This is a genomic window from Roseateles asaccharophilus (genome assembly GCF_004362405.1).
Taxonomy (GTDB): Bacteria; Pseudomonadota; Gammaproteobacteria; order Burkholderiales; family Burkholderiaceae_C; genus Kinneretia; species Kinneretia asaccharophila.
In genome coordinates this window covers 1-115,343 of record NZ_SNXE01000010.1, presented here as the reverse complement: position 1 = coordinate 115,343, position 115,343 = coordinate 1, and the positions used below count along the sequence as shown (strand labels likewise).

Annotated in this window: 91 protein-coding genes, 3 tRNA genes and 1 pseudogene (1 of these 95 running past the window's edge); 40 read left to right on the top strand and 55 right to left on the bottom strand. The window is 68.0% G+C overall.

Features of this window, described 5'->3' with window-relative positions:
• Both DFR39_RS17885 and DFR39_RS17880 read left to right on the top strand, forming a co-directional pair.
• On the top strand, positions 1–136 hold the final stretch of the coding sequence (locus tag DFR39_RS17885; protein ID WP_133605200.1) for a sodium-translocating pyrophosphatase. Its footprint begins 2,018 nt before the window's first position; 136 of the gene's 2,154 nt are visible here — the last part of the coding sequence; the start codon falls outside the window, past its left edge; the stop codon is at positions 134–136.
• Positions 137–255: 119 nt separating this feature from the next.
• A complete protein-coding gene (locus DFR39_RS17880; RefSeq protein ID WP_133605199.1) occupies positions 256–1,107 on the top strand; it encodes a J domain-containing protein in 852 nt (283 codons plus the stop codon).
• 212 nt (positions 1,108–1,319) lie between these two features.
• Here the strand turns inward: DFR39_RS17880 and DFR39_RS17875 are convergent.
• The 14 genes from DFR39_RS17875 to DFR39_RS17810 form a co-directional block, all read right to left on the bottom strand.
• Positions 1,320–1,396 (bottom strand) — tRNA-Pro (locus tag DFR39_RS17875).
• 31 nt (positions 1,397–1,427) lie between these two features.
• A complete protein-coding gene (locus DFR39_RS17870; RefSeq protein WP_133605198.1) occupies positions 1,428–1,871 on the bottom strand; it encodes a MerR family transcriptional regulator in 444 nt (147 codons plus the stop codon).
• Positions 1,872–1,905: 34 nt separating this feature from the next.
• The gene (locus DFR39_RS17865; protein ID WP_133605197.1) at positions 1,906–2,268 is read right to left on the bottom strand and encodes an integration host factor subunit alpha; all 363 of its coding nucleotides are present in this window, start codon (positions 2,266–2,268) and stop codon (positions 1,906–1,908) included.
• Between the two features lie 62 nt (positions 2,269–2,330).
• The gene (pheT, locus tag DFR39_RS17860; RefSeq protein WP_133605196.1) at positions 2,331–4,745 is read right to left on the bottom strand and encodes a phenylalanine--tRNA ligase subunit beta; all 2,415 of its coding nucleotides are present in this window, start codon (positions 4,743–4,745) and stop codon (positions 2,331–2,333) included.
• 50 nt (positions 4,746–4,795) lie between these two features.
• Positions 4,796–5,833: a phenylalanine--tRNA ligase subunit alpha gene (locus DFR39_RS17855; protein ID WP_133605195.1), complete on the bottom strand. Its 1,038-nt coding sequence runs from the start codon at positions 5,831–5,833 to the stop codon at positions 4,796–4,798.
• 124 nt (positions 5,834–5,957) lie between these two features.
• A complete protein-coding gene (gene rplT / locus DFR39_RS17850) occupies positions 5,958–6,314 on the bottom strand; it encodes a 50S ribosomal protein L20 (protein WP_058934277.1) in 357 nt (118 codons plus the stop codon).
• Between the two features lie 25 nt (positions 6,315–6,339).
• Positions 6,340–6,543: a 50S ribosomal protein L35 gene (gene rpmI, locus DFR39_RS17845; protein ID WP_029001830.1), complete on the bottom strand. Its 204-nt coding sequence runs from the start codon at positions 6,541–6,543 to the stop codon at positions 6,340–6,342.
• Positions 6,544–6,670: 127 nt separating this feature from the next.
• Positions 6,671–7,216 (bottom strand): translation initiation factor IF-3, encoded by a 546-nt coding sequence (gene infC, locus DFR39_RS17840; RefSeq protein ID WP_211343905.1) that lies wholly within the window; start codon positions 7,214–7,216, stop codon positions 6,671–6,673.
• Positions 7,217–7,278: 62 nt separating this feature from the next.
• The gene (gene thrS, locus DFR39_RS17835; protein ID WP_133605193.1) at positions 7,279–9,186 is read right to left on the bottom strand and encodes a threonine--tRNA ligase; all 1,908 of its coding nucleotides are present in this window, start codon (positions 9,184–9,186) and stop codon (positions 7,279–7,281) included.
• Between the two features lie 188 nt (positions 9,187–9,374).
• The gene (locus DFR39_RS17830; RefSeq protein ID WP_133605192.1) at positions 9,375–10,481 is read right to left on the bottom strand and encodes a patatin-like phospholipase family protein; all 1,107 of its coding nucleotides are present in this window, start codon (positions 10,479–10,481) and stop codon (positions 9,375–9,377) included.
• Positions 10,481–12,700 (bottom strand): TonB-dependent receptor plug domain-containing protein, encoded by a 2,220-nt coding sequence (locus DFR39_RS17825; RefSeq protein WP_162849576.1) that lies wholly within the window; start codon positions 12,698–12,700, stop codon positions 10,481–10,483. The genes DFR39_RS17830 and DFR39_RS17825 overlap by 1 nt, the downstream gene beginning before the upstream one ends.
• A 129-nt stretch (positions 12,701–12,829) precedes the next feature.
• A complete protein-coding gene (locus tag DFR39_RS17820) occupies positions 12,830–15,178 on the bottom strand; it encodes a Tex family protein (RefSeq protein ID WP_133605190.1) in 2,349 nt (782 codons plus the stop codon).
• Between the two features lie 83 nt (positions 15,179–15,261).
• Positions 15,262–16,551, bottom strand: a complete 1,290-nt coding sequence (locus tag DFR39_RS17815; RefSeq protein ID WP_133605189.1) for a TIGR03862 family flavoprotein — start codon at positions 16,549–16,551, stop codon at positions 15,262–15,264.
• 58 nt (positions 16,552–16,609) lie between these two features.
• A complete protein-coding gene (locus tag DFR39_RS17810) occupies positions 16,610–17,530 on the bottom strand; it encodes a LysR family transcriptional regulator (RefSeq protein WP_133605188.1) in 921 nt (306 codons plus the stop codon).
• 105 nt (positions 17,531–17,635) lie between these two features.
• Here DFR39_RS17810 and DFR39_RS17805 point away from each other — a divergent pair, with 105 nt between their 5' ends.
• Both DFR39_RS17805 and DFR39_RS17800 read left to right on the top strand, forming a co-directional pair.
• Positions 17,636–19,072 (top strand): NADP-dependent isocitrate dehydrogenase, encoded by a 1,437-nt coding sequence (locus DFR39_RS17805; protein ID WP_133605187.1) that lies wholly within the window; start codon positions 17,636–17,638, stop codon positions 19,070–19,072.
• Complete coding sequence (locus tag DFR39_RS17800) at positions 19,069–19,887, top strand: DUF6671 family protein (RefSeq protein ID WP_133605186.1); 819 nt, start codon at positions 19,069–19,071, stop codon at positions 19,885–19,887. Before DFR39_RS17805 ends, DFR39_RS17800 begins: the two co-directional genes overlap by 4 nt.
• Before the next feature lie 15 nt (positions 19,888–19,902).
• Here DFR39_RS17800 and DFR39_RS17795 read toward each other — a convergent pair whose 3' ends face one another.
• From DFR39_RS17795 to DFR39_RS17785, 3 genes are read right to left on the bottom strand one after another with little or no spacing between them, the layout of a single operon-like run.
• On the bottom strand, positions 19,903–20,802 hold the full coding sequence (locus DFR39_RS17795; protein WP_133605185.1) for an SDR family oxidoreductase: 900 nt from the start codon (positions 20,800–20,802) through the stop codon (positions 19,903–19,905).
• Entirely contained in the window at positions 20,799–21,284 is a 486-nt protein-coding gene (locus DFR39_RS17790; protein WP_133605184.1) for a GNAT family N-acetyltransferase, read from the bottom strand. The genes DFR39_RS17795 and DFR39_RS17790 overlap by 4 nt, the downstream gene beginning before the upstream one ends.
• Positions 21,284–22,303 carry an NADP-dependent oxidoreductase gene (locus tag DFR39_RS17785; RefSeq protein ID WP_133605183.1) on the bottom strand — a complete coding sequence of 340 codons (1,020 nt, stop codon included), beginning with the start codon at positions 22,301–22,303 and terminating at the stop codon, positions 21,284–21,286. Before DFR39_RS17785 ends, DFR39_RS17790 begins: the two co-directional genes overlap by 1 nt.
• Positions 22,304–22,554: 251 nt before the next feature.
• On the opposite strand from DFR39_RS17785, the gene DFR39_RS20430 reads away from it, so the two are divergent.
• Positions 22,555–24,102, top strand: coding sequence for a methyl-accepting chemotaxis protein (locus tag DFR39_RS20430; protein WP_133605182.1), 1,548 nt, complete (start codon positions 22,555–22,557; stop codon positions 24,100–24,102).
• Positions 24,103–24,117: 15 nt separating this feature from the next.
• On the opposite strand, the gene DFR39_RS17775 is transcribed toward DFR39_RS20430, so the two are convergent.
• The 9 genes from DFR39_RS17775 to DFR39_RS17735 all read right to left on the bottom strand — a co-directional run bounded on the left by DFR39_RS17775 (position 24,118) and on the right by DFR39_RS17735 (position 34,774).
• Positions 24,118–24,576 (bottom strand): PaaI family thioesterase, encoded by a 459-nt coding sequence (locus tag DFR39_RS17775; RefSeq protein ID WP_133605181.1) that lies wholly within the window; start codon positions 24,574–24,576, stop codon positions 24,118–24,120.
• 12 nt (positions 24,577–24,588) lie between these two features.
• Complete coding sequence (locus tag DFR39_RS17770) at positions 24,589–25,386, bottom strand: SDR family oxidoreductase (protein WP_133605180.1); 798 nt, start codon at positions 25,384–25,386, stop codon at positions 24,589–24,591.
• 57 nt (positions 25,387–25,443) lie between these two features.
• On the bottom strand, positions 25,444–27,261 hold the full coding sequence (locus tag DFR39_RS17765; protein WP_133605179.1) for an acyl-CoA dehydrogenase: 1,818 nt from the start codon (positions 27,259–27,261) through the stop codon (positions 25,444–25,446).
• A gap of 28 nt (positions 27,262–27,289) precedes the next feature.
• Positions 27,290–28,465 (bottom strand): acetyl-CoA C-acyltransferase, encoded by a 1,176-nt coding sequence (locus DFR39_RS17760; RefSeq protein WP_133605178.1) that lies wholly within the window; start codon positions 28,463–28,465, stop codon positions 27,290–27,292.
• Between the two features lie 25 nt (positions 28,466–28,490).
• Positions 28,491–30,587 (bottom strand): 3-hydroxyacyl-CoA dehydrogenase NAD-binding domain-containing protein, encoded by a 2,097-nt coding sequence (locus DFR39_RS17755; RefSeq protein WP_133605177.1) that lies wholly within the window; start codon positions 30,585–30,587, stop codon positions 28,491–28,493.
• A 192-nt stretch (positions 30,588–30,779) separates the two neighbouring features.
• Positions 30,780–31,157 carry a hypothetical protein gene (locus DFR39_RS17750; RefSeq protein ID WP_133605176.1) on the bottom strand — a complete coding sequence of 126 codons (378 nt, stop codon included), beginning with the start codon at positions 31,155–31,157 and terminating at the stop codon, positions 30,780–30,782.
• 85 nt (positions 31,158–31,242) lie between these two features.
• Positions 31,243–32,526 (bottom strand): lyase family protein, encoded by a 1,284-nt coding sequence (locus DFR39_RS17745; protein ID WP_162849575.1) that lies wholly within the window; start codon positions 32,524–32,526, stop codon positions 31,243–31,245.
• Positions 32,527–32,711: 185 nt separating this feature from the next.
• Positions 32,712–33,470: a SapC family protein gene (locus DFR39_RS17740; RefSeq protein ID WP_133605174.1), complete on the bottom strand. Its 759-nt coding sequence runs from the start codon at positions 33,468–33,470 to the stop codon at positions 32,712–32,714.
• A complete protein-coding gene (locus DFR39_RS17735; RefSeq protein ID WP_133605173.1) occupies positions 33,467–34,774 on the bottom strand; it encodes a hemolysin family protein in 1,308 nt (435 codons plus the stop codon). The genes DFR39_RS17740 and DFR39_RS17735 overlap by 4 nt, the downstream gene beginning before the upstream one ends.
• Positions 34,775–34,875: 101 nt before the next feature.
• On the opposite strand from DFR39_RS17735, the gene DFR39_RS17730 reads away from it, so the two are divergent.
• Together DFR39_RS17730 and DFR39_RS17725 are read left to right on the top strand one after the other, a co-directional pair.
• Entirely contained in the window at positions 34,876–35,700 is an 825-nt protein-coding gene (locus DFR39_RS17730) for a symmetrical bis(5'-nucleosyl)-tetraphosphatase (protein ID WP_133605172.1), read from the top strand.
• Between the two features lie 193 nt (positions 35,701–35,893).
• Positions 35,894–35,984: transfer RNA gene (locus DFR39_RS17725), tRNA-Ser, on the top strand.
• A 97-nt stretch (positions 35,985–36,081) separates the two neighbouring features.
• Here the strand turns inward: DFR39_RS17725 and DFR39_RS17720 are convergent.
• On the bottom strand, positions 36,082–36,762 hold the full coding sequence (locus DFR39_RS17720; protein WP_133605171.1) for a Rossmann-fold NAD(P)-binding domain-containing protein: 681 nt from the start codon (positions 36,760–36,762) through the stop codon (positions 36,082–36,084).
• Positions 36,763–37,015: 253 nt separating this feature from the next.
• On the opposite strand from DFR39_RS17720, the gene hchA reads away from it, so the two are divergent.
• The 4 genes from hchA (at position 37,016) to DFR39_RS17700 (ending at position 44,300) form a co-directional block, all read left to right on the top strand.
• Complete coding sequence (gene hchA / locus DFR39_RS17715) at positions 37,016–37,903, top strand: glyoxalase III HchA (protein WP_133605170.1); 888 nt, start codon at positions 37,016–37,018, stop codon at positions 37,901–37,903.
• Positions 37,904–37,908: 5 nt separating this feature from the next.
• Entirely contained in the window at positions 37,909–38,637 is a 729-nt protein-coding gene (locus tag DFR39_RS17710; RefSeq protein WP_246030883.1) for a PA1136 family autoinducer-binding transcriptional regulator, read from the top strand.
• A 158-nt stretch (positions 38,638–38,795) separates the two neighbouring features.
• Complete coding sequence (locus DFR39_RS17705; RefSeq protein ID WP_133605169.1) at positions 38,796–42,548, top strand: MBG domain-containing protein; 3,753 nt, start codon at positions 38,796–38,798, stop codon at positions 42,546–42,548.
• Positions 42,549–42,674: 126 nt separating this feature from the next.
• A complete protein-coding gene (locus DFR39_RS17700; protein ID WP_162849574.1) occupies positions 42,675–44,300 on the top strand; it encodes a ShlB/FhaC/HecB family hemolysin secretion/activation protein in 1,626 nt (541 codons plus the stop codon).
• Here DFR39_RS17700 and DFR39_RS17695 read toward each other — a convergent pair.
• The 5 genes from DFR39_RS17695 to DFR39_RS17675 all read right to left on the bottom strand — a co-directional run bounded on the left by DFR39_RS17695 (position 44,259) and on the right by DFR39_RS17675 (position 50,719).
• The gene (locus tag DFR39_RS17695; RefSeq protein WP_133605167.1) at positions 44,259–44,819 is read right to left on the bottom strand and encodes a hypothetical protein; all 561 of its coding nucleotides are present in this window, start codon (positions 44,817–44,819) and stop codon (positions 44,259–44,261) included. The genes DFR39_RS17700 and DFR39_RS17695 overlap by 42 nt on opposite strands.
• 96 nt (positions 44,820–44,915) lie before the next feature.
• On the bottom strand, positions 44,916–46,823 hold the full coding sequence (locus DFR39_RS17690; protein ID WP_211343902.1) for a hypothetical protein: 1,908 nt from the start codon (positions 46,821–46,823) through the stop codon (positions 44,916–44,918).
• A 194-nt stretch (positions 46,824–47,017) separates the two neighbouring features.
• Complete coding sequence (locus DFR39_RS17685; protein ID WP_133605165.1) at positions 47,018–48,613, bottom strand: ABC transporter substrate-binding protein; 1,596 nt, start codon at positions 48,611–48,613, stop codon at positions 47,018–47,020.
• A gap of 109 nt (positions 48,614–48,722) precedes the next feature.
• A complete protein-coding gene (locus DFR39_RS17680) occupies positions 48,723–49,946 on the bottom strand; it encodes a cyclic di-GMP phosphodiesterase (protein ID WP_133605164.1) in 1,224 nt (407 codons plus the stop codon).
• A gap of 125 nt (positions 49,947–50,071) precedes the next feature.
• Entirely contained in the window at positions 50,072–50,719 is a 648-nt protein-coding gene (locus DFR39_RS17675) for a c-type cytochrome (RefSeq protein ID WP_133605163.1), read from the bottom strand.
• A gap of 116 nt (positions 50,720–50,835) precedes the next feature.
• Between DFR39_RS17675 and DFR39_RS17670 the strand changes: the two genes are divergently transcribed.
• The 8 genes from DFR39_RS17670 (at position 50,836) to DFR39_RS17635 (ending at position 62,457) form a co-directional block, all read left to right on the top strand.
• Positions 50,836–51,678, top strand: coding sequence for an AAA family ATPase (locus DFR39_RS17670; RefSeq protein ID WP_133605162.1), 843 nt, complete (start codon positions 50,836–50,838; stop codon positions 51,676–51,678).
• A complete protein-coding gene (locus DFR39_RS17665; protein ID WP_133605161.1) occupies positions 51,675–51,884 on the top strand; it encodes a hypothetical protein in 210 nt (69 codons plus the stop codon). Before DFR39_RS17670 ends, DFR39_RS17665 begins: the two co-directional genes overlap by 4 nt.
• Positions 51,881–52,489 carry a GNAT family N-acetyltransferase gene (locus DFR39_RS17660; RefSeq protein WP_133605160.1) on the top strand — a complete coding sequence of 203 codons (609 nt, stop codon included), beginning with the start codon at positions 51,881–51,883 and terminating at the stop codon, positions 52,487–52,489. The genes DFR39_RS17665 and DFR39_RS17660 overlap by 4 nt, the downstream gene beginning before the upstream one ends.
• Positions 52,465–54,543: a S9 family peptidase gene (locus tag DFR39_RS17655; protein ID WP_133605159.1), complete on the top strand. Its 2,079-nt coding sequence runs from the start codon at positions 52,465–52,467 to the stop codon at positions 54,541–54,543. Before DFR39_RS17660 ends, DFR39_RS17655 begins: the two co-directional genes overlap by 25 nt.
• A gap of 88 nt (positions 54,544–54,631) precedes the next feature.
• Positions 54,632–55,816 carry a vWA domain-containing protein gene (locus tag DFR39_RS17650; protein WP_133605158.1) on the top strand — a complete coding sequence of 395 codons (1,185 nt, stop codon included), beginning with the start codon at positions 54,632–54,634 and terminating at the stop codon, positions 55,814–55,816.
• Between the two features lie 86 nt (positions 55,817–55,902).
• Positions 55,903–57,807, top strand: a complete 1,905-nt coding sequence (locus DFR39_RS17645; protein ID WP_162849573.1) for an autotransporter assembly complex protein TamA — start codon at positions 55,903–55,905, stop codon at positions 57,805–57,807.
• A 14-nt stretch (positions 57,808–57,821) separates the two neighbouring features.
• Positions 57,822–62,309 carry a translocation/assembly module TamB domain-containing protein gene (locus DFR39_RS17640; protein WP_133605156.1) on the top strand — a complete coding sequence of 1,496 codons (4,488 nt, stop codon included), beginning with the start codon at positions 57,822–57,824 and terminating at the stop codon, positions 62,307–62,309.
• Positions 62,310–62,382: 73 nt separating this feature from the next.
• Positions 62,383–62,457 (top strand) — tRNA-Arg (locus DFR39_RS17635).
• A 3-nt stretch (positions 62,458–62,460) separates the two neighbouring features.
• Here the strand turns inward: DFR39_RS17635 and DFR39_RS17630 are convergent.
• Entirely contained in the window at positions 62,461–63,681 is a 1,221-nt protein-coding gene (locus DFR39_RS17630) for a PEP-CTERM sorting domain-containing protein (protein WP_133605155.1), read from the bottom strand.
• A gap of 124 nt (positions 63,682–63,805) precedes the next feature.
• Positions 63,806–65,419, bottom strand: a complete 1,614-nt coding sequence (locus tag DFR39_RS17625; protein ID WP_133605154.1) for an ABC transporter permease — start codon at positions 65,417–65,419, stop codon at positions 63,806–63,808.
• A gap of 97 nt (positions 65,420–65,516) precedes the next feature.
• Here DFR39_RS17625 and DFR39_RS17620 point away from each other — a divergent pair, with 97 nt between their 5' ends.
• The 5 genes from DFR39_RS17620 (at position 65,517) to rocF (ending at position 71,079) form a co-directional block, all read left to right on the top strand.
• Positions 65,517–66,614, top strand: a complete 1,098-nt coding sequence (locus DFR39_RS17620; RefSeq protein WP_133605153.1) for an ABC transporter ATP-binding protein — start codon at positions 65,517–65,519, stop codon at positions 66,612–66,614.
• Positions 66,615–66,811: 197 nt separating this feature from the next.
• Entirely contained in the window at positions 66,812–68,245 is a 1,434-nt protein-coding gene (locus DFR39_RS17615; RefSeq protein WP_133605152.1) for a S41 family peptidase, read from the top strand.
• Between the two features lie 114 nt (positions 68,246–68,359).
• Positions 68,360–69,133 carry a HesA/MoeB/ThiF family protein gene (locus DFR39_RS17610; protein ID WP_133605151.1) on the top strand — a complete coding sequence of 258 codons (774 nt, stop codon included), beginning with the start codon at positions 68,360–68,362 and terminating at the stop codon, positions 69,131–69,133.
• Between the two features lie 102 nt (positions 69,134–69,235).
• A complete protein-coding gene (locus tag DFR39_RS17605; protein WP_133605150.1) occupies positions 69,236–70,153 on the top strand; it encodes an LOG family protein in 918 nt (305 codons plus the stop codon).
• Entirely contained in the window at positions 70,150–71,079 is a 930-nt protein-coding gene (rocF, locus tag DFR39_RS17600; RefSeq protein ID WP_133605149.1) for an arginase, read from the top strand. The genes DFR39_RS17605 and rocF overlap by 4 nt, the downstream gene beginning before the upstream one ends.
• A gap of 7 nt (positions 71,080–71,086) precedes the next feature.
• Here the strand turns inward: rocF and DFR39_RS17595 are convergent, their stop codons facing one another.
• The 3 genes from DFR39_RS17595 to DFR39_RS17585 all read right to left on the bottom strand — a co-directional run bounded on the left by DFR39_RS17595 (position 71,087) and on the right by DFR39_RS17585 (position 73,984).
• Positions 71,087–71,977 (bottom strand): ketopantoate reductase family protein, encoded by an 891-nt coding sequence (locus tag DFR39_RS17595; RefSeq protein ID WP_133605148.1) that lies wholly within the window; start codon positions 71,975–71,977, stop codon positions 71,087–71,089.
• Between the two features lie 36 nt (positions 71,978–72,013).
• Positions 72,014–73,024, bottom strand: a complete 1,011-nt coding sequence (locus DFR39_RS17590) for a DnaJ-like protein C-terminal domain-containing protein (RefSeq protein ID WP_133605147.1) — start codon at positions 73,022–73,024, stop codon at positions 72,014–72,016.
• A gap of 96 nt (positions 73,025–73,120) precedes the next feature.
• The gene (locus DFR39_RS17585; RefSeq protein WP_133605146.1) at positions 73,121–73,984 is read right to left on the bottom strand and encodes a DUF429 domain-containing protein; all 864 of its coding nucleotides are present in this window, start codon (positions 73,982–73,984) and stop codon (positions 73,121–73,123) included.
• Positions 73,985–74,010: 26 nt separating this feature from the next.
• On the opposite strand from DFR39_RS17585, the gene DFR39_RS17580 reads away from it, so the two are divergent.
• Positions 74,011–75,513, top strand: coding sequence for a S10 family peptidase (locus DFR39_RS17580; protein WP_133605145.1), 1,503 nt, complete (start codon positions 74,011–74,013; stop codon positions 75,511–75,513).
• A gap of 30 nt (positions 75,514–75,543) precedes the next feature.
• On the opposite strand, the gene DFR39_RS20425 is transcribed toward DFR39_RS17580, so the two are convergent.
• The 6 genes from DFR39_RS20425 to hutC form a co-directional block, all read right to left on the bottom strand.
• A complete protein-coding gene (locus DFR39_RS20425) occupies positions 75,544–77,100 on the bottom strand; it encodes a methyl-accepting chemotaxis protein (protein ID WP_133605144.1) in 1,557 nt (518 codons plus the stop codon).
• 83 nt (positions 77,101–77,183) lie between these two features.
• A complete protein-coding gene (hutF, locus tag DFR39_RS17570; RefSeq protein ID WP_133605143.1) occupies positions 77,184–78,584 on the bottom strand; it encodes a formimidoylglutamate deiminase in 1,401 nt (466 codons plus the stop codon).
• A complete protein-coding gene (hutG, locus tag DFR39_RS17565; RefSeq protein WP_133605142.1) occupies positions 78,581–79,387 on the bottom strand; it encodes an N-formylglutamate deformylase in 807 nt (268 codons plus the stop codon). The genes hutF and hutG overlap by 4 nt, the downstream gene beginning before the upstream one ends.
• 2 nt (positions 79,388–79,389) lie before the next feature.
• Entirely contained in the window at positions 79,390–80,595 is a 1,206-nt protein-coding gene (gene hutI, locus DFR39_RS17560) for an imidazolonepropionase (RefSeq protein ID WP_133605141.1), read from the bottom strand.
• Positions 80,596–80,602: 7 nt separating this feature from the next.
• Positions 80,603–81,145 (bottom strand): HutD/Ves family protein, encoded by a 543-nt coding sequence (locus DFR39_RS17555; protein ID WP_133605140.1) that lies wholly within the window; start codon positions 81,143–81,145, stop codon positions 80,603–80,605.
• The gene (gene hutC, locus DFR39_RS17550) at positions 81,142–81,873 is read right to left on the bottom strand and encodes a histidine utilization transcriptional repressor HutC (RefSeq protein ID WP_425466545.1); all 732 of its coding nucleotides are present in this window, start codon (positions 81,871–81,873) and stop codon (positions 81,142–81,144) included. The genes DFR39_RS17555 and hutC overlap by 4 nt, the downstream gene beginning before the upstream one ends.
• Positions 81,874–81,947: 74 nt before the next feature.
• On the opposite strand from hutC, the gene hutU reads away from it, so the two are divergent.
• The 9 genes from hutU (at position 81,948) to DFR39_RS17505 (ending at position 93,163) form a co-directional block, all read left to right on the top strand.
• Positions 81,948–83,630: a urocanate hydratase gene (gene hutU, locus DFR39_RS17545; RefSeq protein WP_133605139.1), complete on the top strand. Its 1,683-nt coding sequence runs from the start codon at positions 81,948–81,950 to the stop codon at positions 83,628–83,630.
• Between the two features lie 4 nt (positions 83,631–83,634).
• On the top strand, positions 83,635–85,182 hold the full coding sequence (gene hutH, locus DFR39_RS17540; protein WP_133605138.1) for a histidine ammonia-lyase: 1,548 nt from the start codon (positions 83,635–83,637) through the stop codon (positions 85,180–85,182).
• A 92-nt stretch (positions 85,183–85,274) separates the two neighbouring features.
• Positions 85,275–86,072 carry a substrate-binding periplasmic protein gene (locus DFR39_RS17535; protein WP_133605137.1) on the top strand — a complete coding sequence of 266 codons (798 nt, stop codon included), beginning with the start codon at positions 85,275–85,277 and terminating at the stop codon, positions 86,070–86,072.
• A gap of 165 nt (positions 86,073–86,237) precedes the next feature.
• Complete coding sequence (locus tag DFR39_RS17530; RefSeq protein ID WP_133605136.1) at positions 86,238–87,182, top strand: ABC transporter substrate-binding protein; 945 nt, start codon at positions 86,238–86,240, stop codon at positions 87,180–87,182.
• Between the two features lie 6 nt (positions 87,183–87,188).
• Positions 87,189–87,962, top strand: coding sequence for an ABC transporter permease (locus tag DFR39_RS17525; protein ID WP_133605135.1), 774 nt, complete (start codon positions 87,189–87,191; stop codon positions 87,960–87,962).
• A gap of 141 nt (positions 87,963–88,103) precedes the next feature.
• The gene (locus tag DFR39_RS17520; RefSeq protein ID WP_133605134.1) at positions 88,104–88,880 is read left to right on the top strand and encodes an ABC transporter ATP-binding protein; all 777 of its coding nucleotides are present in this window, start codon (positions 88,104–88,106) and stop codon (positions 88,878–88,880) included.
• A 128-nt stretch (positions 88,881–89,008) separates the two neighbouring features.
• Positions 89,009–90,220, top strand: coding sequence for a serine hydrolase domain-containing protein (locus tag DFR39_RS17515; RefSeq protein WP_211343901.1), 1,212 nt, complete (start codon positions 89,009–89,011; stop codon positions 90,218–90,220).
• Positions 90,221–90,351: 131 nt separating this feature from the next.
• Entirely contained in the window at positions 90,352–92,019 is a 1,668-nt protein-coding gene (locus DFR39_RS17510; protein WP_133605133.1) for a sulfurtransferase, read from the top strand.
• Positions 92,020–92,110: 91 nt separating this feature from the next.
• Positions 92,111–93,163 carry an ABC transporter substrate-binding protein gene (locus tag DFR39_RS17505; protein WP_133605240.1) on the top strand — a complete coding sequence of 351 codons (1,053 nt, stop codon included), beginning with the start codon at positions 92,111–92,113 and terminating at the stop codon, positions 93,161–93,163.
• 28 nt (positions 93,164–93,191) lie between these two features.
• On the opposite strand, the gene clsB is transcribed toward DFR39_RS17505, so the two are convergent.
• The 4 genes from clsB to DFR39_RS17485 are packed head-to-tail and all read right to left on the bottom strand — an operon-like array spanning position 93,192 to position 96,709.
• Complete coding sequence (gene clsB, locus DFR39_RS17500; RefSeq protein WP_133605132.1) at positions 93,192–94,478, bottom strand: cardiolipin synthase ClsB; 1,287 nt, start codon at positions 94,476–94,478, stop codon at positions 93,192–93,194.
• An 8-nt stretch (positions 94,479–94,486) separates the two neighbouring features.
• Entirely contained in the window at positions 94,487–95,284 is a 798-nt protein-coding gene (locus tag DFR39_RS17495) for an endonuclease/exonuclease/phosphatase family protein (protein WP_419789850.1), read from the bottom strand.
• Entirely contained in the window at positions 95,281–95,754 is a 474-nt protein-coding gene (nudB, locus tag DFR39_RS17490) for a dihydroneopterin triphosphate diphosphatase (protein WP_133605131.1), read from the bottom strand. The genes DFR39_RS17495 and nudB overlap by 4 nt, the downstream gene beginning before the upstream one ends.
• Before the next feature lie 31 nt (positions 95,755–95,785).
• Positions 95,786–96,709 carry a DMT family transporter gene (locus DFR39_RS17485; protein ID WP_133605130.1) on the bottom strand — a complete coding sequence of 308 codons (924 nt, stop codon included), beginning with the start codon at positions 96,707–96,709 and terminating at the stop codon, positions 95,786–95,788.
• Between the two features lie 142 nt (positions 96,710–96,851).
• On the opposite strand from DFR39_RS17485, the gene DFR39_RS17480 reads away from it, so the two are divergent.
• The gene (locus DFR39_RS17480) at positions 96,852–97,313 is read left to right on the top strand and encodes an Lrp/AsnC family transcriptional regulator (protein WP_133605129.1); all 462 of its coding nucleotides are present in this window, start codon (positions 96,852–96,854) and stop codon (positions 97,311–97,313) included.
• A gap of 16 nt (positions 97,314–97,329) precedes the next feature.
• Here DFR39_RS17480 and DFR39_RS20420 read toward each other — a convergent pair whose 3' ends face one another.
• The 8 genes from DFR39_RS20420 to DFR39_RS17440 form a co-directional block, all read right to left on the bottom strand.
• Positions 97,330–98,931 carry an ATP-binding protein gene (locus DFR39_RS20420; protein WP_133605128.1) on the bottom strand — a complete coding sequence of 534 codons (1,602 nt, stop codon included), beginning with the start codon at positions 98,929–98,931 and terminating at the stop codon, positions 97,330–97,332.
• A gap of 109 nt (positions 98,932–99,040) precedes the next feature.
• A complete protein-coding gene (gene aspS / locus DFR39_RS17470) occupies positions 99,041–100,837 on the bottom strand; it encodes an aspartate--tRNA ligase (protein ID WP_133605127.1) in 1,797 nt (598 codons plus the stop codon).
• Positions 100,838–100,953: 116 nt separating this feature from the next.
• The gene (locus DFR39_RS17465) at positions 100,954–101,607 is read right to left on the bottom strand and encodes a DUF502 domain-containing protein (protein ID WP_133605126.1); all 654 of its coding nucleotides are present in this window, start codon (positions 101,605–101,607) and stop codon (positions 100,954–100,956) included.
• A gap of 6 nt (positions 101,608–101,613) precedes the next feature.
• Positions 101,614–101,958 (bottom strand): FmdB family zinc ribbon protein, encoded by a 345-nt coding sequence (locus tag DFR39_RS17460; protein WP_133605125.1) that lies wholly within the window; start codon positions 101,956–101,958, stop codon positions 101,614–101,616.
• A gap of 84 nt (positions 101,959–102,042) precedes the next feature.
• Positions 102,043–103,521 carry a high affinity choline transporter 1 gene (locus DFR39_RS17455; RefSeq protein ID WP_211343900.1) on the bottom strand — a complete coding sequence of 493 codons (1,479 nt, stop codon included), beginning with the start codon at positions 103,519–103,521 and terminating at the stop codon, positions 102,043–102,045.
• Between the two features lie 136 nt (positions 103,522–103,657).
• A complete protein-coding gene (locus DFR39_RS17450; protein ID WP_133605124.1) occupies positions 103,658–107,614 on the bottom strand; it encodes a two-component regulator propeller domain-containing protein in 3,957 nt (1,318 codons plus the stop codon).
• Positions 107,615–107,687: 73 nt separating this feature from the next.
• The gene (ubiB, locus tag DFR39_RS17445) at positions 107,688–109,247 is read right to left on the bottom strand and encodes a ubiquinone biosynthesis regulatory protein kinase UbiB (protein WP_133605123.1); all 1,560 of its coding nucleotides are present in this window, start codon (positions 109,245–109,247) and stop codon (positions 107,688–107,690) included.
• Positions 109,244–109,771, bottom strand: a complete 528-nt coding sequence (locus DFR39_RS17440) for a hypothetical protein (protein ID WP_211343899.1) — start codon at positions 109,769–109,771, stop codon at positions 109,244–109,246. The genes ubiB and DFR39_RS17440 overlap by 4 nt, the downstream gene beginning before the upstream one ends.
• A 184-nt stretch (positions 109,772–109,955) precedes the next feature.
• On the opposite strand from DFR39_RS17440, the gene DFR39_RS17435 reads away from it, so the two are divergent.
• The 5 genes and pseudogenes from DFR39_RS17435 to DFR39_RS17415 all read left to right on the top strand — a co-directional run.
• A complete protein-coding gene (locus DFR39_RS17435) occupies positions 109,956–111,350 on the top strand; it encodes an undecaprenyl-phosphate glucose phosphotransferase (protein WP_211343898.1) in 1,395 nt (464 codons plus the stop codon).
• A gap of 34 nt (positions 111,351–111,384) precedes the next feature.
• The gene (locus tag DFR39_RS17430; protein ID WP_133605122.1) at positions 111,385–112,611 is read left to right on the top strand and encodes a porin family protein; all 1,227 of its coding nucleotides are present in this window, start codon (positions 111,385–111,387) and stop codon (positions 112,609–112,611) included.
• 27 nt (positions 112,612–112,638) lie between these two features.
• Positions 112,639–113,667 carry a UDP-glucose 4-epimerase GalE gene (galE, locus tag DFR39_RS17425; protein ID WP_133605121.1) on the top strand — a complete coding sequence of 343 codons (1,029 nt, stop codon included), beginning with the start codon at positions 112,639–112,641 and terminating at the stop codon, positions 113,665–113,667.
• A 2-nt stretch (positions 113,668–113,669) separates the two neighbouring features.
• Positions 113,670–115,106, top strand: a complete 1,437-nt coding sequence (locus tag DFR39_RS17420; RefSeq protein WP_419789851.1) for a mannose-1-phosphate guanylyltransferase/mannose-6-phosphate isomerase — start codon at positions 113,670–113,672, stop codon at positions 115,104–115,106.
• A 33-nt stretch (positions 115,107–115,139) separates the two neighbouring features.
• Positions 115,140–115,343: pseudogene (locus DFR39_RS17415) on the top strand (nucleotide sugar dehydrogenase); the annotation flags it as partial.

Genomic DNA, 115,343 nt, shown 5'->3' with positions numbered 1-115,343 from the left:
CGTGGCCCTGCTGATCGTGCCCCTGCTGCCCATGGCCGCCAGCAGTCACAAGGCGCCGGAAGCCCCCGCCGCGCAAACGGCACCTGCCCCGGCGGCTACAGCACAGGTGGCCAGCAGCGCAGCCTCACAGCCATGAGTTCTGCTGGTTTTCCCGCATAAGCCCGTATGAGCCCGCATTTGCGGGCTCATCCTCTTTTGCAGAAGCCGAGGGAGGCCACACAATGTGCGAAACATCACAAGCGAGGATTTGAGGGCATGAGGAACCTGGCCATTGATCGACAGGAATTGGCGCGCAGGCAGGCACGCTTGTCCGATCTGCAGGCGACTCTGAGCGAACAGGAACAGGCTCATCGCAAGCTGCATGAGCAGGTCCAGGCCTTCGTCGATCGCTACAGCGATCTGCTGGGCCCGCTCTACATGGAGCTGGATGCGCTCGAGTCCCAGTTGCATACGGCCATGGTCTATCTCCATGAGGCACTGCAACGCAATGGCGTCAGCGCCCACGAGCCCATCCCGCCCAAAGCCAGCGCTCTGCCCCCCATGCTCGCCCGGCTGCCCGCCGGTGCGCCGCTGCCCGCACAGCCTGCGGGTGGCTTGCAAGACCTGGCCCCGCCGAGCCTCAAGCAGCTTTATCGCCGCGCCGCAATGCGTTTTCACCCCGATCTGGCGGGCAGCACCGTCGAGCGGCAGCGCCGCGAGTCGCAGATGATGACGGTCAACAAGGCCTATGAGCAGCAGGACCGCGCCCAGCTGGAACAGTTGCTGATCGCTGCAGGCGAGGCGCCAGAGCGTGTCACGGGCAACAACAGCCTGGCCATGCTGGAGTGGCTGCAGCGCTGCGAGCAGGCCGTGCAGGGACGGCTGCGCGTGGTGCAGGCTCATCAGGCCGCCCTGCTGGCCCATCCCATGCACCGGCTCTGGGCCGCCATCGTGCAGGCCGAGGCCAAGGGCCTGGATCCCATGGGCGTGATGGCCAGCCGCCTGCGCAGCCAGATCGTGGAGCGCCGCCGCGAGCTCTATATCGGCCAGCGCCTGCAGCCCGACTCGGGCCTGGCCCAGAACTTCCTGCATCAGCGCCGCCTGCGTGTGATGGGCACGGCGGCCTGAAGCCACGAAAGCAATTGCGCACACCGCGCAAACGACAACGGGCCCTCACAGGGCCCGTTTGCTTTTGTGGGGAATCGGGTGCGCCGGCAATGCGACCTCCCGCACCTGCCAGGGTACTCAGTCTCTCGACCATGGCCATGAAGCTCGTGGTGCTCAACAAGGCCCAGAAACGATAAAGCCCAGCATCTTTCGATGCTGGGCTTTTCGTTCAATGGTCGGGGCGGCGGGATTCGAACTCGCGACCCCTTGCACCCCATGCAAGTGCGCTACCAGGCTGCGCTACGCCCCGACTGAGCCTCAAATTATAAGACAGTTTTTTCCTAGATTGCAAGCAGTGTTTCGCGAATCGCAATTAATTCTTTTCGAACCTGCTCCAGGGACAGCTCGCCGCCCGCGGTGATGGGGCCGTCCACGGTATTGGCGGCGGACTGCTGTGCCTCATCGTCCATGGGCAGGCCTGCTTCCAGAGCCTCTTCACGGAAGGCCTGCGCCGCGTCGACGCGCCCAGCGCCAACTTCGGCCAACTGATTGCGCGCGCCCGAAATGGTGAAGCCCTGGTCATACAACAGATCCCGGATGCGACGGATCAGCAGCACCTCGTGATGCTGGTAGTAGCGCCGGTTGCCGCGCCGCTTCATGGGCTTGAGCTGGGTGAACTCCTGCTCCCAATAGCGCAGCACATAGGGCTTCACGCCACACAGCTCACTCACCTCACCGATAGTGAAGTAGCGTTTGGCGGGAATGGCGGGGAGCGCTCTATCCATTGAAATCAAGGGCTTCGGAGGCGGAGGTCAGACTCTACTCGAAGTCTTCCGCGCTGGATGTATCGCCTTGCACCTGCTCTTTCAGCTTGTGACTGGCGTGGAAGGTGACCACATTGCGAGCCTTGATCGGGATCGCTTCGCCGGTGCGCGGATTGCGGCCCGGGCGAGGCGCCTTGCGCCGGATATTGAAGTTGCCGAAGCCCGAGAGCTTCACATCGCGACCCTGCACCAGCTGGCCGTGGATGATGTCGAAGAAGGCCTCGACCATATCCTTGGACTCGCGCTTGTTCAGGCCCAGCTTGTCGAACAGCAGCTCGGCAAGCTCAGCCTTGGTGAGCGTGGGCGTCTCCAGACTGCCCAGCAGCACGCGCGCGGCTTGTTGTTGCTCCTCGCTCATGGTCCTCGCTTCCTCCTAGCCTACGGCTCTGTCTTTTATCGTGCGGACGCTGTCGTGGCGGCTCAGCCGCGCAGACGGGCGCCCAGCTTCTCGCCGAGTGCCGCCAGCACCTTGGAGACGGCCTGCTCGATGCGCTCATCGGTCAGGGTGCTCTCCTCGTCCAGCAGCTCCAGGCGCACGGCCAGGCTGCGCTCGCCAGCCTTGAGCTCGGCCGTGGGCTGGGCGGGCTTGAACACGTCGAAGAGCTTGGCCGAGCGGATCAGACCCTCATGGGCGCCAGCGATGGCGGCCATCAGCGCATCGTGTGTCACGCCCTCGCCCACGATCACCGCGATATCGCGCTGCACCGACTGCTGGCGCGGCACGCCAGCACTCTTGGGCAGGCTGCGTGCCAGCACGGCGTCAAGCGTCAGTTCAAACAGCACCGGAGCCTGGGGCAGCTCATAGCCCTGGCGCCACTTGGGGTGCAGCTCGCCGATCACGCCGATCTCGGCGCCCTCCAGCAGCACCTTGGCCGAACGGCCAGGATGCAGAGCCGGATGCTCGGCGGCCACAAAGCTCAGCTGGCGCGGCGCGAACAGGGCTTCCAGATCGCCCTTCACATCGAAGAAGTCCACCTGACGGTCGCGCTGGCTCCACTGCTGCTGCTCGGCCGGGCCATAGGCCAGGCCGGCCAGGCGCATGGGTTGGGCCACGCCGGCAATGCTGCTGTCGCTCTCCACCACCGAGGCGTCGCGCAGGAAGACGCGGCCGATCTCGAACACGCGCACGCGCGGCGCCTTGCGCGCCAGGTTGTGGCGCAACACCTGCACCAGGCTGCCGATCAGGCTGGAGCGCATCACGGCCAGGGGGGCGGCGATGGGGTTGAGCAGCTGGATGGGGTTGGCGTTGCCGGCCAGCTCCTGCTCCCAGCGCGCTTCCACAAAGCTGAAGTTGATGGTCTCGTAATAGTCGCGCCCGGCCATGGCGTGGCGCAGCGCATGCACCGCGCGACGCGACTCGCTGAGCGTCTTGCCCACCACCGGCGCCAGGGGCGGCGTGGCCGGCAGCTTGGGATAGCCCAGAACGCGGATGACTTCCTCGATCAGGTCTTCCTCGATCTGGATGTCGAAGCGGTAGCTGGGCGGGGTCACGGTCAGCGTGCCCTCGCCTTCCACAAAGTCCAGGCCCAGACGCTTGAAGACCTCGGCGCATTGCGCCTGGCTCAGCTCCATGCCGATCACCTTGGCGGCACGGGCCACACGCAGGGTCACGGGCTTGCGCTCGGGCATGGCGGCCACCTGGTCGTCCATGGGACCGGCTTCGCCGCCGCAAATCTCCAGGATCAGCTGGGTGATGCGCTCGATGTGCTCGACCGTGCCCACCGGGTCCACACCGCGCTCGAAGCGGTGACCGGCGTCGGTGGAGAAGTTGTAGCGGCGCGAACGGCCGGCCACGGCCTTGGGCCACCAGAAGGCGGCTTCCACATAGACGTTCTTCGTGTCATCGGACACGGCGGTGGCGTCGCCGCCCATGATGCCGGCCAGGGACTCGACCTGCTCGCGGTCGGCGATCACGCCCACCTGCTCGTCCACCGTGATGGTGTTGCCGTTCAGCAGCTTGAGCTGCTCGCCAGCCTTGCCCCAGCGCACGATCAGCTCGCCGTGGATCTTGTCCAGATCGAAGATGTGGCTGGGACGGCCCAGCTCGAACATCACGTAGTTGGAGATGTCCACCAGGGGCGAGACCGAGCGCTGGCCGCAGCGCGCCAGGCGCTCCACCATCCACGCCGGGGTCTGGGCCCGGGTGTTGATGCCGCGCACCACGCGGCCCGAGAAGCGGCCGCACAGATCGGGCGCCTCGATGCGCACCGGCAGCTTGGCCTCATGCTTTACGGCCACGGGCGGGAAGCTGGGCGCCTGGAGCGGCGCACCGGTCAGGGCCGAGACCTCGCGGGCGATGCCATAGACGCTCAGGCAATGCGCCAGATTGGGCGTGAGCTTGAGCGTGAACAGCATATCGTCCAGGTTCAGATGCTCACGGATGCTCTGGCCCACCGGCGCGTCGGCCGCCAGCTCCAGCAGGCCGCCATGGTCCTCGCTGAGCTTGAGCTCGCGGGCCGAGCACAGCATGCCGAAGCTCTCCACGCCGCGCAGCTTGCCCTTGCCTATCTTGAAGGGCTGGCCATCCTCGCCCGGGGGCAGTTCGGCGCCGATGGTAGCGAGGGGCACCTTGATGCCGGCGCGGGCGTTGGGGGCGCCGCAGACGATCTGCAGGGGCTCCGGGCCACCCGCGTTGACCGTGCAGACGCGCAGCTTGTCGGCATTAGGATGTTGCTCGGCCGTCAGGATCTCGGCCACGACGATGCCATGGAAGGGCGGCGCCGCGGGACGCAGCTCTTCGACCTCCAGGCCGGACATGGTCAGCAGCTCGGCCAGCTCTTGGGTGTTCAGCGCGGGGTTGCAGAAGCTCCGCAGCCAGGACTCGGGGAATTGCATGGTGTTCTGTTCTCTTCAGGCGTTCGTTTGACGGGCAGGTTCTCGAGCGATTACTTGAACTGCGACAGGAAGCGCAGATCGCCGTCAAAGAACAGGCGCAGGTCGCCCACGCCGTAACGCAGCATGGCCAGGCGGTCGATGCCCGAGCCGAACGCGAAGCCGATGTACTTCTCGGGGTCCAGGCCCATATTGCGGATCACCTGGGGGTGGACCTGGCCCGAGCCCGAGACCTCCAGCCAGCGGCCCTTGAGCGGGCCGGAGCCGAACATCATGTCGATCTCGGCGCTGGGCTCGGTGAAGGGGAAGTAGCTGGGACGGAAGCGGATCTCCATGTCCGTCGTCTCGAAGAACTGCTGCATGAAGTTCACGTAGACGGACTTGAGGTCCTTGAAGGAGATGTTCTCACCCACCCACAGGCCTTCGACCTGGTGGAACATGGGCGAGTGGGTGGCATCGCTGTCCACCCGGTAGGTGCGGCCCGGCGCGATCACGCGGATCTCGGGCATGGGCAGGCCGGCGTCGATGGCTGCCTTGTGCTTCTTCACATGCTGGACCGCGTAGCGGATCTGCATGGGGCTGGTGTGGGTGCGCAGCACATGACCGCCTTCGATGTAGAAGGTGTCGTGCATGGAGCGGGCCGGATGGTCTTCGGGCGTATTCAGCGCCGTGAAGTTGAACCAGTCGTTCTCGATCTCGGGGCCGTCGGCCACATCGAAACCCATGGAGCCGAAGATGGCCTCGATGCGCTCCATGGCGCGGGTGATGGGGTGCAGGCCGCCGGTGCCGCGAGCGCGCCCGGGCAGACTCACATCCAAGGCCTCGGCCTTGAGCTGGACGGCCAGCTCGGCATCGGCCAGGGCCTGGCGGCGGGCGTTCAGCGCGGCCTCAATGCCCTGTTTCAGTTGGTTGATCTGGGCGCCGCGGGTCTTCTTTTCCTCGACCGACAGCGCGGCCAGGCCCTTCATCAGCTCGGTCACCTGGCCGCTCTTGCCAATAAATCGGGCCTTGGCGTTCTCCAGGTCGGCGGGCGTGGCGGCGGCGGCAAACTCTAGGGTTGCCGTCTGTAGCAGTTGGTCGAGGTCGTTCATCGCGGGGCGATCGGATTCGGAGCAAACAAAATGAAAAAGGCCGAACACCAGGGTGTCGGCCTTGAAAGGCGCGCCTGGCTTGCGCCAGGCAGCCGCAACAGCCCCTTGCGGGGCCGTCGGGCAATTAAGCGAGAGCGGCCTTCACCTTGGCGAAGATGCTGGCAAAACCAGCAGGATCGTTGACGGCGAGATCAGCCAGGACCTTGCGATCGATGTCGATCTGGGCCTTCTTCAGGCCAGCCACGAACTTGCTGTAGCTCAGACCCAGGCCACGGCTTGCCGCGTTGATACGGGCAATCCACAGCTGGCGGAACACGCGCTTCTTGGCACGGCGGTCACGGTAGGCGTACTGGCCCGCCTTCATCACCGCCTGCTTGGCGATGCGGAAGACGTTCTTACGACGACCACGGAAGCCCTTGGCCAGAGCCAGGACCTTCTTGTGACGAGCACGTGCGGTAACACCACGTTTGACGCGAGGCATGTTGTATCTCCTTCAGTTCGTGGAATTACAGACCAGCAAAGGGCAGCATCGCAGCGATGTGACCCATGTTGGTTTCATGCACGTTCGCAGCGCCGCGCAGCTGACGCTTGTTCTTCGTGGTCTTCTTGGTCAGGATGTGGCGCTTGAAGGCCTGACCGCGCTTGACGGTACCACCCGGACGAACGCGAAAACGCTTCTTCGCGCTGCTCTTGGTCTTCATTTTGGGCATTGCATGCTCCTTCTAAGAACGTCCCAGCGGCGGTTGCGGGGCCCGCAACACTTGTCTGGCCACTGGAGACTTATGAGTCCCGCCGACGACCAAATCGACGGAACCAAAATCCTCAAACCTGCGGTGTTCAGCGCTTCTTGGGCGCCAGCACCATGATCATCTGCCGGCCTTCCAGCTTGGGCATGTTCTCCACCACGGCCACATCGGCGAGCTCGTCGCGGATACGCTCCAACAGACGCATGCCGATGTCCTGGTGGGTGATCTCGCGGCCACGGTAACGCAGCGTCACCTTGCCCTTGTCACCGTCCTCGGCGATGAAGCGGCGCAGATTGCGCATCTTGATCTGGTAGTCGCCTTCGTCCGTGCCCGGACGGAACTTGACTTCCTTGACCTCGATGACCTTCTGCTTGGCCTTGGCCTCGGCTGCGCGCTTCTGCTCCTGGTACTTGAACTTGCCGTAGTCCATCAGCCGGCACACGGGCGGGCTGGCGGTGGCAGCGATCTCGACCAGATCCACATCCAGGTCGCCTGCCATGCGCAGGGCTTCCATGATGGGAACGATGCCCAGAGGCTCGTTCTCCGGGCCGTTCAGACGGACCTCGGGAGCAGTGATTTCGCGGTTCAGCCGATGCTTACGCTCGGGAATCGCACGACGGTCAGCAAAAGTAGCGATGGTGCTTACCTTTCAACGAGCCCAAGGCGAGAGCCCAACAGACGAAAAAGCGCGCTCCGACTTCAGACCTTGTTCGCAATGTCCTCGGAGAGCTTGGCAATGAAGCTCTCCAGAGGCATCACGCCCAGGTCTTGGTTGCCACGAGCGCGCACCGCAACGGCCCCGTTTGCCTTCTCCTTGTCGCCAACGACCAGGATGTACGGAACCTTTTGCAAAGAATGCTCGCGGATTTTATACGTGATTTTTTCGTTCCGCAAATCGGCCGCCACCCTAAGCCCTTGTTTTTGCAGCGATTTCACGATTTCCTGAACGTAATCCGCCTGGGCATCCGTGATATTGGCCACCACCACCTGGGTGGGGGCCAGCCAGGTGGGCAGCGCGCCGGCATGCTGCTCGATCAGGATGCCGATGAAGCGCTCCAGGCTGCCCACGATGGCCCGGTGCAGCATGATGGGGCGGTGGCGAGAGCCGTCCTCACCCACGAACTCGGCGTCCAAGCGCTCCGGCAGGTTCGGGTCCACCTGGATGGTGCCGCACTGCCACTGGCGGCCCAGCGCGTCCTTGAGCGTGTACTCGATCTTGGGGCCGTAGAAGGCGCCCTCGCCCGGCAGGTACTCGAACTCGCAGCCCGAAGCCTTCAGACCTTCGGCCAGCGCGGCCTCGGCCTTGTCCCAGCTCTCCTCGGAGCCGATGCGCTTCTCGGGGCGCGTCGAGAGCTTGTAGAGGATCTCGGTGAAGCCGAAGTCCTTGTAGACCTTCTGCAGCAGGGTCGTGAAGGCCGTGACTTCGCCCTGGATCATGTCCTCGGTGCAGAAGATGTGACCGTCGTCCTGGGTGAAGCCGCGCACCCGCATGATGCCGTGCAGGCCGCCGGTCGGCTCATTGCGGTGGCACTGACCGAACTCGCCGAAACGCAGGGGCAGGTCGCGATAGCTCTTGATGCCCTGCTTGAAGATCAGGATATGGCCGGGACAGTTCATCGGCTTGAGCGCGTAGTCGCGCTTCTCCGACTCCGTGGTGAACATGTTCTCGCGGTACTTGTCCCAGTGGCCGGTCTTCTCCCACAGCGACTTGTCGATGATCTGCGGGCCCTTGACCTCCAGATAGCCGTTCTCGCGGTAGACGCGGCGCATGTACTGCTCCACCTCCTGCCAGACCGTCCAGCCCTTGGGATGCCAGAACACGGTGCCGGGCGAGTGCTCGTCGATGTGGAAGAGGTCCAGCTCCTTGCCGATCTTGCGGTGGTCGCGCTTCTCGGCTTCCTCCAGCATGGTCAGGTACTTTTGCAGATCGTCCTTGCTGGCCCAGGCCGTGCCGTAGATGCGCTGCAACTGCTCGTTGTTGTGGTCGCCGCGCCAGTAGGCGCCCGCCACCTTCATGAGCTTGAAGTGCTTGAGCTTGCCGGTGCTGGGCACATGCGGGCCGCGGCACAGGTCTTCAAAGGCCCCCTCGCGGTACAGCGAGACCTCTTCATTGCTGGGAATGCTGGCGATGATTTCGGCCTTGTAGGCCTCGCCGATGCCCTTGAAGTAAGCCACGGCCTCGTCGCGCGGCAGCACGCGGCGCACCACCGCCTCGTCCTTCTTGGCCAACTCGCCCATCTTCTTCTCGATGGCGGCCAAATCGTCGGGCGTGAAGGGGCGCTTGTAGCTGAAGTCGTAGTAGAAGCCGTTCTCGATGACCGGGCCGATGGTGACCTGGGCCTCGGGGAAGAGTTCCTTGACGGCATAGGCCAGCAGGTGGGCGGTGGAGTGGCGGATCACCTCCAGGCCGTCGGCGTCCTTGTCGGTGATGATGGCCAGCTGGGCGTCCTGCGCGATCAGATGGCTGGTGTCCACCAGCTTGCCGTCCACACGGCCGGCCAGGGCGGCCTTGGCCAAGCCCGTGCCGATGGAGGCAGCCACCTGGGCCACGGTGACGGGGGCCTCGAACTGGCGCTTGGAGCCATCGGGCAATTGGATAGCGATCATGAAAACACTCCGGAGAAACAAAAAACGCGGCCTGGGCCGCGTTCTTGTGGGATGACGAAAAAGACGTGACGAGCCGCGGCCGACTAAACCTCAGAGGGGGTGGTCGTAGTTCGCGGTGTCATAACCTAGCTGCCTTTCTCGGTCCTTGTGGTGTTGCTTGGGGCTTTGAAACTGCGCCCGATTGTAAGTCAAGCCCGCCCGGGCAGGGGCAGGACATCCAGGCTGTCGCGCTCGCAGGCCCGCGCGAAGTCCTCACACAGGCGCTCGCTCTCGGCGATGGCCGCCAGCCAGGCTCGGGCGCGTGCCTGCACATCATCGCCATAGTGGCGGAAGTCATCGCGATCCGGGAGCTTGCCGCGCGGCAGGCGGGCCACCCAGTCCGGGTCCGGCGCCAGCAGCACGACATTGTCCAGAAAGGCCGTGGCCGCGTGCCGGTGCCGCAGGCTCTTGTCCAGCCAGCCCGGAATCACCTGCGCCTGGAAATGCGGATACAGCACCAGCCCTTCGCCCGCCATGGCCGCGTAGTTCAGGTGCAGGTGATAGTCGGTGATGCCACCGTCCCAGTAGGCGCCGCGCGGTCCGCCGGGCACATCGGGAACCGCCTGCAGCCAGAAGGGGATGGAGCAACTGGCCAGCAGGGCCGACTGCAGGTTCCGCTCACTGAGCTCGACCTGGTGACTGCGAAAGTCCGCCAACGGCATGGGCAGCGGTGCGCGCGGATCGGAGAACACCACCCGATCCAGCCACACCGACATGGCACGCCGCGACAGCAGATTGCTCGCGAACGCAGCCGAGTAGCCCAAGGGCGTGCGCAGACGGCCCTCGCGGCCCAGGATATGCCGGCCGCGCGAGGTGAAGACATGCAGACGGTAGCGCGGATGGGACAGCACCCGCGACTCCTGGGCGCCAAAGATCTCCGCCAGCTTGGCGGCGAAACCGCGGCTCACGGCCTCGGCCGTGGGGCGTTGGCCCGGCCGGCTTTCGTAGCGCTGATGCACATAGTCATGCGCCATGCGGGCAAAGGCCTGCACCGCGTCGGTCGCCTCGTGGGCGAGACAGGCCGTGGCCATGCGCCAGGCGCCGATGGAGGCACCCAGCAGATGTACATCCTGTGTGGCGGTCGGCAGCCAGCGTCCGAAAAGATGCTGATCCAGCTTGTTGAGGATCAGGCCCTTGGGACCACCGGCCGCAGCCGGGATGACCCGCACCTCCTCGGCACGCAAACCGCGTTCGCGCAGCCGCGCCCGGGCGCGCGGCCCGGCATAGATGCGCAGCGCGCCGCCGCCAGCTCCCATCAGAGCTTGTACTCCAGCATCGCCCCCCACCAGGTGCGCCCCTGGCGCTCGGTGGCGGTGTAGTCGTCCGTGGCCAGCAGGGTGCGCGAGCGGTTGTCCAGCGGCGCGAAGTTATTGGCCATCAGACGCAGGGAGGCCTGCTTGCTCAGCACCAGCTGGGCAAACAGATCCATGGACCGCACCCGCCCCTGCTCCAGCCACTGGGTCTCGCTCTGGCGCGTGGTGTAGCCGGGCGTGAAGCCCAGATTGCCCCCCAGCACCACGGGCATGGGCAAGGCGCTCAGCCGATAGTCCAAACCGAAGTTGGCCGACCAGGGCTGCTGGCCGTCCAGACGGTTGTTGGGGCCTTCCAGGGCCTTCACGCGTGAGCGGTAGTAGTTGAGCGAGCTTCGCAGGTTCAGGGCCAGCTTGGGGTCGAAGACCGAGGGCAGCAACTCGCCGGCCCGCCCCTTGAGCTCCAGCTCGATGCCGCTGGTGCTGGCGCGGGAGATGTTCAGCGGGGTCGACACCCAGCGCTGCACGGGCGACCAGCTCACCGTCCTAAGCACCACCTGATTGCGGATCAGATCCTGGATTTCGCGATGGAAAAAGCCCACGCTGACCATGCCGCCGGCGGACAGGTACTTCTCGAAGGCCAGGTCCAGGCCGGTCGCCAGCTCGGGCTTGAGTTGCGGATTGCCCACGCGATCGGGGGCAATCTGGGTGTTGGGCTTGCTGGCATCCGGATAGAGGCCGTTGAGCGCCGGCCGCCCCAGCAAGGCATTGAGTTCGGGCGCCTTGTAGCTGCGGGTCAGGCTGGCTCGGATCAGATCACGGCCCTTGGGATCCAGCTTGTAGTTCAGATGCCAGAGCGGCGTGATCACCTCGCTGGTGTTGCGCTCTTCCACCGCCAGGCCGCGGCTCTGGGTCACGATGCGCTCACCACGCAGGCCCAGATAGGTGGACCACTGGGGGCTAAGCTCCCACTCGTCCTGGATGAACAGGGCTTGACGCTGCACCCGCGCCCCAAAGGGCTGGCCATCAAAGTCAGGCAGTTGGGGCGAGCCCAGCTCCGTGACCTCGCGCTTCTCGTCGCGGCGGCGCGACTCCAGGTCCCAGCCCACCGTCAGGCTGTGCGACTCACCCAAGAGCTGGCCGAACTTGCCGCTCTGCGTGATGCTGCGGTCCAGGTTGTCGCCCACAGAACGGCGTTGCGGCATGCCGTTGCGGAAGGTCTGCACATCGAAGTCGCCCTCGGCACGCTGGCCGCCCAGCTTGAGCTCCAGCTTCTGGCTGTCGCTGAGCCGGTTCTGATAGTTGGCATTGGCGCGCACGGTACGGAAACCACCCCTGCCGGCGTTGTCATCCTCAAGGATGGGGCTGGCGGTCAGCACCTGATTGCTGAAGCTGGTTCTGTTGTTCCAACGGCCGTCCTGCGCGAAGGCCTGCACGGCCAGCGACTGCTCATCGTCAATCTTCCAGTTCAGGCGCGGGCTGCTGTTGATGCCACGACCCCAGAAGGGCTGCGCACCTTCCTGCACGGAGAGGGCGCTCTCTCCATTGGTCCCCGGCGCACGCTTCTCGGTGCGGGTTTCATTGAGACCGCGCCACTGGAACACGGAGATGGGCACCGACACGGCCACGCCACCCAGCACCCGCTCACCCCAGGTGAAGTTCAGCCCGCCCACGGGACGGTCGGCGTTGTAACCCAGGCGCATGCCCAGGTCACGCTGGCTGACGCGCGGCGCGTCCTTGAGGATGATGTTGATGGCGCCGGCCACGGCCTGGGCACTCTGGTCGGCCGTGGGGCCCTTGGTGACCTCGATGCGCTCCACCTGCTTGGGGTCGAGCTGGTCGAACTGGAAGCCCGGCGGGGCCGGGTCGCCATTGATCAGGATCAGGGTATAGCCCGCACCCAGGCCACGCATGCGCGGCGCATTGCCCTGCACGCTGACACCCGGCAGGCGCTTGAGCACATCGGCCACATTGCTGTCGCCGAAACGATCCAGCTCCTCACGGCCGTAGACCTGCTTGGCCACGGCCGCGCGGCGACGCAGATCGGTGTCGGTCTGCACCCGCGAGCTCAGCTCCACCCGATCCAGCCGGGTACCCGCCTGCGGGCGCGGCGACCCCGCGTCGCTCTCGCCGCCGGGCATGTCCTGCGCTTGCGCAGGGCTGCAGGCATAGCCGAGGGCCAGCAGCGTGCAGGCAAGGCTCAAGGGGCGGATACGAAAGGACAAGACAATCTCCAAGTGGCGCATGACGGGGCGAAGCCTAAGGGCAAATGCGCGAGTCTGCAGGCCTCATGCGACGAAATGCTGACTGCGCGGCGCCACTCGCAGGCGGCGCACCCAGACCAGGCCCCGCGCTCAAGCCTTGCGGCCGCCCTGCAGCTTGGCGAAGGCCGCCGCCATGGCATTGCCTGCCGGAGCCGTGGCCGGCGCCGTGCGAGCAGCGCCCGTGCGCTCCTGGCGGCCGGCGGGGCGGAAGCTGTTGTCCCCGCCCTTGCCGGCGCCAGCGCGCGGGGCCTGGGCGTCCAGCTTCATGGTCAGGGAGATGCGCTTGCGCGCCAGGTCCACTTCCAGCACCTTGACCTTGACGATGTCGCCTGTCTTCACCACCTCGCGCGCATCGTTGACGAACTTGTTGGAGAGCTGGCTCACATGGACCAGGCCGTCCTGGTGCACGCCCAGGTCCACAAAGGCGCCGAACTGCGCGACGTTGGAGACCGTGCCCTCCAGCACCATGCCTTCCTTGAGGTCCTTGAGGTCTTCCACGCCCTCGTTGAAGCGCGCCACCTGGAAGTCCGGGCGCGGATCGCGGCCCGGCTTCTCCAACTCGGCCAGCACATCCTTCACGGTGATGGCGCCGAACCTCTCGTCGGCCAGGGCCTCGGGGCGCAGGCTGCGGATCACATCGCTCTTGCCCATCACCTCGGTGATGGGGCGGGCCACCTTGTCCAGGATGCGTTGCACCAGGGGATAGGTCTCGGGGTGCACGCCCGAGAGGTCCAGGGGGTTGTCACCATCACGGATGCGCAGAAAGCCCGCGGCCTGCTCGAAGGTCTTGGGGCCCAGACCCGTCACATCCAGCAGCTGCTGGCGGTTGCGGAAGGCACCATGCGCATCGCGCCAGCGCACGATGGAGGCGGCCACCGTGCCCGAGAGGCCCGAGACGCGCGAGAGCAGCGGAGCCGAGGCGGTGTTCAGGTCCACGCCCACGGAGTTCACGCAGTCTTCCACCACCGTGTCCAGGGTCCGGGCCAGCTCGCTCTGGTTCACATCGTGCTGGTACTGGCCCACGCCGATGCTCTTGGGATCGATCTTCACCAGCTCGGCCAGCGGGTCCTGCAGGCGGCGGGCGATGGACACGGCGCCACGCAGGCTCACGTCCAGATCGGGCAGTTCCTTGGAGGCGAACTCGGAGGCCGAGTAGACGGAAGCACCTGCCTCGCTGACCACCACCTTCTGAATCTCGGTGCCGGGCGCGAGCTGCTGGATGCGCTTGATCAGGTCGGCCGCCAGCTTGTCGGTCTCGCGCGAGGCCGTGCCATTGCCGATGGCGATCAGGTTCACGCCATGCGTGGCCACCAGGCGCGCCAGGGTGTGGAGCGAGCCTTCCCAGTCCTTGCGCGGCTCGTGCGGATAGACCGTGCTGGTGTCCAGCACGCGGCCGGTATCGCTCACCACCGCCACCTTAACGCCGGTGCGTATGCCCGGGTCCAGGCCCATCACCACGCGCTTGCCGGCGGGTGCCGCCAGCAGCAGGTCGCGCAGATTCTCGGCAAAGACCTTGATGGCCACTTTCTCGGCCTCGTCGCGCAGGCGGGCGAAGAGGTCGCGCTCCAGGCTCATGCTGAGCTTGACCTTCCAGGTCCAGGCGATGGTCTTGCGGATCAGGGTGTCGCCGGCGCGGTTGGCGTGGCTCCAGCCCAGGTGGCGGGCGATGCGGCCTTCCGCCAGTCCCGGCTGGCCGGCCACCGTTTCCTCGTCCAGCACCAGCTTGGCGTCCAGGAACTCCTGGGTGCGGCCGCGGAACACGGCCAACGCGCGGTGCGAGGGCACGGTGCGGATGGGCTCGGCGTAGTCGAAATAGTCACGGAACTTGGCAATGTCCGGGTTGTTCTCGTCCTTACCCTCGCTGAGCTTGGACTGGAACAGGCCCTCGGCCCAGAGCCACTCGCGCAGCTTGCCGATCAGCACCGCGTCCTCGGCCCAGCGCTCGGAGAGCAGATCGCGCACCCCGTCCAGCACCGCGAAGCTGTCGGCGAAGCCCAGCTCGGCATTGATGAAGGCGGCGGCCTCGGCCTGCGGATCCAGCGTGGGGTCGGCAAAGAGCTTGTCCGCCAGCGGCTCCAGGCCGGCCTCGCGGGCAATCATGCCCTTGGTGCGGCGCTTGGGCTTGTAGGGCAGGTAGAGGTCTTCCAGCTCCTGCTTGGTGGGCGCGCCCAGGATGGCGGCCTGCAGTTCGGGCGTGAGCTTGCCCTGCTCCTCGATGCTCTTGAGCACCGCGGCGCGGCGGTCTTCGAGCTCACGCAGATAGCCCAGGCGCGCTTCCAGCTCGCGCAGCTGGGTGTCGTCCAGGCCGTCGGTGGCCTCCTTGCGATAGCGGGCGATGAAGGGCACGGTGGCGCCACCATCCAGCAGCTCCACGGCTGCGTTGACCTGGGCCGGGCGAACCTTCAGTTCCTCGGCAATTTGAAGCAGGATCTTGTCCAAAACAGCTCAAAACCTAGACGAAACGGGAAGCGCGGGAGTGTGCCATAGCCCCTGGTCAGGGCCATGCCCGGCTTGAGATCGGCTCAGCCTTGCGCGGCCAGCCAGCGGGCCGCCGCCGCACCCGCCACGCGACCGCTGGCCATGCTGGCGGTGAGCAGATAGCCGCCGGTGGGGGCTTCCCAGTCCAGCATCTCGCCGGCGCAGAACAGGCCGGGGCGGCGCTTGACCATCAGGCCCTCATCCAGATCCTCGAAGCGCAGGCCGCCGGCGGTGCTGATGGCCTCGGCCACCGGGCGCGGGGCGCGCAGGCGCAGGGGCAGGCGCTTGAGGCGCGCAGCAAGACAGGCCGGGTCCAGCATCTCCTCGCGGCTGAGCAACTCGTTAAGCAGGCCGGCCTTGAGCCCTTCGATGCCCAGGCGGCTCTTCAGATGGCTGGAGAGCGAGCGCGAGCCGCGCGGATGCGCCACCTCGGCCGCCACCTTGTCGGCGCTGCGGCCCGGCAGCAGGTCCAGCTCGATCAGGGCCTCGCCCTGCTCGGCGATCTCTTCGCGCAAGAGGGCCGAGGCGGCATAGATCAGCGAGCCCTCGATGCCGCTGGCCGTGATCACGAACTCGCCCTGGCGTTCGAAGCGGCGCGGCGTGGCGCCCCGCCCCGTGAAATGCAGGGCCACGGGCTTGACCGGCTGGCCGGCAAAGCGCTGGGCAAACACGGGGCTCCAGCCGGGCGCGTCCGCATGGGCGGCCGTGGGGCCGATGTCAAAGCCGCAGTTGGCGGCGCGCAGCGTCGCGATGTCCAGGCCCGCCTGGGCCTGCAGCAGGGGCGCCCAGGCGCCGTCCGAGCCCAGCTGGGGCCAGGACGCGCCGCCCAGGGCCAGCACGGTGACGCCGGGGCGCACGCACTGCTCCACGCCATCGGCCCCCTGCAGGCGCAGCGCGCCATCCTCGTTCCAGCCCAGCCAGCGCGTGCGCATATGAAAACGCACGCCCGCGGCGCGCAGGCGCGCCAGCCAAGCCCGCAACAGGGGCGCGGCCTTCATGTCCGTGGGAAAGACGCGGCCCGAGGTGCCGACAAAGGTGCTCACGCCCAGGCCCTCGGCCCAGGCGCGCAGGGCCGGGCCGTCAAAGGTGCGCAGCAGGGGCTCGATCCGGGACGCGCGCTCGCCAAAGCGCCCCACAAAGGGCTCGAAATCTTCGGAATGCGTGAGATTGAGCCCGCCCTTGCCGGCCAGCAGGAATTTGCGGCCCACCGAGGCCATGGCATCGCAAAGATCCACCTCCACGCCCGCCGCGCGCAGGGCCTCGGCCGCCATCAGGCCGGCGGGGCCGCCGCCGATGACCAGGGCCTGCGGGGCGGATGGGATGGGCTGGCTCATGGAAAACTCGTGCAGATGCGGGGCGCGACAGTGTGCCAGAAGCCCGCCGCGCAAGGGCTCAGACCTGCGGCCCCAGCTGGGACAGCATGTGCTGCTTGAAGGCCGCCGCGATGGGCGAGAGCTGCTTGCCGCGCGGCACCACCAGATACCAGCTGTTGGCAATGGGGAAGCCCTCCACCGGCAGCTCCACCAGATTGCCCGGCGCCATATGGGTCAGGGCCAGGCGGCTCAGGATGGCCAGGCCCAGACCGGCCGCCACCGACTCCTTGATGGCCTCGTTGCTGGCGATGGTGATGGATTTGTCCAGGCTCAGGCCCTGGGTCTCACAAAAGCGCTCGATGGCATGGCGGGTGCCCGAACCCGGCTCGCGCATCAGCCAGCGCTCGCCAGCCAGCGCCTTCCAGGGGATGCGACGGCGGCTGGCCAAGGGATGCTCGCGGGGCGCGATCACGACCAGCGGGTTCTCGGTCAGCAGGGTCAGCTCGATATCGAGCTCGCGCGGCGGGTGGCTGAAGACATAGAGGTCGTCCAGATTGTCCTGAAGACGGCGCCGGATCTCGGCCCGGTTGCCCACCTGGAACTCCACCTCCACCTGCGGATGCGCCTGGCAGAAGGGTCCCAGCAAACCCGGCACCAGGTATTTGGCCGTGGTCACCACCCCCAGGCGCAGGCGCCCCACCGAGAGCCCCGCCCGCTGGGCCAGACGCATCTCCAGCCGGTCCAGCACATCGAAGAGCTCGCGGCTGGTGGCCAGCAACTCCTCACCCACATCCGTCAGGTAGAGCTGCTTGCCGATCTGCTCGAAGAGCTGCACATCCAGGGCCTGGGCCAGCCGGGCCAGCTGGGTGGAGACCGTGGGCTGGGCCAGATGCAGCGCATGCGCCGCCTCGGTCACGCTCAGCCTCTCGGCCACGGCGCGAAAGACCTCCAGCTGACGGAAGGTGGTCTGGCGGGTGTGAAGCCGTTTTCGTATTGCCATTTGTAGATTTTGTCAGCCGAATAAATCTATTTTCACAAATTCACCGGATTTCCCAGAATTCGCTCCATCGCCGCACCACGGCCTCTCAGACGAAAGGTTCACACCATGAGCAAGACCCCCATCACCGTCGCCTACGGCGACGGCATCGGCCCCGAGATCATGCAAGCCACCCTGCGCGTGCTGGAAGCCGCGGGCGCCCACATTGCCCCCGAGGTGATCGAGATCGGCGAGAAGGTCTATCTGGCGGGCAATAGCAGCGGCATCGGTTCCAGCGCCTGGGAGTCCCTGCGCCGCACCCGCGTCTTCCTGAAGGCGCCCATCACCACGCCCCAGGGCAGCGGCTACAAGAGCCTGAACGTCAGCACCCGCAAGGCCCTGGGCCTGTACGCCAATTTGCGCCCCTGCATGGCCTACGCCCCCTTCGTGCCCACGCGCCACCCCGCCATGGATGTGGTGATCGTGCGTGAGAACGAGGAGGACCTGTACGCCGGCATCGAGCACCGCCAGACCGATGAGGTCTACCAGTGCCTCAAGCTCATCACCCGCCCGGGCTGCGAGCGCATCGTGCGCTATGCCTTCGAGTACGCGCGCCGCCAGGGCCGCAAGCGCGTGACCTGCTTCGTGAAGGACAACATCATGAAGCTCACCGACGGCCTCTTCCATCGCGTGTTCGAGGAGATCGGCGCGGAGTACCCGGACATCGCCCGCGACAGCATGATCGTGGACATCGGCGCGGCCCGCCTGGCGGACACGCCCGAGCGCTTCGACGTGATCGTCATGCCCAATCTCTACGGCGACATCCTCTCCGATGTGGCCGCCCAGATCGCCGGTTCGGTGGGCATGGCCGGCTCGGCCAATATCGGCGACCAGTGCGCCATGTTCGAGGCCATCCACGGCTCGGCCCCCGATATCGCGGGCCAGGATCTGGCCAATCCCTCGGGTCTGCTGAACGGCGCCATCCAGATGCTGCTGCACATCGGCCAGGCCGAGGTGGCCGAGCGCGTGCACAACGCCTGGCTGCGCACCCTGGAAGAAGGCCTGCACACCGCCGACATCTACCGCGAGGGCCAGAGCCACCAGCGCCTGGGCACCCAGGCCTTTGCCGACGCGCTCATTGCACGCCTGGGCAAAAAGCCCGAGGTCCTGAAGGCGGTGCGCTATGCCGAGCAGGCGCCCCTGCAGCTGCCGCGGCCCGAGCGCCGGGCGCCGCTGAACAAGCAGCTGGTGGGGGTGGACGTCTTCCTGCAGTGGCGCGAGGGCAGCCCCGAGCAGCTGGGCCCGCAGCTGCAGGCCCTGGCCGCGCCCGCCCTGCCCCTGCAGCTGATCACCAATCGCGGTGTCAAGGTCTGGCCCCAGGGCTTCCCGGAAACCTTCTGCGTGGACCACTGGCGCTGCCGCTTCAGCGCCACCGCCGGCCTGCTGGACTTCAAGGAAGTGCTGGCCCTGCAAGAACGTCTGCACGCGCAAGGCTTCGATGTGGTGAAGACCGAGAACCTCTACACCTTCGACGGCAGCCCCGGCTACGCCGCCGTCCACGGATGAGCGCCGACGAGCAAGCCCTGGCCCTGCTCACCCGGCACGGCAAGGCCGCCGTGCTGGGCCCGGTGGCCGGGGAGCTGGGCCTCACCCTGCGGCTGGTCGACGACTTCGACACCGACAGCCTGGGCACCTTCACCCTGGAGCAGCCGCGCCAGGGCAGCCAGTTCGAGGCCGCGCTCACCAAGGCCCGGCTGGCTTGCGAGCGCTCGGGCTGCCGCTGGGGCCTGGGCAGCGAGGGCAGCTTCGGGCCCGACCCGTACATGGGACAGGCGCCCTGGGGCGTAGAACTGCTGGTGCTGCATGACGCCCGGACAAACAGCCAGGTCCATGCGGTCGCCCAGGGGCCGGCCACGGCCTACCGGCAGGCCAGCGTCGCCAACCTTGAGGCGGTGCTGGCCTTCGCCAGCGAGATGGGCTTTCCGGCCCAGGGCCTGATCGTGGGGCGCTCGCACGAGCCCTGGTTCCACAAGGAGCTGCGCGATCTGGAGGCCCTGCGTGCGCAGGTGGCGCCGGCCCTGGCCCAGGGCGAGGTCTGGCTGGAAACCGATATGCGGGCCCACCGCAACCCCGCTCGCATGGCCATGATCGCCCAGGCCGGCCAGGCCCTGGTGCAGCGGCTGCGCGAGCGTTGCCCGCGCTGCGAGGCCAGGGGTTGGGGCCCGGTGGGCCTGATCACGGGCGCACGCTGCGAGTGCTGCGGCCACGAGACCAGCGCCGCGCGGGCCCAGCGCCTGCGCTGCCCCGTGTGCAGCCATGAGGCCGAGCAGGTGCTGCGCGAGACCGTGCCCGCCGCACGCTGCGAGCTGTGCAACCCCTGAGGCCGCTGCGCTCGCTCAGGCCTGGCGCAGGGCCTGGCGCAGCTGGGCCCCGATCTCGGGCCGCTCGCTGAAGGGGTCGCTGGGATTGCGGGCCTGCATCACATCTTCCAGCCGGGTCTGCACCCCGCCCAGGGCCTGGGGGTGGCTGAAGATGTAGAAGCGTCGCTGCTCCAGGGCCTCGAAGACCAGGGCCGCCACATCGGCCGCGCTGACCTTGCCAGAGGACACGGCCTTGTCGATCTGGGCCTGGGAGATCAGCTGGCTGCGCGAGGGCCGGCCGCCGGGCAGGTCCTCCGGGCGGTTGCGGTGGCTTTGCGAGATGCCGGTGGGCACGAAGTAAGGGCAGAGCACCGAGCAGTGGACCTGCTCGCTGACCAGGGCCAGGTCTTGATACAGGGTCTCGCTGAGCGAAACCACCGCATGCTTGCTCACGTTGTACACACCCATATTGGGCGGATTGAGCAGGCCGGCCATGGAGGCGGTGTTGACGATATGGCCCTCCCACTGCGGATCGGCCTGGGCCGCGGCCAGCATCATGGGGGTGAAGAGGCGCACGCCATGCACCACGCCCATCAGATTGACGCCCAGCACCCATTCCCAGTCGGCCAGGGTGTTTTCCCAGATCAGGCCGCCCGAGCCCACGCCGGCATTGTTGAAGACGAAGTGCGGGGCGCCAAAGCGCTGCTGCACCTCGGCCGCCAGGGCTTCCATGGAGTCCGCCTTGGCCACATCCACCTGGCATGCCAGCACGGGCACGCGGCCCTCGAACTCGGCGGCGGCGCGCGCCAGCGCGTCCGCCTGCACATCACAGAGCACCAGCTGCATGCCGCGGCCCGCGGCCAGGCGCGCCACCTCCAGGCCAAAGCCCGAACCGGCACCGGTGATCACGGCCGTGCGGCCCTGGAACTGTTTCATGCACGATCTCCTTGCGTGGCGGCGCGGTGCATATCGATATGGGCGATGCCGTCCTCGTCATAGGGGGCGGAACGGGTCTCGAAGCCCAGGCTGGCGTAAAAGCGCTCCAGATGCGCCTGGGCGCCGATGTCTATGCCCTGCCCCGGCCAGCGCGCCTCGCACTCGGCAATCGCCTGGCGCATCAGGGGCCGGCCCAGGCCGGCGCCGCGGGCGGCGGGCGCCACCACCACGCGGCCTATCATGGGCAGGGCCTGCGTATCGCCCTTGAGGCCGGGCGGCACGAGGCGGGCATACGCCAGCAAGCGACCCGCCGCGTCGCGACCTTCCAGATGCCAGCAGCCGGTGTCCCAGCCATCGGCGTCCAGATAGACGCTGCGCTGCTCGACAACAAAGACCTGGGCGCGCAGGGCCAGGATCTCGTAGAGGGCCTCGGGGCTCAGCTCGGCCAGGGGCCGGCAACGCCATTGCAGGACTTCACTCATTAGATGAGCCCCACCAGCTGCTTGCCGAAGTTGCGGCCCTTGAGCAGGCCTAGAAAGGCCTCGGGCGCGTTCTCCAGGCCCTGGGCCACGCTCTCGCGGTACTTGAGCTTGCCGGTGGCCACCAGGCCGCCCAGCTCCTTGAGCGCGGCGGGCCAGAGCTCCATATGCTCGGAGACGATGAAGCCCTCGATCTTCATGCGGTTGACCAGGATGAGCTGGGGCGCGCTCATGGGGATGGGCTCGCCGTTGTAGCCGGAGATCATGCCGCACATGGCCACACGGCTGAAGGCATTGGCGCGCAGCATCACCGCGTCCAGGATCATGCCGCCCACGTTCTCGAAATAGCCGTCAATGCCATTGGGGCAGGCGCTCTTGAGCGCGGCCGAGAGGCTGCGCGCATCGCGGTGCTCCTTGTAGTCGATGCAGGCGTCAAAGCCCAGCTCCTCCACCACATAGCGGCACTTGTCGGCCCCGCCGGCAATGCCCACGGCGCGCGCGCCGCGCACCTTGGCCAGCTGGCCCACGGCCCCGCCCACGGCGCCGCTGGCGGCGCTGACCACCACGGTCTCTCCCGCCTTGGGGGCGATGATCTGGGTCAGACCGTACCAGGCGGTGACGCCGGGCATGCCCACCGCGCCCAGATAGGCCGAGAGCGGGATATGGGTGGTGTCCACCTTCTGCAGCACGCCGCGCTGGCTGGCGTCCACCAGCTGGTACTCCTGCCAGCCGCCCATGCCCACCACCTTGTCGCCCACCTGGAAGTGCTCATTGCGCGAGGCCACGACCTCGCCCACGGTGCCGCCGATCATCACCTCGTCCAGCGGCTGGGGCTGGGCATAGCTCTTGCCCTCGTTCATGCGGCCGCGCATATAGGGGTCCAGGCTCAGGTAGTGGTTGCGCACCAGCACCTGGCCCTCGGCCAGCGCCGGCACCGGCGTGCTGACCAGGCGGAAGTTCTCGGCGCTGGGCTCACCTGCGGGGCGCGAGGCGAGCTGAATCTGACGGTTGATGAGGCTCATGCGGTGCTCCTGAAATGTTCTGGGTACAACAACGCTTCATTGGATCACGCCCCCCGCCGCAGCCCCGTCCCTTGGGTGACAGGCGCCAGCCCGCCGCGGCCCCGCATTGCAGGGAAATTTCGGGGGCGACACCCCCCTAATTCGTCAGCGGAATCCGAAAAACTGCTGCAAGATCACGTCAGCCCCATCAGAGGGTCGCTTTGACAAGAGCAGTCGCAAATCAGGGAGCGAGTTTCTTGTGGAGCTTTTCGATGCAGTTGTCCGACTTCAAGACCGCCACCAAGCTGGTGACGGCCTTTGTGCTGGTGGCCCTGATCGGTGCCGTGATTGGTGCTTTTGCGCTCTACAACATGAAGCGCATCGACGATGCCGACACCCGGCTCTATGAGCAGGAGCTGATCGGCCTGTCGCTGATGAAGGAGGCCAATGTGGAACGCCTGCGCGGCGTGGTCGCCCTGCGGGACGCCATGATCGCCACCACCGGCCAGGAGCGCGAAGAGGCCTTGCAGCGCCAGCAGCAGGCCCGCCAGCAGGTCGCAGCCCTGCTGGACAAGGCGGCCCCCCTGTTTGTGAGCGAGGCCAGCCGGCAAGGCCTGGAGCAGCTGCGCAAGGAGTGGGCCAATGACGAAAAGGTCACCGCGGCCATGAACCAGCTGGTGGGCCGTGCCGACCTGGCCACCTCCACGGAATCGCTCAAGTACCTCAAGGCCGAGTTGGTACCGCAAAGCCTGCGCATGGGCAACGCCATGCAGGATCTCTCCAAGCTCAAGGAGGAGGACGCGCACGCGGTATCCGAAGCCAACACCGCCTTGTATGAACGCAGCCGCAACGTCACCATCGTGCTGATCCTGCTGGGCGTGGCCGCGGGCGTTGCGCTGGGCCTGGGCATCAGCCGCCATGTGACCCGGCCCCTGGGTCAGGCCCTCATTGCCGCCCAGCGCATGAGCGAAGGTGATATGGGTCAGCGCCTTGAGGCGCAGGGCCGCGACGAGACCGCCCAGCTTTTGCAGGCCCTGGAGCGCATGCGCGCCGAGTTGCAGGGCATCGTCAGGACCGTGCGCGACAACGCCGAGAGCGTGGCCACGGCCAGCGCCGAGATTGCCCAGGGCAATGCCGACCTGAGCCAGCGCACCGAGGAGCAGGCCGCGGCGCTGGAAGAAACGGCCGCCACCATGGACGAGCTGGGCTCCACCGTGCGCAACAACGCCGACAACGCCCAGCAGGCCAATCAGCTGGCCCAGGGCGCTTCCGAGGTGGCCAGCCGCGGCGGTCAGGTGGTGGCGGATGTGGTGGCCACCATGCAGGGCATCAATGAGAGCTCACGCAAGATCGCCGACATCATCGGCACCATCGACGGCATCGCCTTCCAGACCAATATCCTGGCCCTGAATGCCGCGGTGGAGGCCGCCCGGGCCGGCGAACAGGGCCGCGGCTTCGCGGTGGTGGCCGGCGAGGTGCGCAATCTGGCCCAGCGCAGTGCCGAGGCGGCCAAGGAGATCAAGAGCCTGATCGGCGCCAGCTCCGAGCGTGTGGAACAGGGCACGGCCCTGGTCGACAAGGCGGGCCAGACCATGGACGAGGTGGTGACGGCCATACGCCGCGTGACCGACATCGTGGGCGAGATCAGCAGCGCCAGCGCCGAGCAGAGCAATGGGGTGAGCCAGATCGGTGAGGCCATCACCCAGATGGACAAGGTCACCCAGCAGAACGCCGCCTTGGTGGAGCAGAGCGCGGCCGCCGCCGAAAGCCTCAAGGTCCAGGCCCAGCAGCTGGTGCAGGCCGTGGCCTTCTTCCGCTGAAGGCGGGGCGCCGTCTCAGTCCTGCGCGCTGCGCAGGGTCTTGAGCTGGCGGCCCCGGCCGGGCAGGGCTTTCAGATACTTGAAGGTGCCCGTGGCGTGGGCGCAGAGCTTGCCGTCCTCGCCCAGCACCGAACCCTCGCAAAAGGCCATGGTGGTGGAGCGGTGCAGCAGCCGGCCCACGGCGCGCAGGCGGCCCTCGCCGGGGCGCATGAAGCTGGTCTTCATCTCCACCGTGACCACGCCAGGGCCGAAGCCCGGCTGATCGGCGTGGATGCTGCGGGCCGCATGCGCCATGGCCACGTCCAGCAGGGTCATGAGCACACCACCATGGGCCACCTCCCAGGAGTTGAGATGCGCCTGCCTGAGGTCCACCTGCAGCTCGGCCTGGCCCTCGGCCATGGCGTGCAGCTCCAGGCCTAGCTCTTCAACAAAGGGAATGTGGACGGGAAATTTCAGCGGTGGGGCGAGACTCATCGGCCTTGATCTTCAGCTTCCATGGATGGCACTGACGCCACCATCCACCGCCAGCACTTGGCCGGTGATGTGCTTGCCCGCCGCGGAGGCGAACAGCAGGGCGGCGCCCTTGAGGTCCTCATCATCGCCGATCCGGCCCAGGGGTGCGCCCGCGGCAATCTGCTGCTCGCCCACCGCGGCCAGCAGGCCGCGCGTCATCTTGCTGGGAAAGAAACCCGGTGCCAGGGCATTGACCGTGATGCCGTAGGCCCCCCACTCCCCCGCCAGCGCGCGGGTGAAGTTGACCACCGCCCCCTTGCTGGTGTTGTAGGCAATGGTCTTCATCATGGCCGGATTGCCGGCCAGGCCGGCGATGGAGGCCACATTGATGATGCGCCCCTGCCGCCGCGGGATCATGCTCAGCCGCGCGGCCTCCTGACTGATCACGAAGAGGCTGCGCACATTCAGGTCCATCACCTTGTCCCAGGCCTCCAGGGGATGGTCCTCGGCCGGCGCGCCCCAGGTGGCGCCCGCGTTGTTGACCAGGATGTCGATCTGCCCCAGGCGCTCCAGGGTCTGGGTGACGATGCCGCGGGCCTGATCCGCATCGGCCGCATCGGCCGCGATCCAGCGCGCATCGATGCCCCGGTCTTGCAGGCTGGCCATGGCCTGTTCCAGCTCCGGCGCCTTGCGTGCGCTGAGCATGATCTTGGCGCCGGCCTCGCCCAGGGCCTCGGCGATCTGCAGACCCAGGCCGCGCGAGCCCCCGGTCACCAGGGCCACCTGGCCGCTGAGGTCAAACAAGTCCTGCACGCGCTTGCTGCTGGTCATCGATCGGTCTCCTTGTGTGTATGAGGTCCAAGGCCGCAAGCGGCGGACGGTGGGGCTTCAGTACCAGGCATCCTGCATCTCGCGGCACAGCGCTTCGCGGCGCGAGACCACGGCTAGCCAGGCCTCGATCTTGGGCAGTTCGTAGGCATGGAAGTAGCGCGCGGCCGCCCGCTTGCCCTGGGCGAAGTCGCTGTCCACGCCCTCCACGGCCAGGGCCAGCTCCAGCCAGATCCAGGCCAGCACCACATGGCCGAAGGCCTGCAGATAGGGCGTGGCATTGGCCAGGGCCTCCTCGGGCTGGCCGCTGGCCCAGGCGTCCTTGGTGGCGCGGCCCAGGCGGGCCAGGGCTGCGGCCAGGCCATGGGCCAGCTCGCTCAGGCCCGGACGCTGCAGCGCGGCCTCGATGCTCTTGTTGATGCGGCCGGCCAGGGTCAGCAGGGCGCGGCCGCCCTCCATCACCACCTTGCGGCCCAGCAGGTCCAGGCCCTGGATGCCATGCGTGCCCTCGTGGATCATGTTCAGGCGGTTATCGCGCCAGTACTGCTCCACCGGGAAGTCGCGCGTGTAGCCATAGCCGCCCAGCACCTGGATGGCCAGGGAGTTGGCCTCCAGGCACCACTCGCTGGGCCAGCTCTTGGCAATGGGGGTCAGCACTTCCAGCAGCCGGCCCGCCTCGGCCGCGGCCTCGGGCTCGGCGGTGTGCAGCTCATCCACCAGGCGCGCGCAGAAGAGCGCCAGCGCCAGCCCGCCTTCCACATAGCTCTTCTGGGCCAGCAGCATGCGCTTGACGTCCGCATGCTCGATGATGGGGCGCTGCGGCGATGCGGCATCCTTGCCGGCCGCGGTCATGGCCCGGCCCTGCGGCCGCTGCCGCGCGTACTCCAGGCTGGCCTCGTAGCCGGCATAGCCCAGCATCACCGCGCCCAGGCCCACGCCGATACGGGCCTCGTTCATCATGTGGAACATGCACTTCAGGCCCTCGCCCGGCCGGCCCACCAGATAGCCCACGGCACCGGCACGCCCGCCCGGTGTGAAGCGGCCTTCGCCGAAGTTCAGCAGGCAGTTGCTCGTGCCGCGGTAGCCCAGCTTGTGGTTCAGGCCGGCCAGCACCACATCGTTGCGCTCGCCGCTGAGCTCACCCGAGGCATCCACTATTTGCTTGGGCACGATGAAGAGCGAGATGCCGCGCGTGCCGGGCACGAGCTGACCATCCGGCCCCGGAATCTTGGCCAGCACCAGATGCACGATGTTCTCGGACATCTCATGCTCGCCGCCAGAGATCCACATCTTGTGGCCGCGCAGGCGGTAGCGCGGGCCCAGCGGGTCCTGCTCGAAGTCGGCCCCGTCGGGCTCGGCCCGCGTGGCGATGTCGGAGAGCGAGGAGCCGGCCTGAGGCTCGGACAGGCACATGGTGCCGAACCAGCGGCCCTCGAACTCCCGGCGCGCAAACACCTCGCGCTGGCGCGCGCTGCCATGGGCCATCAGCAGATTGGCATTGCCCTGGGTGAGCATGGCGTAGCCGCTCATGGCCACGCTGGCCTTGCTGATGAAGCTCTGCGCCGCCATCTCGATCACGCAGGGCAGCTGCATGCCGCCCCAGGCCTCGTCCTGGCTGGCGGCCAGCAGGCCCGACTCGGCATAGGCCCGCATGGCCGCGTGCGTGGGCTCGGGCAGATGCACACGCTCGCCGTCGAAATGCGGCTCCTGCTGATCGGCCAGGCGGTTGTAGGGCGCGAACTTCTCGCGCGCCAGCTTCTCGGCCAGGTCCAGCACCGCGCCATAGGTCTCGGCGCTGTGCTCGGCAAAGCGAGCACGCGTGTTGAGCTGCTCAACGCGCAGCCAGTCATTGAGCAGAAAGTCCAGGGTCTGGCGCATGCGCGCCTCCTTCAGCGGCCAGAGGCCTTCAGAGCACCTCGAAGACGCCGGCCGCACCCATGCCGCCGCCGATGCACATGGTCACGCACACGCGCTTGGCGCCGCGGCGCCGGCCCTCGATCAGGGCATGGCCCGTGAGGCGCTGGCCCGAGACGCCATAGGGATGGCCCAGGGCGATGGCGCCGCCGTTCACATTCAGGCGCTCCATGGGAATGCCCAGGGTGTCGGCGCAGTAGAGCACCTGCACGGCAAAGGCCTCATTGAGTTCCCAGAGGTCGATGTCGGCCACGCTCAGGCCCAGCTTCTTCAGCACCTTGGGCACGGCAAAGACGGGGCCTATGCCCATCTCGTCGGGCTCGCAGCCGGCCACGGCAAAGCCCAGGAAGCGGCCCAGGGGCTTGAGGCCATGGGTCTCGGCGTAGTGCTCGCTCACCACCACGCAGGCCCCGGCGCCATCGCTGAACTGGCTGGCATTGCCGGCACTGACCACGCCACCCGGCAGGGCGCTGCGCAGATCCTTGATGCCTTCGTAGGTGGTGCCTTCGCGCAGACCCTCGTCTGCGCTGAGGGTGACCGACTTCGTCATCAGTCCCATGAGCTTGTCGGCCACGCCCATGGTGGTGGTCACGCTGATCATCTCCTCGGCAAACTTGCCCGCGGCCTGAGCGGCGCAGGCCTTTTGCTGGCTCGCCGCGCCGTACTGGTCCATGCGCTCGCGGCTGATGCCGTAGCGCTGGGCCACGTTCTCGGCGGTCTGCAGCATGCTCCAGTAGATCTCGGGCTTGTGCTCGCGCAGCCAGGACTCCTGCAGCATGTGCTTGTTCATCTCGTTCTGCACGCAGGAGATGCTCTCGGCACCGCCGGCCACAAAGACCTCGCCCTCGCCCGCGATGATGCGCTGGGCCGCCAGGGCCAGGGTCTGCAGCCCGCTGGAACAGAAGCGGTTGATGGTCATGCCGGACACCGTCACCGGGAGTTCGGCACGCAGGGCGATCTGACGCGCGAAATTGCTGCCGCAAGCCCCTTCGGGGAAGGCGCAGCCCATCAGCACATCCTCCACGGCGCCGGGCTCGATGCCGGCGCGCTCCACGGCGGCACGCACCGCGTGCCCGCCCAGGGTGGCGCCATGGGTCATATTGAAAGCGCCCTTCCAGCTCTTGGCCAGAGGGGTGCGTGCGGTCGAGACAATCAGGGCTTGGCTCATGATGGCGGCTCGCTTGAATTCGTTGTCAGGTAAAGGACTTGCCCTCGGCAAGCAGGCGCTTGATCAGCGGCGCCGGTTCCCAGAATGCGGCGTCGTCGGCCGGGTTGCGGGCAAAGCGCTGCATGGCCTGCACCACATTGAAAAGGCCCACGGTGTCGGCATAGCACATGGGACCACCGCGCCACAGCGGGAAGCCGTAGCCGGTCAGGTAGACCATGTCCACATCGGAGGCGCGCTGAGCAATGCCCTCCTCCAGCAGATGGGCGGCCTCGTTCACCAGGGCGAAGACCAGGCGCTGCACGATCTCCTCGTCGCTGATGGCGCGGGGCTTGGCGCCGATGGCCTCACGGTGCTTGGACAGCAGGGCCTCCACCACGGGCGAGGGAATGGCTTCGCGCTTGCCGGGCTGGTAGTCGTACCAGCCCGCGCCCGTCTTCTGGCCGAAGCGGCCCAGCTCGCACAGGCGGTCGGCGCTGGCCGAGTAGCGCAGATGGGGCTTTTCCACATAGCGGCGCTTGCGGATGGCCCAGCCGATGTCATTGCCGGCCAGATCGCCCATGCGGAAGGGGCCCATGGCAAAGCCGAACTGCTCCACCGCGCGGTCCACCTGCTGGGGCGTGCAGCCCTCATCCAGCAGGAACCCTGCCTGGCGGCTGTACTGCTCGATCATGCGGTTGCCGATGAAGCCATCGCACACGCCCGAGACCACCGCGGTCTTCTTGATCTTCTTGGCCAGGGCCATCACCGTGGCCAGCACATCCTTGGCGGTATGCTCGCCGCGCACCACCTCCAGCAGCTTCATCACATTGGCCGGGCTGAAGAAATGCAGGCCCAGCACATCCTGCGGGCGCTGGGTGAAGGCCGCGATTCTGTTGACGTCCAGGGTCGAGGTGTTGGTGGCCAGGATGGCGCCGGGCTTCATCACCGCGTCCAGCTGCTTGAACACCGCCTCCTTGACCGAGAGCTCCTCGAACACCGCCTCGATCACCAGATCGGCCTCGCGGATGTCCTCATAGCTCAGGGTGCTGGACAGCAGGGCCATGCGCTGCTGGTACTTGTCTTCCTTGAGCTTGCCCTTCTTGACCTGGGCCTCGTAGTTCTTGCGGATGGTGGCGATGCCGCGGTCCAGCGCCTCCTGCTTGGTTTCCAGCAGGGTGACGGGCAGGCCGGCGTTGAGGAAGTTCATCGCGATGCCGCCGCCCATGGTGCCGGCACCGATGACCGCCACCTTGGCGATGGGGCGCTGCGGCGTGTCTTCGGGCACATCACCGATCTTGCTGGCGGCGCGCTCGGCGAAGAAGGCGTGGCGCAGGGCCTTGGACTCGGGCGTCTGCATCAGGGCGGCAAAGCCCTCGCGCTCCACCCGGATGCCTTCCTCAAAGCTCTTGCTAAACACGGACGCCGCGACCGCCTCCAGGCAGCGCAGCGGTGCCGGGAAATTGCGGCTCTGCGCGCCCACCATATTGCGGGCGAACTGGAAGAAGGCCTGGGGCTCGGCATGGCGCGCCCTGAGCTCGCGCACCTTGGGCAGGGGGCGCTGGGCGGCCACTTCCTGGGCAAAGGCGATGGCGCCGGCCAGCAGATCACCCTCGATGATCTTCTGGAACAGCTTTTGTCCCGGCACCTGGGCCAGCAGTTCGCTGGCCACCGGCTCGCCCGAGACGATCATGTTCAGCGCCGGCTCCACGCCCAGGGCGCGCGGCAAGCGCTGGGTGCCACCGGCGCCCGGCAGCAGGCCCAGCTTGACCTCGGGCAGCGCGATCTTGGCGCCCGGCGCGGCCACGCGGTAGTGGCAGCCCAGGGCCAGCTCGAGACCGCCGCCCATGCAGACGCTGTGGATGGCGGCCACCACCGGCTTGCTGCAGTTCTCCACCACCGCGATCAGGGAGGGCAGATTGGGCTCGGCCATGGCCTTGGGCGAGCCGAACTCCCGGATGTCCGCCCCGCCCGAGAAGGCCTTGCCGGCCCCGGTGATGAGCACGGCCTGCACCGCGGCGTCGGCCTCGGCCCGGGCAATGCCCTCGGCCGTGGCGCGCCGGGTCTCGAAGCCCAGGCCGTTGACCGGCGGGTTGTTCAGGGTGATCACGGCGATCTCGCCGCGGACCTCGTAGCTTGCAGTCATGCTGAAGACCCCTTCCTTGTGCTGTGCTGGCGCCGCGCCGGCTCGGGGCCGAGCCGGAAAGAGCGGCGCCAGGAAAAGAACGATCGTTCGATTCTAGGCAGGCTTCAGCGCCATGCACTGTCCCTGTCGTGACAGGGCGGGCCGGAAGGCCCGGCAAGGCGGGTGGGGCCAGGACTTGCCCGGCGCCGCGGATCAGCGCCGCGGATTCAGGATCTGGGTCGGCGCGAAGGGATCACGCGCTTCCTTGCCGCTCTTGGCCTCGCCGGGCGGCAGGGGCAGGAACACCTCAGCCGCCGTGCGACCGGCCTCAGGCGTGGCGCCGCCATGGGGGCGGGCACCGTGGGCGGCTCCATGCAGGCGCAGATCGGCCAGCTCACGCTGGAGCTGCTCCACCTGACGCCGCGCCTGGCTCACCTGTTGCCCGACTTGCTGGCGCGCCTGATCCAGGTGCTGGATCCGGTGGGTGGCCTCACGCAGGCGCCGGCCCAGCCACACAAACACCAGCCCAGCGCCCAGGGCAGCGCCTCCCAGACCAGCGCCCAGCAGCGTCAAACCCTGCATGCCTTCCATCGTGTCTCCCTCTGACGCGGAGCGCGCAAAAACTGCGGTCCGCACTGCAATGTAGCCGCCCGGCGCCGCCTGCACACCGCTAGTTCTAGGGCCGGCCGTTCAGCGCGGACGACGATGTGTCGTAGTGCGCACAGGGCTGATCCATAAAGGCGGTCCAGGCCGCGCGCAGGCGCAGCAGCTCGGCCGCCACGCTGTCGTCGGCCCGCTGGGCGACGCGCTCGGGATCGAAGACCTCCGGCAAGGCCGCGGCGTCAGTCACCCCAGCCGGGCACTGGGCCTCGACAAAGGCCAGGGCATGCTGCTGCACCAGGTTCTCGCGCATGCGCTGGGACTGCAGGCGCAGGGCCGCGGCCGCCCGATTCAGGGCGCACAGGCCGGCGTGGCTGCCCTGCAGCAAGCCGCCCCACTCGGCCAGCTCGCTCTGCCAGGCGCCCGGTCCGCCCTCCAAGGCCTGCTCCAGGCTGCTGGCCAGCAAACTGGCCAGGCGCGGCGGGGCACGCCGGGCCGCGGTGAGCGCCTGCAGACAGGCCGACAGCCCGGGAGCCCCTCCCGGCCCTGCGCCACTGCCGGCCTCGAAACTCAGCTCGGCCAGCTCGGGCTGGGCCAACAGCAGCCATGTGCGCGCCAGCTTGGCCAGCTCGGTGTTCAGCACCGCCAGCTCGGCCGCCAGGCGCAAGCCGCGATCGCGCTGGGTGTGCCAGGCGCCCTCGGGCCGCCCCAGGCGCAGCTCGGCCGCCATGCCCGCCGCCACGGCCGGCCCCTGCGTGCCCATGGCGGCCATGCCGCCCCCCTGCCCCCCCAGCTGCAAGAGCAGGGCCTGACCCGCCTGCTGGCGCAGCGCCTGGGCGCAGCGCAGCAAGGGCGCGCAGCTTTGATGCAGCCGCTGCCTCAGGCTGCTTGGCCCGGCGGGCTGGAGCTCGCTGCGGGCCAGCAAGGGACAGACGGGGTGTTGCTCGGCCAGATCCAGCAGACGCCCCAGCAGGCCGAGCAGCTCCTCCTCGATCAGGCCCAGGGCGCGACGGATCTGCAGCTGCAACACGGTGTCCAGCACATCCTGGTCGCTGCAGCCCCCATGCACATGGGCGGCGGCCCGGGGGTCGAACAGGGCCACGTTCTCGCGCAGGCGCCGCACCAGGGGTGAGACCAGACTGCCCTCACGGCCGCTGGCCGCGACCAGGGCGGCCACGTCATAGAGCTCGGCCCGGCACAGGCTGGCAATGGCCTGGGCCGCCGACGGCGGGATCAGGCCCTGCCGTGACTGGGCGCGGACCAGGGCCGCCTCGTAATCCATCACGGCCTGAACCAGGCCTTGCTCGCCCAGCAGGGCCTGCATCTCGGGCGTGGACAGAAAAGCCTCGCTTGCCAACACGGGTCGCCCTCTCATGGCTGCCTGTCAACCATGCTAGCGAGGCGCTGCGCCCCCGGGGCATGGACAAACCCGCACAGGGATAGCGAGCAGGCCCGCCGCCAAGCGCCGCACAAAGAAAAACCGCGGCCGGCCCTGAGGGCTGGCGGCGGCTTGGACGGCGAGGCGGGTCCGCCTCAGCGCGACGCTCAGGCGGCGGCGGTGGCGGCCGCGTCGGCGTGCTGCTGAGCCAGGCGGCTCATATTGCCCAGCGAGACGCGGTGCATCTCGATCAGGGCGCCGATGCCGTTGCGGAAGATCTCCACCACCTTGGCGTCTTCCAGCTTGGCCAGCTTCTCTTCGTTGACGGCCAGGAAGCCGTCCACGTCCAGCTTCTCGCCATTGGGCAGGGTGGCTTCGAAGCGCATGTCCTGCAGCAGGTCCAGCTTCAGCAGCTCTTCGCAGAACAGGCGGGTGCGCTCGGCCTCGCGCTCGAAGTTCTCAAGGAAGCTGCGGGCGTTCACGGTGAACTCGCTGGGCTGGCCATCGGCGGCGAACAGCGAGGTGCCCTCGGTCTCCGAGAAGCCCTTCCAATCGGCGTCAAAGCACACGGCCACCTGGTCGCCGCTGTCGATGCGGGCCATGGCGAAGGGGTAGCGGCGCACATAGGCCGGCAGGTAGTTGGCCTTCCAGGCGCCGTCCTTCACGAACAGATTGCTGCCCGGCTTCAGGCCGAACACCGCCAGCGGGGCGATGGCCTGGGGGGCGCCGTCCTTGCCGGCCTCGCCCACGCGCACGAACACGATGGGGTATTCCTTGCAGGCTTCATTGAATTCCACCGCGGCCAGGAACACCGAATTCAGGCTGGCAGCGCGCTCCACCGTCGGCAACTCGGCCTTCAGGCGCAGGTTCTTGTGCTGCTCACGATCCAGCGGCACCAGATTGCCGTACATCGGGGGGTTGCTCATTTCTCGTCATCTCCGTCTTCATCCGCCAGTCGCGTGACCAGCACCTTGTCCACACGTTTGCCGTCGAGATCCACGACCTCGAATCTCCACGCGCCCCACTCCACCGCATCGGTCGTGCGCGGCAAGCGCCCCAGCAGCAGCATGATCATGCCGGCCAGGGTGTTGTAGCGCCCACGATCCTCTTCGGGCAGTTCCTTGATACCCAGGCGGTCCTTCAGCTCGGGCACCGGGATCAGGCCATCCATCAGCCAGCTCCCGTCCTCGCGCCGCACCGCCCAGGCTTCACCATCGCTCGGGGCCGAGAACTCGCCCGCGATGGCTTCCAGCACATCGCGCAGCGTGATCACGCCCTGCACCTCACCGTACTCGTCCACCACGAACACCAGCTGGGCGTCCGAACCGCGGAAATGCTCCAGCAGCTCCATGCCCGAGAGCGTCTCGGGCACGAAGATCGGGGCCTCCAGGTCTTCAGCCAGCGAGAGCGGCTGGCCCGCCAGCACACGCTGCAGCAGATGCTGGGCCGAGACCACGCCCACCACATCGGTCAGACCGCCGCGGCACACCGGGTAGCGGCTGTAGCCATGGGCCTTGAGCATCTCCAGCACCGGGCCGGCGCCGTCCTCGATGTCCAGCCAGGCGATCTCGGCGCGCGGAATCATCATGGAGCCCACTTGGCGCTCGTCCAGGCGGAACACATTGCGCACCATCTGGTGCTCCTGCTCCTCGATCACGCCCGCGTCCAGGCCCTCTTCCAGGCTGGCCGCGATTTCCTCTTCCGTCACGCCGCGCTGCACCTTGCCGCGCAGGCCCAGCAGGCCCAGGGTGGCATCGGTGGAGAAGCTCAGCAGCTTGACCAGGGGGCGTGCGACCAGGGAGAGGAACTCCATGGGCGGCGCCACCAGGCGGGCCACGGTCTCGGGATAGATCTGGCCCAGGCGCTTGGGCACCAGCTCGCCAAAGATGATGGTCAGCACCGTCAGAATCACCACCACCAGGCCGGTGGCGCTGAGCTGGGCCGCGCGCTCGGGCATGCTCAGCACGCCCTGCAGCCACAAAGCCAGGGGGCCGGAGAAGGCCGCCTCACCCACGATACCGTTCAGCACCCCGATGGAGGTGATGCCGATCTGCACCGTGGACAGAAATTTGGTCGGGTTCTCGTGCAGGTCCATGGCGGCCTGCGCGCCTGATTCGCCGCCCTCAACCATCACCTGCAATCGCGCCTTGCGGCTGGCGGTGAGCGCCATCTCCGACATGGCGAAGAGGCCGTTGAGAAGAATCAGGAAGATAACAAGAGCAGTGTCCATCGAGAGCGCGCCGTCCAGGGTTTTCCCGCAGTCGCGCCGGTTTTTCAGAAGGCCGCAAGGGTAGCAGAAGCGCATGACGCTTCAGACAGCACAATCCCGCTATGCACTACCTGATCGGCGACCTACAAGGCTGCTGCGACGCTTTCGAGCGCCTGCTGGCCACCCTGGACTTCTCCCCCTCGCGCGACCGGCTCTACCTGCTGGGCGACCTGGTCAACCGCGGCCCGGCCTCCCTGGCCACCCTGCGCCGCCTGCAGGGCCTGGGCGGCGCCGCCACCTGCCTGCTGGGCAATCACGATCTGCATCTGCTGGCCATGGCCGCGGGCGTGCGCAAGCCCCACAAAGGCGACACCGCCCAGGAGATCCTGAGCGCCCCCGACCGCGAGGCCCTGCTGGACTGGCTGCGCCAGCAGCGCATGGCCTGCTTTGCCCAGGGCTGGCTGATGGTGCATGCCGGCGTGCTGCCGGCCTGGAGCACCGAGCAGACCCTGGACCTGGCCGCTGAGGTCGAGGCCCTGCTGCGCGGCCCCGAGCTGGCCGAGTTCCTGCCCCAGATGTACGGCAATGAACCCGAGCGCTGGGACGAGGGCCTGCGGGGCGTGCCGCGCCTGCGCTGCATCATCAACGCCCTGACCCGGCTGCGCTTTTGCGACGCCCAGGGTCGCATGGACTTCAAGACCAAGGACGGCGCCGACGCCGCGCCCCCGGGCTATATGCCCTGGTTCGACGTGCCCGGCCGGCGCAGCGCCGGCACGCCCATCGCCTTCGGCCACTGGTCCACCCTGGGCCAGCTGCTGCGCCCCGACCTCGCCGCGCTGGACACCGGCTGCGTCTGGGGCGGCCAGCTCAGCGCCCTGCGCGTGGACGGCGGCCGCCGCGAACTCATCCAGGTCGAATGCGCCCAGGCCCAGGTGCCGGGAGGCTAGAATGCGGGCCGCGCGTCTGCAAGGGATGCGCGTCAAGTCAAGCAAGCGTGGCCGAGTGGTTTAAGGCAACGGTCTTGTTCAATGACCGCCAACGGCGGGCATTGCGCCGAAGTTCATGTCGCGCTAGCGACGTGAACGCAGGCAAAACCAGCGGCTCGCCACCAGCTTGCCTCTAAAATTTGCGACTGAATCCGGAGACGTGGCCGAGTGGTTTAAGGCAACGGTCTTGAAAACCGTCGAGGGCTTATACCCCTCCGTGAGTTCGAATCTCACCGTCTCCGCCAAGATCCGCGCTCGCACATGCCGTTTACTAGGCGGCACCCGCATGCCGCAGCGCATGCGGCCAGTCCCTCGGGCGCCCGAATCCAGCCCGCCCCGCCCTCAATCCCCCACCGTCTGCAACGCCGCAGAGTCCAGCACCTGCACCGCCGCCCCCTCTTGCGCCAGCGCCAGCCGCAGGCCTCTGGCGACGCGCTCGGGCGTGATGGGGCGCCAGGCCGCCGGGATCAGGCCGGCGACGGGGCGCATGAGGCGCAGTGCCCATTGCTCGCCGCGGCGCGCCGGCTGGCCCAGGCTGGCGCGTTCGCCGTCCAGCAGGGAGGGCCGCGCGATCACCAGGCGCTCGAAACCCAGCGCGACCAGGGCAGCCTCGGCCTCGCCCTTGACCCGGTTGTAGAACACCGATGAGCGCGGGTCGGCGCCGAGCGCGGAGACCAGCGCGCAACGCCTGGCACCGGCCTGCCGGGCGGCACGGGCCACCGTGAGCACGGCGTCGAAGTCCACCGCCCGAAACGCAGCCTGGGAGCCGGCCTGGGCGATGGTGGTGCCCAGCGCGATGAACACCTGGCCGGGCGCGGGCAAGGCGGCAAAGCTGGCGGGCTGGGCATAGTCGACCAGGGCGGTCTGCACCGGCAGGCTCGGGGCGGGCCGGCGCAGCAGGGCCAGCACGGGCGGCACGGGCCTCTCCTGGCCACGCTGTTGGCCAAGCTCCCACAGCAGCGCGCGACCGACCAGGCCGCTGGCGCCGGCCAGCCAAATCAAGGGGGTGGGCGTATCAGGCATGGGCACGATTGTGCGAGAACCGGGCCCGGCCTGGGCGGGAGTGCGCCGGCTCCTGCGGCTCCCGCGGCGAGGGCCCGCGCGATGGCAGGGCGGCGGGATGAGGCGCAAGGAAGGGATCGCGGCTGCCCGCCGCCCATGCGGCAGCCCGCGCTAGCATGCCGATGCAGATTGAGGGATTTCCCCTCAAACCCCGGAGCCCCGAGGCGGCCACCATGAGCGTCATCCCATCACGCCTCAAGCAGGAGTTCGACTCATGAGCAGCAACACAGACCAGGATCCCAGCAAGCAACCCCGGCCCGACGCGGCGGAGTTCAACGCCTTCTTTCCCTCGGCGTACACGCTGCAGCAGTTCACCAGCCCGCGCACGCCGCTGGAGGGCGACAGCTATCCCGAGCCCTATCGCGGCCCGCTCAAGGTGCTGGTGATTGCCGCCGACGAGCGCTATCTGCCCACCGACACGGGCAAGCTCTTCTCCACCGGCAACCATCCGGTGGAGACCCTGGTGCCCATGCACCACCTGGACCGCGCCGGCTTTGAGTTCGAGATCGCCACGCTCTCGGGCAACTCGGTCAAGTTCGAGATGTGGGCCATGCCGCATGAAGAGGCGGCCATCGTGGATCTGCACCGCCGCTACCTGCCGCAGTTCCAGGCCCCGCGCCGGCTCGCTGAGATTGCCGATGCGCTGGAGCGGGGGCAGTCGGATTACGCGGCGGTCTTCATCCCCGGCGGCCATGGCGCCCTGATCGGCCTGCCATGCAGCGAGGCCGTGGCGCGGGTGTTGCGCTGGGCCATGGCACGCGAGCGGCACGTGGTCTCGCTGTGCCACGGTCCGGCGGCCCTGCTGGCGGCCGGCGCCTTTGGCGAGCAGCCCTCCCCCTTTGCTGGTTACGCGATCTGCGCCTTCCCCGACGCGCTGGACCGCCAGACCCCGGCCCTGGGCTATATGCCCGGCGGCCTGACCTGGTTCTTCGGCGAGCAGTTGCAGGCCCAGGGCCTGCGCCTGCTGAACAGCGATGTGACGGGTGCGGTGCATCAGGACCGCAAGCTGATCACCGGCGACAGTCCCTTTGCCTCCAACGCCCTGGGCCAGCTGGCGGCGCGCGCCCTGCTGGACGAGATGGCGCGCCAGACGCTGGGCTGAGCGGCGTGAGCAGCGCGGAGCACGGCATGCAGGCCCTGGTGCGCTGCGTTGCAGCCATCGAGCGCAGCGACACCATCGCGGGCCTGGCCCGGGCGGTGCGGGCCTTCGCCCAGCCCCTGGGCTATGACCGCTTTGTGCTGTACTCCGCCACGCCCACGCGCGCCGAGCTGATCGAGGAGCTCTACTGGGTGGAGGGCGACTGGCTGGGCGATGGCACGGTGGTGGATGTGAAGACCTATCTGCGCCACTGCCCGGTCAACCACCACATCCTGGAAACCGAGCAGCCCTTCTTCTGGACCAAGCGCGGCGAACGCGGCGCCGAGACCTACCGCATCGTCCACACGCCGCGCGGCCCGGGCATACATGGTCTGCAGGTGCCGGTGTTCGGCCCGCATGGGCTGATGGGCGCCATCAGCTTTGGCGGCCGCCATATCGACGACGCCCTGGCCACCCGCCTGGCGCTCAGCCTGGTGGGTCAGGCCGCGCTGCGCCGCGCCAGCGCCCTGGCCCGGCCCCTGGTCGCCGCGACGCAGCCCGGCACGCTCACCGAGCGTGAACGTGCCGTGATGCGCTGGATGGCGGCGGGCAAGCGCCAGGCCGAGGCGGCCAGCCTGATGGGCATCTCGGAGCGCACGGTGGAGAACCATCTGCGCCGCGTGCGCCGCCGCCTGGGGGCCAGCACCACGGCCGAGGCCGTGCGCATGGCCATACGGGCGGGGGAGATTGCGGCCTGAAGCACCGGAAAACGGCTGCCGTCAAGCCTTGTGTTTGGTTCTCGCCAGATTGGCAACACGGCTATCCCGAGTCCCACAGCAGGATTTCTCGATACGGTTCAGATCGGCTATACCGGACATGCGCGCCGCAATTTTCTGGCTGCGCAGGAGCGTGCCCCATGTCGAGCCATCGCCAGACCCGCAGCCTCCACCCCGGCTCCGTGCGGCGCCGTCTGCGAGACGCCCCGCGCTTGAGCCTGCTGGCCCTGCTGTGCGCCGGCCCGGTGGGGCCGCTCCTGGCCGCGCCGGCCGCGCTACCCAGTGGTGCCCAGCTGCTCAGCGGTCAAGGCCAGGTGAGCAGCACGGCCGAGGGCCTGCGAATCACGCAACAAAGCCAGCGCCTCGCCCTGGACTGGCAGCAGTTCAGCATAGGCAGCGGGCGCAGCGTGGAGTTCGTCCAACCCGGTCGCAGCGCCGTGGCGATCAACCGGGTGCTGGGCACCGAGGTGTCCACCATCCAGGGCACGCTCAAGGCCAATGGTCAGGTCTTTCTGCTCAATCCCAACGGCATCTGGTTCACCCCCAGCGCTCAGGTGAATGTGGGCAGCTTGGTGGCGTCCACACTGAGTCTGCAGTCCGAGGACCTGACGGCGGGCCGTTACCGCTTCGAGGGGAGTAGCCGCGCCTCTATCATCCACGAGGGCAGCATTCAAGCGAGCAGCGGCGGCGCTGTTGCGTTGCTGGCGGCCCGTGTGATCAACAGCGGAACCATCCAGGCCCCGGCCGGCCAGGTGGCGCTGGGAGCGGGGAGCCGCACCACGCTGGACCTGGGCGGGCCCGTGCTGCTGCAAGTGGACAACGAGACCCTGGAAACCGAGATCAGCCAGGGTGGCGCCATCCGCGCCGATGGCGGGCGCATCTGGCTCAAGGCCCAGGCCGCAAACGCCCTGACGGCCAGCGTCATCAACCACAGCGGCATCACCGAGGCCCAGTCCCTACACAGCGGCGCCAATGGCGAGATCATCTTGTTCGCCCACGGAGGCGTGCTGAATCTGGATGGCTCGATCAAGGCGCCGGCCGGCTTCGTCGAAACCTCGGGGCAGGTGTTCCACAGCCGCCCGACAGCCCAGGTACAAGCCGCCCGCTGGCTGCTGGACCCGGTCAATCTGGACATAGACGCGAGCCTGGCCTCGACCGTGGTCAGCGCCCTGGGCAGCGGCGATGTGACGCTCACCACCACGGGCAGCTGTACGGGCGTCACCTGCACCGGCACGGGTAGCGAGGGCAATATCACCGTGAGCTCGCCCGTCGCCTGGTCCTCCAACAACACGCTCACCCTGCAGGCTGACAACAATATCAACGTCAACGCGGCGCTCACCCACACGGGCACCTCGGCAGGCGGCGTGATCTTTCTCTATGGTCAGGCCAGCGCCGAGGGCGGCAGCAGCAACTACAGCGCCAGCGCGGCCGTGAGCTCACCCTCGGTGCAATGGCGCAAGGGCAGCGATCAGGCCAGCCTGCGCTACGCCATCAAGGACGGCAACTATTTCCTCGGCAACAAGTACATGGAGCTGGGGGTGTGCGGCCCGGCCAGCAGCGCGTGCTCCAGCGGCAGCAGCGGCGGCAAGTTCGGTACCACCAACAAGCCCTCCCTGTTCTTCGGTCGATCCACCGGCGCTGGCGTGGGCATGACGGGCGACGCCGACGGCTTTGGCAGCGGCGCCGATCTGCGCATCGACTACTTTCTGCCGGGTGCACCGGTGGAGCTCTTCACGGCGGGCTATACCCAGAGCAGCACCACCGTCTCGCAGGCCAACTTCGCCAACACGGCCAACAGCGCCGTATTCGAGTTCCTGCCGGTGGGCACAGGCAATGCCATCACCCTGAAATACTCGGCCGTACTCAACAGCAAGCTCAAGACCGAACAGCAAGTCTCGCTGGCCGGCAGCAACAAGTACTTCACCCTGAATGTGGCGCTGACCAACATGGACAGCAGCGATCTGACGAATGTGCAGTACGCGCGCAGCTTCGACCCCGACAACACGCAGGACAAGGACGGCTCCGCGGGCTTCACCACCACCAACAAGATCGAACAGACCTTTGCGGCGGGTGACACGGCCAGCGTGGTCAGCGCCACCAGCGCCGGCAGCGGCAACTACTTCACGGCCGCCGGCAGCAGCGCCAAGATCGTCTATTTCTCGACCGATGCCGACTCCAAGGTGGGCTATGGGTCGGCCTTCTACTCAAACCTCAGCGGCATGACCTCGGCCGCCAACGCCTTGAGCAAGGGCAACAGCATCACCGCGGACACCGGCATCGGCATCATCTTCAGCGCGGGCACGCTCACGCCGGGGCAGAGCAAGAACTACACCCTGCGCGCCAGTCTGGACAACCGCAGCATTGCCGACATCCTCAGCGATCTCAACAGCGCAGCAGGCCCCGTCTCGCTGGCCTACACCCTGGGGCCGGCCGGTGGCAGCCGAACGTACCGGGGAACACCCTACGAGTTGGCCAGCCTCTGGTCCGCGGCCGACATCTTTGGCGCAAGCTACAGCGCCTGGGTTCCGGGCAATGACTACACCTTCGTCTTCAATGGCAGCAACGTCACGGGCTTCACCAACGCAGGCAGCTATACCGGCATAGGCGTCAACATCCTGCGCAGCGGCTTCCAGGTCGCCGCCAGCGGCAACACCCCAGGCAGCCTGAACATCAGCCCGGCACCGCTGAGCGTGACGGCCATCAATGCCAGCAAGACCTATGACGGCAGTGCCTTTGCCGGAGGCAACGGCGTCAGCTACAGCGGCTTCGTCAACGGTGAAAGTGCCGCCGTGCTGGGCGGCACGCTGGCTTTCAGCGGCGCCAGCCAGGGCGCCATTCGCGCCGGCAGCTATGCGCTCATGCCCCAGGGCCTGAGCAGCACGAACTACGACATCAGCTATGTACCAGGCAGCCTGAGCATCCTGCAACGCCCCATCACGGTGGCGGCCGACAGCAAGAGCAAAACCTATGGCGATAGCGATCCCGGCCTGACTTGGAGCGTGGTGAGCGGGACCCTGGTAAGCGGTGACGGCCTCAGCGGCAGTCTCAGCCGCGAGGCCGGCCAAGCGGCGGGCAGCTACCGCATCGATGCCTCTGCCCTCAGCAACCCCGACTACCTGATCTCGGCCCAGAGCGGCACGCTCAGCATCCAGCGTCGGCCCATCAGCATCCGAGCGGACGACAAGAACAAGATCTACGGCGATAGCGATCCAAGTCTCAGCTGGAGCGTGGTCAGCGGCGAGCTGATCAGCGGCGACACCCTCAAGGGCAGCCTGAGCCGCGATGCCGGCCAGCAAGTGGGCAGCTACCGCATCGACGTTTCTGGCTTGTCCAATCCCGACTACCTGATCAGCACGCAGAACGGCAGCCTGAACATTCAACCTCGGCCGCTCAGCATTCGGCCGGACTCGCTGAGCAAGTACTTGGGGGAAAACGATCCGCTGCTGACCTGGTCGCTACGCAGCGGCAATCTGCTGCCCGGGGACATGCTCACGGGCAGCCTGGTGAGGCAGCCGGGAGAGGCCATAGGGCGCTATGCCATCGACGCCTCCGCCTTGAGCAACAGCAACTACCTGCTCATGCGCGAGCCTGGCTATCTGGAAATCCTGCCCGACACGCGCAGCGCCTGGCAGCGGGTGCCCCCGCCGCCGGAGCCCAGCCAGGCCAAGGGCGGCGGCGTGGTTTTCCTGCCGGATGGAGGCAGGCCGGTCAGTCCGCGGCTTGTAAGCATTCAGTTGCAGACCGCCGACGGACTGCCCCCGCAAGAAGCCCTGAACCAGTTGGTACCCGAGCTCCGCGGCAGCGGGGTGCGCACACCCAGCCTGCCTGATCTGCAAACGCAGTTCCAGCAGCTGGAGGAACGTCTGCGCAAGGAGGCTACGGCGTCACCCTGATGCTTGCGCGGCCCTGCCGCGCCCACCCAGCCTCCCCCGCTCCTACCACTTCCAGCTCGCCCCACCATGAAGCACACCGCCTCGCTAACGCACGCCGCTCTCGCTATTTCGGTGCTTGGCTGCGCTATGTCTGCAGCAATAGCGCAGACTCCCGTGCCGCCCGACGCCGGACGGGTGCTGCGCGAGAACCAGCCCCCGCAGCTACCGCCCCCCAAGCCCTCCATCACCATCCCCGTCGAGACGCCGGCCGAGCCGACGCTGCCCACCGGCGGCGCCCAGGTTGAGCTGCGCGCGGTGGCCTTCACCGGCAACACACTCTTTGATGCGAGTCTGCTGCAGGCCCTGGTGCAGCCTTACATCGGTCGCAAGCTGGACCTCGAGGGCCTGCGGGAGATGGTGCAACAGATCACCGAGCACTACCGTCGCGCCGGCTATGTGTTCTCGCGGGCCTATCTGCTGCCTCAGACCATCAGCCAGGGCGTGGTCGCGGTAGGCATCCTGGAGGGGCGCTATGGCGAGCTGGCGGCCACGGGCGAGGTCTCTCTGACAGCCCAGGCGCAGGCCTTTCTAACGCCGCTGGGGGCGGGCGCACCCATCGAAGTGAGCCAGCTTGAACGCCGTCTGCTGATCCTGGCCGATCAGCCGGGCATCGGCATCACGCCGCTGATTCGGCCCGGTCAGGCCACGGGCCAGGGTGATTTGCGGGTCGATGTGCAGCGCAAAAAGCCCTGGCGCCTGGACTTGTCCCTGGACAACCATGGCGACCGTTACACCGGCAGGGTTCGCCTGCGAGCCAATGCCCAGATGGACAGCCCTTTCATGCTGGGCGACCAGCTCACGGCCAGCCTGATACGCAGCGACGAGCAGTTGACCCAAGGCAGTGTCGGCTATGGCCGCCCCCTGGGCGTGTCGGGATTGCGCGCCCAGCTCAGTCTGGCCCGCACCAGCTACCAGCTGGCCCGCGAGTTCAGCGCCCTGGACGCGACCGGGACGGCCCAGGTGACCGCCGCTACGCTCAGCTACCCGCTGATCCGCTCAACACGGGCAAATCTGAGCGTCTCCGGCGCGCTTCAGCACAAGCGCCTGCGTGACCGCCAGGGCCTGGCCGGTCTTGATGACCGCAAGTCCAGCCGCGCGGCCACGCTGAGCTTTCAGTTCGACCGCAGCGACGAGCTGGCAGGCGGCGGGGTCAGCTATGGCGCACTGAGCTTCAGTGCCGGGCAGCTGCGACTCAGTGAAACCCAGAATCTGCTGGACCAGCTCAGCGGCGTGCGTGCGGCCGGCGTGTATGGCAAGGCCGTGCTGGATCTGGTGCGCCTGCAATCCTTCAAGAGTGCACCGTTCAGTCTCATGGGGCGTCTCACCCTACAGGCCGCCGACCGCAATCTGGACTCCTCGGAAAAGTTCAGCCTGGGCGGGCCGACGGGCATTCGCGCCTATCCCCTGAGCGAAGGCATTGGCGACGAGGGCGCCCTGCTCCAGCTGGAACTGCGCTACGCCATCCAGGCCTGGACACCCTATGCCTTCCTGGACGCCGGCAGCGTGAGGCTCAATGCTCGCCCGCAAGGCCTGGCCGTGCCAACGCAGACCAATCAGCGCAGCCTGGCCGGCATGGGCCTGGGCCTGCGCTACCAGCAGCAGGGCTGGATGCTGGATCTCGCCCTGGCGCGCGGCGTGCAAGGCGGGCCATCCCAGGCCGAACCCAGCAGTTCACGCAGCCGCGCCTGGCTGCTTCTGGGCCGCCAGTTCTGACGCAGCTGCGCTCGAACTGGTGTCCAGACCAAAGTGACCGGGAGCTTGCGTGCCCGGCGTGGGCAGTCCGGCCATCACCCGCTGGAGCGCTTCCTCCAGCTCGTCGGCCCGTCTCAGCACTTGCACTGGCCGGCTGCGCGCCCAGATCGAGGCCAGGCGCTCGGCGAACATGAAGCCTCCCTCGACCTCCTCGCCCAGCAGGATCAGGGTGGTCTGGGCCGCAAAGCCCAGGGCCGCAGACTGGTCCACAAAGCTCTGCAAGGCCTGCCAGGCAGGCTCGGGCATCAGGATGCTGTCGTGATAGTGGATGAGCTCGACAAAGCCGCCCTCCAGCGGCAGCAAGGGCTTCACCTCGCTGCGCAAGAGCCGGATCTGGGCCTGCACCAGCTCCAGATTGAAGGGGCCCCAGGCATCGATGCGCAGCAGACGCCCATCTATCTGTACACGGGTGCGGCCGTGAGCGCGGAACTCGGCGTCGTCATAAGCGGTGGAACAGAAAATGGCGGGCTCGCGCTTCACACTGGGAAAAATCGGCAATACAAGGGCTGCGAATTGTCCCCGCTCAGGCCAGCCCGGACGGCATGAGGCCGGCTCGGGCTTGCAAGCGAATGCAACTCAGGGCTGCACGCGGTAGCGGGTGTCGTAGATGCGACCAGCGCCGTCCTGGGCGCGCAGCCACAGCTCATAAGCCTGGGCGCTGCCGCTGCCGGTGGGCAGGGTGTAGGCGCCCGCCGGCAAGCTGAGCGTGCTGCCGCCCACCGCGGCCGCGGGGCGGAACTCCTGCACCCTTGTGCCGGCAGAGCCAGCGAGCACCAGCACGGTCCGCACCAGGCTCAGGCGCAGATCCGGATTGGCCTTGGCCCAGGTGGACCAGGCCAGGCTGGCCCCCGCCTGCAAGCTGGAGGCACTCAGCACCGCACTGGCGGACACGCCGTCCAGCACGGGAAAGCGGCTGGCCGCGGGCGCCGTGCTGCTCAGCTCATGGCGCAACCAGGTGGGCTGGATCTCGGTGGTGCCACCGAGCGTGAAGCTGGCCAGGTACTTGGCATTGCGCAAGGTGTCGGCACTGCCCAGCCACCCCAGGATGGCGGGCTGCAGCAAGGTGTCTGCCACCGGGCCGCTGGAGACCGCGCTGGAGGCACCGGCCGTGGGGCTGATGCACAGCCAGCGCTGCTGGCAATAGGCCAGGGGAATGCTGAAGCCGCCGGGCGTCTGCACCGTGGCCTTGTCCAGCAAGGCGGTGCCGGCCGCGGTCTGCGCCTGCACCAGCAGCTGCACGCCCTGGCTGGGATTGCCGGCGCTCAGGCCGCTGCTGGTGCTGCCATCGGCCTCCAGCGACAGCCAGGCCAGGGGCTGGACGCGGAACTCCAGGCGCTTGCCGTTGCCGATCAGGCCCCATTTGGGTACCCCGGTGGCGGCGCTCTTGTTGTAGCTCAGGGCGTCGCTGAACTGATCGACCACGGTGCCGCTGCTGTCGCTGACCGGGGCCGAGACCAGCACGCGGTTGCAATTGCCCTGGCTCACCGTGTCATCCGCGCAGCCCAGCACATAAAAGCGCCCCAGCTGCCAGTTCTTGCTGGCGTAGCCGGCCAGCAGCGTGGCCAGCTCGGCCTTGCTGCGCCCGTTGTGCTTGTCATAGCTGGCCAGGCCGGCATAGGCCTGCAGCGTGGCGGCGTCGGCGCCCTGGGCGATGAGCTTGTTCAGGGCCACGCCCAGCTCATCGATCTGGCCCAGATTGGGCAGCACGCCGGTGGCGCTGGTCGTGGCCTTGAGCGTGCTGGTGATGGCATTGGCCGGCGCGGCGCCGCTGGTCTTGGCCAGCTCCGCGCGCGCCAGGGCCAGATCGATGCGCACCTCATAGGGCGCGCCGGGCAGAAACTTGTTGGCCAGCTGCAGCTCGCTGGCGCCCTGGGCGCTGCGCCCCAGACCCACGCGCAGGCTCTCCAGCAGCAGATCGTGGCTGCCCTTGTTGGCCGCAAAGCCGGCCTCGGCCAGGAGGTCGAACTTGCTGGTGTCCGTGATCTTGAGATCGGTGAACTGGGCCTTGATCAGGGTCTTGAGAAAGTCGGCCGCCGCCACGCTCTGGGCCAGGCCGGCCAAGGTGCTGGCGCTTTCGCTGCCCTTGGCAAAGACGCCGGCCGGCTCCGCGCCCAGGGCCAGGGCCGTGACCGCCTGGGTCAGGGGCGTGACATGGGCCACCATGGCCTGTGCCGCCTTGGGCACGCTGGAGTGCAGCAGCTGGGGCTGACCGCTGGCATCCACGCCGCGCGCCTGCACCATCAGGGGCGCGCTCAGACTGCCGCTGAGCTTGAGGCTGTAGCTGCCCTCCACCGGGTGGGCCGTGGCCTGGCCCAGGGTCTTACCCTGCGCGTCGATGACGCTGATCTGCGCCCCGCCCAGCGGCGCTCCCACGGCGGCCACGCCGCTGAGGGTGGATTCGCTGACGGTGCTGCCACCGCTGCCGCTCTCGGTGCCGCTATCCCCGCCGCCGCCCCCGCAGGCCGCCAGCGCCAGCAGCAGCAACAGACTGGCCCCGGTGCCGGCGCGGCGCGGCGCGGCAGACCTGGAACGGAGGACTGGCGAGCAAGACGGAGTGGACTTCATGGGAGGCGCAAAGCAAAACGGCATGGCTGGGCAGTATCGCCAGCCATGCCGTCCTCCAAAACCCGCATCAGGGGCGCAAAGCGGGCCCTACTCCCCGGGCCCGCCCCGGCCGCTCAGGGCTTGGCGCCGATATTGACCCAGGCCACCTCGAACCAGTTGTCGGCGCGGTGGACCACGCTCACATTGCTGCGCGCGGCCCAGGGGATCATCTGGCGGTGCAGGGGAATCACATGGACCTGCTCCTTGTACTCACCCAGGGCCGCCTTGATCAGCTGTTCGCGCTTCTTGGGATCGACCTCCACGCTGCTCTGGGCGGCCAGCTGGTCGAACTTGTCATTGCGCGAATTACCGTAGTTGTAGGAGCCCACGCCCTTCTCGCCGCGGTTGCGCAGCACCGGGGTCAGCGTGGTCTCGGCATCGGTGATGGCGCCGCCCCAACCCAGCATGTACATGCTGGTATCGAGCTTCTCCAGCTTGGGGAAATAGGTCACGCGCGGCATGGCATTGACCTTGACCTTGACCTTGAGCTGGGCCCACATGGTAGCCAGGGCCAGGCAGATCTCCTCGTCGTTGATATAGCGGTTGTTGGGGCAGTCCAGCGTGACCTCGAAGCCGTCGGCATAGCCGGCGTCCGCCATGAGCTTGCGCGCCGCGGCAATATCGAAGGGATAGCGGTTCTCGATGGCCGGGTCGTTGTAAGAGCCCAGGGGCGAGGGCGTGAGGCCACCGGTGGGCACGCTCAAGCCGTTCATGAGCTTGGTGCGCATGGTCTCGACATCGATGGCCTGGTAGAGCGCCTTGCGGACGCGCTGATCCTTGAAGGGATTCTTGTCGCCAGGGGCCTTGCCGTAGAGCAGCTGGTCGCGCGCCTGATCCATGCCGATGAAGACCACGCGGTTCTCGGGGCCATCCACGATCTTCACGCCCTGCGTGTTGCGCAGGCGGGGCACATCGCGCGGCGCGGGGTCCAGCACGAAGTCGATCTCGCCCGACACCAGGGCCGCCAGGCGGGTGGCATCGTTGGAGATGGGCGTGAACACGATCTCCTGGACATTGCCCTCGAACTTGCCCCACCAGTTGGGGTTGCGCTTGTAGACCGTCTTCACGCCGGGTTCGCGGGTGACCAGGATGTAGGGGCCGGTGCCGTTGCTGTTGCGGCTGGTGAAGGCCTCTTCCTTGTTCTTGAAGTCCAGCGGCTTGGTGGCCTTGTTCTTCTCGCTCCAGGACTTGCTCATCATCCACATCGAATCCAGATGCTGGAGGAAGATGGGATTGGGCGTGCTGAGCTGGAACTCGACCGTCAGATCATCGATCTTCTTGGGGGTGCCCAGCGCATTGGCGTAGACCGCGACCTGGGAGGTCGGCTCCTTGGCGCGATTGATGGAATAGACCACATCATCGGCGGTGAAGGCCGAGCCATCATGGAACTTCACGCCGGGGCGCAGCTTGAAGCGCCAGGTCATGGGGCCGGTCTGGCTCCACTCGGTGGCAAGACCCGGCACGATGTTCAGGTTGCGGTCCCGCTTGACCAGGCGCTCATAGACCTGACCATTGATCATATTGGTCATGCTCTCGTTCTGAGAGTGCGGGTCCATGGTCTGCGGATCACCCTGGCTGGCCCAGCGCAGGGTCTGGGCCTGGGCCAGGCAGGCCGCAGCCAGCAGGCTGAGGGCAAAAAGGCTTTGGCAGGACGTCTTCAGGCGAATCATCAAAATCTCCCAGCGATCGTGGCAGTGGTGGCGCGAGTGTAGGAAGCGCCCTCACGCCACGGGGGCGGGGATTCACCTGATGGGGCTTGTACGGAGTCGGGCCAGCCCCTCAGGCGGCCGGCTTGGACCAGAACTCGTCGAGCTGCTTGAAACCCCAGTCCTGCGGGGCCTCGCGGCTCACGATCTTGTCATTGCTGCTGGCTTGGGAGAGGTCCAGCAGCTGCACGGGAATGGGCATCTTGGAGCGCGTGGAATAGAACACCCGCACCATGGGTGCCACCAGATTGGCGGGATTCTGGTCCACCACCACGGCCAGGCGTCCCGAGGCCAGCTTGACCAGGGTGCCCACGGGGAAGATGCCCACGCTCTTGACGAAGTTCTGGAACACCAAGGGGTCGAAATGCCCCTGCCACTGGGCCATGCGCTGGATGGAGCCGGCCGGATCCCAGGCCGTCTTGTAGGGGCGATTGGAGGTGATGGCGTCGTAGACATCGCAGACCGCCCCCATGCGCGCCAGCAGGCTGATCTGATCGCCGCGGAGCTTCTTGGGGTAGCCGCTGCCGTCCATCTTCTCGTGGTGATGCAGGCACACGTCCAGCACCGGCTCGGACACCTTGCCGCCCTCGCGCAAGGCTTCGTAGCCCCGCTCGGGGTGGGTGCGCATGACGGCAAACTCGGGGTCGGTCAGCGCGCCCGGCTTGTTCAGCACCTCCAGGGGCATCATCATCTTGCCCACATCGTGCAGAAGGCCGGCCAGGCCGGCTTCCCGGGTCTGGGTCTCGTCCAGGCCCATCTGGCGGGCCAGGGCCACCATCAGGGCGCAGACGGCCACCGAATGCATATAGGTGTAGTCGTCCTTGGTCTTGAGCCGGGCCAGGCTGATCAGGGCGCTGGGATTGCGCGCCACGGAATTGGCCACATCCTCCACCAGGGGCAGGCATTGCTCGGTATCGATGGCACGCCCCAGGCGCGCCTCGCCGAACAGGCTGATCACGGCCTGCCGCGAGCGATTGACCAGTTGGGCGGCGCGGGCCACTTCCTCCGCCATGCTCAGGCGAGGCGCCTGGCCAGACGCCGGCTCCGCCGGCGGCAGGTCGCGGGGTGCTTGCGCCTGGTGCGGCGGGGCGGGCGCAGCCACCGCAGCCGCGACATCACAACCGAGGCTCACATCGATGATGACGGCCGGCACGCCGCTGGCGTGCAGCGCGTCCAGATCGGCCTGGTCCGTCAGCACGAAGCGGGTCTTCCAGAAGGGATGTGAAAGCCAGGAACCTTCCAGGGCCTGGATATACATGCCCAGTCGGACTTGCGGGGTCGGGATCTTCTTCAGCATGGTCAAGCAATTGTCCGGCGGCACGGACGCCACGCAGTATCGTCGCAGCGCTCAGCGGCGGCTAAGCATCAGCGCAAAAAAAGCCGCCTCATGGCGGCTTTGTGCGCGCTGCGAGCGCGTGAGTCTCAGCGCAGGCGGCTCTGGGGCACCGTCTTGAGCTCGCCCGGCAAGGAGGCCAGATAGGCCGCCATGGCCTTGAGCTCGGCCGTGCTGAACTGCTTGACCTGACCGGCCATGATGGCGTTGCTGCGGCCCACCACGGGATTACCCTCAGCCTGGTAGGACTTCAGGGCCGCATAGAGATAGTCGGCATGCTGGCCGGCAATCTTGGGGTAGCTGCCATCGATGGGCTTGCTGAAATTGGCACCGTGGCAGGAGATGCAGGCCCCCTTGTTCAGCAGTTCCTTGACCTGGGCACTGGGCTCGCGCACCTGCTCGGGCGCGGGAGCGCCCTTGCCATGCTGCTCATAGAAGGCCGCGATATCGGCCATGTCCTGATCGGACAGGCTCAGGGCGATGCCGCGCATGGTGGGGTGCTTGCGCTCCCCCTTGGCATAAGCCGAGAGCGAGGCCACGATGTACTTGGCGTTTTGGCCCGAGATCATGGGCACCTTGTAAACCTCGGGGAAGCTGGACTGGTAGCCCGGGATGCCATGGCAGCCAATGCACATGGCCACCTTCTTCTGTCCCGCCGCCACATCCTGGGCGAGGGCCATGGTGCTGGCGCCTGCCAGAGCGGTCAAGGCGAGCGAGATCTGCAGAAGTTTCTTCATAGTCCCCAGAATCGGTTGTTGTACTACTACGGCCTGCAATCGTTGCGTTGCCGATTGTAGGGGGGGCTGCAGCGCCTCTTATACTGGGGCGGCCCCGGATGTCTTTGATGGAAAACATGAAGTTTCAAGGTTCCCAGCAGTACGTGGCCACGGCCGATCTGATGCTGGCGGTGAACGCCGCCATCACCCTCAAGCGCCCCCTGCTGGTCAAGGGCGAGCCCGGTACCGGCAAGACCATGCTGGCCGAGGAAGTGGCCCAGTCCCTGGGTCTGCCCCTGCTGCAATGGCATGTGAAGAGCACGACCAAGGCCCAGCAAGGTCTGTACGAGTACGACGCGGTGAGCCGCCTGCGCGACTCCCAGCTCGGGGACGAGAAGGTCAAGGACATCCACAACTACATCGTCAAGGGCGTGCTCTGGCAGGCCTTCGAGGCCGAGCGGCCCGTGGCCCTGCTGATCGACGAGATCGACAAGGCCGACATCGAGTTCCCCAACGACCTGCTGCGCGAACTCGACCGCATGGAGTTCTACTGCTACGAGACGCGCCAGCTGATCAAGGCCAAGCATCGGCCCCTGGTCTTCATCACCTCCAACAACGAGAAGGAGCTGCCGGACGCCTTTCTGCGCCGCTGCTTCTTCCACTTCATCAAGTTCCCCGACGCCGCCACCATGCAGCAGATCGTGGACGTGCACTTCCCCGGCCTGAAGAAGGAGCTGCTGGCCGCCGCGCTCAAGACCTTCTTCGATGTGCGCAATCTGCCGGGGCTGAAGAAGAAGCCCTCCACCAGCGAGCTGCTGGACTGGCTCAAGCTGCTGCTGGCCGAGGACATCCCGGTCGAGGCCCTGCACAGCGGTGAGGACAAGGTCAGCATCCCGCCCCTGGTCGGCGCCCTGCTCAAGAACGAGCAAGACCTGACCCTGTTCGAGAAGCTGGTCTTCATGCAGAGCCGCAACCGATGAGCGGCGGCCAGGAATTCCGTCAGGGCCTGGCCGACGCGCTGGGCTTTGTCCTGGGCGCGCTGGGGGGCTGGCAGCTGGGCAAGTTGCTGGGCTATGACTTCATTGCCTCCACCGAATGGCAGCTGCCGCAGCTGATCGGCCTGGTCTTCATCCTGCTGGGCTGCGGCCTGGGGCGCTGGCTGGCGCGCAAGCTGCTGCTGAGATGACGCAGCCGCCCGCAGCCGCCCTGTGCCAAGCCGTCTCGCTGACGGGGCGGCACGCACGCCTGGAGCCGCTCTCCCCCGCCCATGAGGCCGGGCTGCAGGACGCCGCGCGCGACGGCGAACTCTGGAAGCTCTGGTACACCACGGTGCCGCATCCCGAGGGCATGGCCGCCGAGATCCAGCGCCGCCTGGGCCTGCAGGACAAGGCCAGCATGCTGCCCTTCACCGTCTTTGACGACCAGGGCCGCATTGCGGGCATGACCAGCTTCATGAACATCGACGACGCCCAGCGCCGCGTCGAGATCGGCTCCACCTGGTATGCCGCGCGCGTGCAGCGCAGCGCGCTCAACACCGAGTGCAAGTTGATGCTGCTTCAGCATGCCTTCGAGCAGCTGGACTGCATCGCCGTGGAGTTCCGCACCCACCGCCTCAACACCGCCAGCCGCCGCGCCATCGAACGCCTGGGCGCCCAGCTCGACGGCGTGCTGCGCAGCCATCTGCGCATGCCCGACGGCACCCTGCGCGACACCGCGGTCTACAGCATCACCGCCCCCGAATGGCCCACCGTCAAGACCCATCTGCAATGGCAACTCGTCAAACCCCGTTGAAATCCAGCCGCAAGACCAGCCCCAGCACGGCCAAAAAGCCCTTCGATGTGGAGGCGCTGTGGCAGGTCGAGCGCGTGGGCGCACCCAGCCTCTCGCCGGACGGCGCCCAGGCCGTGGCCTCGCTGACCCGTTACTCCATGGAGAAGAACAAGAGCCAGACCCAGCTCTGGCTGCTCTCCACCCTGGGCGGTGCGCCGCGTGCCCTGACCCAGGCCGGCGACAAGGACGGCCAGCCCAAATGGAGCCCCAAGGGCGACCAGATCGCTTTCATCGCCCGCCGCGAGCAGGAAGGCAGCAAGGACGAGGAAGCCCAGCTCTACCTGATCGCGCCGGACGGCGGTGAGGCCCGCCGCGCCGCCACCGTGACCACTGGCGTGGAGGCCTTCAAGTGGTTCCCGGATGGCCGCCGCATCGCCTTCATCTCCTGGGTCTGGCCCAAGCTCAAGGGCGCGGCCGCCCAGGCCAAGGCGCACAAGGAATTCAAGGAGCGCAAGGAGACGGGCTACGTCACCGAGGAGTCGCTCTACCGCTACTGGGACCACAACCTGCCCATGGGCCGTGTGGCCCATCTGCATGTGCTGGACACCGCCACGGGCAAGGTGACGGACCTCTTTGAGGGCACGGACTACGAGCTCACCCGCGCCGATCCGGACGCCAACGCCTTCGACATCTCGCCGGACGGCAAGCGCATCATCTTTGCCTTCGACCCCGCGGCCGAGAAGCGTCTGGACCACTGCTACGCCCTGGCCGAGCTGGAGCTGCGCAGCGGCAAGGTCCAGGTCTTGCTGCAGGACAAAGACTGGGACTTCCAGGCCCCGCGCTACAGCCATGCCGGCGCGCACCTGGCCTTCCTGGCCTCCAACCTTGGCAAGAAGCACACCATGCCCAGCCAGCTGGCGGTGCTGGACCAGCATGGCCACTGGGCCGTGCTGTCCGAGGGCTGGGACTACGAAGTCAGCGCTCCGCTGCAGTGGGACGAGGACGATCTGGGCCTGCTCTTCTGCGCCGAGGAACAGGGCCGCAGCCATCTCTGGCGCTTCGATGTGAAGACCTGCGCCGCCCATGTGCTCTTCGAGGGCGGCCACACGACGGGCTTCGACCTGGCGGCCGGCACCCTGGTGGTGCAGCACGACGGCGTGCAGCATCCGCCGCGCCTGTCGGTGCTGGAGGCCGAGGGCCGCGCCGACGAGGGCGGCCGCGCCCGCCGCATCGAGAGCTTCAACGACGCCCTGCTGGCCGGCTTCGCCTGGGGCCGCGACGAGCCCGTCAGCTACCCGGGCGCCCAGGGCGACGAGGTGCAGATGTGGCTGGTCTACCCGCCCGGCTTCAGCCCCAAGAAGAAGTACGCCATCCTGCACCTGATCCACGGCGGCCCGCACACCGCCTTTGGTGACGCCTGGCACTTCCGCTGGAATGCCCAGGTCTTTGCCGCCCAGGGCTATGTGGTGGCTTGCGTGAACTACCACGGCTCCTCCAGCTTCGGCTACGCCTTCAAGGACTCCATCACCCAGCGCTGGGGCGAGCTGGAGTTGCAGGACGTGGAGGCCGGCACCGACTGGCTGCTCAAGCAGCCCTGGGCCGACAGCAAGCGCGTCTTCGCCACCGGCGGCAGCTACGGCGGCTATATGGTGGCCTGGATGAACGGCCATGTGAAACCCGGCCGCTACCAGGCCTATATCTGCCATGCCGGCTGCTATGACTGGCAGGCCATGTTCGCCGACGACGCCTACACCTGGCACGCCAAGGAGCTGGGCGCCTGGTACTGGGACGATCCGGCCAAGATCGCCTCGCAGAGCCCGCATGCCTTCGCCCAGCACATGAGCACGCCCACCCTGGTGATTCACGGCGCCATGGACTACCGCGTGCCCGACGCCCAGGGCCTGGCCTACTACAACACGCTCAAGGCCCGCGGCGTGGACGCCCGCCTGCTCTGGTACCCGGACGAAAACCACTGGATCCTAAAGCCGCGCAACAGCCAGCTCTGGTACGGCGAGTTCTTCGACTGGCTCAAGCGCCACGACCCGACGCACGCGCCGCGACGTTCCAAGAAATAAGGAGCCGCAAGCGGCGGGGCTTGGGCGCGGGCCGGCTGTGGATAATGGCCGCAGCCTGCTGTCCCTCGCCCTCCGTGGCTGAACGCCGATGTTGATCCAGTTCTTCTACACCCTGCGCACGGCCAAGCTGCCGGTCTCGGTCAAGGAGTTCCTGACCCTGCTCGAAGCCCTGCAGCAGGGCGTGATCGGCCAGGACGGCGTGGCCACGATCGATGAGTTCTACTTCCTGGCCCGCACCACCCTGGTCAAGGACGAGGCCAATTTCGACAAGTTCGACCGCGCCTTCGGGGCCTATTTCAAGGGCGTGGAAATGCTCACGGCCGACCTGGCCAAGGAGCTGCCACTGGAATGGCTGCGCCAGCATCTGCAGCTGGAGCTCACGCCCGAGCAGAAGGCCGCCATCGAGAAGCTCGGCTGGGACGAGCTGATGGAGACGCTGAAGAAACGTCTGGAAGAACAGAAGGAGCGCCACGAGGGCGGCAACCGCTGGATAGGCACGGGCGGCACCAGCCCCTTCGGCAACAGCGGCTACAACCCCCAGGGCGTGCGCATCGGTGGCAAGGGCGGCAACAAGAGCGCGGTCAAGGTCTGGGACCAGCGCGCCTACCGCGACTACGACGACAACCTCGAACTGGGCACCCGCAATATCAAGGTGGCGCTGCGCCGCCTGCGCCGCTTCGCGCGCGAGGGCTCCGAGGTCGAGCTGGACCTGGACAACACCATCCACAAGACCGCGGCCAATGCCGGCATGCTGGACATCCGCATGCGGCCCGAGCGCCACAACAAGGTCAAGGTGCTGCTGCTGATGGACGTGGGCGGCACCATGGACGAGCACATCCACCGCGTGGAAGAGCTGTTCTCCGCCGTCAAGAGCGAGTTCAAGCACCTGGAGTTCTTCTACTTCCACAACTGCGTCTACGACTTCGTCTGGAAGAACAACCGGCGCCGCTTCAGCGAGAAGACCGCCACCTGGGACCTGATCCGCAAGTACAACAAGGACTACAAGCTGATCTTCGTGGGCGACGCCACCATGAGCCCCTACGAGATCCTGCAGCCCAGCGGCAGCGTGGAATACAACAACGAGGAGCCCGGCGCCGAATGGCTGCAGCGCCTGCTGCACGCCTTCCCCAAGCACGCCTGGATCAACCCCGAGCCCCAGGGCGTCTGGCAGTACCGCCAGAGCATCGCCCTGATCCAGCAGCTGATGCACCAGCGCATGTACCCACTGTCACTGGCTGGGCTGGAAGGCGCGATGCGATTGCTCAGCCAATGATGCGGGCCCTCGTCATCCATACGTGGCTGCGCAGGGCTCTATTCTCGGCGGCTGGCTTGCGGGGGGTGGGCGTAGCGCTGGTGATGGTGAGCTGCCTCAGCCTGAGCGGCTGCGCGGCGCTGCAAGAGTTCAAGCAAGCCATCACGCCCGGTGGCAGCGCCACGCAGTCGAGTGCTTCCGCCCCCGCGACCGAGGTCGGCGGCCGCTTGGTGGTCGAGTACACCCTGAACATTGAGGCGCCCGGCAAGCTCAAAGAGCTGCTGGAGGAACACCTGGATCTGGCCCGTTTCCGGCAGGCCCCGGAAGACCAGCGACTGAGCTTGCAAGAGCTCGGGCGCTTGAGTGCCGCCGCGCCCCAGCAGGCCCGTGCATTGCTCGAAACCGAGGGCTATTTCAATGCCCGCGTCACAGTGGAGCGCAGCGATCTGCAGGCCATCGAGAGCGGCCAGAATGGCAGTGAGCGCCCGACCGTGACCGTGAAGGTCGACCCCGGCCCGCCAACCAGGGTCAGCCGCGTCGAGTTGCGTTTTGCTGGTGAGTTGCTGGACCCCGTCGCCGAGTCAGCCGGTCAGGCCGAACCCAGCCCGGAGTTTCGGGCCCGGGTGAGCCGTCAGCGCGACCGATTGAGCCGCGATTGGGCTTTGGCGCCGGGTGAGGCTTTCACCCAAAGTGCCTGGAGCAACGCCAAGTCTGCACTGCTAGGTCGAGTCCGCACCCAGGGCTACCCGCTGGCGCGATGGGCTGAGACCTCGGCCCAGGTCGATGCCGACGCCAATACCGCCGAGTTGATCCTGACCCTGGACAGCGGCCCCCTGTTCCGGCTGGGCGCAATCCAAATCACCGGCCTGAAGCATCACCCTGCCACCGTGGTGGAGCGGCTGGCCGGCTTCCAAGCCGGTGAAGCCTACAGCGAGCGCGCCATGCTGGACTTTCAAGAACGCTTGCTCAAGACTACCTTGTTCGACACCGCCAATGTCGACATCCGGCCCGATGCCGAGAACCCAGACAACGCCGCGGCCAGCCCCGTCTACGTACAAGTCAAAGAATCGCCGCGTCAGCAGATCACGCTCAGCGTGGGTTTCGACACCGCCACCGGCCCGCGCATTGGCGCCGACTACATTAACCGCCAGCCGTTCGGCCTGAGCATGCGCTCGCGCACCAAGCTCAAGCTCGGCACCAGGGAAAGCTCGGCCGACGTCGAGCTGAGCTCCCACCCCCTGAGCGATATGCACCGCAATCTGGGCGCCTTTTTTGTGGAACGTCTGCGCCACGACGATACCGTCACGCTGAACGTACGCGCCCGCTTGGGTCGCATCCGCGAGACGGAGCGTGAGGACCGCACGTACTACCTGGAAACCTTGCGCGCCTTTGAAGAGAAGCCCGGCAGCGACACCCATGCAGGCGCCGTGTCGGGCAATGCGCAGTGGACGTGGCGGCGGGTCGACAGCAGCTTGCGCCCCACCCGCGGCTATACGGCCTCGGTGCTGGTGGGCGCAGGCTATGCCGACAGTTCCACCGCGGATAACGGCTACTTCGGGCGCAGCCAAATCAAGCTCTACGGCTACTACCCTTTGCCGGGCGGCTGGTACGGATCGGCGCGTACCGAGTACGGGCAGATTTTTGCATCCCGAAGCGTGGGTTTGCCCGAGAAGCTGCGCTTCCGCACCGGGGGAGATGAATCGGTGCGCGGCTATGGTTTCGAAGACCTGGGGCCCAGTGATGCGCTCGGCAACCCCACCGGCGGCCGCGTGCTGTGGAACGGCAGCGTCGAGCTTGCCCACGCCCTCATGCCCAGCTTGCCCGATCTCTTGGGCGCCGTGTTTGTCGACGCGGGCCAGGCAGCACCGAGCTGGAAGGACTTCAAGCCCACCACCAGCTTGGGTCTGGGCCTGCGCTACCGCAGCCCCTTGGGCACGCTGCGGCTTGACTACGCCCGTGCCACCGCACTGCAACGCTGGCGCCTGCATTTCAGCGTGGGCATTGCACTGTGACCCCGCCCTCCGACATGAACCAAGACAAGGATGCCGAGGCCCAAGCCGCCTCAGCGCCCGTCAAGCTCGGCACCCCGATGCGTCGCCTGTGGCGACGCGGCCCCGGCCTCGTGCCCAGCTTGCTCGCCCTGCCCCTCCTGGGTGGTGCGCTGGGCTGCGGCCTTTGGTGGAGCATGGCCACCGAGCCCGGCACCCAGTGGCTCTTGCAGCAGGTACCCGGGCTGCAGATCACCCGGCCGCAAGGCAGCTTGATAGGAGACTTCTCCGCCCAGAAGCTCAGTTATGTCGTACCGGGCACGCAAGACAGGCTGGAGTTCGAAGATCTGAGTTGGCAAGGTCTGTCACTGCACTGGAATCGCTCACCTCAGCTGTGGGGGGACCTGCACATCAAGCAACTGACAGTGCGACGACTTCAGGTGCATCTGGCACCCAGCGATGCGCCCAGCCAAGCCCCGGCGGACTTGAAACTGCCGATCGGGGTTCAGCTCAAGCAATTGCAGATTGCGCAGCTCTTGATTCCCAGCGCCAGTGCGCTGCCGCTGCTGGACCTGCAGGGCTCGCTGCAACTCAGCGCGCAGGGCGGCAACCAGCATCAAGTCCAACTCGACAGCCTGCACTGGGACCGGCTACAACTGCGCGGCAGCGCCAGCCTGCAGACCGCGGGCGATATGGGCGTCCAGGCCCAGCTGAACTTGCGCGCCAAGGCCAATGAACAAGACCACATCCCGGCCTGGCAGGCCAAGATCGAGGCCCGCGGCCCTTTGCAGACCCTGACCCTGAGTGCCGACCTGCAAGCCGAGTCGCAAACCCTGCAGGCCGAGGCTCAGGTCCAACCCTTTGCCAGCTGGCCCCTGCCGCAGCTGCAGCTGAAGAGTCACCAGCTGGACCTTTCGGCCCTGGCCTCCGGCCTGCCGCGCACCAGCCTCAGCGGCCAGGCCTCGCTGTTGGGGCAAGCGGCCGAGTCCAGCACCAAACGGCCTGGCCTGACGCTGAAGAGCCAGCTGAACAACAGCCTGGCGGGCCGCTGGAACGAACAGCTGCTCCCCATTCGAACCCTCAATCTGGACCTGAGCTTCGTGCCCGGCGACCCGGCCGCGCTGGGCATCAGGGAACTGGAGCTGCTGCTGGGCAGCGCGAAGCAACCCGCCGGTCGGGTGCAGGCCAAGGGCCAAAGCAGCAAGGAGCGCGGCAGCGCCCTGATCCTCGCCATCAGCGATGTGAACAGCGAAGCCCTGGACGCCCGGGCCGCGTCGCTGCAGCTCGCCGGTGAGATCGAACTCAGCACCGCCACGCCGATCAACCAACTGGGCGGGGACGGCTTGCCTGCGGCCCATCTGACGCTGGCGGCCAAACTGGAGGGCCGGCTGCTGGAGCTGAGCAAGCCCCCCACGGCCAAGGCCCCGGCGCTGGGTCTGCCCCGCTCGGCACCCATCAGTCTGCAGGCCCAGGCTCTGCTGTCCAACACCGAGTTGCAGCTGCAGAGTTTTTTGCTGCGCTTTGACGACGCGAGGCTGGAGGCCAGCGGAAAACTGGGGCTCAAGCAAGCCGCCAGTCTGAGCCAAGGCTGGCAAGCTCAGGCACAGGCACAGGCCCAGATCCCTGACCTGCGCCGCCTGTGGCGCGGCGACGCGGGCAGCGCCTGGCAGCAGAACGTTCAGGCCTTGTCGGCGCAGCTGGAAGCCCAGCTTCAAGCCGGGCCCCTGCCTGCCGGCGGCCTGAACCAGGCCGACAAACTCTATGCCTATGCGCCGCAAGGCACGGCCCGCTTGCAGTTGCAGCCTACCCAGCTGGCGGGCGTGCCCTTGAGCGCCGAACTCCGTTACGAGCACGCAGCGCGTCAACAAGCACCGCGACTCCAGGGGCAGCTGACCGTGGGGCCGAGCAACCGACTGCAGGCCCGCGGTGAATTGGCCCCCTCGGGCGAGCTGCAAGCCAGCGCCGAGTTGCAATTCCCCGAGCTGTCGAGCCTGCAGCCCTTGCTGAGCGCGTTCAAGGCCGGTGCAAGCAGCGGCGCCAGCGCTCAAGCGGCCAAGGGCGGCACGGCCGGCGTCGCCGATCTGGCGCCCAAGCTGCGGGGCAGCTTGCTCGGCAATATGCAGCTGCAAGCCGGCCTGTTGGCGCCGCAGCAGCAGGGCAAGCCAGGAACAAGGAACAAGGCCCCGGCCGCCAACAGCAAGACGGCTGCCCCCTTGTGGCGTTGGCACAGCCAAGCCCAGCTGCAGGCGCGCGGCCTGCAGCTCAGCGGCAGCCCAAGCCTGCAAGCCCTGAACCTGAGCGCGGCAGATCTGCAATGGCAGCTGGACAGCGCCCACGACGCGCCCTTGAGCCTGAACGCCCGCCTGGAGCGCTTGAGCAGCAAAGACTGGGCCGTGCCGCAAGCCACGCTCAGCGCGACAGGCAGCTGGGCCAAGCACCGTCTGGACATGCAGGCCTTGGCCGAAGGCAAGATGCCGGCGGCCTTGGTGCCGCCCGGCCCTGCCAGCGATCAGTTGCTGCGCGGGCCCATCACGCTCGGCATGAATGGCCGCCTGAGTCAGGCCCCGCCTCTGGCTTGGCGGGATGGCGCCCAGTGGCAGGCCAGCGAGCTCACGCTCTCGGCACAGGCTGAGGCCCCCGTCTCGCCAACGAAGGCCGGCATGAACGCCAGCCCTGGCAAGGCGAGCCCCGAGCCGCCCCCCACCAGCCCGTGGCTGAACGCCCAGAACCTGCAGCTCAAGCTGGACTTGGCGCCCCAGGGCCAGCTGCAGCAGGTGCAGCTGCAGCCCGGGCGCCTGGAGCTTGTGGGCGCCGGCCTGTCTTGGCAGAGCCTGCAGTGGGCCGCCGCAGACCCGGCGGCCGGCGCTGGCAGCGCTGCTGCGAACGACCGGTTCACGCTGGATCTGCGGCTAGAGCCTTTGGCGGTCGCGCCCTTGCTGGCACGCTGGCAGCCCCACTTCGGTTGGAGCGGCGACTTGGTGGTCGTGGGCCATGCCCAGGTCCGCAGCGAGCCCGGCTTTCATGTGGATGTGGCTTTGGAGCGCAGCCGGGGCGACTTGATCGTCATCGATGATCGCGGCAAACAAAAGCTGGAGCTCAGCGAGTTCCGGCTCGGCGTGATTGGCAGCCCTGGCGTCTGGCATCTGACCCATGCCTTGGCCGGAAGCAATGTCGGTGTGCTGGGTGCGGCCCTGACCGCCCGCAACGAGGACCCAAGCCAGTGGTGGCCCAGCACCGAGTCGAGACTCGAAGGCGTGCTCGAAGCCCAGGTGGCCAATCTCAGCACCTGGGGAGCCTGGGTGCCAGCCGGCTGGCGCATCGGCGGTAGCATCTTTACCACCGCCAGCTTCGCCGGCCGCTTGAAGGCTCCCGAGATCAAGGGCCGCGCGGGCGGCTCGGGCCTGGTGCTGCGCAACCCGCTGCTGGGCGTGGACATGCAGCGCGGTGAGTTTGCGCTCAGCCTGGACGGCGGCCACGCCAGGCTGGAGCAGTTCAAGGCCTATGCCGGTGATGGGGATTTGAGTGCCTACGGTGAACTGACCTTTGGCGCCCATCCGCGCGCCGACCTGCATCTGCTGGCCGACAAGTTCGGCGTCCTGCGGCGAGTCGACCAGCGCTTGGCGGTGAACGGACGCATCGACATGAGCTTGGACCCGCAGCTGTTCGAGGTACAGGGCAAGCTCGATGTGCACGAGGGCTTGTTCGATTTCTCCCGGGGAAATGCCCCTGTGCTGGACGATGATGTGAGCGTGACACGCCCGCAGACGGAGCAGCAAGAGGCCGATGGCAAGGCCGTGAACAGCAGTAAGGCTCCCGCCAAGGTCAGGGTCAAGGTGGACATTGATCTGGGCAAGAAGCTGCGCGTCAAGGGCTATGGTCTGGACACCTTGCTGGCCGGCCAGCTGCAACTCAGCCAGGGCCCCAGCGGCCCCGCCCTGCATGGCCGCATCAGCACCGAGCGCGGCACCTTTGACGCCTATGGCCAAAAGCTGGCCATCGAAAAAGGCCTCATCAGCTTTAGCGGTGTGGTCGACAACCCGCGGCTGGATGTACTGGCCCTGCGGCCCAGCCAGGAGGAGCAACGGGTTGGTGTGACCATCACTGGCACCGCCCAGAAGCCCCGGGTCAAGCTCTACTCCGAGCCTGCACTGGACGAACGCAGCACCCTGTCCTGGCTTTTGCTGGGCCGCGCGCCCAGCGAGTTGGGCAGCCAAGACAGCGCCCTGCTGAGCAGCGCTGCCCTGGCCTTGATCAGCGGCCAGGGCGAGAGCCCCACCTCGAAGCTGATCAAGTCCGTGGGACTGGACGAACTGTCTTTCAGTGAAAGCGGCGTGGAGGCGCAGGGCACGGTGGTGCGCCTGGGCAAACAGTTGTCGAGACGCTTGTACGTGGGCTATGAACGCGGGCTGAACGCCACCGCGGGTAGCTGGCAGCTGATCTACCGCCTGGCCCAGCGCTTCACTTTGCGCGCCCAATCCGGTGACGACAATGCGGTGGACCTGATCTGGCAATGGAAGTGGGAGTGATGACGTCCACCCTGCCAAGAGTCCGTCCCACTCATGCGACAATCCGCGCCGCCCTGGACCGCCAGGGCCAGTCCTCTCCGTAGTTCAATGGATAGAACGGCCGCCTCCTAAGCGGCAGATACAGGTTCGATTCCTGTCGGAGGGACCAAATTCAGGTGCCGCGACGGCGCCAGGCCATCAGCGCAACTAGGCCGCTCAGCATCAGGGCATAGCCGGCGGGCTCGGGCACGGGGCTCAGCACGAAACCACGCACCTCGCCCGTCATACTGTTGCGGGCCTCGCCGGCCACCCAGCCACCCTCGTTGATGGCGCGGGCCTCGCTGAAATACCAGCCCGCCTGAGCGAGCTCCGCGTCGATAAAGCGATTCAGGTCCTGCGCCGTACCCTGCTCCCATATCGTGGCCCGGTGCTGCCCGCCGCCAAGGATAGAGAAGCCGACCACCGTGCCCGCGTCGTTGAGGGCGTAGGCGGACGCTCCGATGGCGCCCCCCTGGGGTAAGGCCTGCACTGAGCCATCGGGTAGCCAGGTGCTGGCACGGGCCTGGGCATCCTCGAAGCTGGCATGGCTCTGGCCCACGACCTGCCCATGAGCGTTGATCCGTGTCGCCCACGTGAAACGCATCTCCGCGCCCAGCACCGCGAGCTGACGAATCGATCCATCGCTTTCCCACAGCACGGCGCCACCGCCGCCATCCGCAGTGCCGGAATAGCCGACGACTTGGCCCCGGCCATTGATGCCATTGGCCTGGCTGTAGTTGCCGCCCAGGCTGGCCAGGGTATGAAAGGTCCCGTCCGCATCCCAACGGACTGCATCGGTTCGCGACTGCGACGCCACGATGTGGCTGAAGGCGCCGACGATATGCCCGGCATCGTTGATGCCGTTTGCCCAGCTTTGGCCCGGCCCCAGAGTCGCCAGAGCCCTGGCCCGGCCATCCCTGCTCCAGACGGTCGCGAAATACTCGGGGCTGTCGGGCGCGAGCCCGAGCACCGACACCCCCACCACAGTACCCGCTGCATCGATCGCCGAGGCCCGGCTGCTGAGTGCGCTGCCCATGTGCTCCAGCTCGACACGCGCCCCATAAGGCTGCCACAGGCTGGCTCTTGTGCCACCATCCAAGGCTGTGACATGGCCCGTCACCTGGCCCGAGTCATTCAGTCCCCAGGCCGTGCTGCCCACGGCGCCTTGTGTGTCCAGCAGGCTGGTTCGGTAGCCGCTGGCCAGTGCGGCGCTTGTAGAGATGGCCAGCCCGCAGGCCAGCAGTGCAGCGGCGGCCGCATTGCGCTTGATCTTCATCGCTTCTTCTCCCTGGTGTTGCCGTTCTTCGCCGGTACGCCTGAAGCCCGGTCTGTACCGGGCCGCCAGCACGAACATGCTCACTCCCGTGGCATGGACGTACCGGCGCCGCCGACTATATCCAGGGCGGCATCAAGTAGAACACTCGTGTCCCCTGCATACAGGGGACCGGAAGCCAGCCGGGCCAGCCCGGGCGGCAGCACTAGCCCCGCCGCATCGCCCGCGACAGCAGGATCACCGGGATCAGCCCCACCAGCACGATGGCCAGGGAGGGCAAGGCGGCCTCGCCCAGGCGCTCGTCGCGGGCCAGCTGATAGGCCACCACGGCCAGGGTGTCGCTGTTGAAGGGGCGCAGCACCAGCGTGGCGGGCAGCTCCTTCATCACGTCCACAAACACCAGCAGGGCGGCGGCCAGGGCCGAACGGGCCAGCAGGGGTGCATGCACCTCCAGGAACAGGCGGCGGCGCGAGGCGCCCAGCATGCGGGCGGTCTCGTCCATGGTGGGCGAGATGCGGGCATAGCCGGCTTCCAGCGACTGCAGGGCCACGCCCGAGAAGCGCACCATATAGGCATAGAGCAGCCCCAGGGCGGTGCCCGTCATCAGGGCCGGCAAGCCCAGGGCCGGCCAGTGCTGCTGCATCCAGCCCAGGGGCAGCAGGATGCCGATGGCGATCACGGCTCCCGGCACGGCATAGCCCAGGGACACCACACGGGACGAGGCCTGCAGCAGCGGATCACGCCCCGCGCCGCGCACCCGCGTCAGCCAGGCCAGCACCAGGGCCAGGGCCACGGTCAGCACCGCCGCCAGGCCGGCCAGCTTGAGGCTCACCAGACTCCATTGACCGAAGCGCTCCAGCGGCAGGCCCAGCTCGTTGTACTGGGCCTCCTGCCACATCAGGCGCAGCAGCACCAGCACCGGCAGCGCAAAGCCCAGCAGGATGGGCAGCGCACACAGCAGCCAGGCGCCCAGGGCCGGCCAGCCGTGCAGACGCAGGGGGCGCGCCTCGGCGGCATGCAAGGCACCGCTGCGGCTGCTGGCAAAGCGCAGCCGCGCCTGGGCCCGCCGCTCTAGCCACAGCAAGATCGCCACGGCCAGCAGCAGCACCGAGGCCAGCTGGGCCGCCGCGATCTTGTCGTTCATGACCAGCCAGGCCTTGTAGATGCCGGTGGTCAGGGTGGTGAGCCCGAAATAGGCGCCCACGCCATAGTCGGCCAGGGTCTCCATCAGGGCCAGCGCAATGCCCGCGGCCAGGGCCGGCCGCGCCAGCGGCAGGGCCACCTCGCGCACCCGCCGCATCGTGCCCGCGCCCAGCATGCGCGCCGCCTCCATCAGGGCCACGCCGCGCTCGGTCAGCGCCGTGCGGGCCAGCAGATAGACATAGGGATAGAGGCAGAGCACGAAGAGCACGATGGCGCCGGGCAGACTGCGCACATCGGGCCAGAGCGCTCCTTGGGCACCGCTGAGCGCGCGCAGCCAGGTCTGCAGCGGACCGCTGAACTGCAGGGCATCCGTGTAGGCATAGGCCGCCACATAGGCCGGCATGGCCATGGGCAGCAGGAGCCCCCACTCAAAGAAGCGCCGGCCCGGGAAGTCGAACAGGCTCACCGCCGCGGCCGTGGCCCCACCCACCAGGGCCACGCCCAGGGCCACACTCACCGACAGCAGCAGCGAAGACCAGGCATACTCGGGCAGCACGGTCTGCAGCTGGTGGTTCAGGATGTCCAGGGCCTGGGCGTCCAGGGCCAGCCAGGAGCCGAGAATGCCCAGCACGGGCACGGTCAGCAGCAGACAGAACAGGGTGACGAGGCGCAGCATGCGGGCTGCCGCCCGGCGGGGCGGCTTGAGGAATATCAAATCAAATGAGAACGAGGCGCATTCGGCCGCCTCGGCAAGCCCGGTATCATAGGCCCCCATGTTTCTTGCACTTGAGCAGGTCGGCCTGTACTACCCGGGCGCGGCCACGGGCCGTCGGGCGGTGGACGGTGTTTCCTTCGGCTTGGCCCGTGGCCAGATCGGGGTGCTGATCGGTCCCTCGGGCTGCGGCAAGACCTCGCTGCTGCGCAGCATTGCCGGGCTGGAGCGCCTGTCCAGCGGACGCATACGCATCGACGGCGAGCTGCTGGCCGACGCGGCCAGCGGTCTGCACACCCCGCCCGAGGCGCGCCGGGTGGGCATGGTCTTCCAGGACTACGCCCTCTTCCCCCATCTCTCGGTGGCCGACAACATCGGCTTCGGTCTGCGGCATCTCAGTCGCGGCCAGCGGCAGGAGCGGATTCATCAGGTGCTGGATCTGGTGGGCCTGGCACATGCCGCCAAGCGCGCGCCGCACCAGCTCTCGGGCGGGCAGCAGCAGCGCGTGGCCCTGGCCCGCGCCCTGGCACCCGCGCCGCGTCTGCTGCTGCTGGACGAACCCTTCTCCAGCCTGGACGTGGATCTGCGCGAGCATCTCTCGCAGGAGCTGCGCGGCATCCTGCAGGAAAGCGGTACCACCGCCCTCTTCGTCACGCACGACCAGGCCGAGGCCTTTGCCCTGGGCGACCGGGTGGGCGTGATGCACCAGGGCCGGCTGGAGCAATGGGACGAGTCCTACGCCGTCTATCACCGCCCTGCCACCCGCTTCGTGGCCGACTTCATCGGTCACGGGGTGTTTGCGCCGGCCAAGGTGGTCCAGGGGCCGGGCGGCCCCGTGGTGCAGACCCCGCTGGGCGAGCTCAGCGAGGCCGGCGAATGTCCGCTGCCCGAGGCCTACCCGGACGGCGAATGCGAGGTGCTGCTGCGGGCCGATGACATCGTGCACGACGACGATGCCCCGGTGAAGGCGCAGATCGAGCGCAAGATCTTCCGCGGCGCCGAGTTCCTCTACACCCTGCGCCTGGTCAGCGGCGAGCGTCTGGTCGCCCACGTGCCCTCGCACCATGACCACCATGTGGGCGAGTGGATTGGCATACGCGCCCATGTGGACCATGTGGTGACTTTCAGGCGCCCCGAGCCCCAGGCGGCCCAGCCCTGAGGCGTCCGGGCAAGCCCCCAAGCGTGTAAAGGGACGCAAAGTCCGCTTGAATGCGGGGAATTAGCCCGTCAAATGGGGGCCTCCACCAAGGCTTGAGTACAGGCAGACGCCTATACTTCGAGCCAGGTTGATAGCCCCTGCGCCCCGCGGGGCAAGACCGGGAATGGCTGTACATCACCGATAGGAACACTCGCATCATGGGTGCCAAACTTAAAGTTGCAGGCTGGGTGGCGTTGGGCGCCATCGCAGGGGCGATGACCACGATGCAGCTGCAGGCCAATGCGCGCAGCAGCCTGTCGCCGCTGCCTCTGGAGGAGCTGCAGCAACTCGCTGCCGTGTTCGGCATGGTCAAGTCCGACTATGTGGAGCCGGTCGACGAGAAAAAGCTCATCAACGACGCCATCGCCGGCATGGTTTCCGGCCTGGACCCGCACTCCCAGTTCTTTGACAAGAAGAGCTTCAAGGAGTTCCGCGAAGGCACCAGCGGCAAATTCGTGGGCGTGGGCATCGAGATCGGCATGGAGGATGGTCTGGTCAAGATCGTCTCTCCCATCGAGGGCAGCCCCGCCTTCCGCGCCGGCCTCAAGAGCGGCGACCTGATCAGCCGCATCGACGACACCGGCGTCAAGGGCCTGAGCCTGGATCAGGCCGTTAAGCGCATGCGCGGCGAGCCCAATACGAAGGTCACGCTGATGATCTTCCGCAAGGCCGAGAACCGCAGCTTCCCGGTCACCATCACCCGCGAGGAAATCAGGGTGCAGAGCGTGCGTGCCAAGGTGGTGGAGCCCGGCTACGCCTGGCTGCGCGTGAGCCAGTTCCAGGACCGCACGGTCGAAGACTTCGTCAAGAAGCTCGAAGAGATCTACAAGCAGGAGCCCCATCTCAAGGGCCTGGTGCTGGATCTGCGCAACGACCCGGGCGGCCTGCTGGAGGCCTCGGTGGCCATCTCGGCCGCCTTCCTGCCGCGTGACGTCGAGGTGGTGTCCACCAACGGCCAGATCCCCGACTCCAAGGCCAGCTTCAAGGCCAGCCCCGACTACTATCTGCGCCGCGGCGGCGTGGACCCGCTCAAGAGGCTGCCGGTGGCGCTCAAGACCGTGCCCCTGGTGGTGCTGGTCAACGAGGGCTCGGCCTCGGCCAGCGAGATCGTCGCCGGCGCGTTGCAGGATCACAAGCGCGCCATCATCATGGGCGCCCAGACCTTCGGCAAGGGCTCGGTGCAGACCGTGCGCCAGCTCAGCCCCGAGACGGCGCTCAAGATCACCACCGCACGCTACTACACCCCGGCCGGCCGGTCCATCCAGGCCAAGGGCATCGTGCCCGATGTGATGCTGGACGAGACCGCCGAGGGCAATGTCTTCGCCGCCCTGCGCATGCGCGAGGCCGACCTCGAGAAGCACCTGAACAACGGCCCCGAGGAAAAGGACGAGGCCCGCGAGAAAGCCCGTGAGGAAGCCCGCCAGAAGCTGGAGGCCGAGTTCGCCAAGAAGAACGAGCCGCCCAAGCCCCTGCCCGAGTTCGGCTCGGCCGAGGACTTCCCGCTGCAGCAGGCACTCAACCAGCTCAAGGGCCGTCCGGTCCTGGCGTCCAAGACCGCGACCGAGCGCAAGGCCGAGGCCAAGGTCGAGTAAATCGCCCAGGCCTTGGGGCCAAAGCCCCACCGACCCGATCCATGGCCCGCCCCGTGCGGGCCATTGTCTTTGAGGACGGCCGCTGGAGCCGCCGCGCGGCGCTATGCTTGCCCCATGAATGACGAACAGTTGCTGCGCTACTCCCGACATATCCTGCTGGACGACATCGGGATCGAGGGCCAGCAAAAGCTGCTGGACAGCCACGCCCTCATCATCGGCGCCGGCGGCCTGGGCTCCCCGGCCGCGCTCTATCTGGCCACGGCCGGGGTGGGGCAGATCACCCTGGTGGACCACGACACGGTGGACCTGACCAATCTGCAACGCCAGATCGCCCACAGCCAGGAACGCGTGGGGCTGCCCAAGGTGGAGTCCGCGGCCCGGGCCATCGCGGCCCTCAACCCCGAGCTGCGGGTACGGACCGTGGCGCAACGCGCCGACGCGAGCCTGTTGGCACAGCTGGTGGCTCAGGCCGATGTGGTGCTGGACTGCAGCGACAACTTCCCCACCCGCCAGGCCGTCAACCAGGCCTGCGTGCAGCACGCTCGCCCCTTGGTCTCGGGCGCGGCCCTGGGCTTTGACGCGCAGATCAGCGTCTACGACCTGCGCGGCGCCCAAGCGCCCTGCTATGCCTGCCTCTTCCCCCCCGACGCGCGCCCCGAAGAACAGCGCTGCGCCACCATGGGCGTGTTTGCGCCCCTGGTGGGCATCATCGGCAGCCTCCAGGCCGCCGAAGCCCTCAAGCTGCTGCTGGGGCTGCCCGGACTCGGTGGACGGCTGCAGATGCTGGAGGCCCGAAGCATGGAATGGAGCGAAATCATCGTTCACAAAGACCCGGCCTGTCCCGTTTGCAAAGCACGCAAGCCGGCGTTTTCCGAATTAATTTCTTAATCAACAAGAAACTACGCAACAAAATTGTTCGCAGCGCCCAGTATGCTGCGCCCCGGGCTTGAGTGCCCGCCCGATGAGGCGCCTCGCGCGCCAAGCAAGATCATGTTCAAGCGTCAACAGCCTCTGACCCGCAACTTCCCCAGCGCCAAGGAGTCCGCCGAGGTTCAGGCCCATGTGGTGCCGGAGCCCCGCTACGACGGACCCGAGAGCGCCTACAAGCTGGCCTTCACCGACAACGACTTCCTGCTGCGCGAGGAGCTCCGTCCGGTGCGCATGCAGCTGGAGCTGCTCAAGCCCGAGCTGGTGCAGCAGGAGCTGGACATCAAGGCCACGGTGGTGATCTTCGGCAGCGCACGCATCCTCTCCGAGCACGCCGCCAAGGCCGCCGTGGCCCAGGCCAAGGCCGCCGGCGACCCGCATGCGCTCAAGCGCGCCGAGGTGGCCCTGAGCATGAGCCGCTACTACGAAGAGGCTCGCCGCTTCGCGCGGCTGGTGACCGAGGCCTCGACCCGGCGCGCCGAGCCGCTCTATGTGGTCACGGGCGGTGGCCCGGGCATCATGGAAGCCGGCAACCGCGGCGCCTATGAGGCGGGTGGCAAGAGCATAGGCCTGAACATCGTGCTGCCCCACGAGCAGCACCCCAACCCCTACATCACGCCGGAGCTGTGCTTCCAGTTCCACTACTTCGGCCTGCGCAAGATGCACTTCCTGATGCGCTCGGTCGCCCTGGTGTGCTTCCCGGGCGGATTCGGCACGCTGGACGAGCTCTTCGAGACCATGACCCTGATCCAGACGGGCAAGTGCCGTCACCGCCCCATCCTGCTTTTCGGGCGCGAGTTCTGGACGCGGCTGATCAATTTCGAGCTTCTGATCGAGACCGGCATGATCAGCCCGGGCGACGAGAAGCTCTTCCACTTCGTTGAGAGCGCCGAGGAGGCCTGGGCCCTGCTCGAGCGCGAGTATGAACAGACCCTGGCCCTGGACCCGGCCGAAACCCCGCAAGGAAAGAAGCAGCGATGAACAGCAGCAACAGCCCCCGCACCGTCTCCCTGATTGGCGCGCCCACCGATGTGGGTGCCGGCGCCCGTGGCGCCAGCATGGGCCCCGAGGCCCTGCGCGTGGCGGGCCTGGGCCCGGCCCTGCAGGCGCGCGGCGTGCAGGTGCTGGACCGCGGCAACCTCAGCGGCCCGCCCAATCCCTGGCTGCCGCCGGTGGATGGCTATCGCCATCTGGACGAGGTGGTGGCCTGGAACCGCGCCGTGCACGAAGCCGTGCATGGCGAGCTGCAACAGGGCCGCATGCCCATCCTGCTGGGTGGTGACCACTGCCTGGGCCTGGGCTCCATCTCGGCCGTGGCCCGCCACTGCCGCGAGACCGGCAAGAAGCTGCGCGTGCTCTGGCTGGACGCCCATGCCGACTTCAACACCAACCAGCTCACCCCCAGCGGCAATATCCACGGCATGCCCGTGGCCTGCCTCTGCGGCTTCGGCCCCCAGGCCCTGATCGAGATCGGCGGCCATGTGCCCGCCATCAGCCCCAAGTGGATACGCCAGATCGGCATCCGCAGCGTGGACGAGGGCGAGAAGCGCTTTGTGCATGAGCAGGACCTGGAGGTCTTCGACATGCGCTACATCGACGAGATGGGCATGCGCCACACCATGGAGCTGGCCCTGGCCACCCTGGACGCCAACACCCATCTGCACGTCAGCTTCGATGTGGACTTCCTGGACCCCGAGATCGCCCCCGGCGTGGGCACCACCATCCCCGGCGGCCCCACCTACCGCGAGGCCCAGCTCTGCATGGAGATGATTGCCGACACCGGCCTGCTCGCCTCGCTGGACGTGATGGAACTCAACCCGGCGCTGGATGTGCGCAACAAGACGGCCGAGCTGGCGGTGGACCTGATCGAATCTCTATTCGGTAAATCCACCCTGATGCGCAAGTAAGGCCGCCTCAGCCCGGCCGCGCCTCGGCCAGCTTGACCAGGGTGTGCAGCACCCGATTGGCCGGGGTAGGGATGCCCAGCGCCTCACCACGGCGCAGCACATGGCCGTTGAGATGGTCGATCTCGGTGGGCTTGCCGCGCATCAGGTCCTGGGCCGTGGAGGAGAACTGGCCCGGCATGGTCTGGGCCAGGCCGCGCACCGCGATCAAGGGATCGGCCGGCAGCTGCACGCCCTCGGCCCGGGCCACCGCCACGCATTCGGCCACCACGTCTTCCATCACCGCCGGCACGCCGGGCCGCTGCACCAGCTCGCCATAGGGCAGACGCGCCAGGGCCGAGAGCGCGTTGTAGGCGCAATTGAGGATGAGCTTGGCCCATAGCGCGCCGCGCACATTGGGCGAGATCTCGGCCGGCACGCCGGCCAGGGCCAGCGTGGGCAGCAGGGCCTCGGCCACCGGCTCCAGCACCAGCTCGCCGCGGCCGTGGTGCAGCAGATGGCCCGGGCCCGCCATCTCGGTGGCAACATAGACCACCGCCGCCGAGACCCGCTGCACGGGCAGCAGCTCGCGCAGGCGCTCGGCATTGTCCACACCGTTTTGCAGGCTCAGCAGCAGGGCGCCGGGCGCCAGATGCGGGCGCAGGGCCTGGGCCGCCGCCTCGGTATCGGGCGACTTGACGCAAAAGAGCAGCAGCTCGGCCCCCGCGGCGGCGGCCGGCTCGGTGCTGGCGGCCAGGCTCAGGGTTTCATCGAACAGGCGGGTCTGCAGGCGCAGGCCCTGGCGCTGCACCGCCTCCACATGGGCGGGCCGCCCGATCAGCACCACCTCGTGCCCGGCGCGCGCCAGCATGCCGCCGAAATAGCAGCCCACCGCGCCCGCGCCCATCACCGCGATCTTCATACCGACTCCGTTCTCCCGCCCGAGCCCCAGCGACGCTCAGGGCAGGGCAAGCATCTCCTGCTCATCCACACGGATATGGCGCATGTCCTGACCCTCGAAGGCATAGCTCAGGCTCAGGGTCTTGCGCCGCCCCGGCGCGGGATCCACACCGGCCAGGGCATTGTCCACCCGGACCTCCAGGCGGTTGCGCCAGATCAGCTCGCGCAGGCGCGCGCTCACGTCCACGCTGTTGGCCCCGCTCTCGCCATAGCGCGCGCTGACGATGATGAGGCGCCCCGCCGGCTGGGTCGTTGAACTCCCGGCGCTGTCCCAGTCGCCGCGCCGCCAGCCCATGAACTGGGCGCCGTCCAGCACCTGGCCCTCGCGGAACTCGAAAAGGCGCTGCCCGCCGTCGCGCGAGCGCGCCACGATGCGCAGGGTCTTGAGCTGGCCGGGGTCCGGGTCCTGCTCGAACACCGCATTGCCTACACGCACCCGCCCATCGCGGCGAGCCAGCTGCTTGAGCCGGTCGCTCACATCGATGCTGCGCCGCGCCGTGCCATAGCTGGCCTGCAGGATGCGGTACTCGCCCTCGTCACGGACCTGGGGCGCGTCGTCGCCGCCCAGCTCATCGCCCCAACCGCCCTGCCAGTCCTCGCGCCAGCCCGAGGGACGGTCGCCCCAGTCGCCCCGGCGCCAGCCGCTGAAGCGGGCGCCGTCCACAAAGCCCTGCTCGGCGTACTCGAAGATGCAGCGCTCGCCATCCGGCCCGCGTGCGTAGATGCGCAGGGACTTGCGCCGCCCCGGATCGGGATCCTGGCCGAAGAGCTCGGGGCTCACCCGCACCCGCCGATCCTGGCGCGCCAGATCGCGCAGGCGCTCACTCACATCCACATGGTGGCGTGCGGTGCCGAAACGCGCCTGCAGGATCTGGTAGTCGCCCTCATCGCCCCAGCCGCGCTGGGCCAGGGCCGGGCTCATGCCACCCAGCCAGAGCAAGACAGCCGTCAGCAGACCCGCCATCCATGCCATGCCACGCCGGGGCACGGCGGCCACACCGTTCTTCATCTTGTCCTCCCTCATCCACCCGATATGGGTCGGTCTCCAACGCCGCGGGCTCGCCGTTCGTTGGCCGCAGCGAGCCCGGCTTTGTGCGCGTTTGTATCAGCCCCGGGAGCCCGCCTCGAACTCGGCACTGATGATCCATCCCTCCACCGGATCGAGCGCCGGCGGCAGGCCATAGCCCGGCTGTTCCGCGGCCCAGCCGGCCTGCAGCAGGCAGAGCACGGCGTCCAGCAGATCGCCGCGGGCATCGTCCACCAGGGCCTCGCGCTGGGCATGGCTGAGCTTGAGGCGCAGGCCCAGGCGGCTGCGGCCCTGCTCCAGGGCGTCCACCAGGTCCTTGCGGGCGATCAGGCGCGCCTCGTCCTGCTTGGCCAGCTCGTCGCTCTTGTAGCTGCGCCGCCCCAGCAGCTCGCGCGCCAGCAGGCCCGGGTAGGCCTCCAGAGCCACACGTGCCGGGTCGCCGGCCTGCAGGCCCGGCAGGCTCAGGCCGGCAGCCAGCAGGCGGGGCGCGCCCGCATGCAGCATGTAAGCCACCGGCGGGTTGACCCATTTCATCGAGGGCGAGGCGCCGGCCGGGGCATCGCTGGCGCGGTGGGCAAACTTGGCGCCCGCCGGCCGGGCCGCACAGAAGGCGGCGAACTGCGCACGGATCGTGGCGCGGTCCAGACTGGCGTAGTGCCGGATCAGGCTGGCCCAGTCCGCGCGCGGCCAGTCCAGGGTCTCGACCAGCTCGCGCGGCAAGCCGAAGGGAAAGTCGCAGCCCGCCAGCCAGGGGCCGGGGCGCGCCAGCAAGGCCTCGAACTCCGCCAGGCTGGGCAGGGCCTCCAGGCGGTCCAGCTGCAAGACCTGGCCCCGGCGACGCCCGAAGGCGGCGGTGATGGGCTTGCGGCGGGTGGGCGCGCTGCTGAAGTCAATGCCGATCAACAGCAGGTCGGCGGGGGACCTTGGGGGGCTAGAGTGCATGCCAGCACTTTAGGGGAGACCGCAGCATGAGCAGCCACCAGGACCCGCAAGCCAGCACCAGCCCTCAGGGCAAAGAGAATACCGCCGCCGCCGCGAGCGAGGCGCCGGTGGAACGCCTGGTGCTCACCGAGCATCGCCTGAGCCTGGGCCGCCAGACCCTGGACTACCAGGCCACCTGCGGCACCCTGCCCCTGCGCGAGCTGAGCGTGGAGGACGGCAAGGACCAGGGCGAGAAGACCCGCGCCAGCGTCTTCTTCATTGCCTACACCGCCAAGGACGGCGCAGCGGGCGAGCGCCCGCTGTGCTTTGTGTTCAATGGCGGGCCGGGCTCCTCCAGCGTCTGGCTGCATCTGGGCCTGCTGGGCCCGCAGCGTGTGGCCTGCGACGAGATGGGGCATTGCGGCACGCCGCCCTATGCCCTGGAAGACAACCCCTTGAGCCTGCTGGCGGTGGCCGATCTGGTCTTCATCGACCCCGTGGGCACCGGCCACTCGCGCATGCAGCCCGGCGAGAAGTCGGCCGAGTTCCACGACTACCAGCGCGATCTGGACGCGGTGGGCGAGTTCATCCGCCTCTACCTGACGCGCTGGAACCGCTGGGCCAGCCCCAAGTACCTGATCGGCGAGAGCTATGGCACCACCCGCGCCGCCGGGCTCTCGCGCCATCTGCAGGAAAAGCACGATGTGCATCTCAACGGCCTGGTCCTGGTCTCGCTGGCCCTGGACTTCCAGACCCTGAGCTTCGACCCCGGCAACGAGCTGCCCTACCCGCTCTATCTGCCCACCTATGCCGCCACCGCCTGGTACCACCAGGCCCTGGCCCCGGCCCAGCAGAAAAAGCCGCTCAAGCGCCTGATCAAGGAGGCCGAGGACTTTGCCAACGGCGAGTACTGGCTGGCCCTGATGCAGGGCTCGCGCCTGAGCGCCGCAGCGCGCCGGAAGATCGCCGAGCGCATGGCGGCGCTCACCGGGCTCTCGGCCGAGTACCTGCTACGCTGCGATCTGCGGCCCACCGAGTTCCGTTTCTTCAAGGAGCTGCTGCGCCAGCGCGGCCAGACCGTGGGCCGGCTGGACAGCCGCTTCCTGGGCCTGGACCGCGACGATGCCGGCGAGCATCCCGAGGAAGACGCCGGCATGAACAATTTGGTGGGTGCCTATGCGGCCGGCATCAACCGCGTGCTGCGCGACAAGCTGGGCTGGACCAGCGACCAGCCCTATCTGCTGCATGCGCCGCTGTGGAAGACCTGGTCCTGGAAGGGCCACGAGAACAAATACCTGGCCGCCGGCGACAGCCTGCGCCGCGCCCTGCAGGCCAATCCGGCCATGCGCGTCTATGTGGCCAGCGGCTACTACGACCTGGCCACCCCGCATGCCGCGGGCGACTACAGCCTGGCCCATCTGGGCCTGCGCGAGCCGCTGCAGGGCCAGATCCAGGTGAGCTATTTCGAGGCCGGCCACATGATGTACATCCACCGCCCCTCGCTGGAGCGCATGGCGGCGGAGCTGCGGCGCTTCGTCAGCCCCGACTGAGCCCGCAGCCGGGGCGGCTGCGCCCCGGCCTCAGGCCAGCTTGAAGACCGACACGGTGCGCGCCAGCTCCTCGGCCTGCTGCTGCAGGCTCTGGGCGGCGGCGGCCGACTGCTCGACAAGGGCGGCGTTCTGCTGCGTCATCTCGTCCAGGCTGGAGATGGCCTGACCGATCTGGTTGATGCCCGTGCTCTGCTCGCCGGTGGCGTGGCTGATCTCGGAGACGATGCTGCTCACGCGCTCGATGGCGCCCATGATCTCCTTCATGGTCTCGCCGGCCCTGTGCACCAGCTGGGCGCCGTTGTCCACGTTCTCGCCGCTGGCCGTGATCAGTGCCTTGATCTCCTTGGCCGCCTCGGCACTGCGCTGGGCCAGGGTTCGCACCTCGCCGGCCACCACGGCAAATCCGCGGCCCTGCTCACCGGCCCGCGCCGCCTCCACCGCGGCATTCAGGGCCAGGATATTGGTCTGGAAGGCAATGCCGTCGATCACCGCGATGATGTCGCTGATCTTGGCGGACGAGGCGCTGATGCGGTCCATGGTGCTGACCACCTCCCCCACCACCGCACCGCCGCGGCGCGCCACCTCGGCCGCATCCTGCGCCAGCTGATTGGCCTGCTGGGCCGAGTCGGCATTGTGATTCACGCTGGCCGTGAGCTGCTCCATGGCCGAGGCGGTCTCCTCCAGACTGGAGGCCGCCTGCTCGGTGCGGTGGCTCAGGTCATGGCTGCCCATGGCCACCTCACGCGAGGCCGTGGCAATGCTGTCGGTGGACTGCCTCACACCGGTCACCACATTCACCAGGGACTCCTGCATGGCCGCAACGCCGCGCATCACGGCGGCGGTCTCATCCTGTCCGGACACGCTCACGCGACCGCTGAGATCGTGTCCGGCAATGCGCTCGGCGGTGCTGACCGCCTCTTCCAGGGGCCGCAGAATGGACGACAGGTTGAACCAGGTGAAGCTGAGAATGGTGAGCACGCCGATGACCACCACAGAACCCAGGGCGATTCGGGCGCTGCGCTCCTCGGCGCGCAGTCGGGCCTCCTCGGCCTCGGCATGCTTGTCGATCTGCTCGGTGACCTGGCCCAGCTGCTTGTCCAGCTCCCGCACCGGCCCCTTGATGGGTTCGGTGGCCTGGTTGGCGCTGGCGGTGTCGCTGAATTCACCCTTGACGACGCGCTGGTGGATGCCATCGAAGCCGCTCTTGTAGGACTGCAGGGACTGCAGCATCTGCTCCGGCACCTTACGGATCTCGGGTGCCACATCAAGCTTGGCGATGGACTGAAGGCCCTCACTGACCTTGGCGAAGGTGCCGTCCCAGTCCTTCTTGTAGCGCTCCACCAGCTTGGCATCCGCCAGATTGATCAGCAGATCCTTCTCGTAGCGCCGCAGATTGCCGACACCCGCCCGCACATGGGAGAGCTGCTTGAGCGCCTCCATATCGTTCTCGGCAAAGTGCTCGAAGTTGACCTGGGCCTTGTGCAGACTCCACAGGCCGTCGCCTCCGATGATCACGATGGCCAGCGCCGAGACGGCTGCCAGCAGGTACAGGCGCGCTTTGATCGTAAAACGCCTCAGGTCCAACATATGAGCCTCCTGACGATGCCAACGACGTTGTGCCGTCCAGCATATCCAAGCCGGGTCAGGAGCGCTAGCGCGTGGCGCAAGTGCTAGGCCGTAAAGTCACGCCAGAGCGCCCACATCGCCTCCTCAAACGCCGAGCGCACCGAAGCAGCACCGGCGGCGGTCCGCGGCAGGGTCAGACCTTGCCGCCCTGCCACCCAAACCTGGGACAGGGCACTCCCTGCGCTGGCAAACACCAAGCCGTCCAGCAAATGGCCGGCGGGCAGGCCCAGCAAACCGTCCGACTGGGCGTCCAGCACCAGGAAGTCAGCCCGGGCCCCGGGCTTCAGACCCCAGCTGGGCAGACCGGCAGGCGCGGCGCTGCCCTGCAGCATGCGCTCAAACAGGCGCGCCGCCGTGGCGGGCTGGCGCCCCGGCTCGGCGCCCACATTGCGCTGCTGCAGGCCCAGGCGCTGACCGTACTCCAGCCAGCGCAGCTCTTCCACCCAGCCGCGCGTGACCTGGCTGTCCGAGCCCAGGCTCAGCGGCACCTCGGCGGCCAGCCAGCCCGGCAGATCGCACAGACCGTCACCCAGATTGGCCTCGGTGCCGGGGCAGATCACCACACTGGCGCCGCTGGCGGCCACGGCCTGGATCTCATCCGCCGTGCTGTGGGTGGCATGAACCAAGTGCCAACGCGCGTCGGGACTGAACTGGCTGCACAGATGCGCCATGGGCCGCTGGCCGGTGCTGGCCAGGCAGTCGCGCACCTCGGCCTGCTGTTCGCTGATATGGATGTGGATGGGCACGGGCGCCTCGCCCACCAGGCGCTGCAGGGCCTGGATGTCGGCCGCATGGGCGGCGCGCAGGGAGTGCAGGGCCACGCCAGCATTCACCAAGGGCAGGCCCGCGGCATTGATGCGCTGGCAGGCGTTCCAGACCCAGTCGGCATCGGTGGCAAAGCGGCGCTGATCGGGGCGCAGGGCGGGCTGGGCAAAGCCGGCATGGGCATAGAGCACGGGCAGCAGGGTCAGGCCTATGCCCACCTCCTGCGCCGCCTCGGCCAGGGCCCAGCTCATGGCCAGGCCGTCTCCTGGGTAGGCGCTGCCGTCCTCGGCATGGTGCAGGTAGTGAAACTCGCAGACCTGGGTGTAGCCGCCGGCCAGCAACTCGGCATAGAGCTGGCGCGCCACGGCCTTGAGCTGGGCGGGCGTGATGCGCAGGGCCACGCCATACATGCGCTCGCGCCAAGACCAGAAATCGTCGCTGGCGCTCTCGCGCCGCTCGGACAAGCCGGCAAAGGCGCGCTGGAAGGCATGGCTGTGGGCATTGACCAGGCTGGGGATCACCGGGCCGTCGAGCACCCGGACGCCAGCGGGCGCCGCCTGGGCGGCGCTGAAGCGGGTCCAGTGGCCACGCCCGTCCAGCTCCATCAACACCTGGCTCTGCCAGCCCCCGTCCAGCCAGGCCAGAGGCGCCCAGAAAGCTTGTGGCGTACCGCCGCTCATGCCGCCGGCCTCCAGGCCAGCAGGGCCTGCAGCAGCTGCCTGAGCAGGGGCTGCACCTGGGCGGCGCGGGCCTCGTCATAGGCAAAGCTGCCGTCCTCCTGCATATAGCAGCTCCAGCACATCTCCAGCTGCACCGCGTGCTGGCCCAGCGCCGGCTGGCCATAATGGCGGGTGATGTGACCGCCCTTGAAGCGCCCGTTCACCACCTGGCTGTAGCCGCTCTGCGCCGCCAGCACCTCGCCCAGGCGCTGGGTGATGGCGGCATCGCAGCTGCGGCCATCGGCCGTGCCCAGGTTCAGGTCCCAGAGCTTGCCCTCGAAGAGCCAGGGCAGCTCCGACTTGATGCTGTGCGCATCGAAGAGCAGCGCATAGCCGTGCTCGGCCTTGAGCCGGTCCAGCTCACCCTGCAGCGCCTCGTGGTAGGGACGCCAGTAGGCTTCGCGGCGGCGCAGCTTCTCGGCCGCGTCGGGCGCCTGACCCTCCCGGTACAGCGGCTCGCCGCTGAAGAAACGGGTGGGGCAGAGCTCGGTATTGGAGGCACCCGGGTACATGGGCGTGTCCTCCGGTGGGCGGTTCAGATCGATCAGATAGCGCGAGTAGCGCGGCACGATCAGGCTGGCACCCAGCTCGGCGGCGATCTCGCCGTACAGGCGCTCCAGATGCCAGTCGGTGTCTTCGCTCTGCAGGGCGCGCGCCTGGTAGCGCGCTTGCTGATCGGCGGGAATCTCGCTGCCCACATGGGGCATGCTGATCAGCAGCGGGCTGCTGCCGGGGCGCAGGGTGTACACGGATTCAGTGCTCATGCTCAGCTCAGCTTGCCGCCCCACACGCGCTGACGCAGCGGGTTGCGGCCGAAGTAGTAGGAGAGTTCGTTGGGATGCTCCACATCCCAGACGCAGAAATCGGCGCGCAGGCCCGGCGCCAGGCGGCCACGGTCGGCCAGGCCCAGGGCGCGTGCCGCATGCTGGGTCACGCCGCGCAGGGCCTCCTCGGGGGTGAGCCGGAACAGGGTGCAGGCCATGTTCAGCATCAGCAGTAGGGAGAGCGTGGGCGAGGTGCCGGGGTTGTGGTCGGTGGAGATGGCGATGGGCACGCCGGCCTCGCGCAGGGCCGCCACCGGCGGCAGCTTGGTTTCGCGCAGAAAGTAGTAGGCGCCGGGCAGCAGGGTGGCCACCGTGCCACTGGCGGCCAGGGCCTGCACGCCCTCGGGGCTCAGGTACTCCAGATGGTCGCAGGACAGGGCCCCGAACTCGCAGGCCAGTTGGGTGCCGCCCTGGTCGGAGAGCTGCTCGGCATGCAGCTTGACCGGCAGGCCCAGGGTCCGGGCCGCCTCGAACACGCGCCGGGTCTGGGCGGGCGTGAAGCCTATGCCCTCGCAGAAGGCATCCACCGCATCGATCAGGCCTTCGCGCTGCAGCTGGGGCATCCAGGCGCAGACGGCGTCCACATACTCGTCCTGCCGGCCCTGGAACTCGGGCGGCAGGGCATGGGCGCCCAGATAGCTGGTACGCAGCTGGGCGCCCTGCAGGGCGCGGGCGGCGCGCAGGCAGCGGGCCTCGCTCTCCAGGTCCAGGCCATAGCCGGACTTCACCTCGACGGTGGTCACGCCCTCGCCGATCAGCGTGTCCAGACGGCGCTGGGCCTGGGCTTGCAGGCTGGCCGCATCGGCCGCGCGGGTGGCGGCCACGGTGGAGCGGATGCCGCCACCGGCCCGGGCGATCTCTTCATAGCTGGCACCCTGCAGGCGCAGCTCGAACTCGCGCGCACGCCGGCCGCCGTAGACCAGATGGGTGTGGGAGTCGATCAAGCCCGGCGTCAGGACCGCGCCGCCCAGATCATGCTCGATGGCCGGCGCCAAGCCCGCGGGCAACTCAGCTTCCGGGCCCACCCAGGCGATGTGCTCGCCCTCGGTGATCAGGGCGCCCCGCTCGACCCAGCCCCAGGGCTGGGCGCCGTCCAGGGTGGCCAGGCGCGCGCCGCGCCACAAGGTCTTGTCCGTCGTACCCGTCATACGGTCCTCATTCGCTCCAGCTCATCCACCAGGCACTGCCCTGCCCTTCAAAGCTCAGGGGCTGGGCCGCCGGCTGCTCACACCAGGCCAGACTCAGCGGCGCCAGCGGCATGCGGCGCCCGCCATGCACCAGGGTGCCGCCCGCGGCGCTGAACAGGCCCAGCCACTGGCCCAGGGGCGGCGCCAAGGGCTCATCGGCCACCTGCACCCGCATCCGGCCCTGGCCGCGGCGATGCATCAGATTGAAGTCGCGCGTGGGGCCGTCCACCAGCTCGCAGTCGGGCGCCAGGGCGCCGTCGAAGCTGAGGATCTCGCTGCCGGGATGCAGCTCGTAGTCGTAGAGCCGCACGCCATGCCCCGAGAGCACCGCGAACCAGCGCTGCACCCCCTCGAAGGCCGAGAAAGGGCCGTCGGCCTCGATGTCCGCCACGCTGATGCGCAGGGTCCACTGCGCCGGGTGCGGCCAGGCCAGCAGCTCGCGGGTCCAGCCGCCATTGTTCTTCCAGCGCTGCGGCGCCACCTGGTCCGCCGAGATGATGCTCCAGCTCATGCCTGAAACCCTCCTTCGAGAAGATAGCGTGACCCGGGGTGGGTCAGCCGCACCGAGGTGACCGCGACACCGCGGCTGAACGTCAGGCGCCGCACAACCAGGCAGGGATCCCGCCGGGCAATGCCCAGGAGCTTGGCCTCCAACCCGGCCGGCAATGTCGCCTCGATGGTATAGCGCGCTTCCGACAGCGGAGCCACTTGCAGCAGATAGTGCGTGGGCGTGACCTGGGCAAAGTCCTGCGCCAGATAGTCGGGCGCGCAGGCCGGATTGACCAGCCGGTCCTCGCACTGGATGGCGACACCGTTCTCGAAGTGCACGATGACGCTGTGGAACAGCGGCGCTCCGGCCTTGAGGCCGAACTCGGCCGCCTGCTCGGCCGTGGCCTTGATCTTGGCCAGAGAGTGCAAGCGCGCCTCGTGCCGGTGACCGCGCGCGGCGATCTCCTCGTGCACATCGCGCACCGTGAGCGTGGAGGAGATACGGTGCAGCTGGGCCACAAAGCTGCCCACGCCTTGCACCCGCTCGATCATGCCCTCCTGCGTCAGCTCGCGCAGGGCGCGGTTGACCGTCATGCGACTGAGCTCGAAAGCGGCGCCCAGCTCGGCTTCGGAGGGCAGCAGATCGCCCGGCACCCAGCGACCGCTGGCGATGCCGTCGCGCAGATGGTTCTTGACCTTGAGGTACTGCGGCTCGGGTCCTGAGGGTGTCTTGCGTGCCATGGTCGCCATGCCGCGGATGGTAGTTGACTTTACTTGTATAGACAACTAGAGTTCCGCGCATTCCCTACGCTCCGGAGAACCGCATGAGCTCGCAAGCCCGCCCCGTTCGCGCCCCCACCGGCACCCAGCTGCACTGCAAGAGCTGGCTCACCGAGGCCGCCTACCGCATGATCCAGAACAATCTGGACCCCATGGTGGCCGAGAACCCGGATGAGCTGGTGGTCTACGGCGGCATCGGCAAGGCCGCGCGCAACTGGGAATGCTTTGACACCATCCTCGCCACGCTCAAGACCCTGAACGAGGACGAGACCCTGCTGGTGCAGTCGGGCAAGCCGGTGGGTGTGTTCAGGACCCATGCGGACGCGCCGCGCGTGCTGCTGGCCAACTCCAATCTGGTGCCGCACTGGGCCACCTGGGAGCATTTCAACGAGCTGGACCGCAAGGGCCTGATGATGTACGGCCAGATGACGGCCGGCAGCTGGATCTATATCGGCACCCAGGGCATCGTCCAGGGCACGTATGAAACCTTCGCCGAGGCCGGCCGACAACACTACGGCGGTGATCTGGCGGGCCGCTGGGTGCTGACCGCGGGCCTGGGCGGCATGGGGGGCGCCCAGCCCCTGGCCGCCACCTTCGCCGGCGCCGTGTCCCTGAACATCGAGTGCCAGCAGTCGCGCATCGACTTCCGCCTCAAGACCCGCTATGTGGACGAGCAGGCGGCCGATCTGGACGACGCCATCGCCCGCATCCAGAAGTACACGGCCGAAAAGAAGGCCATCTCCATCGCCCTGCTGGGCAATGCGGCCGAGATCCTGCCCGAGCTGGTCAAGCGCGTGAAAGCGGGGACGGCACCGAAGCCCGACATCGTGACCGACCAGACCTCGGCCCATGACCTGATCAATGGCTATCTGCCGGCCGGCTGGACGGTGGCGCAGTGGAAGGCCGCCGCGGCCGACTCGTCCCAGCATGCCACGCTGAAGGACGCCGCGGCCAAGGGCTGCGCCGTGCATGTGCAGGCCATGCTGGACTTCCAGGCCATGGGCGTGCCCACGGTGGACTACGGCAACAACATCCGCCAGGTCGCCCTCGACCAGGGCGTGAAGAACGCCTTCGACTTCCCCGGCTTCGTGCCCGCCTATGTGCGCCCGCAGTTCTGCGAGGGCCGTGGCCCCTTCCGCTGGGTGGCGCTCTCGGGCGACCCCGAGGACATCTACAAGACCGACGCCAAGATCAAGGAGCTCTTCCCCGAAGAGACCCGCGTGCACCGCTGGCTGGACATGGCGGCCGAGCGCATCGCCTTCCAGGGCCTGCCGGCGCGCATCTGCTGGCTGGGCCTGGGGCAGCGCCATCTGGCTGGACTGGCCTTCAACGAGATGGTGCGCAAGGGCGAACTCAAGGCCCCCATCGTGATCGGCCGCGACCACCTGGACTGCGGCTCGGTGGCCAGCCCCAACCGCGAGACCGAGGCCATGAAGGACGGCACCGACGCCGTGTCCGACTGGCCCCTGCTGAACGCCCTGCTGAACACCGCCGGCGGCGCCACCTGGGTGAGCCTGCACCATGGCGGCGGCGTGGGCATGGGCTTCTCCCAGCACAGCGGCGTGGTCATCGTGGCCGACGGCACGGACGCGGCCGCCAAGCGCCTGGAGCGCGTGCTCTTCAACGACCCCGGCACCGGCGTGATGCGCCATGCCGATGCCGGCTACGAGATTGCCCAGGCCTGCGCCAAGGAGCGCGGCCTGAACCTGCCCATGCTCAAGGACTGACCCCATGACGATGATCACCCTCACCCCCGGTGCCCTGACGCTGGAACAGCTGCGCCAGATCCGCCAGGGCGGCGTGCAGCTGAGCCTGGACGCCCAGGCCGTGGCCACCATCGAGCGCTCGGCCGCCATCGTCCAGGCCCATGCGGCCGGCGACGCCGCCGTCTACGGCGTGAACACCGGTTTTGGCAAGCTGGCCTCCAAGCGCATCAGCAAGGAAGAGCTGGCCACCCTGCAGTTCAATCTGATCCGCTCGCACAGCGTGGGTGTGGGCGCGCCCATGGCCCCCGGTGTGGTGCGCCTGATGCTGGCCACCAAGGCCGCCTCCCTGGCCCGCGGCCATTCGGGTGTGCGCCTGGACGTGGTGCGCTGCATTCTGGATGCCTTCAACAAGGGCCTGGTTCCCTACATCCCCAGCCAGGGCTCGGTGGGCGCCTCGGGCGATCTGGCGCCGCTGTCCCACATGACCCTGGCTCTGATGGGCGAAGGCGAAATGCTGGTGGACGGTCAGCGCCGCCCCGCCCTGCCGGTGCTGCAGGCCGCGGGCATCACCCCGCTGAGCCTGCAGGCCAAGGAAGGCCTGGCCCTGATCAACGGCACCCAGACCAGCACCGCCCTGGCCCTGGATGCCCTGCTGCGCTTCGAGACCGTCTACGCCTCGGCCGTGGTGTCGGGCGCGCTGAGCCTGGATGCCGCCCGCGGCAGCGACGGCCCCTTCGACCCCCGCATCCATGCGGTGCGCGGCCAGCCGGGCCAGATCGAGGCCGCCGCCGCCTACCGCCAGCTGCTGGTGGGCAGCGCCATCCGCGCCTCCCACCAGGAAGGCGATGAGCGGGTGCAGGACCCCTACTGCCTGCGCTGCCAGCCCCAGGTCATGGGCGCCTGCCTGGATCAGGCCCGCTATGTGCGCGATGTGCTGCTGCGTGAGGCCAATGCCGTGACCGACAACCCCCTGGTCTTTGCCAACGAAGACGGCAGCAGCGCCATGGTCAGCGGTGGCAACTTCCATGCCGAACCCGTGGCCCTGGCCGCCGACGCCCTGGCCTGCGCCGTGGCCGAGGTGGGCGCGATTGCCGAGCGCCGCATCGCCATGCTGATCGACGCCGGCGTCTCCCGCCTGCCGCCCTTCCTGACCGAGAACGCCGGCCTCAACTCGGGCTTCATGATCGCCCACGTGACCGCCGCGGCCCTGGCCAGCGAGAACAAGAGCCTGGCCCACCCGGCCAGCGTGGACAGCCTGCCCACCAGCGCCAACCAGGAGGACCATGTGTCCATGGCCACCTTCGGCGCGCGCCGTCTGGCCCAGATGCTGGACAACACGGCCCACATCATCGGCATCGAGCTGCTGGCGGCCGCCCAGGGCATCGAGTTCCTGCGCCCGCTGCAAAGCTCGCAGGCGCTGGAGCAGACGCATGCCCTGATCCGCCAGCGCTGCCGTGCCATGCCCAGCGACCACTATCTGGCGCCCGATATCGAGGCAGCCACGGCCCTGGTCAACGAGGGCGCGGTCGCGCGCGTGGCCCTTGCCCACAGCCCCCTGAGCGTCTACGGCTGAGGCCGAACCTGCCCATCGCAGGCCGCCCCGGAGCAGCCCGGCTCACCATCGCTTAGCATGGTGGCCGGGCTGTGCCCATTCATCCGGACGCCATGCACACATTCCTGCGCCAGCCGTTGCTGGGCCTACTGCTGAGCCTCCTGCTGGCTCCGGGTCTGGCGCTTGGGGCCGGCGCCGAAGCGCCGGCCACCGGCGAGCCGGGCGAGGCGGCCGCACCCCTGCAGCTCTGCCTGTCCGAGTTCGCACCCTTCAATGCCTCGGGTCTGAGCGAGGGCGGCCCCCTGGGCCGTATCGCGGTCCAGGCCTTCGCACGCGCCGGCATCCGGGCCGAGCTGCGCTTCATGCCCTGGGCCCGCGTCATCAAGGAAGCAGAGGCCGCGCAGTGCCTGATCGCCGGGCTGTGGCGCAATGAGGCGCGTGACCAGCTCTATGCCTACGCCGGCCCCTACTACCAAGTGGAACTGGGCTACTTCACGCTCAAGAGCCTGCCGCGCCCGGCCGAGCCCCTGAGCCGGGCCCAGGCCAGTCGCATCTGTGTGCAGCGTGGCGCCTATCTGCCGGCCGCCTTGCAAGAGCATCAGTCCCTGCTGCAGATGAATCTCGATCTCTCCGGCTGCCTGCGCATGCTGGCCACCGGCCGGGTGGACACGGCCTTTGGTGCGCGGGCCGCGGGCCAGCATTATCTGGACAGTGCCGCAGGCCGCGATCTCGGCGGCAGCATCGCGTGGCGCGGTCCGGCCTTGGAGCTCAAGGACCATATGCTGGCCATCCGCAAGACACATCCCCAGCGCGAGGCCCTGATCCAGGCCTTCAACCGCGGTCTGGCCCAGCTGCGGGCAGACGGCAGCTATCAGCGCCTGCTGAGCGCGGGCGGTCTGTCCGGCCCCTGAGTTCGGGCGCGCGGCAGGCGCACAAGCCGCCCGCCACTGGCACGTGTTCTGCATGCAGCAAGCGCTATACCTGGCGCGCGCTGTACCGGGTGTTTCCCGAGAGGCAAGTCCGGGCGCGCGCACCATCATTGAGCCCACCTCAGTCCAACGGAGAGCCCTCGCACCATGAAGAAGATCCTGTCTGCATTCGCACTCGCCACCCTGGCCCTGTCGGCTCAGGCACAGGAGGTCAAGGTCGGCATCGGCATCTCCGGCTGGACCGGTTTTGCGCCCCTGACCCTGGCCAAGGAGGCCGGCCTCTTCAAGAAGAACGGCCTGGACGTCAGCATCAAGAAGATCCCGCAGAAGGACCGCCACCTGGCCATCGCCTCCGGCGACATCCAATGCGCGGCCACCACAGTGGAGACCTGGATCGTCTGGAACGCCAATGGCGTGGCCACCACCCAGATCTTCCAGCTTGACAAGAGCTTTGGCGCCGACGGCATGGTGGTCAAGCCCGGCATCAGCAAGATCAGCGAGCTCAAGGGCAAGACCGTGGCCGCCAGTGCGCCCGGCACCGCACCCTACTTCACCCTGGCCTGGATGCTCAAGAAGAACGGCCTGTCCATCAAGGACGTGAACGTGGTGAATCTGGAGCCCCAGGCCGCGGCCAATGCCCTGATCGCCGGCGCCGGCAATCTGGACGCGGGCATGACCTACGAGCCCTTCCTCAGCGCGGTGCGCGCCAAGCCCGAGGCCGGCAAGATCCTCGCCACCACCCTGGACTACCCCATGGTGATGGACACCTTCGGCTGCACGCCCAAATTCCTGGCCGAGAACCCCAAGGCCGCCAAGGCCCTGGCCGACAGCTATTTCGAGGCCCTGGCCCTGATCAAGGCCGATCCCAAGAAGAGCTTCGAGATCATGGGCGCCGATGTGAAGCAGAGCGCCGAAGCCTTCGAGAAGAGCCAGGCCTTCCTGCGCTGGCAGGACCGCGAGGCCAACAAGAAGTTCTTCGCCGGCGAGCACGCCCAGTTCAGCAAGGAAGCCGCCGAGTTGCTGCTGGAGGTGGGCATCATCAAGGCCATCCCCGACCTCTCCAAGCTGGCCGATACGCGTTTCATCCAGTAAGCCAGCATGCGTCCCCTGACCCCGGTGACGCCCCGGGCCCGCGTGGCCCTGGGCCTGTCCTTCTTCCTGCTCTTCACCGCGCTGTGGGCCGCCGTCACCTTCGGCGGCCTGGTCAGCAAGACCTTTCTGGCCGACCCGCTCACCATGCTGAAGTCCGGCTGGATCCTGCTGACCGAGATGGGCTTTGCCAAGGACATTGGCATGACCGTCTGGCGCGTGCTGGGCGGCTTTGTGATCGCCGCCGCCCTGGCCCTGCCCCTGGGCGTGCTGATGGGCACCTACAAGCCCGTCGAGGCCTTCTTCGAGCCCTTCGTCTCCTTCGCCCGCTACCTGCCGGCCTCGGCCTTCATCCCCCTGCTCATCCTCTGGGTGGGCATTGGCGAGGCGCAGAAGCTGGCCGTGATCTTCATCGGCAGCTTCTTCCAGCTGACCCTGATGATCGCCGTGACCGTGGGCAACACGCGGCGCGATCTGGTGGAGGCGGCCTACACCCTGGGCGTCTCGGACCGCACGCTGATCAGCCGTGTGCTGCTGCCCGGGGCCGCGCCCGAGATCGCGGAGATCCTGCGCATGGTGCTGGGCTGGGCCTGGACCTATGTGATCGTGGCCGAGCTGATCGGCGCCTCCAGCGGCATCGGCCACATGATCACCGACAGCCAGGCCCTGCTGGCCACCGACCAGATCATCTTCGGCATCATCGTGATCGGCCTGATCGGCCTGATCAGCGACTTCGCCTTCAAGGCACTGAACCGCTCGCTCTTTCCCTGGGCCAGGCTGTGAGCCCCTCGTCCAAGGAGTACCTTGGCCGGCCCCCCGAGGGGGCGCCGATGCTTGCCGGTTCGACCGGCAAGCACATCGACAACGCGGGCCGGCTTGGGGCGGCCCGGCGCTCGGCCCGAAAGCATTCATGGAGCCTCTGAAGTGAGCATCCTCTCCATCCGCGGCGTCTCCCGCAGCTTCGCCGGCCGTGACGGTCAATCCACCGTGGCCCTGCAGGCCACCGATCTGGAGGTGGCCGAAAACGACTTCCTGACCATCCTCGGCCCCTCGGGCTGCGGCAAGAGCACCCTGCTGCGCATCGTGGCCGGTCTGGACGCGCCCAGCAGCGGCGAGGTGCTGCTGGACGGCCGCAAGGTGCTGGGCCCGGGCGCCGACCGCGGCATGGTGTTCCAGAGCTACACCCTCTTCCCCTGGCTCACGGTGCTGGAGAACGTGGCCTTCGGTCTGCGCGAGCGCGGACTGCCCAAGGCGCAGCAGCTGGAGATCGCGCAGGACTTCATCGCCAAGGTGGGTCTGGCCAAGTTCGCCGGCCACTACCCCAAGCAGCTCAGCGGCGGCATGCAGCAACGCACCGCCCTGGCCCGCGCCCTGGCCAACGGGCCGCGCATTCTGCTGATGGACGAGCCCTTCGGCGCCCTGGACCACCAGACCCGCGAGCTGATGCAGGAGCTGCTCCTGGGCATCTGGGAGCGCGAGAAGAAGACCGTGCTCTTCGTCACCCACGATATCGACGAGGCCATCTTCATGGGCTCACGCGTGGTGGTGATGAGCGCGCGGCCGGGCCGCATCAAGAGCGACCTGCCCTCGCCCTTCGCGCACCCGCGCCACTACTCGGTCAAGACCACGGCCGAGTTTTCCGCGCTCAAGCGCGAGCTGCACGAGCAGCTGCGGGTGGAGGTGCTGGCGGCACAGGGGTGAAGCGGGCGGCCGCCGTTTGTCGCGGCGTGCTGCAGGCCATGCCGATCGAGCGGCTGTCTGTCATCCCGAGCTGGCTTGCAAGAGGGCTACGTGGCGATAGTGGCGCCCTTCCCCAACGGAGTCGCCCGATGACGCAGCCCTTTCCCACCGCCCTGTTGGCATGCGCATCCATGCCCCGGATCCACCCACGAGCGCTGGGTCCGGCGCAACCTCGACTGGGCCCGTGCGTATCCCTGATCGCAGCCCTGATCCTGTGCATCGCGAGCTGTGGACCTGCGCGCGCAACGAGCTCCGCCCCGGCGTCCCTGCAGGCCTGGCAGCAGAGGCTTGAGCAGTCCGCCTTCTCGGGCACCGTCCTGATCGCCAAGGCGGGCTCGGTGATCTATCACCGTGGCTTCGGCCAGTCGGACCGGAGCAGCCAACGCGCCGTGGACGCGTACACGGTGTTCGACATCGGCTCGCTGACCAAGCAGTTCACGGCCACCGCCACCATGCTATTGGTCGAGCAGGGAAAGCTGTCTCTCGAAGCGCCGCTCGGCAGCTACTTCCCGAACGTGCCTGCCGACAAGCAGGCCATTACCGTGCACCAGTTGCTGAGCCACGCCTCGGGACTGCCCGCCGGCCTGCCAGGCCGTGCGCTCTACGACCAGGTCGAAGCCAGCCAGCTCAGCACCGAGATCCTGGCGCAGCCACTGATCGCCCGCCCGGGCGAACGCTACCACTACTCCAACATCGGCTACAGCCTGCTGGCCCAGATCATCGAACGGGTCTCTGGCCAGGAATGGGAGCACTTCATCCGGCACAGCATTCTGCTGCCCGCCGGTCTGAGAGAGACCGGCTACCGGCTGCTCACCGTGCCGCAGGCGCGGCTGGCCATCAACTACGGCGCCGATCCCAACTGGCTGCAGCGCCAGTTGCGCATGAAGCCCGACAGCAGGAGTGTGGGCGACTCTTTGCAGCACCTGCGACAGTCCCCTGGCCGGCGTTGGTTTGAGGGGGCCGGAGGCTTCCTGTCAACGGCACAGGATATGCACGCCTGGTCGGTCGCCATGAGCCGTGGCCAGATCCTCAGCCCAAGCTCCTGGGCGCAGATGTTCAAACCCCATATTGCCGAGAACGCCGAGAAAAGCGCCTACTACGGCTACGGCTGGCTGCTGATCCGGACCGAGAGTGGCAGCCCCAGAGTCACCCATAGTGGCTCCAATGGCTACTCCTATGCCACCTTCGACTACTACCCGGATCAGCAACTCTTCATCTTCACCGCCTCCAACGACATCGACAACTACCCCTACCCCCTGATGAAGGAACTGAACCAGTTGCTGCTGAGGAGTCGCCCCTGAGCGCTGGGACCCGCGGCTTGTCGCCGCAAGGCGCAACTGATGCCGGGCTCCCTGCAGCCTGTCGTTCCAGCCTGTCGCGACCTGGGACAGCCCGGCCATAGTGCCGGCTCTCACGTTTACGGAGCAACACCATGCTGAGATTCCTGAAGCGCCTGTGCCGCGGCCTGCTGCCGGCAACAGCCGGCCTGCTGCTGCTGAGCGCCGGGGCGCAGGCCCACGCCGCGACCAGTCCACTGGTCGATGCCGCCTGGCTGCGTCAGGCCCTGGCCAGCGCCCAGCCGCCGCTGGTGCTGGACGCCTCGCCCACACGCCTTCATGCGGCCGGCCATATTCCCGGCGCGGTGAACGCGGACTTCTACCGTTACGGCTCGAACGAGCTGGACGCGGCCGGCATGCAGGCGCGTCTGCGCAGTTGGGGTCTTGGCCAGGGTGAGCGCCTGATCGTCATCCATGACCAGGGCGGCGCGATGATGGCGCCCTGGATCTTCTATGAGCTGTACCGCCATGGCGTGGCGCCCGAGCGCCTGCGCCTTCTCGATGGCGGCATGGCCGCCTGGAAGGCGGCCCAGGGCCCCATCAGCACCGGACCCTCGCCCACCCCGCCCCCAGGGGATCTGCGTGTCGATTCGCTGCGCGAAGGGGTGCGTGCCCGTCTGCCTGAGTTCCTGGCGGGCTCGGGGGACCCGCAGGACCATGCCTTACTGGAAGCGCTGGACCCGCCCTTCTACTACGGCGGCGCCAAGTTCTTCAACCGCGGCGGGCATGTGCCGCATGCCAAGCTGACCCCGGTGGACGACTACTTCCGCCCCGACAAGACCTTCAAGTCGCGCGCCGAGCTGCAGGCCATGCTGGACCATCTTGGGGTGCGCCGCGAGCAGCAGGTCTACAGCTATTGCGGCGGCGGCGTGGCCGCCAGCGTGCCCTACTTTGCCCTGAAGTTCCTGCTGGGCTATCCGCGGGTGGCGCTCTACCAGGGTTCGCAGAAGGAATGGCTGGAAGATGCGCGCGAGCTGCCGCTGTGGAGCTACGCCAACCCGGCGCTGCTGCGCAACGCGGACTGGCTCAATGGCTTCAGCAACACCATGCTGCGCACCTTCAGCCACAGCCCGATCAGCATCATCGATATACGTCCGGACCAAGACTACGCAAAAGGCCATGTGCCCTTTGCGCTCAGCCTGCCGGCCGAGCGCTTCCAGGCCGGGCTCGCAGCGCCGGAGCAGCTGGCCGCGCTGCTGGGGCGGGCGGGTGTCGACCCGCAGCATGAGGCGGTGATCGTCTCGCAGGGCGGCCTCAACAAGCAGTCGGCACTGGTGTTCGCACTGCTGGAGCAGCTGGGCCAGCGCAAGGTCTCGTTCTTGCTGGAGTCGGCCGAGGAGTGGGAGATGCGCGGCCTGCAGCTGAGCCGGGAGCCTACCCGCGTGGGCGTGCGCAAGCCGCCGCTGGACCCGACCATCGCGCCGGTCGACTACCAAGCCAGGCCAGGTGCCGTCCTGATCAACAGCGCAGCACTGGCGGCCACCCCGCCCGCTCACGGCATGCCGCGGGTCTATCTGGCCCTGGGCTCGCGCCCGCCTGCCGCCGAACTGCCGGGCAAGATCGTGCACCTGCCCTACGCGCAGCTGCTGGATGCCAGCGGCCGACCCAAGCCGGCGCACGAGATCTGGAGCCTGCTGGCCAAGGCCGGCCTGCCGCGCCATGCCCAGATCGTCTGCGTGGCCGAGGATTTCGGCGAGGCAGCCATCGGCTACACCCTGCTGCGCTTGATGGGCTTCGCGGACATCAGGCTGGCGGTGAGCTAGCGGCAGGACGCAGCGACAATGCCGGCTTTAGCCACTGAACGCTGCTGCCTTGCCTACTGTGCGGATACGGACCCTTGTTGTGCTGGCCCTGATGCTGCTGAGCCTCGGGCGCGCGCAAGCCATGAACGTCAGCTTCATCAACCCGGGGCGCTCCGACGAAGCGTTCTGGCTGACGGCCACGCAGGCCATGCAGGCTGCGGCCCGGAGCCTGGGCATCCAGCTGGAAGTGCTGTACGCCGAGCGTGAACCCGAGCGGGCGCTGCGCCTGGCGCGCGAAATCGCCGGGCGTCCGGCACCGCAGCGCCCCGACTACGTGCTGCTGGTCAATGAGAAGGGCACCCTGGTCAGCAATGCGCAGACCCTGGGTGCGGCCGGCATCAGGACCTTTGCCGTCTTCAACGGGCTGCTGCCTCAGGAGCGCAAGATCTGGGCGCCCAGGCAGAGCCTGCCGCTGCTGCTGGGCAGCCTGGTGCCGGATGCGCGCGAGGCGGGCTACCTGACCGCCAAGGCCCTGATCCAGCAGGCCTTGCGCGCCCAGCCCGGCGGCAGGCTGCAGATGCTCGCGATCGCGGGCGACCGCTCGACACCCAACTCCATAGCCCGCAACGAGGGCATGCGCCAGGCCGTGGCCGAGGCGCCGCAGGTCGAGCTGGCCGAGACCGTGTTTGCCGACTGGCGCCGTGATCTCGCGCGTGAGCAGATGCTGGGCCTGCTGCAACGGCATCCCGAGGCGCGCCTGGTCTGGGCCGGCAGCGACCAGATGGCCCTGGGCGCCATGGAAGCGCTCGGCCAGACGGGCGCCAGGCCGGGGCTCGAACATCATGTCTCAGCCATCAATACCTCCAACGAGGCCATGCAGGCGCTCATCGAGGGCCGGCTCGACGCCCTGGCCGGCGGACACTTTCTCGCTGGGGCCTGGGCCCTGGTCATGCTGTACGACCATCAGCAGGGACGCGACTTTGCGGACGAGGGCCTGGAACAGGAACGCCCCATGTTCACGCTGTTTGCAAAGTCCACGGCGCGGCGATTCCTCAAGCAGTTCGGCTCCGGCATCCGCGAACTGGATATGCGCCCCTACAGCAAGCACCTGAACCCGCAGGTGCAAAGCTACCGCTTCACCATCGGCCCCTTGCTGAAGCGTTGATGGCTTCAAGCCGACCTCGGTCGCGGCCTCAGTACCGCCCCGTCGCCCCCGCCACGCGCAGATACACGTAGGCCCCCCAGGCCACCAGGGCGCGCACCAGCACACCGCGCAGGCTGGAGCCGCCCCATTGCCGCAGATCCACCCGACGCGACACCGCGGCCGCGCCCTCGAACTCCGCTGCCACCGCGCGCGCAAAGCCCGCGTCGCGCACCATCACATTGGCTTCCAGGTTCAGCAGCAGGGACAGCGGATCGATATTGGAGCTGCCCACCGTGGCCCAGCGCTCGTCCACCACCGCCACCTTGGCGTGCAAAAAGGCGGGCGTGTACTCGTAGATCTGCACCCCATGGCCCAGCAGCTCGGCGTAAAGCGCCTGAGCTGCCAGGCCCGCGATGCGGTAGTCCAGCTTGCCCTGCAGCAGCAGGCGCACCTGCACGCCGCGCCGTGCCGCATCGCGCAGCGCGCGCCGGAAGGCCTGGCCGGGGTAGAAGTAGGGCGAGATCAGGTCCACCCGCTCGCGCGCGGCGCGTATGGCATCGATATAGGCGCGCTCGATGGTGCGGCGCTGGCGCAAGTTGTCCCGCAGAACAAAGGCCGCGCAGACCGGCTCCAGCGCCTGGACCTCCGCTTCCACACGACGTCGTCCCCGCGGCATGCGCAGGCGCCGCGCCAGGCGGCGCAAGCGCCGCAGCGGCTCGGGGCTGCGCACCAGGGCCTGCAGCTCCTCGCCGAAGTCGCGCCCCAGCCAGGCGCGGGTCCAGACCGCCCGGGCCGCCTGCGCCACGGGCTGCACCGCCGGTCCGCGCAGAACCACGGCATAGTCCAGGCGCGGCTGCTCGGTCTGGCCATGGTTGAGGTCCATGCGGTCATCGATGATGTTGATGCCGCCCACAAAGGCGCGCTCCCCATCCACCACGCAGAGCTTTTGATGCAGACGGCGCAGCTGCCCCGGGTGCAGCCAGCGCCACCAGCGGTCTATGGGCCGGAACACCGCCAGCGCCACGCCGCTGCCGGCCAGGGCCTCGCGCAGCCAGGGCAGGCTGGCCTTGGATCCAAATCCGTCCACCACCACCCTCACCCTCACCCCGCGCGCGGAGGCCGCGCGCAGGGCGGCAACCGTCTCGGCCCCGGCCTTGTCGTGATGGAAGATATAGGTCGCGATCCAGACCTCGTGACGCGCCGCCGCGATGGCCTCGATCTGGGCCGGAAACAGCTCGTCCCCACCCCGGAGCAGGCGCAGCTCATTGCCGCCGCTGTACTCGGGCAGAACCTGCGCGTGCCAGGAGAAGAGGTGATCGGAGTCCGGGGCCGCCACCGTGCTCCTCAGGCGAGTTCGAACTCCGCCACCAGGGGCAGGTGGTCGGACATGCGAGCCCACACCGGTCCGCGCGGCACCTGGGTGGCCACGCAGCGCAGACCGCGGGTGTAGATGCGGTCCAGCGAGAAAAAGGGCAGCCGCGAGGGAAAGGTGGCCTGGCGCCGCCCGCCGGGCGCCTGGGCGCGGGCCAGGCCATGCTCGCGCATGGGCGCGTCCAGCTTTTCGCCCCAGTCATTGAAGTCGCCCGCCACCACCAGCAGGCCGTCTTCCGGAACCTCGGCCCGGATGTAGTCGGCCAGGCGCTGGACCTGGCGCACACGGCTGCCATGCATCAGGCCCAGATGGGCCACCACCGCATGCACGATCTGCGACTGCCATTGAACCTGCACATGCAGCAGGCCGCGCTGCTCGAAGCGGTGGTCCGAGACATCGTGGTGCCCCACCTCGCCCAGCGGCCAGCGCGACAGCAGGGCATTGCCATGCTCGCCATGCTTGGTGACGGCATTGGTGCGGTAGGCCACCTCATAGCCATCGGGCGCCAGAAACTCGGCCTGGCCCTGATCGGGCCAGCCAAACCAGGTGCGCTCGAACTGCTTGGCCTCGCGGTGGTGGAAGTGGCGCACCTCCTGCAAAAAGACCAGGTCCGCGTCCAGGGCCTCCACGCCCAGGCCCAGATTGTGGATCTCCAGGCGCTTGACCGGCCCCAGGCCGCGCACGCCCTTGTGGATGTTGTAGGTCGCCACACGCAGATGGGCGCCGGTCGAGGCGGCCCCGGCGGCCGCACGCAGGCCGGGGCGCATCATGCGGCGAACCTCGGCAGCTGCAGCACCGCCTCGGCATTGGAGGGCGAGAAGCACAGGTCCGCCGCCTCGCGCCAGGGCAGCCAGCGGTAGCGCAGATGCTCGCGCGGCGCCAGGCGCACCGGGGTGCCGGCGGGCACGGTCAGGCCGAACACATGCTCGGTGTTGTGGGTCACGCCCGGCGCGTAGCGATGCCGCCAGACCGGGTAGATCTCGTAGACATTGCTGAGCTGCCAGTCCCGCAGGCGGGCGTCCAGGGCGGCGATGTCCATGCCGGTCTCTTCCAGCACCTCACGCCGCGCGGTCTCGGCCGGCGCCTCGTCGGGGGCGTCCAGAGAGCCGGTCACGCTCTGCCAGAAGCCGGGCCGATCGGCCCGCTCCAGCATCAGCACGTCTAGCGCCGGGGTGTGTATCACCACCAGCACCGATTCGGGAATCTTGTAGGGTCGCGCCTGGACTGCACTCTCGCTCATGCGGCAAGCATAGCGGAGCCCGCAAGGGGCTTCAGCGCTGGGGGCGTTGGCTCCACAGCACCCCGGCCGCCACCAGCAGCATGCCCAGCAGGGTCAGGGCCTCGGGCCGCTCGCCAAACAGCGCCAGGGCCAGCAGGGTGGCCAGCACCGGCGTCAGCGCGCCGGCGCTGGCGCTGCGCTGCGCGCCCAGCCGGGCCACGGCAAAGCTGTAGCTCAGCGTGGAGATCAGGCCCACGCCCAGACCTTGCAGGGCCAGCTGCAGGCCCAGCTGGGCGGGGGCCAGCTCCAGGAGCTGCAGCGGGCCCTGGCTCAGCTGCCAGGCCAGCCAGGGCGCCAGCAGGCCCAGCGACACGCAGGAGATCAGAGCGGCAGCCTCCAGCGGCGCCAGGCGCGCCTCGCGCAGGGCCAGGGTGTAGGCCGACCACATCAGGCTGCCCAGCAGGAACAGGGCATAGCCCTGGGCCCGATCGCCTTGCCCCGCATTCAGGGCCAGCATGGTGGCCACGCCGGCCGCAATGCACAGCAGGGCCGGCCAGCGTGCCAGGGCCTGCCGTCCATGCAGGGCGGCCGCCAGCAGGGCCGTGAACAGCGGCAGGGTGCCGGGAATCAGGGTGGCGCCCTCGGCCACCGGCGCATGGCGCATGCCCCAGCCGGCGATCAGGAAATAGGGCAGACCGGCACCGGCCACGATGCTCAGCGTCAGCCGCCAGGGCAGCGCCATCAGGCGATGCCGGGCCCGCCACAGCACCGGCAGAAAGATCAGGCCGGCCGGCGCGAAGCGGATCAGGGCCAGCTCGGCCGGCGGCAGGGCCGCACGCGCGCCGGCACGCAGGGAAATGAAGAAACCGGCCCAGATGCACAGGGTCAGGGCCAGGGCGGCCCAGCCCTGCCAGGCCGGGGCGGTGTCGGAGGACGAGGGCCCCAGGGGCAGGGTGCGTACAGCGGAGGAGGACATGGGTACTGCAGGGGAAACCAGCAAAACTGCGCTCGCCATTCTCCGCAGGCAGCCGGGGCGTTTTGCACCAATATCCATTCCGAAAAGCAATGGCGACAGGCGATAATCACCAATAATCATTCAAATATTGGCGATTTCACCCATGGACCGCATAGACGCCCAGATCCTGGACCTGCTGCAGCGCGAGGGCCGGCTCAGCGTGGCCGAGCTGGCCGAGCGTGTGTCGCTCTCGCAAAGCCCCTGCGCGCGCCGTCTCAAGCGCCTAGAAGACAGCGGCCTGATCGCTGGCTACCGCGCCCAGCTGGACCGCCAGGCCCTGCAGTTGGGGACGACGGTCTTCGTCAATGTGCGGTTGATGCATCACCGCGCCGACGCGGTGCAGCAGTTCGAGGCCGCCATGCAGGCCATGGCCGAGGTCATCAGCTGCCATGTGGTCTCGGGCAGCCATGACTACCTGCTGGAGGTGGTGGTGGGGGCGCTGGGCGAGTACGAGCAGATCGTGCGCCGCCTGCAGTCCCTGCCGGTGGTGCAAGACATCAACAGCAGCTTCGCGATCCGCTGCGTGAAGAACGGCGCCCCCCTGCCCCTACGCGCCTGGGCCTGAGCCGGTCGCGCGGCGCTCAGGCCTGGGCGCTGCGCTCCAGATCCCGGGCCAGGGCCTCCAGGGCCACGCGATCCAGGCTGGGGGCCGCCAGCAGCTGACGCAGGCGCTGCGCCGCCTCGGCCAGCGACTGGCGCGCCGCCGGCGCGGCCGAGGCCTGGCCGGGCAGCTGGGCCAGCAAGCGCTCCAGCAGTGCCGCCAGTCGCTGAGCCCGTGCCACATCGGCCCGGGACCATTCAGCCCCTAGGGGACGCTGCAGCCACAGCACCCCCACCAGACGGGTCTGCACGCGCAGGCCCAGCTCCAGCCGGGACTGGCGGGGCCAATCCGCAGCACCCAGGGCCTGATCCAGCTCGGCGCGCCAGGGATGGGCCAGGCTGTCCGTCTGCTGCAGCGGCGTGCCGGGGGCGCTGAGCGCCTGCAGATAAGCCATGAGGGGCGCAGCCTCCAGCGCGGACGAACCCGCCAGATGGCGGTAGTGCCCGCGCCCCGACTCATCCCACCACAGCGTCAGAGCGCTGAGCTCCAGGCCCTCCAGCAGGCGCGGCAGCATGCCCGCCCAGGCCCGCTCCAGATCGGCCGGCATTTCCAGGGCCCAGGCCTGGCCCGCCAGCTCCAGCAAGAGGCCGTCGGCGCCGGTGGGGTCGGTATCGAAGCGTGCCAGGGCCTCCAGGCCCGCCGGCATCTGGTTCTGGGCCAGGCTGGCCTCCAGGCGCTGGGCCTGCTGAGCATGGTGCCAGCCGGGCCCCAGCTCACCCCGGGCCTGGGCCAGCTCGGCCAGGCGCGCATGGGCCGCGGCCTGCAGCGCACGGGCCTGCAAGCCCTCCGCCAGGTCCAGGGCCTCCTGGGCCAGGGACTGGGCCTGTGGCCCCTGGTCGAGTTCGCTGAGCAGCAGGCAGGCCTGCCCCTCCAGCCAGCGATAGCCGCAGGCGCGCGCCAGTTGCTGGGCCTGCCGGGCCAGACGGCCGGCCAGGACCGGGTCACCGCGGTCGCGGGCGCAGCGTGCGTGGTGCCAGATGGCCTCGGCCTGGTAGTCGCGGTGGCCGGCCTCGCGGGCCGCGCTGAGTGCCTCATCCAGGGCCGGCAGGGCCGCCTGCGGCCCCTGGGTGGCCCGCAGCGAGGCCGCCCGGTTCAGCGCGATCTTGGCGCGCAGATAGGCGTCCCCCGGCAAGCGCGCGTAATGCGCCTGGGCCTCCTCCAGCACCCGGCCGCCGCGGGCCCATTCGCCCAGGGCGTAGCAGAGATGGGCCAGGCCGATGCGGGCCTGGCAGGCGCTGCGCGAGTCGTCCGCGGCCCAGCCCAGGGTCTGGCTCCAGGCCTTGCAGGCCTGGTTGTAGTCGCCGCGCTGGTAGTGCAGGCGCCCCAGGGCCTCGCTCAGCTCGGCCGCATCGGCGTGGGCACGCTGGCGCTCGGCTAGGTCGCGGGCGCGCTCCAGGGCAGGCTGCAGCTCCAGCGAGCGGCCCCAGCGTTCCAGCACGAAGAACTCGCCCAGCAAGGCGGCCCGGCTGCTGCGCACATCGGGATTGCTGACCTGCCGTCGCAGCAGGGGCAGCATCAGGGCCGGGTGGCGCATGATGCCGCGCTCCCAGCGCGGCAGATGGACGTCGGTGCGAGGACTCATGGCGTGCAGATAGGGGCTAGGCGGCGGCAAAAGCGCAAGGATAGCGGCTGATGCGGCATGAAAAAGGGCGGCCAAGGCCGCCCTTCATGATTCAGCCAGCGGCGCCGGCTCAGGCTGCGGTGGCCGCGCCGGGGTTGCGCAGGCGGATGTGCAGCTCGCGCAGCTGCTTCTCGTCCACGTTGGACGGCGCGCCGGTCAGCAGGCACTGGGCGCGCTGGGTCTTGGGGAAGGCGATCACGTCGCGGATGGACTCGGCCTTGGTCATCAGCGTCACCAGACGGTCTAGGCCGAAGGCCAGACCACCATGCGGGGGCGCGCCGTACTGCAGGGCGTCCAGCAGGAAGCCGAACTTGATGCGCTGCTCTTCCGGCGTGATATTCAGGGCCTCGAAGACCTTGGCCTGCACCTCGGCGCGGTGGATACGCACCGAGCCGCCGCCCAGCTCCCAGCCGTTGAGCACCATGTCGTAGGCCTTGGCCACGCAGGCGCCCGGGTCGCTGCTCATCAGGTCCTCATGGCCATCCTTGGGCGCGGTGAACGGGTGGTGCACGGCGGCCCAGCGCTTGTTCTCCTCGTCTTCCTCGAACATGGGGAAGTCCACCACCCACAGCGGCGCCCAGCGGTCCTCGAACAGGCCGTTGGCCTTGGCGAACTCGCTGTGGCCGATCTTCAAGCGCAGCGCGCCGATCGAGTCGTTGACGATCTTGGCCTTGTCGGCACCGAAGAAGAGCAGGTCGCCGTCGGCGGCGCCGGTGCGCTTGAGGATCTCGGCAATGGCGGCGTCGTGCAGGTTCTTGACGATGGGCGACTGCAGACCTTCGCGGCCCTTGGCCACCTCGTTGACCTTGATCCAGGCCAGGCCCTTGGCACCGTAGATCTTGACGAACTCGGTGTAAGCATCGATCTCGCCGCGGCTCATCGCAGCGCCGCCCGGCACGCGCAGGGCCACCACGCGGCCACCCTTGGTGGTGGCGGGCGTGGAGAAGACCTTGAAGTCCACATCGCCCATCACATCGGTCAGCTCGGTGAACTGCAGCTTGACGCGCAGGTCGGGCTTGTCCGAGCCGTACAGATGCATGGCATCGGCGTACTTCATCACCGGGTAGTCGCCCAGCTCCACATTCATGGCCTTGCGGAAGACGTGGCGGATCATGCCCTCGAACATCGAGCGGATCTCTTCCTCGGTCAGGAAGGATGTCTCGATATCGATCTGGGTGAACTCGGGCTGACGGTCGGCGCGCAGATCCTCGTCACGGAAGCACTTGGTGATCTGGTAGTAGCGGTCGAAGCCGGCCACCATCAGCAGCTGCTTGAAGAGCTGGGGCGACTGCGGCAGCGCGAAGAACATGCCGTCGTGCACGCGGCTGGGCACCAGATAGTCGCGCGCGCCCTCGGGCGTGCTCTTGGTGAGCATGGGGGTCTCGATGTCCACGAAACCATGTTCGTCCAGGTACTTGCGGCACTCCATGGCCACGCGGTAGCGCAGCATCAGGTTGTTCTGCATGTAAGGGCGACGCAGGTCCAGCACGCGGTGGGTCAGGCGCGTGGTCTCGGACAGGTTCTCGTCGTCCAGCTGGAAGGGAGGCGTGACGCTGGCGTTCAGCACTTCCAGCTCATGGCACAGCACCTCGACCTTGCCGCTGGTCAGGCCGGCGTTCTCGGTGCCAGCGGGACGGGCGCGCACCTTGCCCACCACCTTGAGGCAGAACTCGTTACGCACGTCCTCGGCGATCTTGAACATCTCGGGGCGGTCGGGGTCGCAGACGATCTGCACCAGGCCTTCGCGGTCGCGCAGGTCGATGAAGATGACGCCACCGTGGTCACGGCGACGATGGGCCCAGCCCATCAGGGTCACGGTCTGGTCGAGCAGCTTCTCGCTGACTTGGCCGGCATAGCAGGTACGCATGATGTTCTTCTCCGGAATCTGTTCAGTCCGCGCGACGGGCGCGGATCGGGAATATCAAAGGGGGGACAGCGCTGGCAGGCGATGAGCCCTCAGGGTTGAGCGCGTGCTGAGAGCGCTCAACCCGGCTGATTTCGAGGCGTTGGCGCCGCCACCGCCGGCGCGGCCGGGGCCACCACCCCCATCGAGATGATGTACTTCAGGGCCTCGTCCACGCTCATGGCCAGGGGACGCACGCTCTCGCGCGGCATCATCAGGAAGAAGCCCGAGGTTGGATTCGGCGTGGTGGGCACGTACAGGCTCACATGCTCGCCGGGCAGGGCCTCGGCCACCTCACCGCCCGGGCGGCCGGTGACGAAGGCGATGGTCCAACTGCCCTCCCGCGGGTACTGCACCAGCACCGCCTCGCGAAAGGCATTGCCGCTGCTGGAAAACAGGGTGTCGGAAACCTGCTTGACCGAGTTGTAGATGCTCTTGACGATGGGAATGTTGGAGAGCAAGCGGTCCCATTGGCGCAGCCACCACTGGCCAAAGATATTGGCCACGAAGACCCCCGTCAGCAGCAGGGCCACAACCAGGATCAGCACCCCCAGACCCGGCACATGGCGCAGGGCCTCCAGATTGTTGTGCAGGGACAGGGGGGCCACGGCCTGCAAGGCGCTGAGCAGGGCCTCGAACACGCCGGTGATCAGGCCCAGCACCCACAGCAGCACCCAGACGGTGATCGCCAGGGGCAGCCAGACCAGCAGGCCGGTGATGATGTATTTCTTCACACGTGCTCAGTGGCAGGCGCAGGAGCCGCCGCAGGGGGTGGAGGCGGCACTGCTGCCGCCTTCGCCGCCGCTGCTGGCAGCAGCACCGCTGTCTGCGGCGGCGCTGCCGGTGCTGGCTGCCGCGCCGGTGGCGGCGCCCGCGGTGGCTGTGGCACTGCTGCCGCCACTACCACCCCGAAAGTCGGTCACATACCAGCCCGAGCCCTTGAGCTGGAAGCCCGCGGCCGTGACCTGCTTGCTGAAAGTCTCGGCGCCGCAGGCCGGGCAGGTGCTCAGGGGCGCATCGGACAGCTTCTGCAGCACGTCCTTGGCATGGCCGCAGGTGCCGCAGCGGTAGGCATAGATCGGCATGTTGACTGACTAAACCGTTGATTAAGAACGACGAATTATAGGCGCCCGGGTATTCCCGGCCGCCCCGACCCGCACGGTATCGGCTCAATGCTTGTGATGATGCGCCTGACGCTCATGCGCAATGGCGGCCTCAATCGACTGCCCCTGAGGCTTGAGGACCTGGGGCGCCAGCGAGCCCAGCAGCATGCCGATCATCGAGGCGGCAAAGCCCACCAGCTGAGGCGGAATCAGAGCATCGGCCGCGGTAGCTTCGGCACCGATCCAGAACAACAGGCCCATCACGATGGACACGAAGGCGCCCTGGGTCGAGGCGCGCTTCCAGAAGGCCCCCGCCACCAGGGGCACGAAGGCAGCGACCAGGGTCACCTTGTAGGCGTTCTGCACCATTTCATACATGGTCGAGCGCGAGTTCAGGGCAAACAGCAGGGCCCCCAGCGTGAAGGTGACCAGGACGATGCGCAGGGTCAGCAGGAACTGCCGATCGCTCATATGCGGCGCGAAGGGCTTGAGCACGTTCTCGGTAAAGGTGGCGGTGGGCGCCAGCAGGGTGCCACTGGCGGTGGACAAAATGGCCGAGAGCAGCGCGCCGAAGAACATGATCTGGGCCCACAGCGGCATCTTGGTCAGAATCAGCTCGGGCAGGATGCGCTGCACGACACGGCCGTCCTCGTTGCCGAACAGCTCGGACAAGGCCGGATCCATCACCAGGGCCGAATAGGCGATGAAGATGGGCACGGCGGCGAACAGCAGGTAGACGGTCGCGCCCAGCAAGGTGCCGCGCACCGCGGTCTTCTCATCCTTGGCGCTGGTCATGCGCTGGAACACGTCCTGCTGCGGCACCGAGCCGAAGGCCACGGTCAGGAAGCCGGCCGCCAAGGCCCAGATGGCCGCGGCGTCGGCATCGGGCGAGATGAACTGCAGCTTGCCCGCGGCCACCGCATGGTCGACCACCTTGCCCATGCCGCCGGCCATATCGCCCACCAGAAAAGCCACCAGGCTCAGGCCAATCAGGATGATGACGGTCTGGAACAGATCGGTGAAGGCCACCGACCACATGCCACCAAACATGGTGTAGATCATCACCACCGCGGCGCCGCCCAGAATGGCATGGTTCAACTCGATCGTTCCGGCCGAGAGAATATGGATCACCAGACCCAGGGCGGTCATCTGGGCCGAGGTCCAGCCCAGGTAGGACAGGGTGATGGCGATGCTGGTCAGCACCTCGACGCCCTTGCCATAACGCTTTTTGTAGAAGTCGCCGATGGTCAGCAGATTGAGGCGGTAGAACAGACGCGCGAACAGCAGGGCTGCCAGAAACAGGGCCGCCGAGGCGCCAAATGGATCGCCCGGAATGCCGCCCAAGCCGCTCATCGCGAAGGTTGCCGACACCGCCAGCACCGTCTCGGCACCGAACCAGGTGGCGAACACGGTCGCGACGTTCATGTACAGGGGCAGGCTGCGACCCGCCACCAGATAGTCCTTCGCATTGGCCACCTTGCGGGCGGCCATCAGGCCGATGCCGATGGTGATCAGCATGTAAATGACGACAAAAGTGACCAGCACGGCGCACTCCGTGAAAGTGGTGATAAGGGCGGCAGCGCCCGGCTCGGGCCTGCCATCGGCAGAAAATGGCGCGCAAGTTTAGCCGCAGTCAGGCGGGCACGCTCCCCGGGGAGCCCCCATCGACGCGGGGCTTGCCCTAGGCACTGCCCCCCAGCGGCGCCACCCGCGGCAGCAGCAACTCGAAGCGGGTGCCCTGCCCCGGCACGCTGCTGGCCGTGATCTGGCCGCCCAGCAGGGAATGCACGATGGTGTAGCAGATGTGCAGCCCCAGGCCGCTGCCGCCCTTGCCCATCTTGGTGGTGAAGAAGGGGTCGAAGATGCGCGGCAGCAGCTCCGGCGCGATGCCACGCCCATCGTCGCTGAAGAGCAGACGCACCCGGTCCGGCCCCAGGGCCTCGGCGCTCAGCTGCATGCGCCCGCCACGACGCCCCTCGAAGCCGTGCAGCATGGCGTTCAGCATCAGATTGCTCAGCACCTGCTCCAGCGGGCCGGGAAAGCTGTCGAACACCAGGCCCTCGGGCACAGACAGCTCCAGGCTGTGTTCCTCACGCCGCAAGCGGTTGTCCAGGGTCAGGGCCAGCTCCGCACAGACCTTGGCCAGATCGAAACTGCGCCGCTGCTCCGAGGTCTGATCCACGGCCAGCTGCTTGAAGCTGCTGACCAGCTGGGCCGCACGGCTCAGACTGCGTACCAGCAGTTCACCCGACTCAGCGCTGCCGGCGCAGAACTGCTCCAGCTCCGAGCGCCTTAGCGAGCCGCTCTGGCTCCGCTCCAGAAAGCGGCGGCTGGAATCCTGCAGGGTGCTGGCCACCAGCAGGCTGTTGCCGATGGGCGTGTTCAGCTCATGCGCCACCCCGGCCACCAGGGCGCCCAGGGAGGCCAGCTTTTCCTGCTCCACCAGCTGGGCCTGGGTCAGCTGCAGGCGGTGATAGGCCTCGGCATTGTCCAGGGCCACGGCCGCATAGGCCCCCAGCGTGGCCAGGATGTCCAGATCGGTCTCATGGTAGGCATCGGGGCGCTCGCTGAGCACGCTGATCACACCGATCACCTGCTCCTTGAGCCGCATCGGCACATAGAGCGCCGAGCGCGCCGCCGCCGGCTCGCTGCCGTCGAGCAGGCGCACACGCTCCTGCCCCTCCTGATGGCGCACACGGGCGTCCAGTTCGCGGTTGTCACCCCCCAGATCGCTGATCAGCAGCGGCTCGCCGCTGAGCACGCAGCGGGTGGCGGCCTGCTCGGGCGCATCCAGGCTGCGGCGGTAGGGCTCGAAGGGACGGCCCAGCTGCATCACATAGTCGAAGTCGATCACGCGGCGGTCCCAACGCACCAGGCCCACCCCAAAGACCTGCACCGGCATCAGCGCCTGTACATGGCGGTACAGGGCGCTCTGTATGGCCTGCAGGTCCAGCGAGGCGGTGATCTCGCGCCCGATCTCGCTGAGCGTGGCAATCTGCTGCCGCCCGCGCTCGGCGGCACGCTTCTCCACCTCCAGCTGCTCGCGCTGCGCCAGGACCTCCGCGGTGCGCTGCTCCACCTGACGCGCCAGCTGGGCGCGCCCCCGCTCCAGCACCCGCAGCCTCAGGTGCCAGACCGCCATCAGCGACAGAACCAGACCCAGCAGCAGCAGGCCACGGAACCAGGTGCTGCGCCACCAGGGCGGCACCACCTCCAGCTCCAGCAGCAGGCGCGACTCGCCCCAGGCACCGTCCGGACTGCCCGCGCGGGCATGCAGGCGATAGCGCCCCGGGTCCAGATTGGTGTAGGTCGCCAGCCCCTCCCCCGGCGTGCCCTGGATCCAGCCGGCATCGAAGCCCTCCAGCCGCCAGCTGTAGCGGTTGTGCCCGCGGGCGTAGAAATGCAGGGCCGACAGCTCGAAGCTGACCATGACCTCGCGGTGAGTCAGCCGCAGCTGCCGCAGCTGGGACAAGGGCCCCGCGATGCCCAGGGCCTGCAGGCTGGACGCGGCGTCCGCCGGTCCGGCAGGCCCCGCAGGCCCCGCGGGCGTATCGTCTTGCGCCTGCACCGAGCGGTTGTAGATACGCACATCCGAAAGCTGCACCGCAGGGGGCACGGGGTTGTCGCGGAGGTTGTCCGGATGAAAGCTCAGCAAGCCCTGGCCGCCGAAGAAAAGCCCCCCGTCCACACCACGTGCCGCGGCGCCAAAGCTGAAGCCACCGACCAAGCTACCGTCGCGCGCCGGGTAGTGGCGCAGCTGCCGGCTCTCGGGGTCCAGCCGCGTCAGGCCCTGGGCGCCGGTGAACCACAGCAGCCCACCTTGGCTGTCCTGCAAGCCATGGATCCAACCCGGCGGCATGCCCGGCAGCTCGCGCCAGGAGCGCAGCCCCCAGCCGCCCGGTGAGCCGGGCCGGCGCTCCAGCTCGTACAGGCCCAGCTGGGTGCCCAGCCAGATACGCCCCGCGGCATCCTGGCGCATGGCGTAGATCATCAGCTCCTCGGGGCGGGCCTGCACGGCATCCGGGCGCAAAGGTCGCAGCAGGCGCTGGCTGGCCTCGTCCCAGAGATGCAGGCCGCCCTTGGTCCCCACCCACAGACGCCCTTCCCGGTCTTCCAGCAGGCAGTCCACCACCTCGTGGCCCAGCCCCGTCTCCGGACCGGCACGCAGCAGCTGACGCCGCCCGTCCGGCCGCAGCAGATGCAGCCCCGCGGCGCTGGCGGCCCAGAGCCGCCCCTGCTGGTCCAGCTGCAGGGCGCTGATGGAGAGCGAGCCCCCGCTGGCCGTGTCGAGCTCAATGCGGCGGCCGCGCCGGCTCAGGGGATCCAGCAGCCACAAGCCCTGCTCACCGCCCACCCACAAGCCCATGCCGGGTTGGCGCAGCAAGGCTTTCACATGCGTCACGGGCAGCTGTTCCAGGCTGACCCGCTCCACCTCGCCGCTGAACAGATGCAGGCGGTTCAAGCCCCCCCCGTAGGTGCCCACCCAGACATGCCAGGCATCGTCCGGGGTGACCGCCTGCACCACAGGGTGGGAGAGGCTCTTGCTTTCGCCGGGCACCGACAGATAGCTGCGCATGCCGCCGCTGCGCAGATCCACCAGGGAGATGCCGCTGGACCAGGTGCCCACCCACAGCACGCCGCTGCGGTCCTGGTAGACGGAGGCGACATCGTCCGCCGCCAGGCTGCGCGGCAGGGCCGGATGATGGCGGAACTGCTCGGCCACCGCGGCCCCCTCGCGCCAGCGCCACAGCCCCTGATTGCCGCTGCCCAGCCAGATGGAGCCCTCGGCATCGCGCCACAGGGCGCGCAGGGAGTCCTGAGGCAGGCCCAGGCGCTGGGGCAGATCGCTGAGGCTGCCGTCGCTGAGGTCGAAGATGAGCACGCCCTGCCCCGTGCCCAGCCACAGCCGACCGCGCCCATCCAGCGCCAGGCTGCGCCCGCCGGGCTGCATGCGCAGGGGCTGGGATATGGGAATGCGGCGCTGCACCTGCTCCTGCGCATCCAGCTGCAGCAACTCGCCCCGCCCCACCAGCCACAGCCCCCCCTGCTCGTCCGAGGCCATGGCCAGCAAACGTCCCGAGCCCGGCCGCAAGGGATCGGGCAGGGCCACCGGGCGGGCTTGGGCGCTTGCGGGGTCAAAGCGCAGCAGCGCCTGGTGCGTCAACACCCAGAGTGCGCCACCCGGGGCGGGCAGCAGGCCCAGCACCGGCTGGGAGCCGCCCGCCGCGGGCCCGGGCAGCGCATGGCGCCGCAGGGATTCGCGCTGCAGATCGATCTCATGCAAGCCATTGCCCGTGCCCACCCAGAGCCGCCCGGCCGGGGCCTCCAGCAGGCTGAGCACATGCGGATGATCCAGGCTGTCGGCCCTGGCGGGATCGGCGGCAAAGTGGCGGGCGCGCCGGCCGTCGAAGCGGAAGAGCCCATTGGTCGTGCCCAGCCACATCTGGCCCTGCCGGTCCTGCAGGGCCACCATCAGGGCCTCTTGGTTCAGCGTGGACTCATGGCGCAGATGCTCGAAACGCAGCTGCTGCAAAGACCCCGCGGCAGCGGGCATCAGGCCCACAAGCCACAGGCCGAGCAGCCCGGCCAGGGCTCGGATCAGCAGGCGAGAAGTCGAGACGAGGCGGGCGACGGCCATGCCGCCAGCCTAAGGGGAAATCGGCGCGGGTGAAAGCCGGGAATTGCCGGGAGAAGGCCGAGCGCCGCCAGACTCAGTGGAGCCAGCCGCCACGCACCAGGATCTGGGCCAGCACCAGGCCCACGGTGAAACCCAGGCCGACGAACAGCAGCACGCGCAACAGGCGGTTGGTGCTGCGCTGCTCGTTCAGCAGGGCCAGCAGCAGCTCGCGCTCATGGCCCTCGGCCCGGCGGCGCAGGCCGTCGTGCAGGAGGCGCGGCAGCTCGGGGAATATCTGGGCGAAGCGCGGGGCCTCCTTCTTGATCTGGCCCACAAAGGCGCGCCAGCCCACCTGCTCGTCCATCCAGCGCTCAAGAAAGGGCTTGGCCGTGGCCCAGAGGTCCAAATCGGGGTCCAGCTGCCGGCCCAGGCCCTCGATATTGAGCAGGGTCTTTTGCAGCAGCACCAGCTGGGGCTGGACCTCCACATTGAAGCGGCGCGAAATCTGGAACAGGCGCATCAGGACCTGGCCCAGGGAAATGTCCTTGAGCGGGCGGTCGAAATGCGGCTCGCAGACGGTGCGCACCGCGCCTTCCAGCTCATCCACCCGGGTCTCGGCCGGCACCCAGCCCGACTCGATATGCAGCTCGGCCACGCGCTTGTAGTCACGGCGGAAGAAGGCGATGAAGTTTTGCGCCAGGTATTCCTTGTCGGTCTCGGTGAGCGTGCCGATGATGCCGAAGTCCAGGGCCACATAGCGGCCGAAGGTGGCCGGGGCCAGGCTGACCTGGATATTGCCCGGGTGCATGTCCGCATGGAAGAAGCCATCGCGGAAGACCTGGGTGAAGAAGATGGTCACCCCGTCACGGGCCAGCTTCTTGATGTCCACGCCCGCATCGCGCAGGCGCTGCAGCTGGGAGATGGGCACGCCGGACATGCGCTCCATCACGATGACCTCGCTGCTGCACAGATCCCAGTGCATCTCGGGCACCAGGACCAGGTTCAGACCGTCCATATTGCGCCGCAGCTGGGCCGCATTGGCCGCCTCACGCACCAGGTCCAGCTCGTCGTGCAGGTATTTGTCGAACTCGGCCACCACCTCGCGCGGTTTGAGCCGTCGACCATCGGCCGAGAAGCGCTCCACCCAGCCCGCCAGCGTGCGCAACAGAGCCAGATCATCATCGATCACATCCAGCATGCCCGGCCGCAGCACCTTGACCGCGACCTCGCGCCCGTCGGGCAGGGTGGCGAAATGCACCTGGGCAATCGAGGCACTGGCCACGGGCTCGGCCTCGAAACTGGCAAACAGCTGCTCGATGGGGCGCCCGAAGGCCCGCTCCACCAGGGCGCGCGACTGCGCTGCCGGGAAGGGCGGCACCCGGTCCTGCAGCAGGGACAGCTGCTCGATGATGTCGCCCGGCAGCAGATCGCGCCGGGTGGACAACACCTGCCCGAACTTCACGAAGATGGGCCCCAGATGCTCCAGGGCCAGACGCAGGCGCTCGCCGCGCGGCTGCTCCCAGGTCCTGCCGCCCGCCACCAGGCGACGCAGCAGGCGCACGCGCCGCTGCCTGAAGCCCGACAGGGCCAGGTCATGCAGACCGAATCGCGCGAAGGTCCAGAGTATGACCAGCAGGCGCGCCAGATACCTCATGCGCCGGAACCGCCGGCCGCACCGGGCATCAGCCGGGCCGCACTCTTGGCCAGCAGGGCCAGGCCTTGCGCCACCGCCCGGCCCCAGCGGGCCAGTTGGTGAGCGGGTGCCGGGCCCACGATCTGAGCCAGATCGTCCTCGATGTCCCAGCGCAAGTTGTCCATCAGCCAGCTCAGGTCGGCCGCAAAGGCCGCATCCCCCTGGACCGACACCTGGGGCTTTTCGCCGGTCAGTGCACCCAGGGCCAGCAGGGCCGGATTGCTGGCATCAAGCTCGATGCGCAAGGCCTCAGGCGGCAGCTCGTCCAGACGCTCCAGCAGACCGGCCCGGGTGATGCCCAGGGCCAGATCGGGCGCCGCCGGCAGCAAGGCCGGCCAGCCGCGCAGATGCACCACGATGGCACGTCCGGCATGCGGGACCAGTCGCGCCGTTGCCACGGGCTCACGGCCGATGACATGGTTAAGCAACAAGCAGATGCGATCCTGCACTGCCGGTGCCAAAAGCTTGGACCATTCTTCAAACATGCGGCGATTGTAGGCAGGCCCGTGGCAACGCTGAGCTAGGGGGGCCGAGATGCCCTGCCAGGCCACAAGGATGAGGGAGAATCCGCCGCACACAACCGTCCCCAGCTAAAGGGGCGGTCGGAACGACGTGCGTGCGGGGCAACAGGACTGCAATGCCCGAGCACACACCAGGAGCGTGAGGACGATGTTTGAGGATCGCAGTTACAAGAGGACTTTCTATAGCGCCCCCCAATCGGTCGAGTCACTGATTGCCGCCTTTCTGGAGCCCGGCCTCATCGTCCTGAGCTATCTGGCCGTCAATGCCTGGTTCGACGAGCCGGTGCTGCGCTCCACCCTCACCCTGTGCCTGCTGGTCTTTGCGCTCACCTTCCCGGGCCGCAACCGCTTCTCCGAGCACCCGGCCAGCGCCGCCGTCGATGTGCTGAGCTCCTGGCTCATGCTGCTGGGCATCCTGGCCCTGTGCGGCTATGCCACCAACAGCATGGGCTACTTTGAGGACCATGTGCTGCTGTGGTGGGCCGGCCTGACCCCGGTGCTGCAAATGCTGGCCATTGAATGCGGGCGGCGCATTCTGCTGTGGCGCGCCGAACGCCCCGAGGCCCGGCGCAGCGCCGTCATCGTGGGCGGCGGCGCCCTGGGTGTCAAGGTGTCGCGCGCCCTGCTAGAAGGCCGTGACCGCAGCCATGTGCTGGACGGCTTCTTCGACGACCGCACCGACGACCGGCTGCACGCCGAGGCCGCCCCCAAGCTTCTGGGTGGCCTGGGCCAGGTGGGCGACTATGTGCGCGAGCACGGCGTGCGCGAGGTCTACATCACCCTGCCCCTGGGTTCCCAGCCCCGCATCATGCAGCTGCTGGAGCAGCTGCAGGGCACGACCGCCTCGCTCTACTTCGTGCCCGATGTCTTCGGCATCTCCATCATCCAGGGGCGCCTGCAGGACATGAACGGCGTGCCCGTGGTGGGCATCTGCGAAACCCCCTTCACGGGCACCAATGAGCTGGTCAAGCGCATCAGCGATATCGTGCTCTCGCTCCTCATTCTGGTCCTGATCTCGCCCGTGCTGCTGGCCGTGGCCATAGGTGTCAAGCTCAGTTCCCCCGGGCCCATCATCTTCAAGCAGCGCCGCAACGGCCTGGATGGTGAGGAGATCATCGTCTACAAGTTCCGCTCCATGCGTGTGATGGACAACGGTCCGGTGGTCAAGCAGGCCACCAAGGACGACCCGCGCATCACCAAGTTCGGCGCCTTCATACGCCGCACCTCGCTGGACGAGCTGCCGCAGTTCATCAATGTGCTGCAGGGGCGTATGAGCATCGTGGGCCCGCGCCCGCATGCGGTGGCCCACAACGAGGAATACCGCCAGCTGATCAAGGCCTATATGGTGCGCCACAAGGTCAAGCCCGGCATCACCGGCTGGGCCCAGGTCAACGGCCTGCGCGGCGAGACCGACACCGTGGACAAGATGAAGGCCCGGGTCGAATACGATCTGGAATACCTGCGCAACTGGTCCCTGGGGCTGGACCTGCAGATCATCGTGCGTACCGTGCGCCTGATGGTCTTCGACCGCCACGCCTACTGAAGCAACCACAAGAAGAAGCCGAGAGCCCCCAGCCATGAGCCCGACCTTCCCGCCCCGCGTGCGTCCCGTGCTTGCCGCCCTGAGCCTGCTGAGCGCGGCGTCCGTCCAGGCCCAGCAAAGCCCCTACTATGTGGGCGGCGCCCTGGGCCTGACCCAGGTCTCCAATCTCTATCGCACCAGTGAGGGTCAACCGCGCAACGACGACCGGGTCAGCACCGCCACCCTGCTGGCCGGTCTGGACCAGCGCCTGGGTCGCCAGCGCCTGTTTGGCGATGCCTCCCTGCGCAACAACCGCTACGCCCGCAACAAGACCCTGGACAACAACGGCTACGCCCTGAACGCCGGCCTGGACTGGGAGACCGTGGGCCGCCTGGCGGGCCAGCTCAGCCTCAATGCCAACCGCAATCTGGCCCAGTTCAACCCCGGTGGTGGAGCCCCCTCGGTCACCAAGAAGAATATCGAGCAGACCCAGCAGGCGCGTGCCTCGGTGCGCTATGGCCTGCTGTCCCTGCTGACCCTGGAAGCTTCGCTCACCCACCGCAAGCGCGAGTACTCGGCCAGCGAGTACGACGGCTACGACTTCAGCCAGGACACCGTCGCCCTGGGCCTGATCTACCGCCCGCGCGCGGCGCTGAGCCTGGGCGTCTCCCTGCGACACACCGAGGGCTACTACCCCAACATCCCCTTTGGCGGCAGCTTTCTGCGTGACGACTTCAAGGGCGACGACCTGGACTTCACGGTGGACTGGCGGCCCAGTGGCGCCTCCAGCCTGAACGCCCGTCTGAGCACCAGCCGCCGCGACCGCAGCCTGGTGAGTTCGCGCGACTTCTCCGGCCTGACCGGTGCTGTGAGCTGGCGCTGGCAGCCCACGGCCAAGCTGCAGATCAACACCAGCCTCAGCCGCGACACCGGCGACGAAAACTCCTTCCAGAACCTGGGCAATCTGGGCAGTGTCAACAGCGACTTCAGCCGCGTCACCAACAGCCTGCAGATCAACAGCAGCTACGAGCTCAGCAGCAAGCTGCTGCTGGACGCCGGCCTGGCCTATAGCGACCGCAGCTTGAGCAACCGTCTGGGCCTGCGCGAGTCCTCGGGTGCCGAGAAAACCAGCTCCGTCAACCTGGGCATGCGCTGGCTGTTCAGCCGCGCCGGCCTGTTGGGCTGCCAGATCAACTACGACCAGCGCCGCGCCGATCTCACAGTCTCTCTGCCCTACGACGCCGACAGCTATGGCTGCTATGTGCAGCTCACCCTGCGCTGAGCCCTCAGCGCCGCACAGTTCAAGACCATGACCGCCAAGATCCTGCTCACCGGTGCCACCGGCTATATCGCGTCCCACACCTGGCTGGCCCTGCTGGAGGCCGGCTTCGAGGTGGTGGGCGTGGACAATTTCTCCAACAGCTCGCCCGAGGTGCTCAAGCGCCTGGAGCGCCTGAGCGGCCGGCCGCCGGTCTTTGAACGCGCCGATGTCTGCGACGAGGCTGCGCTGGAGGCCGTGTTCGCTGCCCACAAGCCCGCCGCCGTGGTGCACTTTGCCGCCTTCAAGGCCGTGGGCGAGTCCACGGCCATGCCCCTGGCCTATTACCGCAACAATCTGGGCGGCCTGATCAACACCTGCGAGACCATGAAGCGCCACGGCTGCGCCCGCATGGTCTTCAGCTCCAGTGCCACGGTCTATGGCGCGCCGCGCCCGCAAGACCTGCCCCTGCGCGAAGATGCCGCACTGTCGGCCGTGAACCCCTACGGCGCCACCAAGCTGATGGGCGAGACCATTCTGCGCGATCTGGGCGCGGCCGAGCCCGACTGGCAGACCGCCTGCCTGCGCTACTTCAACCCCGTGGGCGCGCACGAAAGCGGCCTGATCGGCGAGGACCCGCGCGGCATCCCCAACAATCTGATGCCCTATGTGGCCCAGGTGGCCGTGGGCCGCCGTGCCGAGCTGCAGGTCTTTGGCAATGACTACGAGACACCGGACGGCACCGGCGTGCGCGACTACATCCATGTGGTGGATCTGGCCGAGGGCCATGTGGCGGCCCTGCGCTACCTGCTGGCAGGCGGCGAGTCGCTCACGGTCAATCTGGGCACGGGCCAGGGCTATAGCGTGCTGGACCTGGTGCGGGCCTACGAGGCCGCCAGCGGCCGCCCCATCCCCTACCGCATCGCCCCGCGCCGCGCGGGCGATGCCGCAGCCTGCTGGGCCGACCCCGCGCTTGCGCGTGAGAAGCTGGGCTGGAGCACACGCTACGATCTGGCGCGCATGTGCCAGGACAGCTGGCGCTGGCAGCATATGAACCCGCGAGGCTACGAGCAAGCATGAGCATGAGCATGATCCAGCCCGTCATCATGGCCGGCGGCAGCGGCACCCGGCTGTGGCCCCTGTCGCGCGCCGGCTACCCCAAGCAGTTCCTGGTGCTGGAAGGCAATACCAGCCTGTTCCAGCAGGCCGCGCAGCGCCTGGCCGGCCTGGGCGGCCATGGGCAGCAAGCCCTGCCCCCCATCATCGTGGGCAATGAGGAGCACCGCTTCTTGGTGCTGGACCAGCTGCGCGAGCTGCGCCTGGAGCCCGATGCCGTCATGCTGGAGCCCCTGGGCCGCAACACCGCGCCGGCCCTGACCCTGGCCGCCCTGCAGGCCCTGGAAGCAGGCCAGGACCCCGTGCTGGTGGTCACGCCGGCGGACCAGACCATTGGCGATGGCGCGGCCTTCGGCGGCGCCCTGCATCAGGCCGTGCAGCAGGCCGCCGAGGGCGCCGTCGTGATCCTGGGCATCACGCCCGACCGACCGGAGACGGGCTACGGCTACATCCGCACCGTGGCCGATGGCGCGGCGCTGGCCGTGGCCCAGTTTGTGGAGAAGCCGGATCTGGTCACGGCCGAGAGCTATCTGCGTGAAGGGGGCTACTACTGGAACAGCGGCATGTTCGTGCTGCGCGCCAGCCGCTGGGTCGAGGCCCTGCAAGCCTTCCGCCCCGACATCCTGGCCGCCACCCAGGCCGCCTTCGCGGCCCGCAGCGTGGACGCCAAGTTCGTGCGCCCGGCCAAGGCCGAGTTCGCCGCTGTGCCCGCCGAGTCGGTGGACTACGCCGTGATGGAACGCTTGCCCGGCAGTGCGCTCATGCCGCTGCGCATGGTGCCCCTGAACGCGGGTTGGAACGATCTGGGCGCCTGGGAGGCCGTCTGGCAGGTGGCGGTCAAGGATGAGGCCGGCAATGCCGCCCGCGGCGACGCCATCGTGGCCGACAGCCGCAACACCCTGGTCCATGCCACCAGCCGTCTGGTCTCGGTGGTGGGCCTGGAGGACGTGGTAGTCGTGGAAACGCCCGACGCCGTGCTGGTGGCCGACCGCGCCCGCAGCCAGGATGTGAAGAAGATCGTCCAGCAGCTGGACAGCAGCCAGCGCGGCGAGCACACCCTGCACCGCAAGGTGCACCGCCCCTGGGGCTGGTACGACAGCATCGACAACGGCCCGCGCCACCAGGTCAAGCGCATCATGGTCAAGCCCGGCGCGAGCCTGAGCCTGCAGATGCACCACCACCGCGCCGAACACTGGATCGTGGTGTCCGGCACGGCCGAGGTCACCGTGGGCGACAAGATCATCCTGCTCAGCGAGAACCAGAGCACCTATATTCCGCTGGGCGTCACCCATCGTCTGGCCAACCCGGGCAAGCTGCCGCTGGAGATCATCGAAGTCCAGTCCGGCTCCTACCTGGGCGAGGACGATATCGTCCGTTTTGAAGACACCTATGGACGTCAGTAAGGCGCCCACTCACTGCGATCAAGGGAGAGCATCTTGTCAGTTGTCGCAGTAATCGGTCTGGGCTATGTCGGCCTGCCCCTGGTGGTGGAGTTCGGCAAGCATATGCGCACCATCGGCTTTGATATCGCCGAGTCCAAAGTGGAAGCCTGCCAGCGTGGCACGGATCCCTCGCGCGAGCTGAGCGATGAGCAGGTGCAGGCCGCCAAGCATGCCGTCTACACCGCCGACCCGGCCCTG

Bases quoted from the DNA above. Each gene is read 5' to 3' on its own strand.
- hutH (WP_133605138.1), top strand. From the start codon at position 83,635: ATGACGATGATCACCCTCACCCCCGGTGCCCTGACGCTGGAACAGCTG.
- hutU (WP_133605139.1), top strand. From the start codon at position 81,948: ATGAGCTCGCAAGCCCGCCCCGTTCGCGCCCCCACCGGCACCCAGCTG.
- DFR39_RS17630 (WP_133605155.1), bottom strand. From the start codon at position 63,681: ATGTTCGTGCTGGCGGCCCGGTACAGACCGGGCTTCAGGCGTACCGGC.
- DFR39_RS17740 (WP_133605174.1), bottom strand. From the start codon at position 33,470: ATGAGCAACCCCCCGATGTACGGCAATCTGGTGCCGCTGGATCGTGAG.
- DFR39_RS20425 (WP_133605144.1), bottom strand. From the start codon at position 77,100: ATGTTGGACCTGAGGCGTTTTACGATCAAAGCGCGCCTGTACCTGCTG.
- DFR39_RS17810 (WP_133605188.1), bottom strand. From the start codon at position 17,530: ATGGCAATACGAAAACGGCTTCACACCCGCCAGACCACCTTCCGTCAG.
- DFR39_RS17770 (WP_133605180.1), bottom strand. From the start codon at position 25,386: ATGACCAGCAGCAAGCGCGTGCAGGACTTGTTTGACCTCAGCGGCCAG.
- DFR39_RS17650 (WP_133605158.1), top strand. From the start codon at position 54,632: ATGTTGATCCAGTTCTTCTACACCCTGCGCACGGCCAAGCTGCCGGTC.
- DFR39_RS17505 (WP_133605240.1), top strand. From the start codon at position 92,111: ATGCTGCTGAGCCTCGGGCGCGCGCAAGCCATGAACGTCAGCTTCATC.
- DFR39_RS17585 (WP_133605146.1), bottom strand. From the start codon at position 73,984: ATGCACTCTAGCCCCCCAAGGTCCCCCGCCGACCTGCTGTTGATCGGC.
- DFR39_RS17480 (WP_133605129.1), top strand. From the start codon at position 96,852: ATGGACCGCATAGACGCCCAGATCCTGGACCTGCTGCAGCGCGAGGGC.
- DFR39_RS17670 (WP_133605162.1), top strand. From the start codon at position 50,836: ATGAAGTTTCAAGGTTCCCAGCAGTACGTGGCCACGGCCGATCTGATG.
- DFR39_RS17610 (WP_133605151.1), top strand. From the start codon at position 68,360: ATGAATGACGAACAGTTGCTGCGCTACTCCCGACATATCCTGCTGGAC.
- DFR39_RS17700 (WP_162849574.1), top strand. From the start codon at position 42,675: ATGTCTGCAGCAATAGCGCAGACTCCCGTGCCGCCCGACGCCGGACGG.
- DFR39_RS17750 (WP_133605176.1), bottom strand. From the start codon at position 31,157: ATGGAAGGCATGCAGGGTTTGACGCTGCTGGGCGCTGGTCTGGGAGGC.
- DFR39_RS17640 (WP_133605156.1), top strand. From the start codon at position 57,822: ATGAACCAAGACAAGGATGCCGAGGCCCAAGCCGCCTCAGCGCCCGTC.
- DFR39_RS17815 (WP_133605189.1), bottom strand. From the start codon at position 16,551: ATGAGCCAGCCCATCCCATCCGCCCCGCAGGCCCTGGTCATCGGCGGC.
- DFR39_RS17435 (WP_211343898.1), top strand. From the start codon at position 109,956: ATGTTTGAGGATCGCAGTTACAAGAGGACTTTCTATAGCGCCCCCCAA.
- ubiB (WP_133605123.1), bottom strand. From the start codon at position 109,247: ATGAGGTATCTGGCGCGCCTGCTGGTCATACTCTGGACCTTCGCGCGA.
- DFR39_RS17705 (WP_133605169.1), top strand. From the start codon at position 38,796: ATGTCGAGCCATCGCCAGACCCGCAGCCTCCACCCCGGCTCCGTGCGG.
- DFR39_RS17440 (WP_211343899.1), bottom strand. From the start codon at position 109,771: ATGTTTGAAGAATGGTCCAAGCTTTTGGCACCGGCAGTGCAGGATCGC.
- DFR39_RS17855 (WP_133605195.1), bottom strand. From the start codon at position 5,833: ATGAACGACCTCGACCAACTGCTACAGACGGCAACCCTAGAGTTTGCC.
- rpmI (WP_029001830.1), bottom strand. From the start codon at position 6,543: ATGCCCAAAATGAAGACCAAGAGCAGCGCGAAGAAGCGTTTTCGCGTT.
- DFR39_RS17495 (WP_419789850.1), bottom strand. From the start codon at position 95,284: ATGATGCGCCCCGGCCTGCGTGCGGCCGCCGGGGCCGCCTCGACCGGC.
- DFR39_RS17760 (WP_133605178.1), bottom strand. From the start codon at position 28,465: ATGAGCCAAGCCCTGATTGTCTCGACCGCACGCACCCCTCTGGCCAAG.
- nudB (WP_133605131.1), bottom strand. From the start codon at position 95,754: ATGAGCGAGAGTGCAGTCCAGGCGCGACCCTACAAGATTCCCGAATCG.
- DFR39_RS17785 (WP_133605183.1), bottom strand. From the start codon at position 22,303: ATGAGCCTCATCAACCGTCAGATTCAGCTCGCCTCGCGCCCCGCAGGT.
- DFR39_RS17805 (WP_133605187.1), top strand. From the start codon at position 17,636: ATGAGCAAGACCCCCATCACCGTCGCCTACGGCGACGGCATCGGCCCC.
- DFR39_RS17430 (WP_133605122.1), top strand. From the start codon at position 111,385: ATGAGCCCGACCTTCCCGCCCCGCGTGCGTCCCGTGCTTGCCGCCCTG.
- DFR39_RS17685 (WP_133605165.1), bottom strand. From the start codon at position 48,613: ATGATTCGCCTGAAGACGTCCTGCCAAAGCCTTTTTGCCCTCAGCCTG.
- hchA (WP_133605170.1), top strand. From the start codon at position 37,016: ATGAGCAGCAACACAGACCAGGATCCCAGCAAGCAACCCCGGCCCGAC.
- hutC (WP_425466545.1), bottom strand. From the start codon at position 81,873: ATGGCGACCATGGCACGCAAGACACCCTCAGGACCCGAGCCGCAGTAC.
- DFR39_RS20430 (WP_133605182.1), top strand. From the start codon at position 22,555: ATGCAGTTGTCCGACTTCAAGACCGCCACCAAGCTGGTGACGGCCTTT.
- DFR39_RS17620 (WP_133605153.1), top strand. From the start codon at position 65,517: ATGTTTCTTGCACTTGAGCAGGTCGGCCTGTACTACCCGGGCGCGGCC.
- DFR39_RS17535 (WP_133605137.1), top strand. From the start codon at position 85,275: ATGCACACATTCCTGCGCCAGCCGTTGCTGGGCCTACTGCTGAGCCTC.
- DFR39_RS17515 (WP_211343901.1), top strand. From the start codon at position 89,009: ATGACGCAGCCCTTTCCCACCGCCCTGTTGGCATGCGCATCCATGCCC.
- pheT (WP_133605196.1), bottom strand. From the start codon at position 4,745: ATGCAATTCCCCGAGTCCTGGCTGCGGAGCTTCTGCAACCCCGCGCTG.
- DFR39_RS17590 (WP_133605147.1), bottom strand. From the start codon at position 73,024: ATGAAGAACGGTGTGGCCGCCGTGCCCCGGCGTGGCATGGCATGGATG.
- hutG (WP_133605142.1), bottom strand. From the start codon at position 79,387: ATGAGCACTGAATCCGTGTACACCCTGCGCCCCGGCAGCAGCCCGCTG.
- DFR39_RS17615 (WP_133605152.1), top strand. From the start codon at position 66,812: ATGGGTGCCAAACTTAAAGTTGCAGGCTGGGTGGCGTTGGGCGCCATC.
- DFR39_RS17530 (WP_133605136.1), top strand. From the start codon at position 86,238: ATGAAGAAGATCCTGTCTGCATTCGCACTCGCCACCCTGGCCCTGTCG.
- hutF (WP_133605143.1), bottom strand. From the start codon at position 78,584: ATGAGCGGCGGTACGCCACAAGCTTTCTGGGCGCCTCTGGCCTGGCTG.
- DFR39_RS17525 (WP_133605135.1), top strand. From the start codon at position 87,189: ATGCGTCCCCTGACCCCGGTGACGCCCCGGGCCCGCGTGGCCCTGGGC.
- rplT (WP_058934277.1), bottom strand. From the start codon at position 6,314: ATGCCTCGCGTCAAACGTGGTGTTACCGCACGTGCTCGTCACAAGAAG.
- thrS (WP_133605193.1), bottom strand. From the start codon at position 9,186: ATGATCGCTATCCAATTGCCCGATGGCTCCAAGCGCCAGTTCGAGGCC.
- DFR39_RS17485 (WP_133605130.1), bottom strand. From the start codon at position 96,709: ATGTCCTCCTCCGCTGTACGCACCCTGCCCCTGGGGCCCTCGTCCTCC.
- rocF (WP_133605149.1), top strand. From the start codon at position 70,150: ATGAACAGCAGCAACAGCCCCCGCACCGTCTCCCTGATTGGCGCGCCC.
- DFR39_RS17655 (WP_133605159.1), top strand. From the start codon at position 52,465: ATGGCAACTCGTCAAACCCCGTTGAAATCCAGCCGCAAGACCAGCCCC.
- DFR39_RS17795 (WP_133605185.1), bottom strand. From the start codon at position 20,802: ATGAAACAGTTCCAGGGCCGCACGGCCGTGATCACCGGTGCCGGTTCG.
- DFR39_RS17665 (WP_133605161.1), top strand. From the start codon at position 51,675: ATGAGCGGCGGCCAGGAATTCCGTCAGGGCCTGGCCGACGCGCTGGGC.
- DFR39_RS17605 (WP_133605150.1), top strand. From the start codon at position 69,236: ATGTTCAAGCGTCAACAGCCTCTGACCCGCAACTTCCCCAGCGCCAAG.
- DFR39_RS17460 (WP_133605125.1), bottom strand. From the start codon at position 101,958: ATGCCGATCTATGCCTACCGCTGCGGCACCTGCGGCCATGCCAAGGAC.
- DFR39_RS17580 (WP_133605145.1), top strand. From the start codon at position 74,011: ATGAGCAGCCACCAGGACCCGCAAGCCAGCACCAGCCCTCAGGGCAAA.
- hutI (WP_133605141.1), bottom strand. From the start codon at position 80,595: ATGACGGGTACGACGGACAAGACCTTGTGGCGCGGCGCGCGCCTGGCC.
- DFR39_RS17675 (WP_133605163.1), bottom strand. From the start codon at position 50,719: ATGAAGAAACTTCTGCAGATCTCGCTCGCCTTGACCGCTCTGGCAGGC.
- DFR39_RS17755 (WP_133605177.1), bottom strand. From the start codon at position 30,587: ATGACTGCAAGCTACGAGGTCCGCGGCGAGATCGCCGTGATCACCCTG.
- DFR39_RS17790 (WP_133605184.1), bottom strand. From the start codon at position 21,284: ATGAGTGAAGTCCTGCAATGGCGTTGCCGGCCCCTGGCCGAGCTGAGC.
- DFR39_RS17865 (WP_133605197.1), bottom strand. From the start codon at position 2,268: ATGAGCGAGGAGCAACAACAAGCCGCGCGCGTGCTGCTGGGCAGTCTG.
- DFR39_RS17735 (WP_133605173.1), bottom strand. From the start codon at position 34,774: ATGGACACTGCTCTTGTTATCTTCCTGATTCTTCTCAACGGCCTCTTC.
- DFR39_RS17765 (WP_133605179.1), bottom strand. From the start codon at position 27,261: ATGCGCCAGACCCTGGACTTTCTGCTCAATGACTGGCTGCGCGTTGAG.
- DFR39_RS20420 (WP_133605128.1), bottom strand. From the start codon at position 98,931: ATGAGTCCTCGCACCGACGTCCATCTGCCGCGCTGGGAGCGCGGCATC.
- DFR39_RS17450 (WP_133605124.1), bottom strand. From the start codon at position 107,614: ATGGCCGTCGCCCGCCTCGTCTCGACTTCTCGCCTGCTGATCCGAGCC.
- DFR39_RS17555 (WP_133605140.1), bottom strand. From the start codon at position 81,145: ATGAGCTGGAGCATCATCTCGGCGGACCAGGTGGCGCCGCAGCGCTGG.
- DFR39_RS17880 (WP_133605199.1), top strand. From the start codon at position 256: ATGAGGAACCTGGCCATTGATCGACAGGAATTGGCGCGCAGGCAGGCA.
- DFR39_RS17730 (WP_133605172.1), top strand. From the start codon at position 34,876: ATGCACTACCTGATCGGCGACCTACAAGGCTGCTGCGACGCTTTCGAG.
- DFR39_RS17420 (WP_419789851.1), top strand. From the start codon at position 113,670: ATGAGCATGATCCAGCCCGTCATCATGGCCGGCGGCAGCGGCACCCGG.
- DFR39_RS17830 (WP_133605192.1), bottom strand. From the start codon at position 10,481: ATGGGAGCTGGCGGCGGCGCGCTGCGCATCTATGCCGGGCCGCGCGCC.
- galE (WP_133605121.1), top strand. From the start codon at position 112,639: ATGACCGCCAAGATCCTGCTCACCGGTGCCACCGGCTATATCGCGTCC.
- DFR39_RS17660 (WP_133605160.1), top strand. From the start codon at position 51,881: ATGACGCAGCCGCCCGCAGCCGCCCTGTGCCAAGCCGTCTCGCTGACG.
- DFR39_RS17510 (WP_133605133.1), top strand. From the start codon at position 90,352: ATGCTGAGATTCCTGAAGCGCCTGTGCCGCGGCCTGCTGCCGGCAACA.
- DFR39_RS17680 (WP_133605164.1), bottom strand. From the start codon at position 49,946: ATGCTGAAGAAGATCCCGACCCCGCAAGTCCGACTGGGCATGTATATC.
- DFR39_RS17870 (WP_133605198.1), bottom strand. From the start codon at position 1,871: ATGGATAGAGCGCTCCCCGCCATTCCCGCCAAACGCTACTTCACTATC.
- DFR39_RS17720 (WP_133605171.1), bottom strand. From the start codon at position 36,762: ATGCCTGATACGCCCACCCCCTTGATTTGGCTGGCCGGCGCCAGCGGC.
- DFR39_RS17625 (WP_133605154.1), bottom strand. From the start codon at position 65,419: ATGCTGCGCCTCGTCACCCTGTTCTGTCTGCTGCTGACCGTGCCCGTG.
- DFR39_RS17775 (WP_133605181.1), bottom strand. From the start codon at position 24,576: ATGAGTCTCGCCCCACCGCTGAAATTTCCCGTCCACATTCCCTTTGTT.
- aspS (WP_133605127.1), bottom strand. From the start codon at position 100,837: ATGCGTACCTGCTATGCCGGCCAAGTCAGCGAGAAGCTGCTCGACCAG.
- DFR39_RS17800 (WP_133605186.1), top strand. From the start codon at position 19,069: ATGAGCGCCGACGAGCAAGCCCTGGCCCTGCTCACCCGGCACGGCAAG.
- DFR39_RS17595 (WP_133605148.1), bottom strand. From the start codon at position 71,977: ATGAAGATCGCGGTGATGGGCGCGGGCGCGGTGGGCTGCTATTTCGGC.